Origin of the sequence: Muricoccus pecuniae, from assembly GCF_014199205.1 — a bacterium.
GTDB classification, from domain to species: domain Bacteria; phylum Pseudomonadota; class Alphaproteobacteria; order Acetobacterales; family Acetobacteraceae; genus Roseomonas; species Roseomonas pecuniae.
In genome coordinates, this window is sequence record NZ_JACIJD010000006.1 from 57,502 (window position 1) to 167,840 (window position 110,339).

At 70.5% G+C, this 110,339-nt stretch carries 106 protein-coding genes, 2 tRNA genes and 2 pseudogenes (2 of these 110 only partly in view); 53 read left to right on the plus strand and 57 right to left on the minus strand.

The window, feature by feature from the left end; all coding sequences use genetic code 11:
• The 3 genes from cydD to recQ all read left to right on the plus strand — a co-directional run.
• Positions 1-787: the 3' end of a thiol reductant ABC exporter subunit CydD gene (gene cydD, locus FHS87_RS07935; RefSeq protein WP_184515992.1), read on the plus strand. It extends 896 nt beyond the left edge of the window; only the last 787 of its 1,683 coding nucleotides appear in the window; its start codon lies beyond the left edge, outside the window; it ends in the stop codon at positions 785-787.
• Positions 784-2,433 (plus strand): thiol reductant ABC exporter subunit CydC, encoded by a 1,650-nt coding sequence (cydC, locus tag FHS87_RS07940; protein ID WP_184515995.1) that lies wholly within the window; start codon positions 784-786, stop codon positions 2,431-2,433. Before cydD ends, cydC begins: the two co-directional genes overlap by 4 nt.
• A 176-nt stretch (positions 2,434-2,609) precedes the next feature.
• Complete coding sequence (gene recQ / locus FHS87_RS07945; protein ID WP_184515998.1) at positions 2,610-4,442, plus strand: DNA helicase RecQ; 1,833 nt, start codon at positions 2,610-2,612, stop codon at positions 4,440-4,442.
• A 439-nt stretch (positions 4,443-4,881) separates the two neighbouring features.
• On the opposite strand, the gene FHS87_RS07950 is transcribed toward recQ, so the two are convergent.
• The 5 genes from FHS87_RS07950 to FHS87_RS07970 all read right to left on the minus strand — a co-directional run bounded on the left by FHS87_RS07950 (position 4,882) and on the right by FHS87_RS07970 (position 12,062).
• Entirely contained in the window at positions 4,882-6,408 is a 1,527-nt protein-coding gene (locus FHS87_RS07950) for a TniQ family protein (RefSeq protein ID WP_184516001.1), read from the minus strand.
• Complete coding sequence (locus tag FHS87_RS07955; RefSeq protein ID WP_184516004.1) at positions 6,405-7,379, minus strand: ATP-binding protein; 975 nt, start codon at positions 7,377-7,379, stop codon at positions 6,405-6,407. The genes FHS87_RS07950 and FHS87_RS07955 overlap by 4 nt, the downstream gene beginning before the upstream one ends.
• Entirely contained in the window at positions 7,372-9,492 is a 2,121-nt protein-coding gene (locus FHS87_RS07960; RefSeq protein ID WP_184516007.1) for a DDE-type integrase/transposase/recombinase, read from the minus strand. Before FHS87_RS07960 ends, FHS87_RS07955 begins: the two co-directional genes overlap by 8 nt.
• Positions 9,489-10,001, minus strand: a complete 513-nt coding sequence (locus tag FHS87_RS07965; RefSeq protein ID WP_184516010.1) for a hypothetical protein — start codon at positions 9,999-10,001, stop codon at positions 9,489-9,491. Before FHS87_RS07965 ends, FHS87_RS07960 begins: the two co-directional genes overlap by 4 nt.
• 417 nt (positions 10,002-10,418) lie before the next feature.
• Entirely contained in the window at positions 10,419-12,062 is a 1,644-nt protein-coding gene (locus FHS87_RS07970; protein ID WP_184516013.1) for an AAA family ATPase, read from the minus strand.
• Positions 12,063-12,689: 627 nt separating this feature from the next.
• On the opposite strand from FHS87_RS07970, the gene FHS87_RS07975 reads away from it, so the two are divergent.
• Complete coding sequence (locus FHS87_RS07975; protein ID WP_184516016.1) at positions 12,690-13,091, plus strand: hypothetical protein; 402 nt, start codon at positions 12,690-12,692, stop codon at positions 13,089-13,091.
• A 496-nt stretch (positions 13,092-13,587) separates the two neighbouring features.
• A complete protein-coding gene (locus FHS87_RS07980) occupies positions 13,588-14,334 on the plus strand; it encodes a hypothetical protein (RefSeq protein ID WP_184516019.1) in 747 nt (248 codons plus the stop codon).
• 563 nt (positions 14,335-14,897) lie between these two features.
• Here FHS87_RS07980 and FHS87_RS07985 read toward each other — a convergent pair.
• On the minus strand, positions 14,898-15,116 hold the full coding sequence (locus FHS87_RS07985; RefSeq protein ID WP_184516022.1) for a hypothetical protein: 219 nt from the start codon (positions 15,114-15,116) through the stop codon (positions 14,898-14,900).
• A gap of 123 nt (positions 15,117-15,239) precedes the next feature.
• Between FHS87_RS07985 and FHS87_RS07990 the strand changes: the two genes are divergently transcribed.
• Complete coding sequence (locus FHS87_RS07990) at positions 15,240-15,695, plus strand: hypothetical protein (RefSeq protein ID WP_184516024.1); 456 nt, start codon at positions 15,240-15,242, stop codon at positions 15,693-15,695.
• 72 nt (positions 15,696-15,767) lie between these two features.
• Here the strand turns inward: FHS87_RS07990 and FHS87_RS07995 are convergent, their stop codons facing one another.
• Entirely contained in the window at positions 15,768-16,232 is a 465-nt protein-coding gene (locus tag FHS87_RS07995; RefSeq protein WP_184516027.1) for a hypothetical protein, read from the minus strand.
• Positions 16,233-16,795: 563 nt separating this feature from the next.
• Between FHS87_RS07995 and FHS87_RS08000 the strand changes: the two genes are divergently transcribed.
• The 4 genes from FHS87_RS08000 to FHS87_RS24190 are packed head-to-tail and all read left to right on the plus strand — an operon-like array spanning position 16,796 to position 20,062.
• A complete protein-coding gene (locus FHS87_RS08000; protein WP_184516030.1) occupies positions 16,796-18,781 on the plus strand; it encodes an AAA family ATPase in 1,986 nt (661 codons plus the stop codon).
• A complete protein-coding gene (locus FHS87_RS08005) occupies positions 18,778-19,338 on the plus strand; it encodes a hypothetical protein (protein ID WP_184516032.1) in 561 nt (186 codons plus the stop codon). The genes FHS87_RS08000 and FHS87_RS08005 overlap by 4 nt, the downstream gene beginning before the upstream one ends.
• Complete coding sequence (locus FHS87_RS08010; RefSeq protein WP_184516048.1) at positions 19,335-19,907, plus strand: ATP-binding protein; 573 nt, start codon at positions 19,335-19,337, stop codon at positions 19,905-19,907. Before FHS87_RS08005 ends, FHS87_RS08010 begins: the two co-directional genes overlap by 4 nt.
• Before the next feature lie 23 nt (positions 19,908-19,930).
• The gene (locus FHS87_RS24190) at positions 19,931-20,062 is read left to right on the plus strand and encodes a hypothetical protein (RefSeq protein ID WP_281394330.1); all 132 of its coding nucleotides are present in this window, start codon (positions 19,931-19,933) and stop codon (positions 20,060-20,062) included.
• A gap of 212 nt (positions 20,063-20,274) precedes the next feature.
• On the opposite strand, the gene FHS87_RS08015 is transcribed toward FHS87_RS24190, so the two are convergent.
• Positions 20,275-22,380, minus strand: coding sequence for a DUF262 and DUF1524 domain-containing protein (locus tag FHS87_RS08015; protein ID WP_184516051.1), 2,106 nt, complete (start codon positions 22,378-22,380; stop codon positions 20,275-20,277).
• A 237-nt stretch (positions 22,381-22,617) separates the two neighbouring features.
• On the opposite strand from FHS87_RS08015, the pseudogene FHS87_RS23685 reads away from it, so the two are divergent.
• The 3 genes and pseudogenes from FHS87_RS23685 to FHS87_RS24595 form a co-directional block, all read left to right on the plus strand.
• Positions 22,618-22,999 (plus strand): annotated as a pseudogene (locus tag FHS87_RS23685) (transposase); the annotation flags it as partial.
• Positions 23,000-23,380: 381 nt separating this feature from the next.
• A complete protein-coding gene (locus tag FHS87_RS08025; RefSeq protein WP_184516054.1) occupies positions 23,381-25,111 on the plus strand; it encodes a sensor histidine kinase in 1,731 nt (576 codons plus the stop codon).
• Positions 25,112-25,290: 179 nt separating this feature from the next.
• A pseudogene (locus tag FHS87_RS24595) lies at positions 25,291-25,914 on the plus strand (transposase); the annotation flags it as partial.
• Positions 25,915-25,926: 12 nt separating this feature from the next.
• On the opposite strand, the gene FHS87_RS08035 reads toward FHS87_RS24595, so the two are convergent.
• On the minus strand, positions 25,927-26,463 hold the full coding sequence (locus FHS87_RS08035; RefSeq protein ID WP_184516059.1) for a thermonuclease family protein: 537 nt from the start codon (positions 26,461-26,463) through the stop codon (positions 25,927-25,929).
• A 316-nt stretch (positions 26,464-26,779) separates the two neighbouring features.
• Here FHS87_RS08035 and FHS87_RS08040 point away from each other — a divergent pair, with 316 nt between their 5' ends.
• The 3 genes from FHS87_RS08040 to FHS87_RS08050 are packed head-to-tail and all read left to right on the plus strand — an operon-like array spanning position 26,780 to position 33,047.
• Complete coding sequence (locus FHS87_RS08040; protein ID WP_184516062.1) at positions 26,780-28,615, plus strand: type I restriction-modification system subunit M; 1,836 nt, start codon at positions 26,780-26,782, stop codon at positions 28,613-28,615.
• Positions 28,612-29,925 carry a restriction endonuclease subunit S domain-containing protein gene (locus FHS87_RS08045; protein ID WP_184516064.1) on the plus strand — a complete coding sequence of 438 codons (1,314 nt, stop codon included), beginning with the start codon at positions 28,612-28,614 and terminating at the stop codon, positions 29,923-29,925. The genes FHS87_RS08040 and FHS87_RS08045 overlap by 4 nt, the downstream gene beginning before the upstream one ends.
• Positions 29,922-33,047, plus strand: a complete 3,126-nt coding sequence (locus FHS87_RS08050) for a type I restriction endonuclease subunit R (RefSeq protein WP_184516067.1) — start codon at positions 29,922-29,924, stop codon at positions 33,045-33,047. The genes FHS87_RS08045 and FHS87_RS08050 overlap by 4 nt, the downstream gene beginning before the upstream one ends.
• Before the next feature lie 348 nt (positions 33,048-33,395).
• On the opposite strand, the gene FHS87_RS08055 is transcribed toward FHS87_RS08050, so the two are convergent.
• From FHS87_RS08055 to FHS87_RS08115, 13 genes are all read right to left on the minus strand, one after another.
• Positions 33,396-33,472: transfer RNA gene (locus FHS87_RS08055), tRNA-Arg, on the minus strand.
• 13 nt (positions 33,473-33,485) lie between these two features.
• A complete protein-coding gene (locus tag FHS87_RS08060) occupies positions 33,486-33,797 on the minus strand; it encodes an NADH dehydrogenase ubiquinone Fe-S protein 4 (protein WP_184516070.1) in 312 nt (103 codons plus the stop codon).
• Between the two features lie 30 nt (positions 33,798-33,827).
• A tRNA-Pro gene (locus FHS87_RS08065) sits at positions 33,828-33,901 on the minus strand.
• A 68-nt stretch (positions 33,902-33,969) separates the two neighbouring features.
• On the minus strand, positions 33,970-35,244 hold the full coding sequence (gene serS / locus FHS87_RS08070) for a serine--tRNA ligase (RefSeq protein WP_184516073.1): 1,275 nt from the start codon (positions 35,242-35,244) through the stop codon (positions 33,970-33,972).
• Between the two features lie 10 nt (positions 35,245-35,254).
• Positions 35,255-36,004: a twin-arginine translocase subunit TatC gene (gene tatC / locus FHS87_RS08075; RefSeq protein WP_184516460.1), complete on the minus strand. Its 750-nt coding sequence runs from the start codon at positions 36,002-36,004 to the stop codon at positions 35,255-35,257.
• A gap of 60 nt (positions 36,005-36,064) precedes the next feature.
• Positions 36,065-36,631, minus strand: a complete 567-nt coding sequence (tatB, locus tag FHS87_RS08080) for a Sec-independent protein translocase protein TatB (RefSeq protein ID WP_184516076.1) — start codon at positions 36,629-36,631, stop codon at positions 36,065-36,067.
• A gap of 139 nt (positions 36,632-36,770) precedes the next feature.
• A complete protein-coding gene (gene scpB / locus FHS87_RS08085) occupies positions 36,771-37,457 on the minus strand; it encodes an SMC-Scp complex subunit ScpB (protein WP_184516079.1) in 687 nt (228 codons plus the stop codon).
• A complete protein-coding gene (locus tag FHS87_RS08090; protein WP_184516082.1) occupies positions 37,447-38,238 on the minus strand; it encodes a segregation and condensation protein A in 792 nt (263 codons plus the stop codon). Before FHS87_RS08090 ends, scpB begins: the two co-directional genes overlap by 11 nt.
• 19 nt (positions 38,239-38,257) lie before the next feature.
• Entirely contained in the window at positions 38,258-38,947 is a 690-nt protein-coding gene (locus FHS87_RS08095; RefSeq protein WP_184516085.1) for a site-2 protease family protein, read from the minus strand.
• A 7-nt stretch (positions 38,948-38,954) separates the two neighbouring features.
• Entirely contained in the window at positions 38,955-39,968 is a 1,014-nt protein-coding gene (gene nagZ, locus FHS87_RS08100; protein WP_184516087.1) for a beta-N-acetylhexosaminidase, read from the minus strand.
• Entirely contained in the window at positions 39,965-40,840 is an 876-nt protein-coding gene (locus FHS87_RS24440; RefSeq protein ID WP_184516091.1) for an SPOR domain-containing protein, read from the minus strand. Before FHS87_RS24440 ends, nagZ begins: the two co-directional genes overlap by 4 nt.
• Positions 40,837-42,606, minus strand: a complete 1,770-nt coding sequence (argS, locus tag FHS87_RS08110) for an arginine--tRNA ligase (RefSeq protein WP_184516094.1) — start codon at positions 42,604-42,606, stop codon at positions 40,837-40,839. Before argS ends, FHS87_RS24440 begins: the two co-directional genes overlap by 4 nt.
• A 7-nt stretch (positions 42,607-42,613) precedes the next feature.
• Complete coding sequence (locus FHS87_RS08115; RefSeq protein WP_184516097.1) at positions 42,614-43,807, minus strand: deoxyguanosinetriphosphate triphosphohydrolase; 1,194 nt, start codon at positions 43,805-43,807, stop codon at positions 42,614-42,616.
• Between the two features lie 137 nt (positions 43,808-43,944).
• On the opposite strand from FHS87_RS08115, the gene FHS87_RS08120 reads away from it, so the two are divergent.
• Both FHS87_RS08120 and FHS87_RS08125 read left to right on the plus strand, forming a co-directional pair.
• Positions 43,945-44,286 (plus strand): HesB/IscA family protein, encoded by a 342-nt coding sequence (locus FHS87_RS08120; protein WP_184516100.1) that lies wholly within the window; start codon positions 43,945-43,947, stop codon positions 44,284-44,286.
• 8 nt (positions 44,287-44,294) lie between these two features.
• Positions 44,295-45,065, plus strand: a complete 771-nt coding sequence (locus FHS87_RS08125) for an exodeoxyribonuclease III (RefSeq protein ID WP_184516103.1) — start codon at positions 44,295-44,297, stop codon at positions 45,063-45,065.
• Positions 45,066-45,181: 116 nt separating this feature from the next.
• Here the strand turns inward: FHS87_RS08125 and FHS87_RS08130 are convergent, their stop codons facing one another.
• The 3 genes from FHS87_RS08130 to pdxH form a co-directional block, all read right to left on the minus strand.
• Positions 45,182-46,057, minus strand: a complete 876-nt coding sequence (locus FHS87_RS08130; protein ID WP_184516106.1) for a universal stress protein — start codon at positions 46,055-46,057, stop codon at positions 45,182-45,184.
• An 88-nt stretch (positions 46,058-46,145) separates the two neighbouring features.
• The gene (locus tag FHS87_RS08135) at positions 46,146-47,630 is read right to left on the minus strand and encodes a bifunctional aminoglycoside phosphotransferase/ATP-binding protein (protein ID WP_184516109.1); all 1,485 of its coding nucleotides are present in this window, start codon (positions 47,628-47,630) and stop codon (positions 46,146-46,148) included.
• Positions 47,631-47,640: 10 nt separating this feature from the next.
• A complete protein-coding gene (gene pdxH / locus FHS87_RS08140) occupies positions 47,641-48,273 on the minus strand; it encodes a pyridoxamine 5'-phosphate oxidase (protein WP_184516112.1) in 633 nt (210 codons plus the stop codon).
• Positions 48,274-48,361: 88 nt separating this feature from the next.
• Here pdxH and fabI point away from each other — a divergent pair, with 88 nt between their 5' ends.
• From fabI to FHS87_RS08160, 4 genes are all read left to right on the plus strand, one after another.
• Entirely contained in the window at positions 48,362-49,216 is an 855-nt protein-coding gene (gene fabI, locus FHS87_RS08145) for an enoyl-ACP reductase FabI (RefSeq protein ID WP_246418224.1), read from the plus strand.
• A gap of 16 nt (positions 49,217-49,232) precedes the next feature.
• Positions 49,233-50,339: a chorismate synthase gene (aroC, locus tag FHS87_RS08150; protein WP_184516122.1), complete on the plus strand. Its 1,107-nt coding sequence runs from the start codon at positions 49,233-49,235 to the stop codon at positions 50,337-50,339.
• A gap of 66 nt (positions 50,340-50,405) precedes the next feature.
• Positions 50,406-51,665, plus strand: coding sequence for a hypothetical protein (locus FHS87_RS08155; protein WP_184516125.1), 1,260 nt, complete (start codon positions 50,406-50,408; stop codon positions 51,663-51,665).
• Between the two features lie 110 nt (positions 51,666-51,775).
• A complete protein-coding gene (locus FHS87_RS08160; RefSeq protein ID WP_184516128.1) occupies positions 51,776-51,928 on the plus strand; it encodes a peptide chain release factor 1 in 153 nt (50 codons plus the stop codon).
• 4 nt (positions 51,929-51,932) lie between these two features.
• Here FHS87_RS08160 and FHS87_RS08165 read toward each other — a convergent pair whose 3' ends face one another.
• The 6 genes from FHS87_RS08165 to FHS87_RS08190 all read right to left on the minus strand — a co-directional run bounded on the left by FHS87_RS08165 (position 51,933) and on the right by FHS87_RS08190 (position 57,139).
• Positions 51,933-52,685 (minus strand): TlyA family RNA methyltransferase, encoded by a 753-nt coding sequence (locus tag FHS87_RS08165; protein WP_184516131.1) that lies wholly within the window; start codon positions 52,683-52,685, stop codon positions 51,933-51,935.
• 89 nt (positions 52,686-52,774) lie between these two features.
• Positions 52,775-54,718 (minus strand): 1-deoxy-D-xylulose-5-phosphate synthase, encoded by a 1,944-nt coding sequence (dxs, locus tag FHS87_RS08170; RefSeq protein WP_184516133.1) that lies wholly within the window; start codon positions 54,716-54,718, stop codon positions 52,775-52,777.
• A gap of 32 nt (positions 54,719-54,750) precedes the next feature.
• The gene (locus FHS87_RS08175; RefSeq protein ID WP_246418226.1) at positions 54,751-55,677 is read right to left on the minus strand and encodes a polyprenyl synthetase family protein; all 927 of its coding nucleotides are present in this window, start codon (positions 55,675-55,677) and stop codon (positions 54,751-54,753) included.
• Positions 55,678-55,687: 10 nt separating this feature from the next.
• The gene (gene xseB / locus FHS87_RS08180) at positions 55,688-55,924 is read right to left on the minus strand and encodes an exodeoxyribonuclease VII small subunit (RefSeq protein WP_184516136.1); all 237 of its coding nucleotides are present in this window, start codon (positions 55,922-55,924) and stop codon (positions 55,688-55,690) included.
• Positions 55,925-55,940: 16 nt separating this feature from the next.
• Complete coding sequence (locus FHS87_RS08185) at positions 55,941-56,864, minus strand: histone deacetylase family protein (protein ID WP_184516139.1); 924 nt, start codon at positions 56,862-56,864, stop codon at positions 55,941-55,943.
• A complete protein-coding gene (locus FHS87_RS08190; protein WP_184516142.1) occupies positions 56,864-57,139 on the minus strand; it encodes a sulfurtransferase TusA family protein in 276 nt (91 codons plus the stop codon). Before FHS87_RS08190 ends, FHS87_RS08185 begins: the two co-directional genes overlap by 1 nt.
• Positions 57,140-57,247: 108 nt before the next feature.
• Here FHS87_RS08190 and FHS87_RS08195 point away from each other — a divergent pair, with 108 nt between their 5' ends.
• The 3 genes from FHS87_RS08195 to FHS87_RS08205 all read left to right on the plus strand — a co-directional run bounded on the left by FHS87_RS08195 (position 57,248) and on the right by FHS87_RS08205 (position 60,448).
• Positions 57,248-58,144 carry an ROK family protein gene (locus FHS87_RS08195; protein WP_184516145.1) on the plus strand — a complete coding sequence of 299 codons (897 nt, stop codon included), beginning with the start codon at positions 57,248-57,250 and terminating at the stop codon, positions 58,142-58,144.
• A 56-nt stretch (positions 58,145-58,200) separates the two neighbouring features.
• Positions 58,201-59,520, plus strand: a complete 1,320-nt coding sequence (locus tag FHS87_RS08200) for a DNA polymerase IV (RefSeq protein WP_184516147.1) — start codon at positions 58,201-58,203, stop codon at positions 59,518-59,520.
• Between the two features lie 127 nt (positions 59,521-59,647).
• A complete protein-coding gene (locus FHS87_RS08205; RefSeq protein WP_184516149.1) occupies positions 59,648-60,448 on the plus strand; it encodes an LOG family protein in 801 nt (266 codons plus the stop codon).
• 12 nt (positions 60,449-60,460) lie between these two features.
• On the opposite strand, the gene FHS87_RS08210 is transcribed toward FHS87_RS08205, so the two are convergent.
• Genes FHS87_RS08210 through dapD form a run of 3 tightly spaced genes read right to left on the minus strand, consistent with a single transcriptional unit; the run spans position 60,461 to position 62,999 of the window.
• A complete protein-coding gene (locus FHS87_RS08210) occupies positions 60,461-61,036 on the minus strand; it encodes a hypothetical protein (protein WP_184516152.1) in 576 nt (191 codons plus the stop codon).
• On the minus strand, positions 61,024-62,151 hold the full coding sequence (gene dapE, locus FHS87_RS08215) for a succinyl-diaminopimelate desuccinylase (RefSeq protein ID WP_184516154.1): 1,128 nt from the start codon (positions 62,149-62,151) through the stop codon (positions 61,024-61,026). Before dapE ends, FHS87_RS08210 begins: the two co-directional genes overlap by 13 nt.
• Positions 62,151-62,999, minus strand: a complete 849-nt coding sequence (dapD, locus tag FHS87_RS08220; RefSeq protein ID WP_184516156.1) for a 2,3,4,5-tetrahydropyridine-2,6-dicarboxylate N-succinyltransferase — start codon at positions 62,997-62,999, stop codon at positions 62,151-62,153. Before dapD ends, dapE begins: the two co-directional genes overlap by 1 nt.
• Before the next feature lie 194 nt (positions 63,000-63,193).
• Here dapD and FHS87_RS08225 point away from each other — a divergent pair, with 194 nt between their 5' ends.
• Positions 63,194-64,336, plus strand: coding sequence for a DUF2336 domain-containing protein (locus FHS87_RS08225; RefSeq protein ID WP_184516158.1), 1,143 nt, complete (start codon positions 63,194-63,196; stop codon positions 64,334-64,336).
• Here the strand turns inward: FHS87_RS08225 and argB are convergent.
• The 6 genes from argB to rpmH form a co-directional block, all read right to left on the minus strand.
• On the minus strand, positions 64,326-65,210 hold the full coding sequence (argB, locus tag FHS87_RS08230; protein ID WP_184516160.1) for an acetylglutamate kinase: 885 nt from the start codon (positions 65,208-65,210) through the stop codon (positions 64,326-64,328). The two genes, FHS87_RS08225 and argB, sit on opposite strands and share 11 nt — an antisense overlap.
• Positions 65,211-65,311: 101 nt before the next feature.
• Positions 65,312-65,998 carry a ribosome biogenesis GTP-binding protein YihA/YsxC gene (gene yihA, locus FHS87_RS08235; RefSeq protein WP_184516163.1) on the minus strand — a complete coding sequence of 229 codons (687 nt, stop codon included), beginning with the start codon at positions 65,996-65,998 and terminating at the stop codon, positions 65,312-65,314.
• The gene (gene yidC, locus FHS87_RS08240) at positions 65,995-67,755 is read right to left on the minus strand and encodes a membrane protein insertase YidC (RefSeq protein ID WP_184516166.1); all 1,761 of its coding nucleotides are present in this window, start codon (positions 67,753-67,755) and stop codon (positions 65,995-65,997) included. Before yidC ends, yihA begins: the two co-directional genes overlap by 4 nt.
• Positions 67,756-67,767: 12 nt before the next feature.
• On the minus strand, positions 67,768-68,001 hold the full coding sequence (yidD, locus tag FHS87_RS23700; protein WP_184516169.1) for a membrane protein insertion efficiency factor YidD: 234 nt from the start codon (positions 67,999-68,001) through the stop codon (positions 67,768-67,770).
• The gene (gene rnpA, locus FHS87_RS08250) at positions 67,998-68,333 is read right to left on the minus strand and encodes a ribonuclease P protein component (RefSeq protein WP_246418228.1); all 336 of its coding nucleotides are present in this window, start codon (positions 68,331-68,333) and stop codon (positions 67,998-68,000) included. The genes yidD and rnpA overlap by 4 nt, the downstream gene beginning before the upstream one ends.
• A gap of 50 nt (positions 68,334-68,383) precedes the next feature.
• Positions 68,384-68,518: a 50S ribosomal protein L34 gene (rpmH, locus tag FHS87_RS23705; RefSeq protein ID WP_099093630.1), complete on the minus strand. Its 135-nt coding sequence runs from the start codon at positions 68,516-68,518 to the stop codon at positions 68,384-68,386.
• A gap of 254 nt (positions 68,519-68,772) precedes the next feature.
• Here rpmH and FHS87_RS08260 point away from each other — a divergent pair, with 254 nt between their 5' ends.
• The 3 genes from FHS87_RS08260 to FHS87_RS08270 are packed head-to-tail and all read left to right on the plus strand — an operon-like array spanning position 68,773 to position 72,084.
• A complete protein-coding gene (locus FHS87_RS08260) occupies positions 68,773-70,128 on the plus strand; it encodes an FAD-dependent oxidoreductase (RefSeq protein ID WP_184516172.1) in 1,356 nt (451 codons plus the stop codon).
• Positions 70,129-70,186: 58 nt separating this feature from the next.
• Positions 70,187-70,978, plus strand: a complete 792-nt coding sequence (locus FHS87_RS08265) for a 3-hydroxybutyrate dehydrogenase (protein WP_184516175.1) — start codon at positions 70,187-70,189, stop codon at positions 70,976-70,978.
• The gene (locus tag FHS87_RS08270) at positions 70,975-72,084 is read left to right on the plus strand and encodes a patatin-like phospholipase family protein (RefSeq protein WP_312861926.1); all 1,110 of its coding nucleotides are present in this window, start codon (positions 70,975-70,977) and stop codon (positions 72,082-72,084) included. The genes FHS87_RS08265 and FHS87_RS08270 overlap by 4 nt, the downstream gene beginning before the upstream one ends.
• Here FHS87_RS08270 and FHS87_RS08275 read toward each other — a convergent pair whose 3' ends face one another.
• The 6 genes from FHS87_RS08275 to FHS87_RS08300 all read right to left on the minus strand — a co-directional run bounded on the left by FHS87_RS08275 (position 72,085) and on the right by FHS87_RS08300 (position 78,307).
• Entirely contained in the window at positions 72,085-73,146 is a 1,062-nt protein-coding gene (locus tag FHS87_RS08275; protein WP_184516180.1) for an HlyD family secretion protein, read from the minus strand.
• Positions 73,147-73,162: 16 nt separating this feature from the next.
• Entirely contained in the window at positions 73,163-74,773 is a 1,611-nt protein-coding gene (locus FHS87_RS08280; protein ID WP_184516183.1) for an MFS transporter, read from the minus strand.
• Complete coding sequence (locus FHS87_RS08285) at positions 74,770-75,243, minus strand: MarR family winged helix-turn-helix transcriptional regulator (RefSeq protein ID WP_184516186.1); 474 nt, start codon at positions 75,241-75,243, stop codon at positions 74,770-74,772. The genes FHS87_RS08280 and FHS87_RS08285 overlap by 4 nt, the downstream gene beginning before the upstream one ends.
• 126 nt (positions 75,244-75,369) lie before the next feature.
• A complete protein-coding gene (locus tag FHS87_RS08290) occupies positions 75,370-76,554 on the minus strand; it encodes a class I SAM-dependent rRNA methyltransferase (RefSeq protein WP_246418230.1) in 1,185 nt (394 codons plus the stop codon).
• Between the two features lie 54 nt (positions 76,555-76,608).
• Positions 76,609-77,526, minus strand: coding sequence for a DMT family transporter (locus FHS87_RS24445; protein ID WP_184516472.1), 918 nt, complete (start codon positions 77,524-77,526; stop codon positions 76,609-76,611).
• Positions 77,516-78,307, minus strand: a complete 792-nt coding sequence (locus FHS87_RS08300; RefSeq protein WP_184516190.1) for an aldolase — start codon at positions 78,305-78,307, stop codon at positions 77,516-77,518. The genes FHS87_RS24445 and FHS87_RS08300 overlap by 11 nt, the downstream gene beginning before the upstream one ends.
• Positions 78,308-78,483: 176 nt before the next feature.
• Here FHS87_RS08300 and FHS87_RS08305 point away from each other — a divergent pair, with 176 nt between their 5' ends.
• From FHS87_RS08305 to FHS87_RS08325, 5 genes are all read left to right on the plus strand, one after another.
• Entirely contained in the window at positions 78,484-79,116 is a 633-nt protein-coding gene (locus tag FHS87_RS08305; protein WP_184516193.1) for a glutathione S-transferase family protein, read from the plus strand.
• Between the two features lie 77 nt (positions 79,117-79,193).
• Complete coding sequence (locus tag FHS87_RS08310) at positions 79,194-80,438, plus strand: Zn-dependent hydrolase (RefSeq protein ID WP_184516196.1); 1,245 nt, start codon at positions 79,194-79,196, stop codon at positions 80,436-80,438.
• Between the two features lie 162 nt (positions 80,439-80,600).
• A complete protein-coding gene (gene tkt / locus FHS87_RS08315) occupies positions 80,601-82,643 on the plus strand; it encodes a transketolase (RefSeq protein ID WP_376766428.1) in 2,043 nt (680 codons plus the stop codon).
• Between the two features lie 23 nt (positions 82,644-82,666).
• Entirely contained in the window at positions 82,667-83,713 is a 1,047-nt protein-coding gene (gap, locus tag FHS87_RS08320) for a type I glyceraldehyde-3-phosphate dehydrogenase (RefSeq protein WP_184516199.1), read from the plus strand.
• A 61-nt stretch (positions 83,714-83,774) separates the two neighbouring features.
• Positions 83,775-84,971: a phosphoglycerate kinase gene (locus tag FHS87_RS08325; RefSeq protein WP_184516202.1), complete on the plus strand. Its 1,197-nt coding sequence runs from the start codon at positions 83,775-83,777 to the stop codon at positions 84,969-84,971.
• Here the strand turns inward: FHS87_RS08325 and FHS87_RS08330 are convergent.
• Positions 84,958-85,776: an MBL fold metallo-hydrolase gene (locus FHS87_RS08330; RefSeq protein WP_221299681.1), complete on the minus strand. Its 819-nt coding sequence runs from the start codon at positions 85,774-85,776 to the stop codon at positions 84,958-84,960. The genes FHS87_RS08325 and FHS87_RS08330 overlap by 14 nt on opposite strands.
• A 147-nt stretch (positions 85,777-85,923) precedes the next feature.
• On the opposite strand from FHS87_RS08330, the gene FHS87_RS08335 reads away from it, so the two are divergent.
• Complete coding sequence (locus FHS87_RS08335) at positions 85,924-86,133, plus strand: hypothetical protein (protein WP_184516208.1); 210 nt, start codon at positions 85,924-85,926, stop codon at positions 86,131-86,133.
• A gap of 35 nt (positions 86,134-86,168) precedes the next feature.
• Here FHS87_RS08335 and FHS87_RS08340 read toward each other — a convergent pair whose 3' ends face one another.
• Positions 86,169-87,161 (minus strand): D-2-hydroxyacid dehydrogenase, encoded by a 993-nt coding sequence (locus FHS87_RS08340; RefSeq protein ID WP_184516210.1) that lies wholly within the window; start codon positions 87,159-87,161, stop codon positions 86,169-86,171.
• 76 nt (positions 87,162-87,237) lie between these two features.
• Between FHS87_RS08340 and FHS87_RS08345 the strand changes: the two genes are divergently transcribed.
• The 4 genes from FHS87_RS08345 to FHS87_RS08360 are packed head-to-tail and all read left to right on the plus strand — an operon-like array spanning position 87,238 to position 89,816.
• Positions 87,238-87,744 (plus strand): hypothetical protein, encoded by a 507-nt coding sequence (locus FHS87_RS08345; RefSeq protein ID WP_184516213.1) that lies wholly within the window; start codon positions 87,238-87,240, stop codon positions 87,742-87,744.
• Positions 87,745-87,766: 22 nt separating this feature from the next.
• A complete protein-coding gene (locus tag FHS87_RS08350) occupies positions 87,767-88,216 on the plus strand; it encodes a DUF421 domain-containing protein (protein WP_184516216.1) in 450 nt (149 codons plus the stop codon).
• Positions 88,217-88,275: 59 nt separating this feature from the next.
• Positions 88,276-88,884, plus strand: coding sequence for a hypothetical protein (locus FHS87_RS08355; protein ID WP_184516219.1), 609 nt, complete (start codon positions 88,276-88,278; stop codon positions 88,882-88,884).
• Positions 88,881-89,816 carry a protein-methionine-sulfoxide reductase heme-binding subunit MsrQ gene (locus tag FHS87_RS08360; RefSeq protein WP_184516222.1) on the plus strand — a complete coding sequence of 312 codons (936 nt, stop codon included), beginning with the start codon at positions 88,881-88,883 and terminating at the stop codon, positions 89,814-89,816. Before FHS87_RS08355 ends, FHS87_RS08360 begins: the two co-directional genes overlap by 4 nt.
• Here the strand turns inward: FHS87_RS08360 and FHS87_RS08365 are convergent.
• Complete coding sequence (locus FHS87_RS08365) at positions 89,813-90,346, minus strand: hypothetical protein (protein ID WP_184516225.1); 534 nt, start codon at positions 90,344-90,346, stop codon at positions 89,813-89,815. The two genes, FHS87_RS08360 and FHS87_RS08365, sit on opposite strands and share 4 nt — an antisense overlap.
• 142 nt (positions 90,347-90,488) lie before the next feature.
• Between FHS87_RS08365 and FHS87_RS08370 the strand changes: the two genes are divergently transcribed.
• Both FHS87_RS08370 and FHS87_RS08375 read left to right on the plus strand, forming a co-directional pair.
• Positions 90,489-91,199 carry a ribonuclease activity regulator RraA gene (locus tag FHS87_RS08370; RefSeq protein WP_184516228.1) on the plus strand — a complete coding sequence of 237 codons (711 nt, stop codon included), beginning with the start codon at positions 90,489-90,491 and terminating at the stop codon, positions 91,197-91,199.
• The gene (locus tag FHS87_RS08375) at positions 91,196-92,140 is read left to right on the plus strand and encodes a dihydrodipicolinate synthase family protein (protein WP_184516230.1); all 945 of its coding nucleotides are present in this window, start codon (positions 91,196-91,198) and stop codon (positions 92,138-92,140) included. The genes FHS87_RS08370 and FHS87_RS08375 overlap by 4 nt, the downstream gene beginning before the upstream one ends.
• Before the next feature lie 32 nt (positions 92,141-92,172).
• Here FHS87_RS08375 and FHS87_RS08380 read toward each other — a convergent pair whose 3' ends face one another.
• The 3 genes from FHS87_RS08380 to FHS87_RS08390 are packed head-to-tail and all read right to left on the minus strand — an operon-like array spanning position 92,173 to position 94,268.
• On the minus strand, positions 92,173-93,522 hold the full coding sequence (locus FHS87_RS08380; protein ID WP_184516233.1) for a GDSL-type esterase/lipase family protein: 1,350 nt from the start codon (positions 93,520-93,522) through the stop codon (positions 92,173-92,175).
• A gap of 56 nt (positions 93,523-93,578) precedes the next feature.
• The gene (locus FHS87_RS08385; protein ID WP_184516236.1) at positions 93,579-93,944 is read right to left on the minus strand and encodes a hypothetical protein; all 366 of its coding nucleotides are present in this window, start codon (positions 93,942-93,944) and stop codon (positions 93,579-93,581) included.
• Positions 93,945-93,953: 9 nt separating this feature from the next.
• Positions 93,954-94,268, minus strand: a complete 315-nt coding sequence (locus tag FHS87_RS08390; protein ID WP_246418232.1) for a hypothetical protein — start codon at positions 94,266-94,268, stop codon at positions 93,954-93,956.
• Between the two features lie 55 nt (positions 94,269-94,323).
• On the opposite strand from FHS87_RS08390, the gene FHS87_RS08395 reads away from it, so the two are divergent.
• On the plus strand, positions 94,324-94,770 hold the full coding sequence (locus tag FHS87_RS08395) for a MaoC/PaaZ C-terminal domain-containing protein (protein ID WP_184516239.1): 447 nt from the start codon (positions 94,324-94,326) through the stop codon (positions 94,768-94,770).
• Between the two features lie 89 nt (positions 94,771-94,859).
• Here FHS87_RS08395 and fusA read toward each other — a convergent pair whose 3' ends face one another.
• The 3 genes from fusA to FHS87_RS08410 form a co-directional block, all read right to left on the minus strand.
• Complete coding sequence (fusA, locus tag FHS87_RS08400; RefSeq protein WP_184516241.1) at positions 94,860-96,941, minus strand: elongation factor G; 2,082 nt, start codon at positions 96,939-96,941, stop codon at positions 94,860-94,862.
• A 479-nt stretch (positions 96,942-97,420) separates the two neighbouring features.
• The gene (gene dksA / locus FHS87_RS08405) at positions 97,421-97,837 is read right to left on the minus strand and encodes an RNA polymerase-binding protein DksA (protein ID WP_184516481.1); all 417 of its coding nucleotides are present in this window, start codon (positions 97,835-97,837) and stop codon (positions 97,421-97,423) included.
• 155 nt (positions 97,838-97,992) lie between these two features.
• Positions 97,993-98,397 carry a flagellar assembly protein FliX gene (locus FHS87_RS08410; RefSeq protein WP_184516244.1) on the minus strand — a complete coding sequence of 135 codons (405 nt, stop codon included), beginning with the start codon at positions 98,395-98,397 and terminating at the stop codon, positions 97,993-97,995.
• Positions 98,398-98,568: 171 nt separating this feature from the next.
• On the opposite strand from FHS87_RS08410, the gene FHS87_RS08415 reads away from it, so the two are divergent.
• From FHS87_RS08415 to FHS87_RS08455, 9 genes are all read left to right on the plus strand, one after another.
• Positions 98,569-99,714: a flagellar basal body P-ring protein FlgI gene (locus FHS87_RS08415; protein WP_184516247.1), complete on the plus strand. Its 1,146-nt coding sequence runs from the start codon at positions 98,569-98,571 to the stop codon at positions 99,712-99,714.
• Positions 99,714-100,025, plus strand: a complete 312-nt coding sequence (locus FHS87_RS08420) for a rod-binding protein (protein WP_184516249.1) — start codon at positions 99,714-99,716, stop codon at positions 100,023-100,025. The genes FHS87_RS08415 and FHS87_RS08420 overlap by 1 nt, the downstream gene beginning before the upstream one ends.
• Positions 100,022-100,438, plus strand: a complete 417-nt coding sequence (locus tag FHS87_RS08425) for a hypothetical protein (protein ID WP_184516252.1) — start codon at positions 100,022-100,024, stop codon at positions 100,436-100,438. Before FHS87_RS08420 ends, FHS87_RS08425 begins: the two co-directional genes overlap by 4 nt.
• Before the next feature lie 69 nt (positions 100,439-100,507).
• Entirely contained in the window at positions 100,508-101,335 is an 828-nt protein-coding gene (locus tag FHS87_RS08430; RefSeq protein ID WP_184516255.1) for a RibD family protein, read from the plus strand.
• Positions 101,329-102,312, plus strand: a complete 984-nt coding sequence (locus FHS87_RS08435; RefSeq protein ID WP_246418233.1) for a zinc-dependent alcohol dehydrogenase — start codon at positions 101,329-101,331, stop codon at positions 102,310-102,312. The genes FHS87_RS08430 and FHS87_RS08435 overlap by 7 nt, the downstream gene beginning before the upstream one ends.
• A 7-nt stretch (positions 102,313-102,319) precedes the next feature.
• Positions 102,320-102,736, plus strand: coding sequence for a 6-pyruvoyl trahydropterin synthase family protein (locus tag FHS87_RS08440; protein WP_184516258.1), 417 nt, complete (start codon positions 102,320-102,322; stop codon positions 102,734-102,736).
• Positions 102,733-103,788: a glycosyltransferase family 4 protein gene (locus FHS87_RS08445; RefSeq protein ID WP_184516261.1), complete on the plus strand. Its 1,056-nt coding sequence runs from the start codon at positions 102,733-102,735 to the stop codon at positions 103,786-103,788. Before FHS87_RS08440 ends, FHS87_RS08445 begins: the two co-directional genes overlap by 4 nt.
• A complete protein-coding gene (locus FHS87_RS08450) occupies positions 103,785-104,648 on the plus strand; it encodes a methyltransferase domain-containing protein (protein WP_184516264.1) in 864 nt (287 codons plus the stop codon). Before FHS87_RS08445 ends, FHS87_RS08450 begins: the two co-directional genes overlap by 4 nt.
• Positions 104,649-104,820: 172 nt before the next feature.
• Positions 104,821-105,489, plus strand: a complete 669-nt coding sequence (locus FHS87_RS08455; protein WP_184516267.1) for a hypothetical protein — start codon at positions 104,821-104,823, stop codon at positions 105,487-105,489.
• A 503-nt stretch (positions 105,490-105,992) separates the two neighbouring features.
• On the opposite strand, the gene FHS87_RS08460 is transcribed toward FHS87_RS08455, so the two are convergent.
• Both FHS87_RS08460 and FHS87_RS08465 read right to left on the minus strand, forming a co-directional pair.
• The gene (locus FHS87_RS08460; protein WP_184516270.1) at positions 105,993-107,129 is read right to left on the minus strand and encodes a bifunctional 2-methylcitrate synthase/citrate synthase; all 1,137 of its coding nucleotides are present in this window, start codon (positions 107,127-107,129) and stop codon (positions 105,993-105,995) included.
• Positions 107,130-107,223: 94 nt separating this feature from the next.
• Complete coding sequence (locus tag FHS87_RS08465) at positions 107,224-108,753, minus strand: MmgE/PrpD family protein (protein WP_184516273.1); 1,530 nt, start codon at positions 108,751-108,753, stop codon at positions 107,224-107,226.
• 105 nt (positions 108,754-108,858) lie between these two features.
• Here FHS87_RS08465 and FHS87_RS08470 point away from each other — a divergent pair, with 105 nt between their 5' ends.
• On the plus strand, positions 108,859-109,788 hold the full coding sequence (locus tag FHS87_RS08470) for a LysR substrate-binding domain-containing protein (protein WP_184516276.1): 930 nt from the start codon (positions 108,859-108,861) through the stop codon (positions 109,786-109,788).
• Between the two features lie 35 nt (positions 109,789-109,823).
• Positions 109,824-110,339, plus strand: the 5' portion of a protein-coding gene (locus FHS87_RS08475) for a dihydroorotase (RefSeq protein ID WP_184516293.1). The gene runs 879 nt beyond the window's last position; 516 of the gene's 1,395 nt are visible here — the first part of the coding sequence; it begins with the start codon at positions 109,824-109,826; the stop codon falls past the right edge of the window.

Consider the following 110,339-nt stretch of genomic DNA (forward strand, 5'->3'; position numbering starts at 1 on the left):
CGTCGCCTATCACGAGCGCATGTCGGCCCAGGGCGCGGCCTCCGCCCTCGCCCCCATCCTCGACGGGCCCGAGCCCGCCGGGCTGAAGCTGGAGGAGGTGCCGCCGAGCGTGACGCTGGTGGTGGACCACCTCTCCCACCGCCCCGACCCCGCGCGCCCGATGGCGGTGGAGGACGTCTCCTTCCGCGTGCTGCCGGGCGAGACGCTGGTGCTCTCCGGCCCCAGCGGCGCGGGGAAGTCCACCATCCTGAAACTGCTGATGGGCTTCGCCGCGCCGGAGGCGGGCCGGATCGCGCTCAACGGGCGCGACGCCCTCGCCCTCCTGCCCGCCGAGCGGCGGCGCCTGATCGCCTACCTCCCGCAGCGCCCCGTGCTGCTCCGGGACACGATCCGCGAGAACATCCGCCTCGCCCGCCCCGAGGCGGATGACGCGGCCGTGGAGGCCGCCGCCGCTGCGGCCCAGGTCACCTCCTTCACCGCGGCGCTGCCGCAGGGGCTGGACACGCTCGTCGGCGAGGGCGGGCACGGCCTTTCCGGTGGGCAGAGGCTTCGCGTGGCCCTCGCCCGCGCCTTCCTGCGGGACGCGCCGCTGGTGCTGCTGGACGAGCCCACCGCCCATCTCGACCCCGCGACGGAGGCCCTCGTGCTTGACAGCCTGCGCCGCCTCTGCACCGGGCGCACCGCCGTCATCGCCAGCCACTCCGCCGCGCTCCGCGCCCGCTTCCCCCGGGTGCTGGAGCTGCGCGAGGGCCGGGTGGTGCCGCAGCGCCGGGCGGCCGCACCATGAGCGCCGCCCGCGACCTCGTCCGCGTCCTCGGCCTCTGGCGCGCGCGCGGCGGGTGGCTGACGCTCGGCGCGATCACCGCCGGCGCCTCGGCCCTGGCCGGCCTCGCCCTGCTGGCGCTCGCCGGGAACGGCGTGGCCCAGGGGCTGGCGACGGGCACGCTGGCCGCCGGTGCCGCCTCCCTCGTCCTGCTGCGCCCGCTGATCCTCATCCGCCCCCTGCTGCGCTGGGCGGAGCGGATGGCGACTCATGAGGCGACCTTCCGCGCCCTGGCCGACACCCGCACCTGGTTCTTCCGCCGCCTCGCCGAGCGCCTGCCGGCCGGGCCCGGCCTCACCCGCTCGGGCGACCTCCTCGGGCGGCTGGTGACGGATGTGGAATCGCTCGACGGCCTCTATCTCCGCGCCCTCGTGCCGATGGCGGCGGCGGGCGCGGTCGTGGTGGCGGTCGCGGCCATCCTCGGCTCGCTCTCCCCGGTGCTGGCGGCCATCGTTGCGGTCCCCCTCGCCCTCGCCCTCCTCCTGCCCGTGCTCGTCGCGCCCTTCGCGGGCCGGGCTGCCGCCGCCGCGGCCGGGGCGACCGGCACGCTGCGGGCCGAGGCGGTGGAGCCGCTGACCGCGCTGGAGGACATTCTCGCCGCGGGCGCCGGGCCGCGCGCCCTCGCCCGGGTGGAGGGGGCCGCCGAGGCGATGGACCGCGAGCGCCGCCGCCTCTCCCGCGCGGGCTCCCTCGGCGCGGCGACGGGGACGCTGCTCACCCAGGGGGCGCTGCTCGGCGCCCTCGCCTGGGGGCTCGCCGGCGGTGCCGCGGGGGCGGTGGTGGTCGCGCTCTTCCTCGTCCTCGCCGCGAGCGACGCGCTGGGCGCGCTCCCCCGCGCGGGCGCGGCCCTCGCCCTCGCGGGCGCCGGCGCCCGGCGGCTGCTGGAGGCGGCGGACACTCCCGTGCCCGTGCCGGACCCGCCCAGCCCCGCCACCCCCTCGGGCCACGCCATCGCGGTGCGCGGCCTCCGCTTCGCCTGGGGGCCGGACCGCGCGCCCGTCTTCGAGAACCTCTCCCTCGACCTGCCGGAAGGGGGGCGCATCGCCCTGCTCGGCCCTTCCGGGGCGGGCAAGTCCACCCTCGCCGCGCTGCTGCTGAAGCTCGCCGCCCCGCAGGAGGGGGTCATCACCCTCGGCGGCGTGGACTACGCCTCCCTCACCGCAGATGCCGTGCGCTCGCGCATCGCCTGCCTCACCCAGGAGGCGACGCTGTTCGACGACACCGTCGCCGCCAATCTCCGCCTCGCCGCGCCGGACGCGCCGGAGGCCGCGCTCTGGGAGGCGCTGGAGCGCGCCCGCATCGCCGAGCTCGTCCGCGCCCTGCCCGAGGGGCTGGAGACGCGCTGCGGGGAGGCCGGGGCGCGCTTCTCCGGCGGACAGGCGCGGCGCATCGCCCTCGCCCGTGCGCTGCTCTCCCCGGCCTCCGTCATCATCCTCGACGAGCCGACGGCGGGGCTGGACGCCGCGACCGAGCGCGCCTTCTTGGAGACTCTGGACACGGCGCTCGGCGGGCGCAGCGCCATCCTCATCACCCACCGGCTGATCGGGGTGGAGCGCCCGACCCGCATCCTCCGCCTCGCCGGCGGTCAGGCCCTGCCGGCCATGTCGTGAGCCCGTGCCGCGAGAGGCGCGCTCGTTGCGCGAGCGTGCCCTGCCGCAGGGCGCCCGGCTGCCCCATCTGATCGGCTGCCCATGCCCCGCCCCGACAGCGCCTCCCCGTCCCGCACCGCCGGGGCGGGATGCCCGCCCGCCTCCATCAGGACCACCCTCCGCGCCGTGACCCGCGCATGACCCCGACCACCGATCCCCGCGCCGTCCTGCACGACGTCTTTGGCTTCACCGATTTCCGCGGCCGCCAGGCCGAGATCGTGGCGCATGTCACGGCCGGCGGCTCCGGCCTCGTGCTGATGCCGACGGGCGGCGGCAAGTCGCTCTGCTACCAGGTGCCGGCGCTGTGCCGGCCGGGGCTCGGCGTCGTCGTCTCGCCGCTCATCGCGCTGATGGAGGATCAGGTCGCCGCGCTGCGCCAGCAGGGCGTGGCCGCCGCCGCCCTTCATTCCGGGCTCGACGAGGAGGAACGACGGCAGGTCTCGCTCGACCTCGCCAATGGCCGGCTGAAGCTCCTCTACGTCTCGCCCGAGCGCCTGGCACTGGAGGGCACGGCGGAGCGGCTGGCGCGGCGCGACCTCGCCCTCTTCGCCGTGGACGAGGCGCACTGCATCTCCGCCTGGGGCCACAACTTCCGCCCGGAATACCGGATGTTGACCATGCTGGCGGAGCGCTTCCCCGAGGTGCCGCGCGTGGCCCTCACCGCCACCGCCGACGCCCGCACCGTGGACGACATCCGCGAGCGCCTGTCGCTGACCGAGGCCCCCGTCTTCCGCGGCTCCTTCGACCGGCCCAACATCCGCATCGAGGTCGCCCCGCGCGACAACGCCACCGCCCAGATCGCCGCCTTCATGGAGGAGGCCGATGACGGGCGCGGCGCCGGCATCATCTACTGCCCTAGCCGCGCGGAGACCGAGCGCACCGCCGCCCGCCTCCGCCGCGACGGCTACGACGCCCTGCATTACCACGCCGGCATGGACGCGGCCGACCGGCGCGCGGCCGAGCGCCGCTTCTCCTCCGGCGACCCGGTGGTGATGGCGGCGACCATCGCCTTCGGCATGGGCATCGACCGGCCCGACGTGCGCTGGGTCGCCCACCACGCCCTGCCCGGCGGCCCCGAGTCCTGGTACCAGGAGATCGGCCGCGCGGGGCGCGACGGCGCCGCGGCCCGGGCCCTGCTGCTCTACGGCGCCGAAGACATCGCGATCGCCCGCCGCCGCATCGCCGAGAGCCCCGCCGCGGACGCGCAGAAGCGCCTGGACCACGAGCGGCTGGACCGGCTCGTCGCCATCGTGGAGAGCGCCACCTGCCGCCGGCGCCTGCTGCTGCGCTGCTTCGGCGACGACCTCCCGCAGGACTGCGGCAACTGCGACGCCTGCCTCCGCCCGCCGCGGCTGGTGGACGCCACCGAGGCCGCGCGCAAGCTCCTCTCCGCCGTCCACCGCACGGGCGGGCGCTTCGGCCTGGGGCATGTGGTGGACGTGCTCAGGGGCAAGGATACCGACAAGGTCGGCTCCTTCGGGCACGACAAGCTCTCCGTCTTCGGCATCGGGCGGGACGTGGCGGAGGGTGCCTGGAAGAACATCGCCCGCCACCTGCTGGCCCATGGCGCGCTCGAGATGGCGAGCGAGACGAACCTGCCGATCTACCAGGCGACCGAGGCCGCGCGCCCGATCCTGCGCGGGGAGCAGCCCGTGATGCTGCAGGAGGCGGCGCTGCGCGAGGCCGCCCGCGCCCCGCGCCGCTCCCGCGCGCAACGCCCCGGCCGCCCGGCCCCGCCTATCGGCGGCGGGGAGGACAGCGCCTTCGAGGCGCTGCGGGCCTGGCGGAAGGAGGCGGCGACGCGGCAGTCCGTCCCGGCCTATGTCATCTTCCCCGACCGGACGCTGGCCGACATCGCCGCCCAGCGGCCGCGCACGCTGGACGACCTCGCCGAAGTCCATGGGGTCGGAGCCTCGAAGCTCGACCGCTACGGGCTGGATGTGCTGCGCGTGCTGCGCGACGCGGGCTGACGGCCCCGGGAAGGAAACCGTATGAGCCCACCCATTAAATGAGAATGCCCGACCCGATAAGGCATTGATTTAACGCATTCTCTTGCGGAGCTTAAACAAGAAAGCGTCCACCCAATTCACCGGAATCAGTAAGAGGTGAATGGAAAGGTCGTGCTTGTACGTATGCGGTTAGCTTTTCGAAGGGCGCGCGGCCAACTCGACTATCGCCGGTAGGTGCTAGCTCCCGCATCAAGGGCACGCCGTACCTCTGACGCCCGCAGCCCCATGTCACCCGCCTGACGGTCTGGAACCGCGTAGGTGCTCCAAAATCCTTGGAGCACCCCAGCGTCGAACCGGATTGTCGAGCCAATACGCCGTAGTCTCGGCAGTGGTCCTACCATCACTAAGGCGAATAAAATTGGGTCGCGCAACGATAGTTCCGTTGCCGCCGTCTCAAGGCTCACCCCACCTCACACGACGCTGTTCCGCGAAGCAGATAATAAGCCTGCGTGGCATCAAAGACAAAGCGGCGAAGATCGTTTCGAGAGCGATCAACTGTGTAGCCACGAACCCGTCCCTCAACCAACCCGCTAATGATGTCAGCGAAGGATAGTGGTGGCACCCGCCCATTGGAGCAATGCCGATAAAGCGCATCGAAGTCGAGCGCATGTGGTGGGCGGATTGAGGTCGCCTGGGATGCGATTTCCCAGAACAATCCTTCGACTTCAGCCCGGTCGACCGCTTTCCAACGGGAGGCCAGCGGGTTGTAGTCGTACACGGTCAGGAAGCCGTAAGCTGCCAAGCCATCCACCTTGCTTCCTCGTACGCCACGTAGTCCGAGCATCCGGTTGGCCTCAGCGGCGCCAATAAGGCGGGGAAGGAGTCTGGCCAGCGCTTCCACGTCGGACCGTCGCAACAGATAACCGGTGGCCCGGAGTTGCTCAATCCGCGGCAGCCCCCGCCACAAGGCGCTCCGCCGCAAACGGCGCCATTGTCTCGTTGAAAGGGACAGCATCTTCTGGGCCTCGCTCGCGGTTACGAAATCCGCGAGGGTCTCAGCGACGCAGAGGAATGAAGGCAAGATTTGTGATGGAACCCCATCAACATTGAGGAGATGGTCGCGGTACGCGGCTCGCAGCCAAGGTCCGTAAGCGGCCTTGCCGCACTTGGCGATGAACCGATGAAGGTAGCCGTACTGCCTCTGGAAGCCGCGTCGCTCTCCCCTCACTCGCCTCAACCTGATGGCGAGATCGCTGAAGCTTGCTGGCCAGCCGACCGCTACGCGCACCCCGGCGTCGAGCACCATCGGGTCCAGGCTCATGCTCTTGCCCCGTAGCCCGTGAGGGTTCCCCTGCGCGAGCACGATGTCCGTGCGGCCTAGGAAGCACAAAAGTTCCACCAAATCCTTCAGCGGCAGCGACCGGAACGGCTCTGGCAGCGGGGAGCCGTGATCGCGAATTCCGAGCCGGTCGTAGACGGCAGCCGCACCGAGGCAGCCATGACTGACCGGCCGGACATCGACCGTTCGCAAGTCCTGCCCACAAGCACAGGACGTGATCGACAGACGGCGCCACCGGAGGAACGTCTTGCAGCCCGGGCAGCGGTCAATCAAAGGCTTACCATGTCGTGGGCATAGACTTGGAATAAGCAGGTCCCAAACCCGACGGTGATAGGGCTCCTCTCTGAGGCAATCCGGGCAAAGCCGCATGTGTTGCTTGACCACCATGGCCGCCGGGACGCGTTCACCGAGAACCCAGGTCTGCCCGGACACCTCGAAGCCCATCCGTTCGAGCACCCCTGGGTCCAGGTCCAGGAGCCCGGCGGCAGCCGCAGGCGATGCACTTAGGGCCGCCCTGCCCTCCTCCGGTAGGTCAAGCCACCAGAGCATCTGGGTAACCGTGCAAAGGTTCGCCTGAGCAAGCCTAGCAATCAGCCCAAGGGCGCTCTCATCGGCATGTGGTTGCACGAGCAAGGGCTGTGCCTTCACGGCTTTACCCTCTTGCGAAGCCTGGTCACACGGGACGTGTCCGGCTCGGTAAGTGGCGGAAGCCGGGGCACCGAGAAGGCGTTGAACCACCCGGGATCGGGCTGAGCGAGGGCGGCGTGCGCCAGGGCCAGCAAATGGGTATCAATCCTGTCGGCACCACGCCGGGTGCCAAGCTCGATGGTTTTCAGAAACAGCTTAAATAGCTGCCGGAAGATGCCTCCGGTCGCTCTCTCAAACCTCTCCAGAATGCCGTCGTCTAGGAGGTCCCCACGCTTCGGGAAGTCCGACGCCCGCTCGAAAGACTCGACGACCACGCGCAGTCGGCCCCAGCCGTCCGCCTCGGTCCAGACGAGCGGCGTCAGTACGGAGTCGCCGTACCGACGGTCCTCGAGTTGAACGTTCCCGAAAATCCTTCGAGCAGCTTCAGTGCCGTTGAAGACGACCGGGACCTTAGCTTCGTCAAGGATGTGAGCCTTGATAAAGTCGGCGAACCAGTACGATGCACCGGCTGTCTCAGCCTTCTTATCGAAGACCTGCTGCACCTCCTCCATCAGGATAATCTTCGTGCGGCGCAGTTGAAGAAAATGCTGCACCCGCGCAATCATCGTTCCCACGTCATGGCGATCTGACAAATCCTCGGTGCCGAGCGCCTTCAGAAAGGTTCCCAGCATGCGCTTGTTGGTGAACGGGGTGGGTACCTTCATCAGCACGGCGGGCCTTGCGCCGGTTTGGGGGTCCGGTAGTGCCCACGCTTGCCGCATGATTTCGGTGAACACCTGCGTCTTGCCGACGCCAGGTGGGCCGGACAGCAATTGGCAGAGGGCGTCGCCGTTCGGCAGGTAGCCGTTATCGCGAAGGTCCTCGATGTTAAGGATCGCGGTTTTGAATTCGTCTGAGCGGAAGAAGACGCGTTTGAGGCGCGCGATCCGTCGCGCCTCTTCGGCACGACACTGCCCGCGGTCGTCAGTCATCGAGCCCCTCCACCTCGATACCACTTTTCCGAGCGCGGTCAGGCAGGCTCTCCTCCGGCTGCGACGCCAGGGTGGGCCTGTCCGCTGAAGGCTTCACCTCAAGCTTCTTCTCCTCTGAGGGCAGCCCATCGTCCTGCTGCGCCCCGCGGGCACCATCTTGGTCCGCATCCGGTTGCAGAAGGTCAACGACGGACCGGCCGTCCCCTTCGTACTCGAGTTCGACGGCGCGATGGACCTTCCACCAGGAACCCTTGGAGCCGAGACCGTTGAGGCGCGCCGCCTTCATGCGACCGCTGGCGTGCGGGTTACCCAGGATTTCGTCCATTGAGCGCTGAAGAGCATCGCGCGCCACGCAGAGATCCTTCACGGAGACATACTTGCGCATGCGCTCGAGAGCTAACCGGCGAATCAACCTGTGCTGTGCAAGCGTAAGCCCCCGGGTGTACTCGGGCTCTTGGGATTGGAGTTTCTCGTAGCGGCCGGTGGCCGGGTCGAGGACCCAAATGAACTCCAGGTCCGTCGGATCCATACGGATCTTGAGTGTCATCTTTCTCGGTGACCCGGGTCGGGTTCTGATGAGTTCAAGGATGCGGTGATCATGCCGATCGTTGTAGTGCAGCCCTAGTAGTTCAATTCCCTTGTTTGAGGGCACGCGCCAGAAGACATAGGCGAGCAGCGCGTCCAGGGAGGCAATATCGAGCGGGGCGCGGACTTCCCACTCCGCGGTATGCTCACGCCAAAGCCGGTCGGGTACATCGTTGATGCCCCTGTGGTGGCTTCGGTTATAGACCGTCACAACGTAGCGGTGTGCGAGCTCGTCGACATCTTCCAAAGTCGCACAAGCCATCCGCTCAGCCGCATAGTCGCCCCGGTCATCAGGGCTGTTGCCGGTCGCACCCGGGATCCGGCGAATGAAACCAGTTTCCAAGGTTCCGAACCAGCGCTCGATAACCGCCTTCCACTCGGGCGTGTCCGGTTTCGTCCAGAACAGGGTGAAACCAAGTTCCGCGGCGGCCTCTTTGAGGAAGTCGGCCTTGTTCTCGAAGGCGTTGTCGAGGACCACCATGACCGGAACGCCCCAGCATGGCCAATCGGCGCCGAGTTGCGGCCACTTTGACGAGACGTAGAGCTTAGGTGCGATCGCATTTCTGAGGCAGCCCGCGATCGTTAGGGATGATGGCGGCTCAAGGTGAACATGGAAGCCAACGATGCAGCGCGTGCAGCGGTCGACGGCAACGGTGATCCAAGGACGACCGAGGGGAGCGCCCGTCCGCCCATCAATGATGATCAAGTCGATGCGGTGCGCGTCGACCTCGTAGACCTCACCGGGCCTAGCAGGAACGGGAGCCACCCCGCTGGCACCGAACGCGAGGTCGGCCGCCCGTTTGCCATGTCTCGCCTTGAGCACGGCATAAGGCGAGAGCTTCCTAACCCAGCGGCGGACGGTCTCTTGGCAGGGAGCTTGGTTGTCCGGAATGCCTCGCCGCCTGCACTCTCCAACGACAGCGTCATGGACTGTAGCCACGAAGTGCCGTTGGGGAGTCAAATAGCAAAATAAAATCTTGTCTCGGACAATATCAGCAACGACCGCTTCAAGCCGGGCCTTTTTATTTCCTCGGTTATGCTCCGCAAAGACAAGATAGCGAATATCTTTGCCTCCGGTGAGGGTCCAGATGAGTTTCCAGTAATAAGCGGTAGATTGTCCTGGCACAGGTTCGCGGAAGCCTTCTCCTTTCTCCTGAGCCTCTGCACGTCGCCTCAGATGAACAGCCTTGATGACATCCCGCGCTTTGTGCGGGCAACCCAGCCTGGTATTCTCTTGTAGCGCGGCAGCGTAATCCCGCCGCATCCACGCCTGTTGTTTGATCTGCTCGGGCATGGAGGAAAACTCCATACGCAAGAGATGGTGGCGGGAGACCGGAATCGCAGAATGCGGCGGAAAGGAAAGCTCGCCACTCGTCAACTTCAAGGTAAGATCGCGGTCCTCGTACCAGACCTCCGCGCCGTCGCTCTTCCTAGTGAACTTCTTGCGGCCAGGTTCGCGCCTAACGAATTCGTAACAGTCAGCGCCGATTTGGACACGATCCCCGAAGGAGAGGCGAAAACCCGTCATGCTTCGCCTCCCCGGCGTGTTACTGCCACCTCGGTCGCCGAGGTGATCGGGCCACAGCCCAAGCGCTCGAGCTCCCCTTGTGCCACGAGCCCTAACAAGCTTTCCCGGCCAACTCCCGAAGACCGTTCCAAATTATCGAGACGCGCCGGTCCACCTCGGAGCAGGTCGCTCACCTTGAGTTTGGCTGCGTCATCGAGCGCCAGATGAAGATTTCCAAGCAATAGCACCGCATCGCTGGCCCGCGGCTTCGAGCGGACAGCGGCGAACGGGATTTCTACCAGCGGCGCTTCTGAATAGTTGCAATGAGTTCTGGCAAGGTCAGCAACGCGCTTCTGGCGGTCCGAGCGTGGGAAGCCCAGGGGAGATAACTCCACCGTTGCTCGGAAGCCTTCCGCAGTCACTGCCAAGCTGGGAACGAAAGCCAGCCACTCCGGGCCGTCGGCCAGCATGATGAGTTCGGGATGTACGGCGAAGGACTTCACCTCCGGCGCTGTCTCAAGGAGCGCCATGAGCCTGAATTCATCCATTGTCCAAAAGGGCAGTTGACCGCATTTGCGGCTCGAAAACAGGCCTCGCGGGTTGTCCCGCGGCTTCTCGGCGTAGGAAGGCGCACAGAGCCACCCTGGCCTCCGCTGCCTGTTGAATGCACCTGACGATGGCATAGGAATCCTGCTCCGCCCGCTTGTGGTGGAAATTGATTGCTTGATGCTGGATAATGCTGCGAGGCTTCCGTGCGTCGAATTTCCCAGGCAACCCAGTCATCGGATCCGCAAGGGATCGCGGCAGCCCGATTAAGTCAAATATTATCTATGGGTGACTTTTGACAACATAACAAAGGATTATATAAGGAGTTTGAAGCATTGCTGATGCCCGCCTGAAGGTTTCTAAGGTCTTCCAGCGTGGTTCTCACCGTTTTAGATCACGGATTAGTGATGAGTGCTGGGCCGGTCCCGGGCCGTGACCACACCATTCACGAGCTTTGCGAGGTGCCGTAAGGATCCACCGCGCCAAACGCTCGCCACGGCAGCGAACTCCACCACGTCCAGCGGCGACGCCCATCGAGGGTCGAGACCACGTTCGACTGCTGAAGCGACAAGAAGGCGGTGTGCCAATGCGCTGAGATGTTCCGCGCCAGGGTTCGGAAATCGCAGGATTCTGAACCGGTCCCGCAGCGGCGCCGGAACCCCATCCAGGTCGTTGGCCGTCGCCAGCCAGACCACATTCTCCATGTTGACCGGCGCCTCGAGGTAGGGGTCGCGCCAGCACCGCGCTGTCCGCTTTTCAAGCATCGCTAGTAAGGCGTCGGGCAGACTACCGTTGGTCCGCGAGGTTCCTGCCTTCTCGATTTCGTCCAGGATGACGACTGGACTGGCGTGCCGGTGATTCCTCATCATCCCGGTCGGCAGCGCCGGGCCGCCGGTATTCCACCGTCGTGCCGTCCCCGCGAGAGCGGCATCCGACACGCCACCGCAGCCGTAGACCTCCATCGGCAGATCCAAGAGTTCCGCAAGCCGCATGGCGAAGGTTGTCTTGCCGCAGCCAGGTGGTCCGACCAGCAGCACCGGCCTGAAGGCGACGTGTGACCGGCCGACGAGGTCCTGGAGGATGGCGTCACAGACCTCCGCCGCGTGCGGGAACTCGTGCAGGAGAGCCTCCCGAAGACCCGCCGAGTCAGGCACTGGCTCCAGCGGAAGCGGCAGGTTCAGCAGATCTCTGAACTCCAGCAGCACTCGCTGGCCCGCCGGGGTCTGCGTGTTGCCGACCTCGGTGAACACCACGGCCGCGAGTGCGCCGGTTTCGGCATCTACTTCGGCATGCGGCTCGCCGTCTTCCTCCGGCTCGTCCTCCACCGGCATGAAAGGACGGATCATGCTCGGCGCTCGCCTGCGACGGTGAGGATCGGCCTCTTGGTGGCCATCTTTTTGTAGCAGCGCTTCCCTGTTGGTCAGCATCTTGAGGAGCATCTGCTCGCCCGGGCCGTCGGGATCCAAAGCGGATGCCAGGAACCCCGCGGCACCCTCGCGGGACCACCGCTCGGGCAACGTCGTTTGGCCGTTGGCCGCCAGCAGCCAAGCAATGGCGGCCGTGGCATAGCCAACGGCATCCTCCTTGCCGATGCCGGGCGAGTAGGCGAGCGCCACCGCATGGGCGGCGACCTTGTGAACCGATGCGTGCACGCCGGTCAGGGCAGCGTAGAGGTGGCACCGCACTCCCACCTCCATCGCCGCCAGCCTTGCCTGCGGGCTGTCGCGCTGAAGGTCCTCAAAAGCCTTGGCGGCGATGAGATAGTCCTGGGGCTCCGGGAGGTGAGTGAGCTCGCTCAGGGCGAAGAGCAGCGGGTGAGCGGGCGGGTCGTTGCCGTCCAAGCGGTCGAGCGCCTTCGCTGCGAACTGCGCCGCGTCGGAACGGACGTCCTCCTTGAACAGCGCGCAGCCGCGAAGGAGGTCGTTCAGCATGGGCAGGTGGCGTCCCTCCGCCGCGGCCTTGGAGAGCGTGTCCAGCCGCTGCATGGGGCCAAGGGCGGCACGCACCACCGGGCGGCCAGGAGAGCTATCGTCGGCGTGGCTCATCGGCCCGCCTCGCGCGCCAGGCTGCTCGCCAGGCGCATGGACGCGCCGCCGTCATCGCGGCGGCCACAGAGAGTGTTCATGAGGGTGCGACCCTGCGTTCGAGTGGATTTACCCACCTCCCGCCCCAGGGGGGCGGGAGGTGGGGGGAACGGAAGAGCCAGGCCTCTAGCTGTCAGCGGTGGTCCGCTGACGGTCTCAGGCCTGCGCCATCCGCCCTGTCCGTATTCGCAGGGTCTCGGTGAGGACGATCGCCCGCAGCGCTCCGACGAGGGCTGTTGCAGCGGCTCTGGAAGCCGAGATGGCGGGGCGATCCGTCATAGAGGAGAACGTATGCAGAACAGTGTAGGGTCGTCAACGACGAAATGCGATTCGCGAAGACCGCCGTTGAGGTGAGGAGGTGGGCAGGCTCACCGGAAAGTCCGGAACCTTCGCAGGCTCGTTGCAGGGCGCGAAATGTAAGCGATATGCCGGGTGACTTCAGCGCGATTTGTAGGGGAAATGGCCAAAACAGGACGGCTAGTCAGAGGCTTGCAGAAGCTGAATCGCGCGGGCGCGTGAAGGGAAAGAATCTAGCGATCACGGCCGCGCTGGCCGACAATGGCGCGTCGCCCGTCAGGGATCTGCACAATGAGCTATGGCCCGCCACCGGACACGACTGAGTACGAGTCCGCGCTTGAGACGCGTGCCGGAGGCAACCTGTCTGTTGAGGACGTCGGGCATCTTCTGGGCATCACCCGTCAGGAGGTCGACGAGCGGCGCCGGGAGCGTTCTCTCCTGGCTATCCACCACGAGGATGGATGGGTCTATCCGCGCGCGCAGTTCGTCGGGTCGGCAACGGTCCCCTGCCTGGCGCTGGTTGTGGAGGGACTAGAGACGTGCGGCCCCTGGGTGACGCTCGAGTTCCTTGTCACACCTGACGATGCTCTGGGCGGCCTTTCACCGAAGGAGGCGCTGCTGCGAGGGGGCGAGATGCGTGATCGTGTCCAAAGCCTCGTGCGGGGCTGGAGCGAGGGGGAAGGTTTCGCTTGAGCGTATGGACGACCAATACGCGTCCATTCAAATCGGTGCACGCGCCGGTCGACAGCCCGGTGCTCGTGGGAAGCACTTGGCTGTAACCAGCCCTCCGAAACGAGTTTCAGACAGATTTCTAGTGGAGCACGATCGGCTCTAGGCTTGAGTGGGCGGGCAGAGGGCTGGCGGCGGATGGCAAACGTGATGGCAAAAGCACTTCTTCTGATGCAGGCGGCCGGTGGTGTAGCGAGTGACCTGCCCGACCACTACAGCGAGCGAAAGGAGCGGGCGAAAAAGGAAGCTGGAGCCGACTTTGCTGCGGTGTCTGGAGCCGGTGAGTAGAGTAGGCAGCACCGCTGCGGCCTATCGAATGTGGTCGCAGCGCTTGGAGTCTAGGATTTGATCGAAAGCGAGCGGTTCCCAGCTTGTATAAACCGTAATCGTTGCTCGCCAACGCTTGCCTGCGAAAGGTAACCCACCGGTTTTGTTTTCAAATGGCTTGGGGGGCTTGGGCGTGTCATCGAAAATTGAAGTAATACAAGAAATCCTTTCGCTTGTAATGAGCGCGGTTCACCTGAATGAGGCACGACAAAGCGCGATCTTTGAGCGACTAACGCATCAACGTGCGGGTGAGATGCTCCAGGATTGGCCTGAAGATTATCAGAAAATAGAACATATCCGGCGGCCACTCGCTTTGGCCGAAGCTCGGGTGCGGGATTTGGTTGGAGTGAGACACCCGACCGGTGACACTTTTGTCCCAAACGTAGCGAGTGATATAAAGATACCCTTTTCGCCGCTCTTGGAAGAGGGTGTGCGTGAGATGCTGATAGAACGCACGCACCGGCGGCTAAATGCGTCGTGGAGCTATGTCGACGTGGTATCTTGGGAACGGCTCATCCGTCCTAAAGACACGCCATTCTTATTCCAGTTATGCTTACCGCTCGGGAAACCACACAAGCGTCATATGGTCATTGCGGAAGAACACAACAAAAGCGGCGTTCACTTCCACTATTCCAAGCTCGATGGAAAACGATCAGATGTTCTTTTTTCTTTTGGAGAAGATCCGCCTGATCCTCATCATCCAATCAAGTGGGAGCGACATGCCACTGGAAAAGCTAAATTTTGGCCCATCCCTGATGAATGGAACTTGAAGAAGCGGGTGAACATCAATCAAGTCTGTTGTGCCGCTCGAAACGATTTACCTTCCACAATGCGCTTCTTCAAGCCAAGTAAGGAGGCCCGATTTTTGCTGCCGATGTGATTGACACGCTGCATGGCGGTCACGCTGGCCGAATGAGACTTTCTAAGTCGTATGTGTAGACGAATTGAGTGTCTGCCACGGGCGCAAAAATTCAATTGAAGTCGTTGGTCAGCTTAGGCTGCTGTCCACCCCACCCAGCGGTGAGTTCCGCCATGCGGGCTACCACGGCGTCCGCTCCTTTGCCGCCGCGCCTGCACGCAAAGCAAAAGCGCAAAGAGAACCAATCGGCATCTGTGTTATCGATAAGACGCAGTTTGGGACTGGACTCTTCTCAAGATCACTACACGCAGATACGAACGACATCCGTATGAAAACGAGGTCGAATTGCCAAGTGGCAAGGTGGACGTGCTGTCTATCTGACTGAGGCGGTGAGGCCCTTATGAGCAAGTGGCCGGACATTTCCAAACCAACTCGCATTGGGATTGCTCGAGTGCTCGGTGCCATGTTGTCCGGGCGACAGGTGTAGCAGCAAGTGCCTGATAGCACTGCGTACAGTCGGGGTGCTTACCAGAGCCCCTGCCGATCACCCATCATGAAGTCGGGGCTGCACACGCTCCCACCGTTCACCGCCGCTTCTTCGACGTCCTCGGCCTCTTGGGCGTGCCGCCGGTCAGCGCTGACGTCCAGAAGTCAGCAACCTGCTTGTTGCCCTGACGGGCCGCGGCGGCCTGCTGGCCCTTGGCCTGGCCGCTCATAATGCCGCGGGCGATTCCAGCCCAGGCATTGGCGCCGCTCAGCATCATGCTCAGAAACGGGTTCTTCTTACTCCACGGATCGGCCATAAGGACTCCTAGTCTGCGCGTCCCCAGGACGGAGGACGAGGCCCTCCTTAAATCGATTGCGTGAGCAGGAGTTGCCCGACGTTATACCCGCCGGACACCGAGTAGCCTCGTTGGCCTCGTACCATGCTCGGCATCCTGGTCTACCTGCACTACCAGATCGCCATCCGCTCCTTCGCCCTCATCCACGAGGTGCGGAAGATGGTCAGCAACATCCTCCACGTCGAGGACGGCCAGCGCGGTGAGGCGGATAATGACAGGCACGTCTACGCCGCCATCGGCAACTTCACGACCTCGGCGGGCGCGAAGCTGGGCGCCATCGGTGCGCGGCCGAGGCAGGCGAACACCAACAACGGCGGCAAGGGTTCGGATGCCAAGGCCGAGACGACGGATGCAGGCGTCCCAGATGATGGCAAGGGCAAGAACCTGGCTGTCTCGGAAAAGAACTTCGATGCGGCCAACGAGCGGGGTTCGATCCTGCCCACAGACCCCCAGCAATCTGGTGGGGAGCCTCCGGCTGGAGGTGGGGAGCCTCCGGCTGGGGGAGGATCCGCCGCAGGCGACAATCCTCCGAAATCATAGGGCCACAACGCCAAATAAAAGGACGGGGGCCAGAAGCCCCCGTCCTTCGTTTACCTGGGCAAGAGGAAGCTCTTAGTCCACCCGGTACTTCGCAGGCTCTTGGACGTTGTGAGCACGAAGGGTGGCGTCGAAAGCCTCCTCGAAAGCTATTCGACCGATAGTTTTGATATCGCCATCCTTATAACGCTTCCCCGAATCCACCATGGCGGAGCAATCGGGAGCCGCAGCCTTCATGGCATCAAGCTGGGCCCTGAATCCCGCCGTCGTCGCCTTCTGGACAAGAAGGTCCCACTTTGCGGTCTTCGCTTCAGCCTGGAGCGCCGCGACGCGGGCAAGCGCATCTTCGGCGATCTTCTTGTTGCTGAGGGCGATGTCCTCAGCCCGCTTGGCCCGGGCCTCCCACCCCTCGGCGATCCGGGCGTTGTAGGCGGCCACCTCCGCGTTGGACTCGGCGAGAGCGGCGTTCTGGTTCGCGATGGCCGCATTCTGGTACATCGCGGCCTGAAATATGTTCCTGCTGTTGTCGTGGTCGAACACGGCACCTGCTCCGCTCATCGCCCGGGATGGGCCACTGGCGGAACAATAGGCCAAACGTGTTTCAATTTCGATACTGCAAGAAGTTGCTCGTGGTCGTCGGTCGTTGACGGCGGGTAGCAGCCTCATTCAGGTCCACTCGCTGACCGTGGCGACACGTGCGATGCAGGTCGCCGCAGGTTACCCCCGAATCGTCCATTACCGGCGCCCAGTATGCGCCCTCTGCGGATGCGGCGTGGCCACCGGGCAGGTGCATCCGCTCAGCGAGAACAGCCCCGGCCCGATAATTATCTCTCCCCATCCACCACCTGTCGGAGAGCCCTCCTCCGCCAGCCCGCAACCGAAAAGGGGTGCCGCGGCAAGCCTCGGTTCCGAGTCGAGGCGGCCTTGAGGCAGTCCCGCCCCGATCAGACGTCATCTTGCAACAGCATCGATGTTCACCTAACGTTCCCGATGTCGAACCCTGGAGATGCCGGTGACCCCGCATCGGACCCCCTCTGCGCGCCTGCGAATAGCGAGCGGCCCCGCCGCCCCGCCATCCCGCACTCACGCCCATAGGGTTCAGCATGCCCGATCCCCATCAGAACTCCGACGAATCGGAGTTCGAGATCCACGTCAGACGGCTCGGTGACGATCCGGACTCCGATGACCCCTACCGCAGGGTAGACCCCGCGCAGGCCGCGTCCCTCATGGCGCTCCGGCGCGCTCTCGCCGCCCGTCAGATCGACGCGGCCAAGGTCCAGGGCGCGGTCGTCCTGGAAGTGCCGAGCGCCGACTGGGTAGAGCCCGTCAGCAGCGCCTGGCGCGACATGGTGGGCGCACCCAGCAGGCGGACGTCACGGAGCAGGCTGGGCGACATGGAGGTTCGCGAGGGCGAGTGGCTGGTCTTCGACGCCACCGGCTCTAACCGTCGTCACCAGCCCGCCTACGAGAACGAGCAGATCTCGGTCAGCCTGTGGCAGGGCCAGAACCTTCTCGGCGTTTCCCAGGCACCCGACCGCCACCTGCCGCCCGACCTCCTCCATGCCGCCGATCTGCGCCTCGTTGTGGAGCCGCTGGACGCCGAGGGCCTCCGCCTGGTCGCCCAATCGGTGACGGACGGCCAGGCGACGGCCCTGCCTCCGGCAGAGGTCTGCGCCCTGATCTCGCCGGTGACCCTGCGGCTGGCGCGCCGCCTGGACCAATCGGCCGATGACTTCCTGGAGCGCGCCGCCCGGATCGCCACCGGCGGCAAGAAGGCGGCGGTCGGACCGGGCACGTCCCTCGACAGCCTTCCCGGGATGGACGAGGCCGTGGCCTGGGGGCGCGACCTGGCCCGCGATCTCCGGGAGTACGGCGCCGGTCGGCTGGCTTGGCGGGACGTCGACCGCGGCTGCTTGCTGGCTGGGCCACCCGGCACCGGCAAGACGACCTTCGCCAGGGCCCTGGCAGCCACCTGCGGCGTGCCGCTGGTCGCCGCCTCCTACGCGCGCTGGCAGTCGACGAAGGAAGGCCATCTCGGCGACCTACTCCGCGCCATGGCGGCCTCCTTCGACGAGGCCCGCAAGGCCGCGCCCTGCATCATGTTCATCGACGAGATGGACAGCCTGCACACGCGGGCGACCACCGGCCAGCACGGCGACTGGTGGGCGGCCGTCATCGGCGGCCTGCTGGAGCACCTGGACGGCCTTGGCAACCGCGAAGGGGTCGTTGTGGTCGGTGCCACCAACCATCCCGACATCATGGACCCGGCCATCCTGCGGGCGGGCCGCCTGGATCGCACCATCACCATCCCGCTGCCCGACCGGCAAGCGCTGGTCGCCATCTTCAGGGTTCATCTAGGGGACGATCTGGCAGGCGCTGACCTCTCGCAGGCGGCCCTGTTCGCGCAGGGCGGCACGGGGGCGGACTGCGAGAAATGGGCCCGCGGGGCCCGGCGACGGGCACGCGGTAGCGGACGCCCGATGCTGCTGGACGACCTGCTGGCGGAGATCCGCGGCGGCGACGGAGCCCGTCCGGTTAGCGACCGGCAAATCCCGGCCGTCCACGAGGCCGGGCACGCGCTGGTGCAGGTGCTCGAGCAGCCGGGCAGCCTGCAATACGTCTCCGTCCGCGAGGACGCTCAGAGTGACGGGCACACTGCCGTCGCCACGCCGAGCGGGGAGCTCACCGAGGTCTGGCTCGGCACGCATCTGCGGCGCTTGCTGGCCGGGCGCGCCGCCGAGGAGGTGGTGCTCGGCGAGGCGACGGGCGGCTCCGGAGGTCCTGTCCATAGCGACCTGGGCCGCGCGACACGGCTGGCGCTCAACGCCGAGACGGCCATGGGCATGTCGGCGCGGCCGCTGCTCTGGCTCGGCCTCTGGGACGAGCGCGAGCTCGCCAGCCTGCTGCTGTCGCGGCCAGACCTAGCGCGGCGGGTCGACGAGCGCCTCAACGCCGCCTACGCGGAGGTTTGCGGCCTATTGCGGGAGCATCGGGCCGTCCTGGATACCCTGGTCGCGGCGCTCCTCGACCGGGAGGTGCTGACCGGCGCCGAGGTCGAGGCGATCGTGGAAGCGGGGCGCCGAGCATGAGGAGCAAAGCCGACCTGCTGGCGCATCAGCGCGCGTACCTGGACGACATCTTCAGCCTCACCGAGGGCGAGGAGGAGGTGCGTCGCGGTTTCGAGGAGATGGCGGCCGACACGATCGACGCACTCCTGGCGGCAGATACCCCGCCGATGGCACCTTTCTACATCAACCCGTCGAGCGCCTTCTGCTGGTCATGGACGAAGTGGCAGCACCACCTGGTTGCCCCCGAGCTCGTCGCGCGCTGGATGCAATGGAAGGCGGACTACCCGGCCTTGCAAGCGCGCAATCCCAGGCTGGATTTACACGACGCCCTGGGCTGGTGCTCGGAGACGCACGACGCTGCCAGTTGGCCCTACGGCTGGGAGCGCCGGATCTACGACTGGGTGGTCTCGGGCGACTTTGCCGCCCGTCCCTTCAGCGACGGCATGCGGATTGTGACGCCGGAGTTCTACGCGCGCCTGCGCCGCCTCCAGACCACCGTCGATGGCTGGCTGGTCTGGTCCGAGGAGGCCGGACGTGTCGTCCATGTCCCCGGGAACGAATGGAGGCGCGGGGCATGATCCCTGATGAGCCCACCCGATGCGAAACGGAGAAGCCGATGATCCCAGCAATGCAGCCGATACCGGGAGCAGATGACCTGCTGACGCATCTGCGGTCCTTCTGCTTTCCATGGCGGGCTCTCACCATCGCCATCGACGGGCGGAACGGCGCGGGCAAGTCGTCGCTGGCGCGCTACCTCGCGTGGCAGCTTGGCATGCCGGTCCTGGAGACGGACCTCTGGCTCTCCTCAATGTCTCCCGTGACCCACCGGATCGGCGACCTCGGGGAGATGGTTCAGTCTCGGCATCGACAGGGTCGGCCGGTCATCATCGAGGGCATCATGATGCTGCGGACGCTGGAGCTCATCGGCGTGCAGCCAGACTACTTCATCGTCGTCACCAACGAGGCGGAGGCCGAACCTGAGGACGATGACGAAGACAGGGGGGCGCCGCAGTGCCTGTCCGAGGAGGTCGACGCCTACCTGAGAGAGCGCCAGCCCGCGAAGCGCGCCGACTTCCGTCTGACCTGGCGCGAGCCTGAGGTGCGGATGAGCGTCACGGACGGCACCGCGGACATCGATTTGAGGTAAGGGTCGAGGGAGGGGCTACACTGATGTCCACTCGGGATGTCCTCCTCGTCGCCCTTGGCGTCGGCCTTTTCCTGTGGTGCGGGCTGGTCGTCTACTCGACGGTGAGGAACGACAGGCTGCGCCAGAAAGAAGGGGCGCCAGAGAAGCGCCCGTGATCGCCCTCACAGGAGCGGTTCGCCGGTCGCATCATCAGGTAGCGCGGCCGGGACAATCTGCTCGCTGGTGTAGACCTGATCGACATGGGCTGGGTCCACACCCTCTCTGCGATGGTGTCGCCCGTCGGGTTCCAACCGCCCGACGACGCATCCTCCCGGAGCAGCGCTCGTCGCACCGCTTCTCCGGGCGGCATGGGCCCCACAATGCCCGGTCAGATCGCGTCAACGCTCCCCATCTGATGCTCGAGCGATTGCCGAACCAAGCCGATCACGTAGGGCAACTCGTCCATGGAGGCCAAGCCGACATCCACCTCGCCGTTCCCCCAGCGGCCCATGCCTGCGATGTTCTTGCAGAGCCCGCGGGGATCGTCGATCTCGTGGAACTTGAGGTTCAGCGTCAGACGTAGCCGCCTGGCCTGGGGGATGACGTCGACGAAATTGGTTTCGGCCTTGAACGCGATGTAGACCTTGCGGACCTCCTCGGTCACGCAGGGGTCCAGGGCCAGCACCTGCGCACGGAATGCGTCGAACAGGACGCGCACAGGGCCGGTCGCCAACTGGGGATGATCGGCGAGGGTGTATCCACCCTGGGTCGCCGTAGGCCGGTATGCCTGCAAGATGGCCGGATCGAGCTTCGGAGCGGCCCAGACCGATGCTGCCAGGGTGCTCAGCCGCTCCGCCCGCTCCTGGATCGCCGCTTCATCCCAGGTGGACAGGGCGCCGAGCCCCTTGTTTAGCCGCAGAGGACTGCTGCCGAAGCCAACATCCTTCATGTCGCGATCCTTCATGTCACGCTTCTCGATGAAGGACTTGTCGCTGTACTGGGAATTGTAGCCGGTCAGCGTCAAATTGCCGAGCGTGTGCAGATAGGTCGAGTGGATCCGCTGCCAGTCAGCACCGAGGGCCGAGCGCCAAGCAGGGGACAGGTTCTCGTTCTGCGGCATGATGTGCTCGATGGTGTAGTCCTCCACCATCACGCGTTCCCTGCGGCCGTCATTCTCCAGGCGTCGCAGCCAGTAGCTCCGGCTACGGGCGTTGTAGAGGTCCTTGGTCTGTAGGGCCCGCTTGAACTCCTCGTCGAGTGGGAAGCGGCGGTAGGACGGCAGCCCGAGGAAGTGCGCCTGGATGCTCTCCAGGTAGCGGTTCTTCTTGAGGGCCTTGCCGAACCCCGCGAAGGTCTTGTTCAGCGAGTTCGTCGGGATGTCACAGACAGCGCGGCGGAAGACATAGCTCTCGACCAGGCGCGCGGCCTGCACGAACTCGTCCTTGGACAAAGTGCCGGAGGCGTAATCGTGGTAGAGTTCGAGCAGGAACGGGAGGGCGACCTCGACGCGCAGTTCCCGGATGTCATGGAAGACGTCCTTGAGCGAGCGGTCGTTCTCGGCTCCCAGCGCCATCTTGCAGTAGTACCCGGCGTAGGCGCGGATATCCCTGACAAGCTCATCCATGTCGCTCCCGCGGCCGAGCGCGTAGTCCTTGAATACCTCGTAGACCGCCTCGACGTTCGGGATCTCACCCTTCTTGAGGGTCAGGTAGTGGCGCATGAAGGTGTCGAAGTAGAGCGAGTAGGCCTCTTGGCCGAAGTCGAGCTCCATCGGACGCCAGTACTGCTCGTAGAGCCTGGTCTGAAGCGTGGGTTCCAGGCCCATGAGGATGAAGTTGCGGATCAGGTCGGCTTGGCTGAGCTTGCGGCCGGTCGAGTTCAGGCTCTCGAAGATTAGCTGTGGGTTGTCCTGATCGCGGTTGAGCGAGATGTCCACCACCATGAGCTTGGCGATGCCCTGGCAGACCGTGACCAGGTTGTCCTTCTCCCCCTTCAGCCATTCCTGGAACAGGGCGAAGTTGGCGTGGATCCGCAGGGAGTGGTCCTTGGGCTGCGGGTCTCCGTCCACCAAGGACGTCAGGGAGGCCTTGTCAGTCTGGGAGAGGACGAGCTTGTAGCGGCGGTCTCCGTCCTCGAGGGGGTTGAGGAGGAAGTAGTTCCGCAGCTTTTTGGCCGAGAAGCCATCGAGCGGCTCCGTGTCTCCCAACGCCCTGGCCAGGGCCTCGAGCAGGAGGGTCACCGTTGTCAGCCGTTGCTGGCCGTCAATGACGAGAAGAGGTGGCTGGTTGACGACCTGGTACAGCCCCTTCTCGACATAGACAACCGAGCCGACGAAATGGGCGCCGATGCCGGGATTGCGGCCCGCGCTGAGGATATCCTGCCATAGCTGGCGGCACTCGCGCTCGGTCCAGCTATAAGTCCGCTGGTAGATGGGGATGACGAACTGGGGCGATCTCTTGAGGAAGTCCAGCAGCTTCGCTTCGGTGGCCTTCATGGCGGTTCCTCTCTGCTTGAGGCTCCTCTATTCCCCGAGATGCTGAGTGTCGATATCGCGGCTCGTCGCGCGTCTCAGCAACGCCATCACTAACTGCGCAACTCCCCTGCGGACACCTGCTTGGCCTCTGGAAGGGCCATGGCTAGGGCTCTCCCGGTTGCTGCTCCCGCTGACAGAGTCGAACCTCGATCAGGCTGTTTATCGGGCGGGGTGAGTGGGGTTCCGTGCTGTCAGCCCGAGACGGCATCCCTCGACATCACCTACGTCCGCGCGCACCGCTCGGCCCACGGCGAAAAAGGGAGCCAGGACGTAGGCCATCGGCTCGTCGCGCGGGGGCCAGACCACCTAGATCCACGTTCTCACGGAGGTCCTTGGCCGCCCCGCGGTCATCCATCTGACCCCTGGCAACGCCAGCGACGTGACGGCAGCACCCGACGTGCTCGCCGCCACTCCCGGCCGCCTCCGCCGCCTCGTAGCGGACCGGGGCTACGCCGCCGACGGGTTGCAGCGTGACCTGCGCGCCCTGGGTACGAAGCGGGTCATCCCAGGCCGTTGCTGCCGCAAACGTTGCATCCGCCGCGGCATGAGGCGCTACCGCGACCGTTGGCGCATCGAGGCCGCCGTCGTCGCGTCCTGATGCTGATCGAGCCCGGACCCTGGTTCCGGAGGACCTCTGGGCGGCGATCAACACGTTGCTGCTACGTAAGCGGCACAAGCCGAAGGGCGGTCTTCCGCGGTTGTCGGACCGGGCGGCGATGACAGACATTCCACATCAAGCGGCGACGTCGGACCTCTCTCTACACCAGCTTACCCCGGGGATGTAGAAGCTGTAATCATTCCGCTTGCTTGTCCCATGCTGCCCCGTCTCCAGTTTGTGGCTTGCGTACTTGATATAGAGAGAAGCGTGAGAACTGACGGTTCTACCCTGCTGAGCACCCTGAGACGGCCCACGCTCCGCGGGCGTCTTGCCCTCCTCGTTCTCGCGGTGGTCCTCCCCCTCGTGGCCCTGAACCTGGCCCTCGTCTACATCGGGTATCGCAACGGTCGTCAGCAGGCGGGACAGGAGGCGCTGAACGTTGCGCGTGGACTGGCCCTGGCTCTTGAGGGTGAACTGCGCGGCCGCACCCTGGCGCTTGAGGTGCTCGCCGCCTCACGCGCTCTCGCGAGCGACGATCTCGACACCTTCCGATCCCAGGCGGAGAACCTGGTCGCGCGTCAGGCACCCGGCGCCAATATCCTGCTGCTCCAGGAGGACGGCCAACAACTCATGAACACCGCCGCACCGCGCGGCGCGCCGCTGCCTTCGCGGGCCTACATGGTCAACCACCAGCGCGTCCTCGCCACGGGGCAGTCGTCTACGTCGGATGTCTATTTCGGTGTCGTTGTCCGCCGCCCGGTCGTGGCCATTGACGTCCTGGTGCCAAGGAAGGAGGGCGCGCCCCCCCTTGTACTGACCTTGAATCCCCCTCTCGACGCGTTCGACGCACTGATCAGGCGGCAGCAGCCCGATGCCGGTTGGATCGTCGCGATCTTCGACCGCACCGGGCTCCGCGTGGCACGCGCCCCCGACCCGGACCGCTTCGTCGGTCAACCAATCACCGCCGACCTCATGGAGCACTGGGTCTCCGGTGCTCCCGACGGCCGTCTCGACGCCGTCAGCGCGGACGGCACCCGGGTGCTCACCGCGTTCGCACGCCTACCCGAGCCCTACGGCTGGGGCGTTGCCGCTGCCGTGCCCGAGGCAACGCTCACGCGCCCAGCCCTCCTGACGGCAGTCACCCTCTTGGCGATAGAACTCTCCGTGCTCGCGCTCGGCATTTTCCTCGCCCGCAGGATCGCGCGCGGCGTTTTGCGCCCGATCACTGACCTCCTGCGGCTCGCCGCCTCACCCGATGAGGCGGCCTTGCCAACGTCCAGCCGTGTACGAGGGGGGTTGCCTGAGGCAGACCGACTCGCCGAGGCGCTGATGACGGCGGCCCGCCACCGCCGGACGGCCACGGCCTCGCTCCTGGACAGCGAGCGGCGCTTGCGGCTCGTCGTGGCGGAACTGAACCATCGCGCCAAGAACGCCCTCGCCACGGTGCAGTCGCTTGCCATGCAGACGGCCCGCGGGACTGCGGGGAGCAGTCCTGATGAGTTCGTCAAAGCGTTCACAGGGCGCCTGCAATCCCTTGCCCGCGCGCACGACCTCCTGACAACCGTGGCCTGGGAGGGGGCGGCGCTTGACGCAGTGGTGCGCTCCGGGCTCGCACCCTGGCTCGGCCAGACTGGGGCCGACCAGGGGCTGCGCTTCGAGCTCAAGGTTTCGGCCAGCAGCCCTATGCCTCAGATACCGCCAGGCCAAGTACAGGCGCTGGTGATGGGGCTGCACGAACTGGCGGTAAACGCCATCAAGCACGGCGCCCTCTCCGTACCTGAAGGGCATGTCGAGGTATCCTGCACAGCCGACCCGGCCAGTCGTACAGCAACCGTGGCATGGCGTGAGGTGGGCGGACCGCCCGTGCTGGGTGTTCCGGTCCGGCGCGGCTTTGGATTACGGCTCCTGGAGCGCGCCCTGGCGCATGATCTCGGGGCCAGCGCCAAGATCGTCGTGGAGTTCGAACGGGAGGGACTGCGGGCCACAATAACCTTTACGCCACGTCCACTGTCCCCGATGGAGGCCACCTTCCAAGACGATGTGGTCAAGCATTCTCCAGGCTTGCCAGAGGCCGCGCGCCTCAGTGCTCCGTGAGATCCTGATGTTCGCTTCCGCCAGTGCTGTCATCGGGCATGACACATCAGCCGGTGCCGAGTTCATGCGCAAGCCGTTCAGGAGCGCCGTCCCCGACCCCAAGCAAGCTTGGTCGGTTCCCAGCCCCCTCCGAGATGGTTGAGGAGAGGTGAGCGGCGGGGGTTCTGCGCGTGCGGGGGGTGCCTGACGTCCATCGAGGTAGCCCCTCTTGGACCCCTGCCGCCCGCGCGCAGCTTGCGTGCGGCTTCCGGTCCCATGCACCGTGCAACGGACATCCGTGGACCTGGCCGATGCGGCTGGTGATCGATGCCATCCTCCAAGGCTCCGGACGGGTTGTGCCTGGGCCCACCTGCCACGCGAGTTCCCACCCTCCGGGACGTGCTTCGCTGGGTCCTGCGCCTCTCGCGCTCGGGCACCTTCGAGCGGCTGGCGCACGCGCTCACCATGGCCGACCGCGAGCGCCTGGGCCGGGAGGCATCCCCGACAGCGGTCGTGCTGGATGCTCCGTCGGCCCGCTCGGGCGGCGTCGGCGTGAAGGAGATGCGCGGCTACGACACCGGGAAGAAGGTGACGAGGCGCAAGCGCCGTGCCCTGGTAGACACTGATGGCAGGCTCCTGATGGCCGCCGCCTCACCGGTCTCCCTGCACGAAAGCCGGGGTGTTGGGTGGTGGAGCGGCCCTTCGCTTGGTTCGGCCGATGAGGACGCCTCGCCCGCGACCACGACGCCATCCTGAGCTCCGCCGTCGGCTTCTTTACCCTCGCCGCCACCATGGTCCTCGTCAGGCGTCTGGCGTGGCCGTTATCACGCGGGCTCCTAGTGGCGTCGCTGGCGCCGCCACTCCCATGGGGGCACCCGCTCGGCTTCCGGTAGCGCCCAGAGCCCTCGCTTCGCACGCCGCGCACTTTCCTCTCGAACCACCATGGACGGATCCTGCGAGTACTGCCGGTAGACCCAGGCCGCCCCACGCTCCACGAGCTCCGCGTTCGCATTCCGGCCGTCCACCCAGACGACGCCGACGGTGCGCCCATACCGGTCGACGTCGACGACATCGACACGGGCGGCGCGCCGGAAGGTCAGGTCGGCAAGCGCCTGCCTCGCGCGAGTCCCGAACGGCTGCCTGCTTTCGGGGGCGTCGATCTCGGCCAGCCGGATCCGGCGCTGCACGTTGCCTGGGGTGAGAAGCGTGAGCGTGTCGCCGTCATGAATAGCAACCACTTCGCCCCGCAGGGCCGTGCTTCCAGCTTGCGGCTCGGACAGCGGCGCGCAGGCAAGGACAGGAAGGAGGGCGATGGTCGCTAGGCAGACGCGGATTCTGAGCCAGAAGGCCGAGGGCTGGGAGGTGAATTCCATGCTGATCTTGTAGCCAGCCCCGTTCGCTTGCGGAACACAGCGGGGTGTCGGCTCTGGCCAGCCGCCTGACACCCGCCAATGACCGGCGCGACAAAAAGACCACAGCGACGGGAGCAGTGCGGCCCAAAGCAAACATGTTGACGGGCCGCGGAGGAGATGCGGTTTCATCATGGATCAAGAAGCTTTCGATCCGGGAATCGGTATGTAATCCTTGAGGAAGTAGCCCGCACTCCCCTGAGGCATTCATGTCCACGATGTATCCTACCCAGCGCCGAATGGCAGCCACGGCCCAACTCGTGCTCGAAGGCCGACCGGCGTGAGCGACACCTCCCTCTCGAACCTGATCTGGCAGGTCGCCGACCTCCTCCGGGGCGATTACCGTCCGGCCGAGTACGGCAAGGTCATCCTGCCGTTCACCGTGCTCCGGCGCCTGGATTGCGTCCTCGCGCCGACTAAGGCGGCCGCGCTGGCCGAGAAGACTGCTAAGGAGGGGATGGGGCTGAACCCCGACCCCTTCCTCCAGCAGATCACCAAGGTGCCCTTCTGGAACACCTCACCGCTGGACCTGCCGAAGCTGCTCGGCGATCAGGATAACATCGCGGCCAACCTGACCGCCTACGTACAGGCGTTCGCGGCGCCGGTCCGGGACATCTTTGACCGCTACCGGTTCACCGAGCAGCTTGACCGGCTCCGGAAGGCCGGTCTGCTCTACCAAGTCATTGAGCGCTTCGCTGGGTTCGATCTGAGCCCGACGGCCGTGAAGCCGCACCAGATGGGCCTCGTCTTCGAGGAGCTCATCCGCAAGTTCGCCGACGCCGCGAACGACACGGCGGGCGAGCAGTTCACACCGCGGGACGCAATCGCCCTGATGACAGCCATCCTGTTCGCCGAGGACCACGACGTGCTGACCCCGGGCAACCGGGTGGTCCGCACCATCTACGACCCGACGGCTGGGACTGGAGGCATGCTGTCCGGCGCCGAGGAGTACCTGCTCGGCTTCAATCCGCAAGCGACCCTGACGATGTACGGCCAGGAGCTCAACGACGAGAGCTATGCCATCTGCAAGGCGGACATGCTCATCAAGGGGCAGGACGTCAGGAACATCATCTGCGGCAACACGCTGTCCGACGACGGCCACGCGGGCCGCAAGTTCGACTACATGCTGTCCAATCCCCCTTTCGGCGTTGAGTGGAAGAAGGTCGAGAAGGCCGTCCGCCGCGAGTACGAGGAGCAGGGGTTCAACGGCCGGTTCGGACCCGGGCTGCCGCGGGTTTCTGACGGCTCGATGCTGTTTCTGCTCCATCTCCTGAGCAAGATGCGCCCGGCGAAGGACGGAGGCAGCCGGATTGGCATCGTCCTGAACGGCTCTCCGCTGTTCACCGGCGGCGCTGGCTCCGGCGAGAGCGAGATTCGGCGCTACGTGCTCGAGAATGACCTCCTCGAAGCCATCATCGCTTTGCCGACTGATATGTTTTTCAACACAGGGATTGCGACCTACATTTGGGTGCTCTCAAACCGCAAGCCGGAGCACCGCAAGGGCAAAGTTCAGCTAATCAATGGCTCCGACCAATGGCGGAGGATGCGTAAGAGTCAGGGCAGTAAGCGCCGGGAAATGAGCGACGAACACGTCGCACTTGTCACCAACTTGTTTCAGGACGCCGCCGAAGCCCGACTGGCTACCCTCACCGACGCGGAGGGCAAGATAATGTCTATGGTCGTTCAGGACGGCCAGGAACCTCCTCCGGCGCCGAAGGGTGGCAGCGTCAGGCTTGCTCCCATCTCGCAAGTGTTCCGCAATGAGGATTTTGGCTACCGCACGATCGTGGTTGAACGCCCGCTGCTCGACGCAGACGACAAACCGATGTTGGGCTTGAAGGGAAAAGCCAAGGGGCGTCCTGTACCCGACCCAGCCCGCCGGGACAGCGAAAGCGTGCCCCTTACTGAGGAGGTCGATGCCTATTTTGCAAAAGAGGTCATACCTCACGCGCCAGACGCCTGGATAGATCATGAGAGAACCAAGGTCGGATACGAGATCCCATTCAATAGGCACTTCTACGTATATGAGCCACCGCGTCCACTGGTTACGATCGACACGGAGTTAGAACAGGTGACCGATCGAATCTTGGCGATGATTGGGGGGCTTAAATCGTGAGCCTTCCTGTCTACTCGGCTTACAAGGACAGCGGTTCAACGCTGTTGGGCGCAGTGCCTGCTCATTGGCCAGTCGTGCAGTTCAAGCGTGTAGCACGACTAGCCTATGGTGCTGCGCTCCCTACAGAGTCCAGGAACGATGCTGGGAGCCTGCTTGCGTATGGATCGAACGGGCCAGTGGGATGCCACGATGTTGCCAACACGAAAGCGCCTGTGATTATTGTTGGACGCAAAGGATCCTATGGCGCGCTGAATTGGAGCGACGCGCCGGTCTTCGCGATAGACACGGCCTACTTTGTAGATCAGTCTATGGCAGACTGCGATTTGCGTTGGCTATATTGGGCATATTATGTCGCTAATTTTGCGGCATTCTCACAGGATACTGGCGTTCCAGGCCTAGCTCGCGAGCTAGTTCATGACATGCACTTCGTTAGGCCACCTTCCGCTGAACAACTCGCCATCGCCGCCTTTCTCGACCGAGAGACGGCCAAGATTGACGATTTGATTACTCAACAGGAGCGCCTGATCGCGCTCTTGGAGGAAAAGAAGCAGGCGACCATCTCACATGCGGTCACCAAGGGATTGGACCCGAGTGTGCCGATGAAAGACAGCGGCATTGAGTGGCTTGGTGAGATCCCCGCGCATTGGCATATAACGCGGATCAAGTACGTCACCCGCACACTGGAGCAGGGCTGGAGCCCTCAATGTGACGGGTATCCGGTAGATAGCTCAGAAGCGTGGGGGGTCCTGAAGGTTGGCTGTGTGAATGGGGGCAGGTTTAATCCAAACGAGAACAAGACACTGCCGCTCGACCTGGAACCCATTCCAAATCTCGGCCTTCGGGCGGGTGATGTACTCGTTTCGCGGGCGAACACCCGGGAGCTTGTCGGGAGTGCAGCAGTTGTCTTGGTAGATCATCCCCGCCTGATGCTGTGTGACAAACTTTATAGGCTCAGGATGAACCAAGTCCGCTGCTTGCCCGAATTCCTGGCACGATTCTTAGGATCAAACGCCGCGAGGGAACAGATAGGACTAGCAGCGGGTGGGGCGAGCTCATCTATGCTAAACATCTCCCAAGATGCGATCATGGATTTACCGTTGCCGCTACCTTCTCTTCGTGAGCAAAAGGATATCCTCGGCTCGCTCGACCGCCACTGTCGCGACAATGAATTACTGACTGCCGAAGTTGAGCACGGGATGGCGCTACTGAAGGAGCGCCGCGCCGCTCTCATTTCGGCCGCCGTGACCGGCAAGATCGACGTCCGTGGCTTCGTTAACGCTGACCTTGCGATGCAAGAGGCCGCAGAATGAGCATCCACAAGGAACTCGCCTTCGAGGACGGCATCTGCGCCCATCTCGACGGCCATGACTGGTTATACGAAGCCAAGTCCGCCGACCGGTACGACCGCGCCCGGGCCCTGTTCCCGGAAGACCTCGCGGCCTGGGTGCAGGAGACGCAGCCGGACGCCTGGGCGACCCTGACGAAGGCGCACGGTGCCTCCGCCACCACCATGCTCGCCGACCGCCTGCGTGACGCCCTGAACAAGCGGGGTACGCTGGTGGTGCTGCGGGACGGCCTGGACGTTCTGGGTCTCAAGACCTCGCTCGCCCTGTGCCAGTTCCGCCCGGCGCTGGCGATGAACGAGGCCCTGCAAGCCCGCTACGCCGCGAACCGGCTCCGGGTCGTCCGTCAGGTCCGCTACTCCCTGCACGGCCAGGACTGCATCGACCTGGTGCTGTTCCTGAACGGCATCCCGGTCGCCACTGTCGAGCTCAAGTCGGACTATACCCAGTCCGTCGCCGACGCCGTCGACCAGTACCGCTACGATCGGCCGCCGCGGTCCCTGGTCGGCAACAAGGACGAGCCGCTCCTGTCCTTCCCGGGCGGCGCGGTCGTCCACTTCGCGGTCAGCAATTCAAACGTGCGCATGTGCACGAAGCTCGTGGGCGCAGACAGCGTGTTCCTGCCCTTCGACCAGGGCGACAACTTCGGCGCGGGCAACCCTCCAAATAAGTTCGGCGCGCCGACGGCTTACCTGTGGGAGCAGGTCTGGCAGCGGGATAGCTGGCTGGAGATCCTCGGGCGCTACGTCGTCGCCGAGAAGAACGAGAAGAAGCAACTCAAGAGTTGGCTGTTCCCGCGCTTTCACCAACTCAAGGCTACCCGCAGGCTGGTCGCCTCCGTCCGGCAGGAAGGCGCGGGCGGCCGTTACCTGATCGAGCACTCGGCCGGGTCAGGCAAGACCAACTCCATCGCGTGGACCGCGCACTTCCTCGCCGACCTGCACAACGACAAGAACGAGAAGGTGTTCGACACCGTGCTCGTCGTGTCGGACCGCACCGTCCTGGACAAGATGCTCCGGGAGACGATCGAGGGCTTCGAGCGCACCCTGGGCGTCGTCGCCTCGGTGACGGGCGAGGGCGGCAGCAAGAGCAGCGAGCTCGCCAAGGCCCTGGGCGCGGGCAAGAAGATCGTGATCTGCACCGTCCAGACCTTCCCCTGGGCCCTCGACGAGGTTCGCAAGCTGGCCAAGACCAAGGGCAAGCGATTCGCCGTCGTCGCCGACGAGGCTCACTCCTCGCAGTCCGGCAAGGCGGCTGCCGAGCTTAAGACGGTCCTGACGGCCGAGGAGCAGGCGGACGTCGTGGACGGCGCCGAGGTCAGCGTTGAGGACCTCCTGGCGGCCAAGATGGCGGCGCGGGCCGACGCGGACACCAGCATCACCTTCGTCGCCTTCACGGCAACCCCCAAGGCCAAGACCATCGAGCTCTTCGGCCGCCGCCCGGATCCGAGCCGTCCCGCGGCCAAGGACAACCTGCCCGAGGCCTTCGACGTCTACTCCATGCGCCAGGCCATCGAGGAAGGCTTCATCCTCGACGTCCTGCGCAACTACACCGCCTACAAGATGGCCTTCCGCCTGACCCATGAGGGCCGGGACATGGACGAGAAGGAGGTCGATGCCAGCGAGGCCCGCAAGGGCATCATGGGCTGGGTACGGCTGCACCCGACCAACATCGCCGCCCGCGTGCAGATCGTGGTCGAGCACTTCCGGCAGAACGTCGCCCACCTCCTTGGTGGTGAGGCCAAGGCAATGGTCGTGACCGCCAGCCGGAAGGAGGCCGTCCGCTGGACCAAGCAGATGGAGGCCTACATCAAGAAGCAGGGCTACGGCATCGGCCTGCTCGCCGCCTTCTCCGGCGAGGTGACCGACACGGAGACGCCCAACGGCCCCTTCACCGAGACGAACATGAACCCCGGGCTGCTCGGGCGCGACATCAAGGACGCCTTCAAGACGACGCAGTACTCCATCCTGCTCGTTGCCAACAAGTTCCAGACCGGCTTCGACCAGCCCCTGCTGAGCGCCATGTATGTCGACCGGAAGCTGGGCGGCATCCAGGCCGTCCAGACCCTGTCGCGGCTGAACCGGGCGCTGCCCGCCAAGGGCAAGGACACCACCTATGTGGTGGACTTCGTGAACGAGCCCGAGGACATCCTGGCCGCCTTCCGCCAGTACTACCGGACGGCCCAGTTGGCGGACGTCAGCAACCCCAACGTCGTGCTCGACCTACGGAACAAGCTGGATTCCCTGGCCTACTACGATGAGCACGAGGTCGACCGCGTCGCGCGCGCCGTCTCCAAGAAGAACCCCACGCAGGCGGACCTCGACGCGGCGATCGGGCCGGTCAGCAACCGGCTCCTGACCAAGTTCAAGCAGGCACGGCAGACCACCAAGGACGAGCCCGAGGGCAGCAAGGCCCACACGGACGCCAAGGGCGAGATGGATGCCTTGCTGCTGTTCAAGCAGGATCTGGGCACCTACGTCCGCGTCTACGAGTTCCTCGGGCAGATGTTCGACTACGGGAACACCTACTACGAGAAGCTGCACCTCTTCGCCCGCATGCTCTTCCCGCTGCTGAACTACGGGCGCGAGCGCGAGGGCATCGACCTGTCGGCTCTCCGCCTGAGCCACCACAAGATGCGGGACCTGGGGCAGCAGAGGCTCGCCGTCGGCGGGGGCGAGCAGGTGCCACTTACTCCGATCATCGATGCCGGGTCGGGCTCAGTCCAGGACCGCCACAAGAAGCGGCTGTCCGACATCGTCCAGGCCATCAATGACCTGTTCGAGGGCGACATCACCGAGGGCGACGCGGTCTCCTACGTGGAGACCATGAAGGCCAAGTTGATGGAGTCGCCCATCCTGCTGGAGCAGGCGGCAGCGAACGGCAAGGAGCAGTTCAGCAACTCGCCGAACCTGCACGAGGAGCTCATCAAGGCAATCATCGGCGCCATGGAGGCCAACCAGAACATGAGCAGGCAGGCGCTGAACTCGGAGGCCATCCAGGCAAGGATGATGTCCGTGCTACTGGGACCGGCGGGCCTGTGGGAGGGGCTGCGCGGGGTGGCGGAGAGCAGCGCTGTGGCGGCTCAGTAAACTCGCTGTGAACTTTGCCTGCCGAGATCGGCATAAGCCGCTGCGGTCTGCTGCCGCTGAGCCCTGCGGTCTCGAAGATGGCTCCTAATCGCCTCGTCGAGTCGGATCGGCTCGTCTAGCCAAGTACCTTTGGTTATCAAGGAAAACAGATACTGCAAACGCCTTCTACGAAGGCGTTTCAGAACACGCGAATCCTTGGAGTCCTTACAAGCTGGCTCGGGCGACCGCCCGGTCGAGCCCAGATGTACCTCGCACCCGTGACCATTCCCGTTTTTTGGGTTGGCGATTCTCGGGAAATGGGTCGATTCCCGTTTTATCTGCCAACTCATAAACCGCAGCGGGAAGGGATGGCGCACCCTGAGGGACTTGAACCCCCAACCAACCGGGTAGAAGCCGGTTGCTCTATCCAGTTGAGCTAAGGGTGCCCGTTTCGCCGCCTCAATGCGTCCAGTTGGTCAGGCGGTCCGTGCGGAAGTTGTCGGCGTAGCTCTTCGGCCGCATGGCCGGGCGCTGCCGCCGCGCCTCGACCTCGTAGCTGATGCCCTCGGCCTTCGCATAGGCCTCGGCCTCCTCCAGCGTGTCGAAGCGCAGCCGGACCTGCCGGTTGGTGTCGCCCGAGCCGTACCAGCCCATCAGGGGATCGACGCGCTTCGGCTCGCTCAGCGAGTGTTCCAGCACCCATTCGTCCGTGCGGGCCAGGCCGGACTGCGTAGCGTTCTTCGTCGGCGAGTAGATGCGGGCGATGCTCATGCGGCGCTCCAGACGGAAGGTCTCGTCGAATCGGGGCGGCGGGATTCGAACCCACGGCCTCCTGTACCCAAAACAGGCGCGCTACCAGGCTGCGCCACACCCCGCGAGACCGGGGGGAACCTATGGGCAGCGGGCCCCGGGCGCAATGGCCCCGGGGGGGCCTGGCGCGATTTCACGCGGCCGGAATGGCCTCCGAGCCGCCCATGAAGGGCCGCAGCACGGAGGGGATGCCGATCGAGCCGTCCTCCCGCTGATGCGTCTCCATCACGGCGATCAGCGCCCGCCCCACCGCGACGCCCGAGCCGTTCAGCGTGTGGAGGAAGAGATTGCCCTTGCCCTCCCGCGGCCTGACGCGCGCGTTCATCCGGCGGGCCTGGAAGTCCCGGCAGTTGGAGCAGGAGGAGATCTCCCGCCACGCCCCCTGCCCCGGCAGCCAGACCTCGAGGTCGTAGGTCTTGGCCGCGCCGAAGCCCGTATCCCCGGCGCAGAGGACGATCCGGCGCCAGGTCAGGCCGAGTTCGGTCAGCACGCGCTCCGCGCAGCGCGTCATCCGCTCGTGCTCCTCGGCCGAGGCGTCGGGGGTGGTGACGGAGACCATCTCCACCTTGGCGAACTGGTGCTGCCGGATCATGCCGCGCGTGTCCCGCCCGGCGGAGCCGGCCTCGGAGCGGAAGCAGGGCGAGAGGGAGGCGAGGCGAAGGGGAAGCGCGGCTTCGGGCAGGATCTCGTCCCGCACCGTGTTTGTCAGTGGCACCTCGGCGGTCGGGATCAGCCAGCGGCCGTCGGTGGTGCGGAACAGGTCCTCGGCGAATTTCGGCAACTGGCCCGTGCCGTACATGGTGGCGTCGTTAACCAGCAGGGGCACGGCCGTCTCGGTATAGCCGTGCTCGTCCAGGTGGAGGTTGAGCATCCACTGGCCGATGGCGCGCTCCAGCCGCGCGAGCGGCCCGCGGAGCACGGCGAAGCGGCTGCCCGCGAGCTTCGCGGCCGTGGCGAAGTCCATGCCGCCCAAGGCCTCGCCCAGCTCGAAATGCTGCTTCGGCGCGAAGGGGAGAGCCGGGATCTCGCCATGCTGGTGGAGCACGACATTCGCCGACTCGTCCGCCCCCTCCGGCACATCGGCGTCCAGCAGGTTCGGCAGGGCCTCCAGGATGCGGGCCTGGGCCTCCTCGGCGCGCTTCGCCTCGGCGTCCAGCCCCTCCATCCGGGCGCGCAGCCCGGTCGCCTCGGCCTCGAGCGCGGTGGTGTCGGCGCCCTGCCGCTTGCCCTGGCCGATCTCCTTGGCGAGCGCGTTGCGCCGGGCCTGAGCCTCCTGCGCCGTGGTCTGGGCGGCGCGGCGGGAGGCGTCGAGGCTCAGCAGCTCGGCCGAGACGGGGGCGAGGCCGCGGCGGGCGAGCGCGGCGTCGAACGCCGCCGGATCGGCGCGGACGGCGCGGATATCGTGCATGGGGCCTGTCTCAGGTGGTCGGGGGCTTGGGCTTGGGCGTCATCCAAACCGCGGCGAGGATGGAGAGCTCGTAGAGCGCGATCAGCGGCACAGCGAGGCCGACCTGGCTGATGACATCGGGCGGCGTCATGATCGCGGCCGCGACGAACATCCCCACGATCGCGTAGCGGCGCCCGGCGCGGAGCTGCTCCACGCTCACGATCCCGACCCGCGCCAGGAGAGTGAGCAGCACCGGCAGCTGGAAGGCGATGCCGAAGGCCAGGATCATGTGCATGACGAGGGAGAGGTACTCGGACACCTTCGCCTCGAGCTGAACGGGAATCCCGCCGCCCCCCGTCGGGGTCTCGAAGGAGATGAAGAAGCGCCAGGCCAGCGGGAAGATGAAGTAGTAGGCGAGCGACGCCCCCGCGACGAAGAGCACGGGCGAGGCGACGAGGAAGGGCGTGATGACCTTCTTCTCGGACCGGTAGAGGCCGGGGGCGATGAACAGCCAGAGCTGCGTCGCCCACATGGGGAAGCTGAAGAAGACGGCGCCGAAGAAGGCGACCTTCAGATAGGTGAAGAAGGCCTCGTAGAGGGCGGTGAAGATCATCCGCCGCTCGCCCCCGCCCTGCTCCACCAGGATCTCCGCCAGCGGGCGGGCGAGGAAGCCGTAGATCGAGGTGGAGAAGTAGTAGCAGAGCGCGAAGGCGATGCCGAAGGCGCCGATCGACCAGAGAAGCCGCGTGCGCAGCTCGAGCAGGTGGTCGATCAACGGCATGGGCTTGTCGTCGATCGTGTCGTCCGGTTCGCGAGGCACTGTGCTTGCGGCTTCTTCTGGTCAGGCGGTGTGGGTGGCGGGGCGCGGGGGCGGCTCCGCCGGGGAAGCCGGCGCCGGGACGGCCGGGTCGGGCAGGAGCGTCGGCGGCACGGGCTGCGCGGCGGCGCCCTCCACCGGCGGGCCGGGCGGTGTGGCGTCCGGCGTGTCGGCCGCCGCCGCGGCAGCGGTCACCTCGGGCGGCGGGGTGGTCGCGTCCGCGGGCGGGGCACCATCGGGCAGGGCCGCCTCGGTGCCCGCGGCCGGGGCGGCGTCGGAGGTCGGGGGCGGCGGGGCGCGGAAGGGGTCGTCGCGGAAGGTGCGGGTGATCGAGCCGTCCTCGTCCACGGCCTTCTCGATCGTGGACTTCAGGTCGAAGTTGCGGATGTCGCGGATCTGGTCGCGCACGTCCTCCAGCTTCGCCTCGCGCACCACCTCGTCCAGGTGGCCCTGGAACTCGCCGGCCATGCGGCGCAGCTTCTGGATTCCGCGGGCGATACCGCGCACGGCGTCGGGAAGGTCCTTCGGACCGATCACCACCACCGCCACGACGGCGATCAGCGCGATCTCGGACCAGGCGAGGTCGAACATGTCTCTCCGATCACCCGGGGCGGGCCGCTGGCCCGGGAAGGGCCGGCCCTGGCGGGGTCGTCTCCGTTAGCAGAACTCGCCCGCACGACAAATGGGGCCCCCGGAAGATGGGGCCGCGCGGCGCGGGATGGAAGCCGCCTCAACCCGCGGCCGTTCCGTCCGGCGTGCCCGGACCCGGCAGCGGCCCGGGGGAGGGCTCGGGCAGGGGCAGGCCGGGCTCGGGCATCAGCTCCTCCCGCCGGGGCAGGTCGCGCAGCGAGGCCAGGCCGAACTGCTCCAGGAACTTCGGCGTGGTCGCCCATAGGGTCGGGCGGCCCGGCGCCTCCTTCTTCCCGCGCGGCGCGACGAGGCCGTTCTCCAGCAGGAGCTCCAGCGTGGTCTGGGACAGGGCGGTGCCGCGGATCTCCTCGATCTCCGCGCGGGTGACGGGCTGGTGCCAGGCGATGATGGCCAGCGCCTCCATCGCCACGCGGGGCAGCCGGCGCGGTACCTCCACCACCCGGGTGAGCACGGGGGCGAGGTCCTCGGCCGTGCGGAAGGCGTAGCCGCCCGCGACGTTCACCAGCGTCACCCCCCTGCCCTCATAGGCCGTGGCGAGCGCCGTGAGGGTGGCCGCCGCGCCCGTCCCCGGCGGCAGGAGGGGCGCGAGGCGGGCGGCGGTGACGGGGGTGGCGGAGGCGAAGACCAGCGCCTCGGCGATCCTGATCGCTTCGGGGGAGGTGGAGTCGGCGGCCGGTGACGCCCCCTCCTGCACGGTCGCGGGAGGGGGGCCGCCCTCCTCCGCCGTGTCGGCCGGGACGGGCCCGGCCTCGGTGTCAGGCAGCATCGGCGTCGCGGCTCCCGCGGTTCGGCGCCTCGTCCCGGCCGGCGCCGGGCGGGCGGAGCAGGATGGGGGCGAAAGGCGCGTCCTGCCGCAGCTCCGCCACCCCGGTCTTGGCCAGCTCCAGCCCGGCGATCAGCGTGCTGGCCAGGGCGGCGCGGCGCTCCGTCGGGTCCATCTCGGCCTCCGGGAGATAGGCCGCCAGCTCCGTCCAGCCGGGGACGTGCCCGACGAGGCCCCGCAGTCGGGAGAGCGCGTCCTGCACGGTCCAGAGGCGGCGCGGCTTGGGCTGGTAGGGCCGGCGGGCGGCGGCGCGGCGGAGGATATCCGAATAGGCGCGCAGCAGGCCCGGGAGGTCCGCGGCGAGGGCCGAGCGGTCCTCCAGCACGAGGTTCTCCGGTGCCCCGCGCGCCAGCACGTCCCGGCCGAGATAGGGCCGGGCGCCGAGCCAGGCGGCGGCCTCGCGCATCCGCTCCAGCTCGCGCAGCCGGTCCGCCAGGGCCTCGGCCAGCGACTCCGCATCCTCCCCCGCCTCGGGGTCGTCGGGCAGGAGGAGGCGGGACTTCAGCCAGGCGAGCCAGGCGGCCATCACCAGCCAGTCCGCCGCCAGCTCCAGCCGCACGCGCCGCGCGCCCTCGATGACGGCGAGGTACTGGTCCACGAGGGAGAGGATGGAGATCCGGGCGATGTCCACCTTCTGCGCCCGGGCGAGGTCCAGCAGGAGGTCGAGCGGCCCCTCGAACCCCTCCAGCGTGACGACGAGGGCGGGTTCGGCCCGCCCGCTCACGCCGCGTGACCCCTCGGGGTCATGCCGCGTGGCCCGTGAGGTTGAGGATCATCCGCGCCGTCGGCAGCACCACGCCGCCGACGAGGCTCCGCAGGGGGTCGAAGCCGGGCAGGAGCATCGGCAGGAGGAAGATCAGCCCGAGCACGATGAACAGCCCGGCCCTCTCCAGCCGCAGGAAGGGGATGCCGAGGGCGGGCGGCAGCAGCCCGCCGAGAATCCGCCCGCCATCCAGCGGCGGGATCGGCAGGAGGTTGAAGGCGGCGAGGACGAGGTTGCCGATCAGCGAGAGGATCAGGAAGCCCGAGAGCCAGTCCATCAGATTGTCCCCGCCCGGCCCCTGCAGGGGGTGCAGCAGCAGGGCCGCGGCGAAGGCGAGCACCACGTTCATCGCCGGCCCGGCCGCGGCCACCAGCACCATGCCGAAGCGCGGGTTGCGGAGCGCGAGCACGTTCACCGGCACCGGCTTCGCCCAGCCGAACATCACGTCCACCCGGCCGGAGACGAGAAGCTGCGACACCAGCAGGAAGCCCGGCACCACCAGCGTGCCGATCGGGTCCACATGGCGCAGCGGGTTGAGGGAGAGCCTCCCCATCCGCGCCGCCGTGTCGTCCCCGAGCGCGCGGGCGGCGTAGCCGTGCGCCGCCTCGTGCAGGGTGATCGCGAGGATCGCGGCGAGGGCGGCCGCGAGGAAATCCGGGAGCCAGTCCATCCGCCGGTCAGGCGTCCGTCAGCGCGTGCGGGGCGGAGGGGGCCGGGCGGGCGGCCGCCGCGGCGCGGGCCGGCGGGCGGGCGGCAAGGGCGGCGGCCCGCGCCGCGCGCATCCGCTCCTCCGCGCGCGGCGTGAGCGCGGGGCAGTCCCGAAGCAGGGCGGCGGTGTCGGCGAGGACGCCGTTGCAGTGGAGGACGAGGTCACAGCCCGCCTCCAGCGAGGCCGCGGCCAGGTCAGCGCCGAAGCCGCTCAGCGCCCCCATGACGAGGTCGTCCGAGACGAGCACGCCGTCGAAGCCGATCGCGCCCCGGATCACCCGCCCGATCAGCGAGGGGGAGAGGGTGGCGGGAAGGTCGGGGTCGAAGGCGGCATAGGTCACATGGGCCGTCATGGCCCAGAGATGGCGCCCGCCATCCCGCGCGCAGACGGCGCGGAATGGCGCGATGTCGGCCTCCAGGGTTTCGGCATCGGCCTCCACCCGGGGCAGGTCCACATGGCTGTCGGCCGTCGCGCGGCCATGGCCGGGGATGTGCTTGACCACGGGGGTGCAGCCGGCGGCCATCAGCCCCTCGATCCAGGCCTCGCCCAGCCGTGCGATCTCGGCGGGATCGGCGGAGAAGGCGCGGTCCCCGATCACGTCATGCGCGCCGGGCACGCGCAGGTCGAGGCAGGGGGCGCAGACCACGTCCAGCCCCATCGCCGCGCAATGGGCGCCGAGCAGCGCGGCATTCGCCGCCGCGCGCGCCTCCGGCCCGCCCTCGAAGACCGCCGGCGGCGGGAAGGAGGGCCAGTAGGGCGGCCGTAGCCGGGCAACCCGCCCGCCCTCCTGGTCCACCAGGATCGGCGCCTCCTGTCCCAGGATTTCCCGGATCGATGAGGTGAGGTTCGAGAGCTGGGCGGGGTTGTCCACGTTCCGGCGGAAGAGGATCACCCCGGCGGGCGGCGTCGCGCGCAGCAGCGCCGCCTCCTCCCCCGTGAGCGAGAGGCCGGACAGGCCGGTGATGGCCGCGCGGGCCCTCATCCGCCGATCACGGCGCAGGGCGCTCCCTTCGACTTGGCCGAGGCGCAGAGCGCCTCCGCCGCCTTGGCATCCGGCAGCCCGCTCGTGCGGATGCGCCAGAGCGGCGGCAGGTCGCCGCGATCGACGCGGCTGATCTGGGGCTGGCGCCCGGCCAGCTCCGGGATGCGACCCTGCAGCCGCAGCCACTCGCCCTGCGCCGCCTCCTCCGAGGTGACGGCGCCGAGCTGGACCACGAAGCGCCCGCCCCGGGGCTGAACAGCCGCCGGCGCATTGGCCGGCATGGGCGGCGGCGCGATGGAGGGCACGGGGGCCTGCGGGGCCGGCTGCGGCGCGGCCGCGGCCGCCTGCTGCTGCGCGCCCTGGGGGGACGCGGCCCCCTGGGTGGCCGCGGGCTGCGCGGGCGCAGGGGCGGGCTGCGCCGCCAGGGGCGCGGCGGAAGCGCCGGCGGGAGGCGGTGTGGCGATGCTCGGGTTGACGAGCACCGGGCGGGCGGCGGCCTCCGCGGCGGCCGCCTGCTGGGCGCGGGCCGCGGCCTGCCGCAGCGCGGCCAGGTCCGGCCGCTCGGACTCGGGCGTCAGCCGTGCCTGGCCGGCCGCCGCGGCCGGGCCGCGGCGCGCACTGTCGAAGATCCGCTCGTCCTGGTTCGCCACGCGCAAGCCGCCGGGATCCTCCGGCTTCACGCGGATCGGCCGCGAATCGGCCTCGATCGTCGGCACGCTGCGGTTGACGGCACGCGTGATCCCCCAGACCACGCCGCCCCCGGCCGCCGCGATGCCGAGGACGGCCCCGGAGAGGGCCAGCATCCGCCAGGGCACCTGAAAACCGGCCCGCTGCGGGCGGACCCGGTAGCTCGGAACAGTGAAATCGCTCACCGCATCTCCTCGACGGGTGTCACCCCCATGACCGCGAGACCCGAGCGGATGACGGCTGCCGTCGCCGCGACGAGGGCGAGCCTCGCGCGGGTGGCTTCCGGTTCCCCTTCCCGGATGAATCGCAACGTGGCGTCGTCGCGCCCCCGGTTCCATAGTAGGTGAAAATCCGCGGCCAAGTCATGGAGAAAGAAGGCGATCCGGTGCGGCTCCCGAGCCAGGGCCGCGCCCTCCACCGTGCGGGGCCAGGCGGTGAGGCGGCGGATGAGGGCCATCTCGGCGGGATCGGCCAGGGCGTCGAGCGGCGCGCCGGCCAAGTCCTCCGCCGCCGGGTCGCCGGCGCCGCGGAGCACGCTGCGGCAGCGGGCATGGGCATACTGCACGTAGAAGACGGGATTGTCGCGGCTCTGCTGCACCACCGCGTCGAGGTCGAACTCCATCTGCGCGTCGGCCTTGCGCGTCAGCATGGTGAAGCGCACGGCGTCGCGCCCGACCTCGTCGATGAGGTCGCGCAGGGTGACATAGGTGCCGGCGCGCTTGGACATGCGCACGGGCTGCCCGCCCTTCACCACCTTCACGATCTGCGCCAGCACCACGTCGAAGGAAACCGGCCTTTCCGCCGACAGCGCGGCCACCGCGGCCTTCATGCGCGGCACGTAGCCGCCATGGTCCGCCCCCCAGACCTGCACCAGCTCGTCGAAGCCGCGCGCGATCTTGTCGGCGTGGTTGCCGATGTCGTTCGCGAAATAGGTGTTGGTGCCGTCGCTCTTGCGGAGCGGGCGGTCCACGTCGTCCCCGAACTCGGTGGAGCGGAACAGCGTCTGCTCGCGCGGCTCCCAGTCGTCGGGCAGCTTGCCCTTGGGCGGCTCCAGCACACCCTCGTAGACGAGGCCGCGCGCGGCGAGCGCGGCGATCGCCTTGTCCGCCTCGCCGCTGCGGACCAGCGCCGCCTCGCTGATGAACACGTCGTGGCGCACGCCGAGCGCGGCGAGGTCGTCGCGGATCTCGCTCATCATCGCCTCGACGGTGAACTCGCGCACCGTGTCGAGCCAGAGGGAGGGATCGGCCGGCACCGCGCCCGGCGCGAGGGCGTCGCCGTGCTCCCTCTTCAGCGCCTCGCCCACGGGGACGAGGTAGTCGCCGCGATACTGCAGCCCGCCCGGGATGGAGGCCGCGAACTCCTCCTCCGTCACCATCGTGCCGAGGGCCTGGAGGTAGCGCCAGTAGGCCGCCCAGGCGAGCGCCTGCACCTGCGCGCCGGCATCGTTGATGTAGTACTCCTTCGTGACCGCCCAGCCCGCCTTCGTCAGCAGGTTGGCCAGCGCGTCGCCCACCACCGCGCCGCGGCAGTGGCCGACATGCATCGGGCCCGTCGGGTTGGCCGAGACATACTCCACATCCGCCTTGCGCCCGCCGCCGGTGGTGCCGTCCCCATAGGCTTCCCCGGCGCGCAGCATCACCGGGAGCTGGGCGCGCAGCAGCGACTCCTCCAGCCGCAGGTTGACGAAGCCCGGCCCGGCCGGCGCCGCCGCGGCGATGCCCTCCCGTGCGGCCAGGCGCTCGGCCAGGCTCGCCGCCACCTTCTGCGGCGGCATCCGCGCGGGCTTGGCGACGACGAGGGCGGCGTTGGTCGCCATGTCCCCGTGCGAGGCGTCGCGCGGCGGCTCCACCAGCACGCGGGCCAGCAGCTCCTCGGGCAGGTCCGGCAGCAGCGCGCGGAGCTCGGTCACGACCGCGTCGCGGATCGTGCGGAAGATGTCGTCTGTCATGTCGTGGTCAGCCGGGTATGTTGGGGTCCGTCAGGCGACGGTGCTCTTCGAGCGCGAACTTGTCGGTCATGCCCGCCAGCCAGTCGCAGACGGTGCGCGCGGCGGCGGGCGATCCCGCCTCCCCCGCGCGCTTCGCCCAGGCGGGCGGCAGCATGTCGGGCTGGCCGTGCAGCAGGGAGAACATCACCTGCAGCGCGCGCTTGGACTTCAGCGCCGTGCGGTTCACGCGCCAGTGCCGGTACATCCGCCCGAACAGGAACTCGCGCGTCTCCTGGTTCAGCGCGCGCATCCGGTCGGAGAAGAAGACGACGGGCTGAGGGGCGCTGCGGATGTCCCCCACACTCCTCGGCCTGAGCACGGTGATGCGGCGGCGCGCCTCGTCCACGACATCGGTGATCATGAGGTTGATCACGCGGCGGATGATCTCGCTCGCCATGCGGTCGGGCGGGGCGTCGGCGGGGATGACGGCCATCGCCTGGTCCCGCGCGGCGGCGACGAGCGGCAGGCGGCAGGCCTCCTCCAGGGTGAAGAGGCCGGCGCGCAGCCCATCGTCGAGGTCGTGGTTGTTGTAGGCGATGTCGTCCGCGATCGCCGCCGCCTGGGCCTCGGCGCTCGCATGGCAGTGCAGCTCGAGATCGTGGCGGGCGGAGTACTCGGCGATGTAGGGCGGCGGGCGGCGCAGCGGGCCGTTGTGCTTGGCCAGCCCCTCCAGCGTCTCCCAGGTGAGGTTCAGCCCGTCGAAGCCGGCGTAGCGGTGCTCCAGCAAGGTCACGGCCTTCAGCGACTGGGCGTTGTGGTCGTAGCCGCCCCAGGCGCGCATCACCCCGTTCAGCGCCTCCTCCCCCGCATGGCCGAAGGGGGGATGGCCGAGGTCGTGGGCCAGGGCCAGGGCCTCGGCAAGGTCCTCGTCCAGGTGCAGCTGCCGGGCGAGGGAGCGGGCGATCTGCGCCACCTCGATCGAGTGGGTCAGCCGCGTCCGGAAGGCGTCGCCCTCGTGGAAGACGAAGACCTGCGTCTTGTACTGGAGCCGCCGGAAAGCGGTGGAGTGGATGATCCGGTCCCGGTCCCGCTGGTAGGGGGAGCGCCCGCCGCCGGAATCCTCGGGGTAGAGCCGCCCGCGCGACTCCCCGGGCTGCACCGCCCAGGGTGCCAGCTCATGCGGGCCGCGCGCGGGGGCGGCGGGGGGGTCTTGGGCGTCCATGGCGTCGGCGGGCCGTAGCACCCGGCCCGCGCGGGCGGCAAGGCTGAGGCGCGGCCCGGCCCGCCGCGGGCGCGTTGGAGAAGCGGGCCCGACCCCCTATCTTGGCGGGGAAGCCCAATTTTCGCCGAGGTCTCCCCATGCCGGATGGCAGCCCCGCCCCTGCCCCCTTCTCCGTCACCCCGGCCGCCCTGGCCCAGGTGGCCGAGATCGCGGTCTCCCAGGGCCGCCCTGGCGCCGGGCTGCGCCTGGCCGTGGAGGCCGGGGGCTGCGCCGGCTTCCAGTACAAGTTCGACCTGGCCGACGGGCCCGAGGCGGACGACCTCGTGGTGGAGGGCCGGGTCTTCATCGACCCCGTCTCGCTCGACCTCCTGCGCGGCGCCGAGCTGGACTGGGCGGACGAGCTGATCGGGGCGCATTTCGCGGTCCGCAACCCCGTCGCGGCCTCGGGCTGCGGCTGCGGCGTCTCCTTCTCGGTCTGAGCCGCCCCTTGCGCCTCTGCACCTTCAACGTGAACTCGATCCGCAAGCGGGAGCCGCATCTGCGGCGCCTGCTGGAGCGGCACGCGCCCGACATCGTCTTCCTGCAGGAGCTGAAGTGCCGGACGGAGGAGTTCCCCGGCCTGCTGCTCTCCGAGCTCGGCTACCGCTTCCACGCCGTCGGCCAGCCCGGCGGGCGGAACGGCGTCGCGGTGGTCTCCCGCATCCCCTTCGAGGTGGTGGACGAGGTCCTGCCCGGCGGGGAGGAGGACACCCATGCCCGCTTCGTGGAGGTGCGCGCGGCCGGGATGCACCTCGCCGGCATCTACCTGCCCAACGGCAATTCGGGCGGCGCCGAGGGCTACGCCTACAAGCTCGCCTGGATGGAGCGGCTGCGGCGGCGGGTCGCCGAGCGGCTGGACTCCCTCACCCCCTATGCCGTGCTGGGCGACTTCAATGTCTGCCCGACCGACCGCGACTTCTTCCCCAACAGCATGCCGGCGACCGACGCGCTCGTCCGGCCGGAGACGCGCGCGGCCTTTCGCGCGATCACCCATCTCGGCATGACGGACGCGCTGCGCGCCCTCCATCCCGAGGACGCGCCCTGGACCTACTGGGACTACGGCCCCGCCTTCGAGGGCAACCGGGGCCTGCGGATCGACCACGCCCTGCTGAGCGCCGAGTTGGCCGAGCGGCTTACCGGCGCGACGGTGGATTTCGCCGCGCGGTCGGAGGAGAGCCCTTCCGACCACGCGCCGGTGCTGTTCGACCTCGCGGACTAGAGCGGCTTCCGTTCGCTCCGGCTCACCTCAACTCCTCTAGTGTATTGTTTGGGGAGCCAATTCACCCGTCCCGGTGGTTCCACCAGAACGGGATCGGCTCCAGGCGCGCCGGGCCTTCACCGGCACATCATCACCGGCATGTCGGAATTTTCCAGCACGTGCCGCGTCACGCCGCCGAGGATGAGCTGGCGGATACGGGAGTGGCTGTAGGCGCCCATGCAGAGGAGGTCGGAGCCGAAGTCGCGCGCGGCGCCGAGCAGCCCGGCCCCGACCTCCCGCGTGACGGGCGAGAACTCCGTCGCCTCCGCCTTAATGCTGTGCCAGCGGAGATAGGAGAGGATCCCCCGCACATCCGGCCCGCGCCGCTGGTAGTCCTTGCTGTAGAGGATCTGCACGGCTTCCGCCCGGTGCAGCCAGGGCAGGGCGGCGGCGATGGCGGCCGCGCTCTCGGCCGTGCCGTTCCAGGCGCAGCAGACGCGGGTGCCGATGGTCGTCGGGGGCAGGCGGGGCGCGATGAGCACCGGGCGGCCGCTGTCGAAGAGAACGGCGTGCAGCGCATCGGAGGAGGAGACGTCCTCCCTCGAATCCGGGTGCGGCACGATGGCCATGTCGTAGAGCCGGGACTGCTGGGCGACGAGGTCCTCCTCCCGCCCCGCGACGGATTCGAAGGAGAGGGTGGCGGCGTCCGCCTTCTCCGCGGCCTCGGCGGAGCTGGCGAGGACCACGTCCTTGCCGTCCACGAAGCGGTCGAACAGCGCCTGCACTCGGCTCGCGCGGTCGCCCGACTCGCGCTCGGTCGCGGCCATCATCTCCTCGATCATCGCGCCCGAGAGGCCCTCGCCGGCAAGCGGCGCGACGTCCCGCGCGTCCACGCGCACGTGCAGGCAGTGGACATGGCTGTGCCAGATGCGCGCCGTCATCACGGCGGTCTGCAACGCGGCCTCGCCCGCGGCGGTGCCGGTCAGGGGAAGGAGGATGCGGCGGTATGCCATGGCGGCGTTGCTCCCGTCGTGTTCCGGCGGGCGGGCGACGCGGCCCCCTCCCTCCGGGCCCCGCCGAATCAGGCGGGACGGTTCCGATCTAGCACGATTGAGCTTGGGTCGCCGCAAGGGCCGTCGCCAGGGGGTCCCCCGAGGCATCGATGCGGTTCCACGACACGGCACCATGCGGCCAGGACGCCGCCCTCTCCAGCACCGCCACTGTCGCGTCCGAAGCATCCCCGCGCCGGGCCGCCACGCGCGCGCGCAGCAGGTCGAGCGGCGCCTCCAGCCACAGCCCGGTGAAGGGCAGGCCGGCCTCCTGCGCCACCGCCTCGATGCCGGCACGCCTGGCGGGATCGAGGAAGGCGGCGTCGGCGATGACGGAGTGGCCGCCGCGAAGCGCCAGGGCGGCATCCTCGAAGAGCGCGCGGTGCACCGCGTCGCTCGACGCCTCCGTATAGGCTTCCGGCGGGAGCGGGGTCTCCGGCGGCACGCCGGCCAGGCGCTTGCGGATCTCGTCCGTCCGCAGGTGCAGCGCCCCGGGCAGCGCGCCGAAGAGCGGGGCGAGGGCGCGGGAGAGCACGGTCTTGCCCGTTCCCTGAAGCCCGCCGACCGCGATCAGCCGCGGCGGCGGCGGGCGGAGCGCCGCCTCCGCATCCCCGAGGAAGCCAGCCGCCCCCTCCCCCTGCCCGTCCATGCGCGCGAGGCAGTGGGCCCGGATCATCGCGCGGGTGGAAAGCCAGAGCGGCAGCCCGGCGACGAGCCCGGCATCGCCCCCCACCCCGATCGCGCGGGAGAGCACGCGGCAGGCGGCCGCGCGCCCGCAGCGGCGCAGGAGGTCCGCCAGGAGAAAGGCGAGGTCGTAGCCCGTGTCGATCGTGGCGAGCTCCTCGTCGAATTCCAGCGCGTCGAAGGGCGTCGGGCGGCCGTCCAGCAGCAGGAGGTTGCCCAGGTGCAGGTCTCCGTGGCAGCGCCGGACGCGCCCTTCCGCCACCCGCGCGCGGAGCACGGGCGCGAGGCGGCGCAGCCAGGCCTCCGCCGCGCGGCGCCAGGCGATCACCCGCCCGCGGTCGAGGCCAGAGACGAGCGCGGCGCGCGCATTGCCGCGGAGGACCTTGCGGAAGGCCTCCACCGGATCGGGCGGCGCGGCCGCGGGCGGGTAGGTGCCGCGCAGCGCGACCGCGACGTCGCCCAGCGCGTCCCCCATCCCGGCGTCGATCCCGCCCCGCGCCGCGACGGCGTCGAGGAAGGCGCCGGGCGCCACGGGCGCCATCTCCACCGCCCATTCCACCGCCGCAGGGTCGTCCGCGGGCACGAGCCGGTCCGCCGGATCCGGGATGCCGTGCACGGCCCGATAGAGGGTGGGGGCGGCGGGCGCGTTCAGCGCCAGCTCCCGCTCGGCGTAGCGGCGGCGCGCTTCGGGGGCAGTGAAGTCGAGGAAGCCGAGATTCACCGCCTTGCGCATCTTCAGCGCCCGGTCCGGCCCGACGAAGACGGCGGAGATATGCGTCTCCACCGGCCGCGTGCCGCCCGTCAGCCGCGAGAGCAGCGCCGCCGCCCCGGCCTGGCCAGGCGGGATGCTCAAGCGCGGGCCGTCACGGGAAGAGGCGCCCGGTGGTCCACCCCTCCCCGGCCCGCTCGAAGACGAGGCGGTCATGCATGCGGTAGGGCATGTCCTGCCAGAACTCGACCATGCGGGGCAGCAGTCGGAAGCCGCCCCAGTGGGGCGGTCGGGGCACGTCCTCGCCGGGGTAGCGGGCCTCGGTCTCGGCCACGCGCCGCTCGAACTCGGCGCGGGAGGCGAGCGGGCGGGACTGGTCGGAGGAGACGGCCGAGATGCGCGAGCCGCGGGAGCGGGAGGCGAAGTAGGCGTCGGATTCCCCGGCCGTCACCCGCTCGACCTCCCCCTCGATGCGGATCTGGCGGCGCATGGACTTCCAGTGGAAGCACAGCGCCGCGCGCGGGTTGGCCAGAAGCTCCCCGCCCTTGCGGCTGTGCTCGTTCGTGTAGAAGACGAAGCCCCTGTCGTCCCGTCCCTTCAGCAGCACCATGCGGGCCGAGGGCCAGCCATCGGGCGAGCAGGTGGCGAGGCACATGGCGTTCGGATCGTTGGGCTCCCGCGCCGCGGCCTCGGCGAACCAGGCCTCGAAGAGGCCGTAGGGCTCGTCGGTGTCGGGGATGCCGGCGGCATAGGCCTCGCCGGCGGGGACCTCGGTGGTCAGGCTCATCTGCGTGCGGCCCCTTGTTCGGTTCCGCCCGGTGTGCCACCCCTCCGACCCCATCGCAACAGCCCCTCGCCCTGCCGGAGGACGCACCATGGATGACGCCAAGACCGTGGCCGATGCCCCCCTCCTGCCCGCCCGGGGCGAGCTGATGCGCGGGCGCCGCGGCATCGTGATGGGCGTGGCCAATGACCGCTCCATCGCCTGGGCCATCGCCCAGGCCGTGGCCGCCCAGGGGGCGGAGCTGGCCTTCACCTATCAGGGCGAGGCGCTGGAGAAGCGCGTCCGCCCGCTGGCGGCGGGCGTCGGCTCGGACCTGCTCGTCCCCTGCGACGTGTCGGACGAGGCCGCGATCGACGCCGCCTTCGCCAAGGTCGCCGAGCGCTGGGACGGGATCGACTTCCTCGTCCACGCCATCGGCTTCGCCGACAAGCAATACCTGCGCGGCCGCTACCTCGACACGCCGAAGGAGGCCTTCCTCCAGGCGCTCGACATCTCCTGCTTCTCCTTCGTCTCCGTCTCCCGCCGGGCCGCGGCGATGATGAAGCCGGGCGGGTCGCTGCTCACCCTCTCCTATCTCGGCGCGGAGCGCTGGACGCCGCACTACAACGTCATGGGCGTGGCCAAGGCGGCGCTGGAGGCGAGCGTGCGCTACATGGCCGCCGATCTCGGCGATTCCGGCATCCGCGTGAACGCCATCTCCGCCGGGCCGATCAAGACGCTGGCCGCCAGCGGCATCGGGGACTTCCGCTACATCCTGAAGTGGAACCAGTACAACTCGCCCATGCGCCGCAATGTCGGGCTGGAGGAGGTGGGCGGCGCCGGCCTCTACCTCCTCTCGCCCCTCTCGGGCGGGGTGACGGGCGAGGTGCACCACGTCGATTGCGGCTACCACATCGTCGGGATGAAGCATCCGGACGCGCCTGATATCACGATCGAGAAGAGCTGAGCGCCCCCTCCCCGCGATGTCGCACAACAGCTTCGGCCACCTCTTCCGCGTCACCACCTGGGGCGAGAGCCACGGGCCGGCGATCGGCGGCGTGGTCGATGGCTGCCCGCCCGGCCTCTCGCTGACGGAGGCGGACATCCAGCCCTGGCTGGACCGCCGCCGCCCCGGCGGGTCGAAATTCGTCACCCAGCGCCAGGAGCCGGACGAGGTCCGCATCCTCTCCGGCACCTTCGAGGGGCTGACGACGGGCACCCCGATCTCGCTGGTCATCGAGAACAAGGACCAGCGCTCCCGCGACTATGGCGAGATCGCCGACAGCTTCCGTCCGGGCCATGCGGACCTCGCCTACCACCTGAAATACGGGGTGCGGGATTACCGCGGCGGCGGGCGGTCATCCGCGCGGGAGACGGCGATACGCGTGGCCGCCGGCGCCGTCGCGCGCAAGGTGCTGGGCGCGGGCGTGACCATCCGCGGGGCGCTCGTCGCCATGGGCGGCGATGCGGTTGACCGCGGGAGCTGGGATTGGAAGGCGGTGGAGGAGAACCCCTTCTTCTGCCCCGACCGCGCCGCGGCGGCGCGCTGGGAGGAACGGCTCCTCGCGCTGCGCAAGGCCGGCTCCAGCGTCGGCGCGGTGGTGGAGGTGGTGGCGGAGGGCCTCCCGCCCGGCCTCGGCGCTCCGATCTACGGCAAGCTGGACGCCGAGATCGCGGCCGCCTTCATGTCCATCAATGCCGTGAAGGGTGTGGAGATCGGCGAGGGCTTCGCCGCTGCCGCCCTGACCGGCGAGGACAATGCCGACGAGATGCGCATGGCGGCCGACGGCACGGTGGAGTTCATGGCCAACCATGCGGGCGGGGTTCTCGGCGGCATCTCCACCGGGCAGCCGCTGGTCGCACGTTTCGCCGTGAAACCGACCTCCTCCATCCTCGTTGCGCGGAGGACGGTGGATCGGCACGGGCAGGACCGCGATCTCGTCACCAAGGGCCGGCACGACCCCTGCGTCGGCATCCGCGCCGTCCCGGTCGGTGAGGCGATGATGGCCTGCGTTCTGGCCGACGCATTGCTGCGCCACCGGGCCCAGGTGCCGGACGCGCCCTTGACCACCCGGCTCCCGAGAAACTGAACAGACCGTTCTTTATCCGAGTGCGGGACTCGGGTATTGCAGGAGGGCACCAGAGGTGACCCCCCCATGCCTCCTCTCGACACCGCGGACAGCTTCGCAGCCGGCGCCAGGGCGATCGAGGGGGGAAGCAAACCGGCGCGATCCTCCGGAGGCGCCGGTTCCGGGCACCCCCTGACGGGCTTCATCAACCTCGCCGGGCCCAGCCGCTGGCAGGCCCGGATGGACGAGCTGGCCCGTCGCGCCTCGGCCCCGTCGCTCACCGGCCGCGCCCTCTCCGAGCGCCACGCGCTGGAGATGACCCTTCACCGCCTCCTGGGCGCCGAGGCGCCGGAAAACCCCGGGCGCGCCGAGGGCGAGTTGCTGCGCCTCGCCCGCGATGCGGCACGGCTGGCCGAATCCCTTCCCGTCCCGGCCCGGCGGCGCCTCCGCTCCCTGCTCCATGCCAGTCTGGCGGGGGAGGCGAATCTCGTCCCGCTCTTCCACCTCCTCCGCGTGGCGGCGCTGCACCGGGCGCGCGGATTCGAGGTGCGCTTCACCGGCCTCATGGACGGCACCCCGCACGACCTCGTCATTGCGCGGGAGGGTATGGAGGCGGAGATCGCCTGCGAGACCGTCTCGGCCGAGGAGGGGCGCCCCGTGCCCCGCGGTGACTGGTGCGCCTTCGTCGATGGCGTGAACCCGGACCTCCAGACCTGGCTCGCGGCCCATCCCGGCCGCTACGTCCTGAAGATGACCCTGCCGGAAGGCCTCAAGCGCGACGCGCTGGACGGCGCGGCGCTGCAGCGGCGCATCATGGAGATGCTCCGCGACCGCCGGCGGCAGGACGCCGCGGCCGATGCCGTGCTGAAGCTCGACCCCCTGATCCTCGCTGGGGCCCAGGCGGCGGTCCCGGCCACCGCGCTGCGGGCACTGTTCGGCCCCGAGGCGCACCTCGCCGTGACCCAGGGCAACGGCAACATCCTCGTCCTCGCGGCCCGGGCGGGGCAGGCCTGCGACATCGCCCAGGCCGTGTGCCGGCGCATGGTGGCCGCCTCCTCCCGCCTCGGGGGCGAGCGGGCGGGCATCCTGGCCGTCTTCCTCGATGATATCGGGCGGCAGGAATGGCGCGGGCTGCGCGACCGGATGGAGTTGGAGGGATCGGTACGCCGCTTCCTCACCACGGCCGAGGCGCGGGCGGTCTCCACGGTGTCCTGCGCCTCCCGCATGGAGCTGTTCGGGATGGCGCCGCCGGACGGCGTGCCCGCCGGGGAGTTGCGCTTCCGCAACCCCGCCCGTTCCTCCTCCCGGGACGCGGCTCTTCTCCCGGCACTCGTCTCCACGAGCTGAGGATTCGCTCACGAACGAATGAACGGGGTTAACGGCCGGTGAAGGCCGGAAACCCTGGATCAACAAAGCCGTTTCCAGGCATGCTGCACTGCGAAAACTAAAGGGGTGCCATGACCGACGCGGAGATGGAGAAGGCCCTCGCCGAACTCGACCGGTTGCTGAACGACCCGGACGTGCGGATGGATCCGGCACGCGTCTGGGCGCTTGCGGGAAGCCTGTCCCGGGCAAGCGCGGCAACCGGCACGGAGGCGATGGGCCGCTAAAGGACTAGGATTTGCGGGCCCCGATGAGGAACTCCTTGTTCCCCTCGGGGCCGGTGATCGGGCTCTCGGTAATGCCGAGGACGTTCCAGCCCGGCAGTTCGGACCACCAGTTCTTCACCCGGGCGCAGACGGCGCGATGGACATTCGGGTCCCGCACCACGCCCCCCTTCCCCACCATGCCCGGCCCCGCCTCGAACTGGGGCTTGATGAGCGCGACCGCGAAGGCGCCCGGCGCGGCGAGGGAGAGCGCGGCCGGCAGGACGGTCGCGAGCCCGATGAAGGACGCGTCGCAGACGACAGCGCCGAGCGGTTCAGGAACCGTCGTGGCGTCGAGGTAGCGGGCGTTCACCCGCTCCATCACCACCACGCGGGGATCGTTGCGCAGGTTCCAGGCGAGCTGGCCATGGCCGACATCGACCGCATAGACCCGCGCGGCGCCATGATGCAGCAGCACATGGGTGAAGCCGCCCGTCGAGGCGCCGACATCGAGGCAGACCCGGCCGGATGGATCGAGCCCGAAGGCCGCCAGCCCGTGCGCGAGCTTCAGCCCGCCCCGGCTGACCCAGGGATGGTCCTGGCCCCGGACCTCCAGCGCGTCCCCCTCCCGCAACTCCTGGCCGGGCTTGTCGATCCGCCGCTCGCCGCTGAACACCTTGCCCGCCAGGATCAGGGCCTGGGCGCGGGTTCGGCTCTCGGCGAGACCGCGCTCGACGAGCGCGGCATCGGCGCGCTGCTTGGCCGGCTTCGTCTGGGGCAAGGCGGTCCTCCCGGTGGATGCCGGGAGGGTAGCAGCCCGGCGGCCCGGAGCCGACCCTCCGTGCCCCCGGCACGACGCCTCGGCTGCCCTTAGGCTCTCGCCGGCCGGGCGTCGCTCTCGTGCCCGAGCGCGTCCCGGGCGGCCTGGGCGATCTGGGGCGCGTTGAGGCCGGCGAGGTCGTACTGCTTCCTCGGCGATTCGTGGTCGATATAGGTGTCGGGCAGGGTCAGGGGCCGGAAGCGCAGCCCGCCATCCAGCAGCCCCTGGTGAAGGAGGTGGTGGGCGACGAGGGATCCGAAGCCGCCCGTCGAGCCCTCCTCGACCGTCAGCAGCACGGCGTGGTTGCGGGCGAGGCGCTCGATGAGGGCCGTGTCCAGCGGCTTGGCGAAGCGCGCATCGGCCACGGTGCAGGAGAGCCCCTGGGCGGCAAGCTCGTCGGCGGCGCGCAGCGCCTCGCCCAGGCGGGTGCCGTAGGAGAGGATGGCGATCGTGCCTCCCTCACGCAGCACGCGCCCGCGCCCGATCGGCAGCACCGTGCCACGGGCGGGGAGGTCGAGCCCCTGTCCCTCGCCGCGGGGGTAGCGGAAGGCGATGGGCCCGGCGTCATGGGCGGCCGCCGTGGCCACCATATGGGTCAGCTCGACCTCGTCCGCCGCCGCCATGAGGGTCATGTTCGGGATGCAGCCGAGATAGGCGATGTCATAGGCCCCGGCATGCGTCGCGCCGTCCGCCCCGACGAGCCCCGCGCGGTCCATGGCGAAGCGCACGGGCAGGTTCTGCAGCGCGACGTCGTGCACCACCTGATCGTAGGCGCGCTGGAGGAAGGTCGAGTAGATGGCCACGAAGGGGCGCAGCCCCTCGCAAGCCATGCCGGCGGCGAAGGTGACCGCGTGCTGCTCGGCGATGCCGACATCGAAGCTGCGGCGCGGGAAGCGCTTCTCGAAGGCGTCGAGCCCGGTGCCGCCCGGCATGGCGGCGGTCACCGCCACGACGCGCGGGTCGGCCTCGGCCTCGGCGATCAGCGCCTGAGCGAAGACCTTCGTGAAGGAGGGCGGCCCCGGGGGGGCCTTCGCCTGCTCGCCGGTGACGACGTTGAACTTGACCACGCCGTGATACTTGTCGGCCGAGGCCTCGGCGGGCGCGTAGCCCTTGCCCTTCTGGGTGACGACATGGAGCAGGATGGGCCCGCTCTCCTCGGCGTCGCGCAGGTTGCGCAGCACGGGGAGCAGGTGGTCGAGGTCGTGCCCGTCGATCGGGCCGACATAGTAGAAGCCCATCTCCTCGAAGAGCGTGCCGCCGGTCAGCATGCCGCGGGCGTACTCGTCCGCGCGCTTGGCGGCCTCGGCCAGCGGGCGCGGGAAGCGGCGGGCCACGCGCGACATCACCTCCCGGATGGAGAGGAAGGGGCGCGAGGAGATGAGGCGCGACAGATAGGCCGACATGGCGCCCACGGGGCGCGCGATCGACATGTCGTTGTCGTTGAGCACGACGACCAGGCGCGACTTGATGGCGCCCGCGTTGTTCATCGCCTCATAGGCCATGCCCGCCGACATGGCCCCGTCGCCGATCACCGCGATCACCGCCTGCTCGGGCCCCTGGCCCAGCCCCTGTGGCGCCAGCAGGTCGCGCGCCACCGCCATGCCGAGCCCGGCCGAGATGGAGGTGGAGGAGTGCGCGGCGCCGAAGGGGTCGTACTCGCTCTCCGAGCGGCGCGTGAAGCCCGACAGCCCGCCGCCCTGGCGCAGCGTGCGGATGCGGTCGCGCCGGCCCGTGAGGATCTTGTGCGGATAGGCCTGGTGCCCGACGTCCCAGATCAGCCGGTCGCGCGGTGTCTCGAACACGGCGTGCAGCGCGACCGTCAGCTCCACCACGCCGAGCGAGGCGCCCAGATGGCCGCCGGTGGTGGAGACCGCATGCACCGTCTCGGCCCGGACCTCCTCGGCCAGGGCCTTCAGCTGCTCGGGCGAGAAGTTCCGCAGGTCGGACGGGATACGCACGCGGTCCAGCAACGGCGTCGGGGGGGGCGGGGACATGGGCTCTTCCTCGAACCGTTCTTGTCTCAATCTCAGTTCCGGCGGCGGATCACGTGATCCGCCAGGGCGCGCAGGAGGCCGGCGCGCTCGTCGAAGCCGTCCAGGTGGCGCTTGGCCTGCTCGACCAGCCGCTCCGCCTGTATCCGCGCGCGCTCGGGGCCGAGCAGGCCGAGCAGCGTCGCCTTGCCCGCCCCGGCATCCTTGCCCGTCGCCTTGCCGGCCTCCTCGGCGGTCGCCGTGAGGTCGAGCAGGTCGTCGGCGATCTGGAAGGCGGCGCCGATCTCGCGGCCGTAGAAGGTCAGGCAGTTGCGCGGCCCGGCCGCCGCCCTGCCGAGGATCGCCCCGGCCTCGGCGGAGAACTCGATCAGCTTGCCCGTCTTGAGCATCTGCAGCCGGCCGATCGCGGCCTCGTCCAGCGGGGCGGTGGCCTTCTCGGCCATCATGTCCAGCATCTGCCCGCCCACCATCCCGCGCGCGCCGGAGGCCAGGGCGAGCTGGAGGCACAACTCCGCGCGCACGGCCGGGTCGGAATGGGTCTCGGGCGCGGCGAGGGTGGCGAAGGCATGGGTCTGCAACGCGTCGCCCACCAGGATGGCCGTCGCCTCGTCCCAGGCGCGGTGCACCGTGGGCTTGCCCCGGCGGAGGTCGTCATTGTCCATGGCCGGCAGGTCGTCATGCACGAGCGAGTAGCCGTGCAGCATCTCCACCGCCGCCGCGGCGCGAAGGGCGGAGTGGCGGGCCACGCCGAACTGCCGCGCGCCCTCGAGCACGAGGAAGGCGCGCAGCTTCTTGCCGCCGCCCATGGTGGCGTAGCGCATGGCCGCGAAGAGGGAGCGCTCCTCGCCCTCCTCCTTCGGCAGCAGGGCGTCGAGCATCTCGTCCACCTCGGAGGCGGCCTCGGCCATCGCGGCCTTCAGCCCCTCCATCGCATCGGCCTCCATCGCCGGGGCGCCGCTCATTCCACGTCCCTCATTCCACGTCCCTCAGGGCCGGGCCGGCCGCGCCGGGCACCAGCGCCTGCACCCGCGCCTCCGCCTCGTTCAGCTTGCGCTCGCAATGCGCGCGGAGCGCGGTGCCGCGGGCGTAGGAGTCCATCGCCTCCTCGAGGCGAGCCTGGCCGCCCTCGAGCCGCCGGACGATCGTCTCCAGCTCGGCCATGGCCTCCTCGAAGGACAGGTTCTCCACATCGGGCAAGGGGTCGGGCATGAGGGCTCCGGCAGGGTCAGGCGCGGATCAGGGCGCGCGTGTGGGCGGCCGCCGATCGGGCAAGGGCGCCGAGGTCGTAGCCGCCTTCCAGCATCGACACCACCCGCCCGGAGCAAACGGTGTTCGCGAGGTCGCAGATCGCCTCGGTGAGGCGGGCGAAATCCTCCTCCACCAGCCGCAGCCCGGCCAGCGGGTCGATGCGATGGGCGTCGAAGCCCGCGGAGACGATGATGAGGCCGGGCGAGAAGGCCTGGACCGCGGGGAGGATGTCCCGCTCCCACACCCGGAGGAAGGTCGCCCCGTCCGTGCCGGCCGCGAGCGGCACGTTCAGGATGTTGCCCACCCCCGTCTCCGAGGCCTCCCCCGTTCCGGGATAGAGCGGCGACTGGTGGGAGGAGGCGAGCATGAGGCTCGGCTCGTTCAGGAAGGCGGCCTGGGTGCCGTTGCCGTGATGCACGTCGAAGTCGAGCACCGCCACGCGCTCGACCCCGTGCGCCGCCTGGGCGTGCCGGGCCGCGATGGCGGCGTTGGCGAAGAGGCAGAAGCCCATCGGGGAGTCGGGCTCGGCGTGGTGCCCGGGCGGGCGAACGGCGCAGAAGGCGCGGGGGAACTCGCCCGACATCACGCAGTCCACCGCTTCCACCCCCGCGCCCGCGGCGCGCAGCGCGGCCTCGGCGGAATGGGCGTTCATGGAGGTGTCGGCGTCCAGATGAACCCTCGCTCCCTCCGCCGGGCGGGTGGAGAGGATGCGGTCCACATGGCGCTCGGGATGCACCCGCAGGAGCTGCTCGCGGGTCGCTTCCGGCGCCTGGGCCCGGACGAGGGAGGAGAATTCCTGCGCCTCCAGCGCGCGGATCACCGCCCGCAGCCGGTCCGGGCATTCGGGGTGGTGCGGCCCGTTGTCGTGGCGGAGGCAGGCGGGATGGGTGAGGAGCAGCATCAGCCCCCTCCCTTCCCCGCCGCCTCGTCGCGCTTGCGGAGCGTGAAGCGATAGACCCCAGCGCTCTCGCTGAAGGAGACGAGGGCGTGGCCGGTCTCCCGGCAGAAGGCCTGGAAATCCACCACGCTCGCCGCATCGGTCGCGAGCACCGTCAGACGCGCCCCCGCGGGCATCCCGCGCAGGGCCTTGTTGGCCTTCAGCACGGGCAGCGGGCAGGTCAGCCCCTGCACGTCGAGCAGGGTTTCCTTCTTGGGGGCGTTGGACGGCGCGGCCATAGACCGGCCAATGCACCACCCCGCGCCGCCCGAGTCCAGGGCCACCGACGCGGCTGTGATCGCGCTCCGGGCTGGACGCTCCCGGGCTGCGGCGGCATTGGTGGGCCCATGACGATCAGGCTCGGCGTGGATCTCGGCGGCACGAAGACGGAGGTCGCCGCCCTGGACGGCGAGGGGCGCGTGCTGCTGCGCCGCCGGCGGCCGACCCCGGCGGGCTATCCGGCCATCATCGGGGCGATCGCGGAGCTCGTCGGGGAGGCGGAGGCCGGGCTGGTCGCGCGGGGGACGGTCGGCCTGGGCATCCCGGGCAGCATCAACCCGCGGACCGGCCTCGTTCGCAACGCCAACACCCAGGCGCTGAACGGGCAGCCGCTGGAGAGGGATCTCGCCGCGGCGCTCGGGCGCGAGGTGCGGGTGATGAATGACGCCAACTGCCTCGCGATGAGCGAGGCGGCCGATGGCGCCGGGGCGGGATACCCCGTGGTCTTCGCCGCCATCCTCGGCACGGGCGTGGGCGGCGGATGGGTCGTGGACGGGCGGCCGCTCGACGGGCTCAACCGCGTGGCCGGCGAGTGGGGCCACACCCCCCTGCCCTGGATGCGGCCGGAGGAGTTCCCGGGCCCCCGCTGCTGGTGCGGGCTGCACGGCTGCCTGGAGACCTTCCTCTGCGGCCCGGCGCTCGCCGCCGATACGGACGGGCCCGGCCATCGCGACGCGAGCGCGGTGGAGGCTCGGGCCCGCGCCGGCGATCCCGCGGCCGCCGCCGGCCTCGCCCGGCACGCGGACCGGCTGGCGCGGGCGTTGGCGGTGGTGGTGAACCTGGTCGATCCCGAAGTGATCGTGCTCGGCGGCGGCGTCTCCAACTTCGCGCATCTCTACCGCGACCTGCCCGGCCTCATGGCCCCTTTCATCTTCGGCGACGCCAAGGCGGTGAACATCCTCCCCGCCAGGCACGGGGACAGCTCGGGGGTGTTCGGCGCCGCCCGGCTCTGGGACCGGGACTGAGCCGCGGCCGAGCGGCGACTCCGCGCCCGCCGCGCAGGGCTGTGCTAGAAGGGCGGATGCCCTCCCTCTGCCGGGACTGCTTCCACCGCACCGAGGCCGCGCCCCGCCGCTGCGCCGCCTGCGGCTCGGCGCGCGTCGCCTCGCATCCCGAGCTCTTCAACCTCGCCATCGCCCATGTCGATTGCGACGCCTTCTTTGCCAGCGTCGAGAAGCGGGACCGGCCCGAGCTGGCCGGGCGGCCCGTGATCGTCGGCGGCGGGCAGCGCGGCGTCGTCTCGGCCGCCTGCTACGTCGCGCGGACGCGCGGGGTGAAGTCCGCCATGCCGATGTTCAAGGCGCTGCAGGCCTGCCCCGATGCCGTGGTGATCCGGCCGGACTTCGCGAAGTACACCGCCGCCTCCCGCGCCGTGCGGAGGCTGATGGAGGAGCTGACCCCCCTGGTCCAGGCCATGTCGATCGACGAGGCCGTGCTGGACCTCTCCGGCACGGAGGCGCTGCACGGCGCCCCGCCCGCAATCACCCTCGCCCGCTTCGCGCGGCGGGTGGAGAAGGAGGTCGGGGTAACCGTCTCGATCGGCCTCGCGCCCAACCGGCTGCTGGCGAAGATCGCGGTGGAGCGGGACAAGCCGCGCGGCCTGGCCTGCATCGGCGCGGCCGAGGCCGCCACGCTCCTCGCCGGGGAGCCCGTCACGATCCTGCCGGGCGTGGGACCGGCCTTCGCCGCCAGGTTGGCGGGCATGGGCTTCTCCACCCTCGGCCAGCTGCAATCCCTGGAGCCGCGCGAGGCGATGCGGCGCTTCGGCGAGGACGGCCCGCTGCTCGTCGCCCGCGCGCGGGGGGAGGACTCGCGCCCCGTCCGCCCGGAGCGCGACACCAAGTCGGTCTCGGCCGAGACCACCTTCGACCGCGACCTCTCCCGGCCCGCGGAGATGGAGCCGATCCTCTGGCGCCTCTGCGAGAAGCTCGCCCGGCGGCTCGCCGAGAAGGGGCTGGCCGCCGGGGGCGTGGTGCTGAAGCTCAAGACGGGCCGCTTCGCGCTGCGCACGCGCCACGCCCGCTTGGCCGGGCCGAGCATCGTGCCCGAGACGCTCTACAGGGCCGTGCTGCCGCTCCTCGCGCGCGAGGCCGACGGAACGGCGTTCCGCCTCATCGGGATCGGCGCCCAGCCGCTGGTCGAGGGTGGGACCGCGGATCTGGGCGACCTGGCGGACCCGGAGGCGCCGCGCCGCGCCGCCCGCTGGGCCGCGATGGAATCGCTGCGGGCGCGCTTCGGGGATGGCGCGGTGCGCGCAGGTCGCGGGCTTGTGCTGACGGGCAGGCCGGAGAGCCAGCAGCCGGTCCATGCCAGGGGAAAAGAAACGGGTTCAAGCGTCTAGCGCCCGTTCTTCTTTTTGTGCCCGGCACGGCCCGGGGCTTCCAGCCGGGGCAAAGGAAGTGGCGGCGGCAACAACCGCCGGGCCCGGGGATTGAGGGAAGCAGGCCCGCCCAGAAGCCGGAGAGACCATGAACGACAGCCCCTCCCTCGCCCAGGCGAATGCCGCGCAGCTCGCCTCGCCCTCCTACCGGCTGGCCGCGCTCGACCCGGACTTCCTCATGGGCTCCTCCATGCGCGGGGTGCGCTTCCTCCTCGAATTCGCCAAGGCGGACGAGGTCCTGCGCAACTGGCGCGTCCGCTCCACGATCGTCGTCTTCGGCAGCGCGCGGGTGCGGGAGGACGGGCCGGGCCGGCAGCCCTTCTGGTACGCCGAGGCGCGGCGTTTCGGGCGGCTCGCCTCCGAGCGGGGCGGCGCCTTTCTCGACGGGGAGGGCTTCCGGGACAACGTCATCGCCACCGGGGGCGGCCCGGGCATCATGGAGGCCGCCAACCGCGGCGCGGGCGAGGCGAAGGCGCCCTCGATCGGCTTCAACATCATGCTGCCCTTCGAGCAGGAGCCGAACGCCTACTCCACGCCGGAGCTGACCTTCCGCTTCCACTACTTCGCCATGCGCAAGATGCACCTGGCGATGCGGGCGAACGCGCTGGTGGTCTTCCCCGGCGGCTTCGGGACGTTCGACGAGCTCTTCGAGATCCTCACCCTGCGGCAGACGGGGAAGGCGCCGCAGGTGCCCATCGTGCTGGTCGATGGGGACTACTGGCGGTCGGTCGTGAACCTCGATGCCCTGCTCGCGGCCGGGATGATCTCGCCCCGCGACCTCGATCTCTTCCGCATGGCCGAGGACGCCGAGAGCGCCTGGAAGTGCCTCGTCGACCAGGGACTGCGCGAGGTCTCCGCGCCCTCCGTGCCGAAGTCCAAGGACATCTGAGGGGAGGAGGCCTCAGGCCAGCGAGAGGCGCGCCACCACGGAGGCGATGAACAGCCCGATCATCATGTCGAGCACGACGAAAATCACCGCGCGCGCCCCGCTGATGCGCAGCGCGGACTTCGCCACGAACCACTCCAGCCAGAGGGCGTAGCCGAAGGCCACCAGCGTGAGCGCCCCGCCGAAGCCCGTGGGCAGGAGGGGGTTGAGCAGGGTGGCGCCGAGGAGGGCGGCGTACTGGGCGAGATTCGTCCAGTTCCAGGCCGCGATGAAGAGGGGCCAGAGCGGCCCGCGCCCGGAGGCGTCCACCAGCGCGGCCGAGGCCAGGGGAAACACCGTCCAGCCCAGGCTGTAGCCGATCAGCTCGACGGGAAGTCCGGCGGAGAAGGCGCTCCCGTCCCCGAGGGCGCGGATCAGGAGAAAGGGGAGCAGGCAGAACACCGCCGCCCAGAAGGAGCGCGCCGTGCCCTCCATCGAGAGAAGGGTGAAGCGCAGCCCCTCCTCCCGCCCGCGGGCGAGCAGCCAGGCCGCGCGGAAGCCGGCGCGGATCTGCTCCTCGGTGGTGACCCCCGGCGCGCTCAGCCCAGGCACTCCCGGATCACGGCGCCGTACAGGGCGGCGAGCTGCCGCAGCTCCTCGACGGGCGTGCGCTCGTCGGTCTGGTGCATGGTAGTGCCCACCGCGCCCAGCTCGGCCACAGGGCAGAGCCGGGTGATGAAGCGCGCGTCCGAGGTGCCGCCCCCCGTGTCGAGCGCGCCCTCCTCGCCCGTGCCCGCGCGCACGGCGCGGCGCAGCGCCTCCACGAAGGGGCCCGGCTCCGTCAGGAAAGCATCGCCCGAGAGGGAGAAGGAGACCTCGTGGCGCGGCGCCTCCGCCTCCAGGATGCCGCGGATCCAGGCCTCAAGGCTCGACGGCGAGTGGCTGGGATTGAAGCGGATGTTCAGCCGGGCGAAGGCGCGGGCGGGGACGATGTTGTTCGTGGGATTGCCCACATCCACCGTGGTGACCTGCAGCGTGCTCGGCTGGAACCACTCCGTGCCCTCGTCGAGCGGCCTCTCCGTCAGCCGGTGCAGCACGCGGCCGAGGCGGTGGATCGGGTTGTCGGCGCGGTCGGGATAGGCAACGTGACCCTGGGTGCCGTGGATGGTGAACTCGGCCGAAAGGCTGCCGCGCCGGCCGATCTTGATCGTGTCGCCCAGCCGCGCCTTGCTCGTCGGCTCGCCGACGAGGCACATGTCGGGGACGACCCCCCTCTCCTCCATCCAGTCGAGCACGCGCGTGGTGCCGTCCGTCGCCACCCCCTCCTCGTCCCCGGTGATGAGGAAGGAGAGCGTGCCGCGATCGGCGGTGCCGTCGGCCACCGCATCGGCGGCCGCCGCGACGAAGGCAGCGACGCCGCCCTTCATGTCCACCGCGCCCCGCCCGTAGAGGACGCCGTCCTCTACCTCGGCGGCGAAGGGAGGGTGCGTCCAGCCCTCACCCGGCGGCACGACGTCCGTATGGCCGGCAAAGCACAGATGCGGGCCGTTGCCGCCGGAACGCCGGATGGCGAAGAGGTTCTCCACCTCCCCGAAGCGCAGCCGCGTGCACTCGAAGCCGAGCGGGGCGAGCGCGCCCTCCAGCACGGCCATGGCCCCCTCGTCGGCGGGGGTGACGGAGGCGCAGCGGATCAGCGCCTGCGCGATGGGGAGGGGATCGATGGGCATCAGTCCCGCAGCAGCTCGTTGATCGAGGTCTTCTCCCGCGTGCGCGCGTCCACGCGCTTGACGATCACCGCGCAGTAGAGCGAGGGCCCGGGCGTGCCGTCCGCCAGCGGCCTGCCAGGCAGGCTGCCGGGGACCAGCACGGAATAGGGCGGCACATGGCCCTGGAAGACCTCGCCCGTCGCGCGGTCGACGATCTTGGTGGAGGCGCCGAGGAAGACGCCCATGGAGAGCACGCTCCCCTCGCCCACGATCACGCCCTCCGCCACCTCCGAGCGGGCGCCGATGAAGCAGTTGTCGCCGATCACCACCGGGTTCGCCTGCAGCGGTTCCAGCACGCCGCCGATCCCGGCGCCGCCCGAGATGTGGCAGTTCTTCCCGATCTGCGCGCAGGAGCCGACGGTGGCCCAGGTGTCCACCATCGTGCCGCTGTCCACATAGGCACCGAGATTGACGAAGCTCGGCATCAGGATCACGCCCGGCGCGATATAGGCCGAGCGGCGCACGACGGCGCCCGGCACGGCGCGGAAGCCGGCCTCCTTGAAGCGGTTCTCGCCCCAGCCGGCGAACTTCAGCGGCACCTTGTCATAGGCGGTCCCGGGGGTGCCGGCGGCGGTGTCCATCACCGCGCTGTCCTCCAGGCGGAAGGAGAGCAGCACCGCCTGCTTCAGCCACTGATTGACGCGCCAGCCGCCCTGCCCGTCCGGCTCCGCCACGCGCGCGCGGCCGGAATCGAGTGCCTCCAGCGCCGTCTCGACGGCGTCGCGGTCCTCGCCACGGGTGGCCGGGGTCACCTCGGCGTGGCGCTCCCAGAGCGCCTCGATTTGGGGCTGGAGAGAGGCGATGTCCATCATGGGCGTCCTGGGTCCGGGCGTCGGTCGGCAGGCGGACCCCATCGCGCGCGCCGGGCGGGCTGTCAACGCGCCCGCGGGCGGCGCCGGATTCAGGGTTCCTTCACCCCGGCCGCGCAACCTGCCCTTCTCCCGGCAAGACGGCGCCCGAAACGGGGCGGCCCGCCGGGGATCTGGAGGCGATGATGGAAGCCATGACGGCGACCTCGCCCCGCCGCATGGACGATGCCGCGCGGGTCGGATTGGCGGAGCGGGCGGATACCCCGCCGGAAATGCTGTTCTTCCTCGCGAACGACCCCTCGATCGGCGTCCGGGCGGCCATCGCCGCCAACGCCGCCGCCCCGCCGCTGGCGGACCGCCTTCTCGCCGGGGACGCCGAGCCGGGCGTGCGCCGGGTCCTCGCCCGCAAGCTGGCCTCCCTCGCCCCCCTGCTGGACCCCGGGAGCACCGACCGCCAGCGCAGGACAAGTTGGGAGGCGATGCGCCTCCTGATCGAGGACGAGGCGGTCGCCGTGCGCAGCGCCGTGACGGAACTCGTCGCCGAGCAGGACGGCATCCCCCGCCCACTCATCCTGCATCTCGCGCGCGACGTGGCGATGGCCGTCGCCGAGCCCGTGCTGCGCGGCTCCCCCGTGCTGGAGGAGGAGGACCTCCTGGATCTGATCGCCGACCCGCCGGTGCCGGACACGCTCGGCGCGATCGCCCGCCGGCCCAACCTGCCCGAGCGCCCGGCGGACGCGATCGTCGCACGGGACGACTCGGCCGCGATCACGGCGCTGCTCGGCAACGCGACCGCCCGGCTGCGCGAGGCGACGCTGCTCGTCATCGCCAGGCGCTGCGGCGAGCACCAGCCCTGGCAGAACGCCCTCGTCCGCCGCCCCGCCTTGCCCGCCGCCGTGGTGGAGGGCCTTCGCGGCCTCCTCGCGGAGGAGGCGCTGCGCGTGCTGGCGGCCCGTCGCGACCTGGACGGGAACGCGCTGGCCACGCTCCGCCCGGCCGCGCCCGCCCAGGAGCCGGAGGCGGAGGGTGGCGGCGTGGACGAGGCCAGCTTCGTCGCCGCCGCGCGCAGGGGCTCGCTCGCCGACTGCGGCCGGATCCTCGCCGCCCTCAGCGGGCTGCCTGCCGGGGTGGTTACCCGGGCCCTCGCCACGCGGGGAGCGCCGGTCCTCGTCGCGCTCTGCTGGAAGGCCGGGCTCTCCGGCCGTGCCGCGACCTTCGCCCAGCTCCGCCTGACGGGCAGCGCGCCGGACGAGCTGCTGGTCCTGCCGGGCGGGGAATGGGTGCTCTCCGCGAAGGAGATGCGGAGCCTCGTGGACGAGCTTCTCGTCAGGGCTTGATGAGCGTGCCCGGCCCGCCGGTGGTGAACAGCTCGGCCAGCACCGCGTGTGGCACGCGGCCGTCCAGGATCACCGCCCCCTGCACGCCCTTCTCGATGGCGTAGATGCAGGTCTCGACCTTGGGGATCATGCCGCCCGAGATCCAGCCGTCCGCGATGCCGGCGCGCACTTCCGTTACCGTCATCTCGGGGATATGCACCCCATCGGGGCCGCGCACGCCGGAGACGTCGGTCAGCATCAGCAGCCGCGCGGCGCCGAGCGCGCCGGCGATGGCGCCGGCCACGGTATCGGCGTTGATGTTGTAGGTCTGGCCTTCATCGCCGACGCCGACCGGCGCCACGACGGGCACGATGTCGGCGCCGATCAGCAGCTCCAGCACCTTCGTGTCCACGCGCTCGGGCTCGCCCACGAAGCCGAGGTCGAGGACGCGCTCCTCGTTCGTCTCGGGGTCGCGCATCACGCGCTCGGCCTTGCGGGCGCGGATGAGGTTGCCATCCTTGCCCGAGATGCCGACGGCGATGACGCCCGCGCGGGTGATGGCCTCGGCCACCTGCTTGTTGACGGTGCCGGCCAGGACCATCTCGACCACGTCCACCGTCTGGTCGTCCGTCACGCGCAGCCCGTTGACGAAGGTGGACTGCACGTTCAGCCGCTTGAGCATGGCGTTGATCTGCGGCCCGCCGCCATGGACCACCACGGGGCTGACGCCGACCTGCTCCAGCAGGGCGATGTCGCGCCCGAACTGGAGCGCGCCTTCCTCCTCGCCCATGGCGTGGCCGCCATACTTCACCACCACGATCTGGTCGTCGTAGCGCTTGAGATAGGGCAGCGCGCCGGCGAGGATCGCCATCCTGTCCTGCTCGTCGGTGTTCATCGGCTCATTCCCGGGATGGCGGCCCGGATGGCGGACCGGCGGCGGTGGTAAGGGGCAGGCCCCGGCACGGTCAACCCGCCGAGACCGGCCCTTTCCACGGATCAGCCCGCCGCCGCGATATCCGCGAGCGCCGCGCGCAGCTCCGGGATGCCCGTTCCCTTGGACGAGGAGGTCGTGAGGACGACGGGATGGGCCGCCACGCGCTTGCGCACGAGCTCCGCCATCTCCTCCTGCCGCTTGATGAGCCTGGAGGCGGGCTTCGTGTCGTCGGACTTGGTGAGCACGATCTGGAAGGGCACGGCGGCCTCCCCCAGCAGGTCCATGGCGGCGCGGTCGCCGTCCTTCGTCTCGATCCGGGCGTCCATCAGCAGCATCACGCGGCGCAGCGTCGGGCGGCCGCGGAGATAGTCGAACATCAGCCCCTGCCAGTCCGCCTTCACCGCCTTGCTCGCCTGGGCGAAGCCGTAGCCCGGCATGTCCACGATGGTGAGGGGCGCCCCGGTCCCCTCGCCCGCGGCGAAGAAGTTGAGCTGCCGCGTGCGCCCCGGCGTGTGGGAGACGCGCGCCAGGCCGTGATGCCCGGCCATGGCGTTGATGAGCGAGGACTTGCCCACGTTGGAGCGCCCGCAGAAGGCCACCTCCGGCGCTTCGGCCGGGGGCAGCGCGTCGATCTTCTGGGCGGCGAAGAAGAAGCGGACGGGGCGGGCGAAGAGGAGCCGCCCCGCCTCGATCCGCGCCGCCTCCTCGTCCCCAGGGCCCTGCGGGGGCCGGTCCTCGGCCCCGCTCACGTCCTGGCCGCGAGCTTTTCGAGGCGCCGCGTCTCCCGGTCATGGCGGCTGATGTAGTACTGCTGCGCCACCGAGAGCAGGTTGTTCCAGGACCAGTAGATCACGAGCCCGGCGGGGAAGCTCGCCAGCATGAAGGTGAAGATGATCGGCATGAAGCTGAACAGCTTCGCCTGGATCGGGTCCGGCGGCGTGGGGTTCAGCTTGAACTGGATCCACATCGTGATGCCCATGATGATCGCCCAGGCCGGCATGTGCAGGAACAGGGGCGGATCCCAGGGAATCAGGCCGAAGAGGTTGAACAGGTTCGTGGGATCGGGCGCCGAGAGGTCCCGGATCCAACCGTAGAAGGGCGCGTGGCGCATCTCGATGGTGACGAAGAGCACCTTGTAGAGCGCGAAGAAGACGGGGATCTGGAGCAGGATGGGCAGGCAGCCCGCGGCCGGGTTGATCTGCTCGGCCTTGTAGAGCGCCATCATCTCCTGCTGCAGCTTCGCCGGGTCGTCCGGGAAGCGCTCCTTCAGCTCCTGCATCTTCGGGCCCAGCACCTTCATGCGGGCCATCGACTTGTAGGACTTGTTGGCCAGCGGGAAGAACAGGGCCTTCAGCGCGACGGTGAAGATCAGGATGGCGACGCCGAAGTTGCCCACCAGCTTGTAGAGCCAGTCCAGCGCGTAGAAGAACGGCTTGGTCAGGAAGTAGAACCAGCCGAAGTCGATCGCCTTGTCGAAGTCGGTGATGCCGAGCCTCGTGGCGTAGTCGTCCAGCAGGTGCACCTCCTTCGCCCCGGCGAAGAGGCGGGTGGCGAAGCCGGCGGTGGCGCCCGGCGCGGCCGAGACGGGCGCGACGGGGGCGAAATCGACCTGCCAGCGGTCCTGGCCGCCCTCGCTCGTGTGGCGGAAGGCCGCGCGGTCGCGGGCGGACTGGTCCACGGGGGCGAGCGCCGTCAGCCAGTACTTGTCGGTGAAGCCGGCCCAGCCGCCCGAGCCCTCCTGCTCCAGCGCGGGGCCGCCATTGCGGCGGCCGGCCTCGGTCTTGGCGTCGGCGTACTTCGTCTCGCGCAGGCGGCCGTCCAGCACGCCCACGAAGCCCTCGTGAAGGATGTAGTAGCCGGCCACCTGGGGCGTGTGCTCGCGCCGCACGCGGGCCCAGGGCAGGACCTGCACGGCCTCCGTACCCGTATTCACCACGCGCTGGTCGGCGGTGACCATGAAGTTCCCGTCGAGGGAGAGGGAGATCTCGAAGCGCTGGCCCGCGCCGTTGTCCCAGCGGAGCGTCACGGGGGTGGAGGGGGTCAGCGCGCCGCCCTCGGCGGTCCACTCCGTGTTCGGGCCGGGCACGGGGGTGCGGCCGTCAGCGGCCGTCCAGCCCCACTGGGCGTAGTAGGGCGCGCTGTCCTCGCGCGGGGCCAGGACGCGCACGTTCGGGCTGCCGGGCTGGATCGTCTCGCGGTAGTCGCGGAGCACGAGGTCGTCGATGCGGGCGCCGCGCAGGTTCACGCTGCCCTGAACGCGCGGGCTCTCGACCCGCAGCCGGGGCGCGGGGGTGGTGGGGGCGCCGTCATTCGGGCCGGTGCTCGCGACCCCTGCCGGGTTCAGCGCCGTGTTCGCCTGCGGCAGGGGCACGCCGCTCGTCTGGCTCTGCTGGGCCTGCTGCGCGGCCTGGCGCTGCGCCTCGCGCGCGGGGCGGTTCCAGAGGTCGAACAGCAGGAGGATGCCGATCGAGATCGCGATCGCGGCGAGAAGTCGCTTGTTGTCCATCAGGTCCGGCGTTCAGGTCTTCTTCGCAGCGGGCACGGGATCGTAGCCGCCCGGGTTCCAGGGATTGCAGCGGAGGATGCGGCGGGCCGTGAGCGCGGTGCCGTGCAGCGCCCCATGGGCGCCAAGGGCCTCGATCGCATAGGCGCTGCAATGGGGATGGAAACGGCAATGCGCCCCGATGAAGGGGCGCAGCGTGAACTGGTAGGCGCGGACGCCCAGCTTCAGGGCCTCGGCGGCGGGGGTCACGGCGCGACGCCTGTCTGCTTCAGCGCACCGCGCAGATCGCCCTGGAGCTGGGTGAAGGGGCGGCTGCGGGTCTCGTCCCGCCCGATCAGCACGAGGTCCCAGCCCTCGGGCGGGGTGTCGCCCAGCACCAGCCGGGCGGCCTCGCGGAGGCGGCGCTTGGTGCGGTTCCGCACCACGGCGTTGCCCACCTTCTTTGTCACGGTGAAGCCCAGGCGCATGGGCCCGCCCGTGCCCTCAAGGGCCTGGATCACCAGCCCCGGCCGGGCGGCCCGCTTGCCGCGCTGGGCGGCGCGGAGGAAGTCGCGCCGCTTCTTCATCCGGGGCAGCTTCATGGTGCGAACCGCGTCACGGGGCGCAATAGTCCTGCGCCCCTGGGGCTGCCCTAGGCCGAGAGCTTCTTGCGGCCCTTGGCGCGGCGGTTGGCGAGCACGTTGCGGCCCCCGACCGTCTCCATGCGGGCGCGGAAACCGTGCCGGCGCTTCCGGACGAGCTTGGAGGGCTGATAGGTACGCTTCACGGCAGGGCGCTCCGTTCGAGATGCGGGCCGCCCGGGCGAAGGGGCGGGCGGCGTTGAGTGGTCTGGCCCGGTCCTCCCGGCCGCCCCTCCGGCCCGGAAGCGGGGCGCGGACGCGGGCAGCCGCGGCGGGAGGCCCGGCGCGGGTCGGCGCTGTATAGAAAGGCGGTCGCGTCCGCGTCAACCACCGCCTCGCCCCCTACCCTTCCGCCGGGACCGCGTTATGCCTGCCGCGACCAAAAGGCCGGAAGGGAAGCATGGCAGAGACCGACATCGCCGTGATCGGCGCCGGCGAGACCGGGCGGGGGCTGGCCGCCCTGGCCGCGGCGCTGGGCCTGCGGGTGACGCTGTTCGAGCGCGGCGCCATGGGCGGGGAGGCGCCCGATCCGGAGATCGCGGCCGCCGCGCTGAGGGCCGCGGGCGCCCGCGCGGCCGGGGCGCGCGGGGCCGCGCGGATGGGTATCGGCACGGGGGAGGTGCCGGTGGACTGGCTCGCGCTCCGCACCCACCTCGCCGCCGCTGACGCGGATGCCGCCCCCGACTCGACCGCTGCCCGCTTCGAGGCGATGGGGGTGGAGGTGGTGCGCGCCGCCGCCCGCTTCTCCGCCCCCGATGCGGTAGGCGCGGCCGGCCGGGAATGGCGCTTCCGCCGCGCGCTCATCGCGACCGGCGCGGCCCCCGTGGTTCCGGCGCTAGAGGGGCTGGAGACCGTGCCCTACCTCACCGCCGACACGATCCACGAGCTGGACGTGCGGCCGGACCACCTCCTCGTCCTCGGCGGGGGCGGGTTCGGGCTGGAGATGGCCCAGGCCTTCGCGCGGCTCGGCGCGCGGGTCACGCTGCTCGCCGCCTCCCGCATCGCGCCGGATTCCGACCCCGTCCTCGCCAACGGCCTCGGCCGCGCGCTGCGGCGGGACGGCGTGAACCTTATGGAAGGGCACGAGGCCGTGCGCGCGGAGCGGCGGGAGGGAGGAGTCGCCCTCCTGCTCGCGGACGGCACGCGGCTGGAGGGCTCGCACCTCCTTCTCGCCCTCGGCCGCGCGCCGCGGCTGGCCGGGCTGGACCTCGTGGCGGCGGGGCTGACTGGCTCCGTGCCGGAGGTGGACGGCACCCTTCGCGTTGCGGGCAACCGCCGCATCTGGGCGGCCGGCGGCTGCATCGGCCGGCCGGGCGGGACGGATCTGGGTACCCTCGCCCGTTCCATGCTGTTCCGCCTGCCCGGCACCCCGGGCACGCCGCCCGCGGTCAGGGCCATCCGCACCGAGCCCGCCCTGGTGGAGATCGGCGCGCTCGGCGGGGGGGAGACCCTGCGCTGGCCGCTCGCGGACACGACCCGCGCCGCCGCCGAGGGGATCGAGGAAGGGCTGGTGACGCTTTCCGTCGACCGGCGCGGCGGGCTGGCCGGCGCCGGGCTGCTCGCCCCGGGCGGGCTGGAGATGGCGGGGATGCTCGCCCTCTCCGTCGGCCGCCCGGTTTCCGAACTGGCGGCGGCCGCCCTGCCCCAGCCCAGCCTCTCGGCCGCCATCGCCCGCGCGGCGCTGGAGCACCGGGCGCCCGCCTTCGGCAGCCCCGCGGTGCGCTGGCTGGCGGGGATTGCGAAGCGCCTGCCCTAGGCGTCTCCTGCGCCCCGACGGGTTTCGAGCGACAGGTAAGAATCAGAGAAGGTCACGCATGAGCAAGCTCCTGGAGGGCCGCACGGCCCTGGTCACCGGCTCCACCAGCGGCATCGGCCTCGCCGTCGCGCTCGACTTCGCCCGGCAGGGCGCGCGGGTGATGCTGAACGGCTTCGGCACGCCGGACGCCATCGCCGCCGCCCGGGCGGAGGTGGCGACGGTCGCCGGGGGCGAGGCGCCCTACTCCGGCGCCGACCTCTCGAAGCCCGAGGGAGTCAGGGCGATGTGCGCCGAGGCGACGGAGGCGCTCGGCCATGTCGACATCCTCGTGAACAATGCCGGCATCCAGTTCGTCTCGCCGGTCGAGGAGTTCCCGGAGGAGAAGTGGGACGCGATCATCGCGATCAATCTCTCCTCCAACTTCCACGCCATCAAGGCGCTGCTGCCGGGGATGCGGGCCCGCAACTGGGGGCGGATCATCAACGTGGCCTCCGCCCACGGCCTCGTCGCTTCGCCCTTCAAGTCGGCCTATGTCACGGCCAAGCACGGGGTGGTCGGGTTGACGAAGACGGTCGCGATCGAGGTCGCGCGCACCCCCATCACCTGCAACGCCATCTGCCCCGGCTTCGTCCGCACGCCCCTGGCCGAGGCGCAGGTCGGGCCGCTGGCCAGGAAGCACGGCGTCTCCGAGGAGACCGCCCTCACGGACCTCCTGCTGGAGAAGCAGCCGAGCAAGCGCTGGGTGGAGGTGGAGGAGGTCGCGGCCATGGCCACCTATCTCTGCGGCCCGAACAGCGGCGCGGTGAACGGCGCGGCCCTCTCCATCGACGGCGGCTGGACGGCCTCGTGACACCGCCTGCCCCGGAAACCGGGCAGGAGGGCCTGCCCCCGATCGAGGGCACGCCCGTCGCCCCGGCCGTCACGGGGCGGGCGGCGCCGCAGCGCATCAACCTCGCCCTGCAGGGGGGCGGCACGCACGGGGCCTTCACCTGGGGCGTGCTGCTGCGCCTGCTGGAGGAGGAATCGATCGAGGTGGCCGCCATTTCCGGCACCTCCGCCGGCGCCATCAACGGCGCGGCCTTCACCCAGGGCATGGCCGAGGGCGGGCGGGCCGGCGCGGCCGCGCTGCTGAACCGGCTCTGGGGCGCGATCGGGTCGCGCTACGCTCTCAGCCCGCTCCGGAACAGCCCTTTCGAGCGGCTGATCTGGGGGCCGGATCTGAGCCACAGCGTCGCCTGGCAGGCCTTCGATGCCCTGACCCGCCTCTTCTCCCCCTACCAGCTCAATCCCTTTCCCCTGGAGATGAACCCGCTGCGCCGGGTGTTGGAGGAGGTGCTCGACCTCGACATCCTCTGCCGGCACCCGGAGGCGCCGCAGCTCTTCGTCGCGGCCACCAATGTCCGCAGCGGCAAGCCCCGGGTCTTCACGCGGGAGGAGCTGACGCGGGAGGCGCTGCTCGCCTCCGCCTGCCTGCCCAACCTGTTCCGCGCCGTGGAGATCGAGGGCGAGGCCTATTGGGACGGGGGCTTCCTGGGCAATCCGGCGCTGTGGCCGCTCTACGACCGCGGGGGCGGGCCGCCGGACATCGTGCTGGTGGGGATCAATCCCCTCTCCCGCCCGGACATTCCCCAGACCGTGCAGGACATCAACACCAGGGTGAACGAGATCGGCTTCAACGCCTCTCTCATGTACGAGATGAGAGCCATTGAATTCGTTCAAAGGCTGGTGGACCAGGGCACACTCAAGCCGCCACGCTACCAGCGGCTCTTTGTTCATCTCATCGAGGATGAGGAGCGGATGAGGCGCCTCGGTATGTCCAGCAAATACAACGGAGAATGGAGCTTTCTTACGAGCCTGCGCGATGACGGGCGCGCGGCTTGCGACGCCTGGCTGGCCGCCAACCGGGACGCGCTGGGGAAGCGGGACAGCCTGGACCTCCGCGCCCGCTTCCTCTGATCAGCGCGCCGGGGCCGGGGCGCTGGCGGTGTCGATGCTGACCACCACGGACATGCCGGGCGAGAGCCCGTCGGCCAGGGGCTGCCCCGGGTCGATCGCGACGCGCACGGGCAGGCGCTGGGCGACCTTGGTGAAGTTGCCCGTCGCGTTGTCCGAGCGGATGACGCTGAACTCCGAGCCTGTGGCGGGGGAGAAGCGCTCGATCCGGCCGGTCAGCGCCGCGCCCCGGAGCGCGTCCACGCGGAAGGTGACGGGCTGGCCCACCGCCATGCCGGGGATCTGCGTCTCCTTGTAGTTCGCCACCACCCAGCGCAGCGCCGGCACGAGGGAGGTGATCTGCGTCCCCGCCGTCACGTACTGGCCGAGCCGCGCCCCCACCTCGCCCAGCCGCCCGTCGCGCGGGGCGAGGATGCGGGTGTTCTGCAGGTCGATCTCCGCCAGGCGCACGGCGGCCTCGGCCCCGTGCACCGCCGCCTCCAGCCCGGTGCGGGTGGCCAGTGTCTCGGCCAGGGACTGCTGCGCGACGGCCTGGGAGGCCTGGGCCTGGGCCAGCCCCGCCTCGGCCTGGCGCAGCGCGGCGTGGACGGCGTCGCTCTGGGCGCGGGACTGGATGTTGGCGGCCACGAGCGGCTCGATCCGGCGCACATCCGCCCCGGCCTTGGCCAGCACGGCCTGCGCATTGGCCACCTGCGCCTCAGCCACGTCCACCTGCGCCTCCTTGGTGCGCCGCTGCAGGTCGAGATTGGCCAGGGAAGCCTGGCTGGCGGAGAGCTGGGCCCGGACCTGGGCGAGGCGCTGCTGGTAGATGCGGTCGTCGATGCGCGCGAGCAGCTCGCCCTCCTTCACGGCGGCGTAGTCCTGCACGGGCATCTCGACGAGGTAGCCCGAGACCTGCGGGCTGACGACGGTGACGAGGCCGCGGACATAGGCGTCGTCCGTCACCTGCACCGTCGAGGTGAAGGGCGGCAGGCGCCAGGCGAAGAGCACGAGGAGGACACCCGCGAGGCCGAGGAGGAGGGCGGGGATCGTCGCCCGCGAGCGGAGGGGCAGGGAGAGGGGCATGGGGTCCTAAGGGGGTTCAGGCGGCCGTCCCGCTGTCCTGGGCGGCACGGCGGCCGAGCCAGGCGGCGAGCTGGTGGATGAGAAGTACGGCGAGGCAGAAGGCGGAAACCGCTGAAACGGTGAGAAAGAGGTCGTTGTAGGCCAGCACATAGGCCTCTCGCGTGGCGACACCGGCGAGGGTGAGGTTGCCTTCGGCGGCGCGCAGCGCGGGGTCGCCGAGGACGCGGCTGTAGGCGGCGCCGTACTGAGCGATTCGCTGCGCCACGAGCGGGTCCGCGAGGGTCAGGCTCTCGACGATCTGGCTGGAGTGGAACTTCTCCCGCACCGTGACGAGGGTGCCGAGCGCCGCGGCGCCGAGCAGCCCGCCGAGGTTCTGGGATGCCAGGAAGACCGCGAAGAAGCTGGTGAGGTAGTTCACCCCGGAGCGCAGGGTGTGGGCGAAGCTCCAGCCCGTCGCGGCCGGCAGGAAGATCGCCCCGCCGAAGGCGACCAGCGCCTGGGGGAGATAGACGTCGTGCGGCCGCGTCAGGCTCGTCCCCCGGCTCTCCATCCAGGCCCCGACCGCGATCATGGCGAGCGCCACCGCATGGATCGCGGGCCGGTTCTCCGGGCGGTTGACGAAGGCCACGCCGATGAAGCCGGCGAGCGTCGCGGCCAGGATCACGAGGAAGAGCCCCCGCATGTGCTCGTTCAGCAGGCCAAGGTTCTGGAAGAAGCCGATGGCGCCGGTCGTCTGCTCCGACAGGATGAAGCGCGCGAAGAACATGGACCCGCCGAAGAGGAGCATGTCCGATGAGGACAGCCAGTGCAGGTTCACCAGCGGGCGCTCCCGGTTCAGCTCCACCGCGACCAGCAGGGTGAGGCAGGCGAGCCCGCCGGCGAGGCAGGCGCCGAGCCAGCCCGCCTCCAGCCACCAGTAGCCGCGCCCGAGGCCCAGCACGACGGCGACCAGCCCCAGACCGACGGTCAGCAAGGGCAGGCTGACCGCGTCCACCCGGTCGAACACCTTGGCGCGCGGCGGCGGCGTGATCGGCAGGACGAGGACGATGGCCAGGGAGAGGCAGGCGAGGGCGAGCTCAAGCAGGAGCAGCCCGTCCCAGAGACCGATTTCCAGCAGCCCCGGCGAGACGAGCCGGGCGATGGGCACCGCGATCTGCGCCCCGATCAGCCCGAGGGCGATGCCGACCGTCAGCTTCCGCGAGGGCGGGAAGATTTCGATCATGTAGAGGATGGCGAGGGTGTTCAGCGGCGCGCTGGCGAAGCCCGCCACCGCCCGCAGCACCACGGCCGAGCGAAGGTCGTTCGCGACGAGATGGGCGAGGGAGACGAGCAGGAACAGCCCCAGGCCGAGCTTGGCGAAGAGCCGCAGCCCAAACTGGGTTCTCAGCTTGAACAACAGGATGGAGGCCGTAATGCTTGTGGAGGCGTAAGCAGCGGTGAGCCATGCGGCCTCGTTCGCGGTCGCCCCGAAGCTCGCCTGCACCGCCTGGAGATTGGCCGCGACGAGGTTGTTCCCGAGGCCCTGGGTGAGGCCGAAGGTGAGCGAGGCCAGGCCGTACACCGCCAGGCGCCCCGCCGTCAGCGGAGGCGTGGGGGCCGGCGCGGCGGGTGCGGCCGTGCCGCTCATCGGGCTCTCTCCTCGCCGTCTCCGGCCATCCGGGGAACGGCGTCGAGCGTCTCGAGCTTCGTCGCCACACTTCGCAGAACGCGGAGCGCCGTTTCGAGATCCTCGCGCGGGATGTCGCCGAGCACGCGCTGCCGCAGCCCCTCGGAGACGCGCTCCGCCGCCTCGACCATCGGCGCGGCCGCCGGGGTGAGGGCGATGCGGTTGGCGCGGGCATTGCCGGGCACGGGCTCCCGCCGGATGAGCCCCTGCCCCTCCAGCGAGTCCAGGAGGCGGACGAGGGTGGGGTGCTCGACGGAGAGATGGGCCGCGAGGTCCCGCTGCATGGCGCTGCCGCCCTCCTGGGAAAGGATCATCAGCGCGCGGGCGCGGGCGAGGGTCTGCCCGCTGTCGCGCAGCTCCGCATCCCACCGCGTGCGCCAGCGCTGGGTGACGCGGCGCAGGGCGGTGACGAATTCCGCATTCAGGCTCATCGGGCAGGGATTTCGTAGGAAGCTAACATTAGCAAGCTAAGTAATCATCGCCGCTCTTGGATCAAGGCCCCCCCCGCCGCATCGGGCATCAGCGCCCCACGGGAGCGCGGACGCTGCGATACCGCGCTACGAAAGCTGCAAAGTCAGGGCCTTGAGGTAGACGCTCTCAGGCAGCATTGGATGAACGGGATGGTCCGGCCCGGCACCCGTCATGGCCAGGATGCGCGCGTCGCGCCGGGCGCGCTGGAGGCCGGCGATCACGGTGTCGGCGAACTCGCCGGCCGGGACGTGATGGCTGCAGGAGGCGATGAACAGGATCCCTCCCGGCACCACCAGCCCGGCCGCGAGGCGCGCCAGCCGGGAATAGGCGCGGACCGCCGCCGCGATGTCCTTGCGGGACTTGGCGAAGGCCGGGGGATCGACGACGACGACGCCGAAGCGCTTCCCCTCCCGCCCCATGCGCTCCAGCGCCTCCATCGCCTCGCCCCGCACCGCCTCGACCCGGTCCTCCAGCCCGTTGCGCCGCGCCGTCTCCATGGCGGTGGCCAGCGCGTGCTCGGAGCGGTCCAGCAGGGTGACGCGGGCGGCGCCGGCCGCGGCCGCCTGCAGCCCGAAGCCGCCGGTGTGGCAGAAGGCGTCCAGCACCGTCTCGCCGCGCGCGAGCCCCGCCACCCGCGCGCGGTTCTCCCGCTGGTCGAAGAACCAGCCCGTCTTCTGCCCACCCAGGGGATCGACGCCGAAGACGACGCCGCCCTCCTCCACCGTGCCCGTCGCCTCCGTGCCGCGGAGCAGGGCGGTGACCTCGGGCAGGCCCTCCAGGGCGCGCACGGAGGCCTCGTTCCGCGCGACCACCGCCCGGGGGGCGATCAGCTCGTCCAGCGCGCGGAGAATGGCCGGGGTCGCCAGTTCCATGCCGGCGGTGTTCGCCTGGAGCGCGACCAGGTCGCCGTAGCGGTCGAGGATGAGGCCGGGCAGCCCGTCCGCCTCGGCATGGACGAGGCGGTAATGCGGCGTGGGGAAGAGCCGTTGGCGAAGCGCGAGGGCCTCGGCGATGCGGGCTGCCCAGAAGGCGTCGTCGATCACCGCGCCGGGATCGCGGGAGAGGCGCCGCGCGGCGATGAGCGAGTGCGGGTTGAACAGGTGGACCCCGTGGCGGAACCCGTCATCCCCCTCGACGCGCACGGCCCCGCCGGGCGGCAGGGCGCGGGCGGCGGGGGTCATCGCCACCTCGTTCGAGAAGATCCAGGGATGGCCCGCCTTGGCGCGCCGGTCGCGGCCGGGGAGGAGGCGGAGGATGGGCAGGTCGGACATGCGCCGCCCCATAGGCCGGAACGGCGCCCGGCGCACGGGGTAAGCTCCGGGACGCTAGGCCCTGGCCTCCTTCCGCCTCCCCTCCCCGATCGCGAGCAGGATGCCGGCGAGGGTGAGAAGGAGCGCGAGCGCCTGCCGCGGGCCGACCTCCTCGCCGAGGAGAAGCGCGCCCGAGAGCACGCCGATGGCCGGCGTCGCCAGGGTGCCGATCGCCGCCACCCCCGCCGGCAGCGCGGCCAGCGCCGCGAACCAGGTGAGGTAGCAGAGGCAGAGCGGCACCGCCGCCATGTAGAGGAAGGCCGCCCAGCCATGGGGCGAGACGCTGCCGGGATCGAATCCCTCCAGGAGGGGGGAGAGCAGGGCCAGGGGCAGGCAGCCCAGCCCCACCTGCCAGGCGACGGAGGCGATGGGGTGCAGCCCCAGCGGGTGCCGCTTGAACCAGACGGTGCCGAGGGAGAAGAGGATGGCCCCGCCGAGGATCATCGCCACCCCCGGCATCTTCCCCCAGTCCAGCGCGAGCCCGCCCGATGTGACAAGGATGCCCACCCCCGCCATGCCGAGCAGCAGCGCCAGCACCCGCCGCGCCGAGGGCCGCTCCCCCAGCACGGGCCAGGCGGCGAGGGCCGTCCAGGCGGGCATGGTGTAGCAGATCATCGCCCCCTCCCCCGCGCCGAGATAGAGCAGCCCCATCGTCGCCAGCCCCATCCAGGCGGTGACGTTGAGGAGGGCCGCCGTGAGGAGCGCCGGCCACCGGCCCTCCGGCACGGCCAGCGGCACGCCACGCAGGCCGGCGAACCCGGCGAGGACCGTGGCCGCGAGCAGCCCCGCCATGCCGCGCGCGGCCAGCGGCGGCATCTCGGAGAGCAGCGACTTGAGGATGGGCCAGTTCAGGCCCCAGCCGAGGGCCGTGACGGCGAGGCAGAGAAGCCCGATGCGCCGCCCCGGTGCGCCCGGGGAAGGGTCAGTCGAGATAGTCGGGCTCCTCGCGCGCGAGGATGCGCTTCACGCTCTCCAGGTGAAGCCGCGCGCTCTCGGCGTCGCCCGCGCGCATCTGCTCGTAGGTGCGGCGGGCCACCTCGGGCGGCACGGGCTTCAGCGGCCGGCCGGTGGCGAGGGCCAGGCGCTGCACCTCCGCCGCGCGCTCGAGGTAGTAGAGGTCGTCCCAGGCCTCGGCGATGCTGGGCCCGACGACCATTACCCCGTGGTTCTTCAGGAAGCCGATATCGGCGTCTCCCATCGCCGCGGCGATCCGGTCCCCCTCGTCGGTGTCGAGGGCGAGGCCGTTGTAGTCCTCGTCCACGGCGGTGCGTCCGTAGAACTTCAGCGCCGTCTGCCCGGCCCAGACGAGGGGCGGCCCCTCCAGCATCGAGAGGGCGGTCGCGTTCGGCATATGCGTGTGGAAGGCGGCGACGGCGCGGGGGTGGCGCATGTGCAGCCGGGCGTGGATGAAGAAGGCTGTCGCCTCCGGCATCCCCTCGCCGGCCAGGACCTGCCCCTCGAAGTCGCAGATCAGGAGGCGCGAGGCGGTGATCTCCCCGAAGGCCCAGCCATAGGGGTTCACCAGCATCAGGTCGGGCCGCCCGGGAACGAGGACCGAGAGGTGGTTGCAGATCCCCTCCTGCAGGCCGAGCCGGGCGGCCATGCGGAAGCAGGCGGCCAGGTCCACCCGCGCCTGCCGGATCTCCGGCGAGTCGAGCGCGCTGTTGCGGAGAAGCCCCGCTGCGGGGAGTGCCGGGGAGAGCGCGTGCGCCATGGAGTCCTCTCTGCGGGCGTTAGCGCAAACTCGCGCGGGCGCGGCCGGACGGCAAGGCGGGGCCGTCGGCGAACGGCACGGAGGCCGCCGCGGACGGACGGCCAGAAGGCCGCCGCGGGCTGGCGAGCCGTGCCAGGCGGTGCAACGCTCCGTCGCAACGGAGCAAGGAGCGCCGCATGATCCGCCTGCACCACCTCCAGGCCTCGCGATCCCACCGGATCCTCTGGCTGCTGGAGGAGCTCGGCCTTCCCTACGACCTCCTCTCCTACGAGCGGGATCCCCGGACGATGGCCGCGCCACCGGCCCTGCGCGCGGTGCACCCGCTGGGGAAGTCGCCCGTGGTCGAGGAGGACGGGGAGGTGCTTGCCGAGTCCGGCGCGATCATCGAGCTGCTGCTCGACCGCCACGACGCGGAGGGCCGGCTGCGCCCGCCGCGCGGCACCCCGGCCCATGGCCGCTACCTTCACTGGCTCCACTTCGCCGAGGGCTCGGCCATGCCGCCGCTGCTGGTGAAGCTCTATCTCTCGCGGCTCGGCCCCGCCGCCGCGCCCGCCCTGCCGCGGGTGGAGGCGGGGATCGCGGCGAATCTGGGCCACATGGAAGCCGCCCTCTCGGAAGAGCCCTTTTTCGCCGGGCCGGAATTCAGCGGCGCGGACATCCAGATGAGCTTCCCCGTGGAGGCGAGCGCCGCGCGCGGCGGGCTCACCCCGTCCCGCCCGCATCTCTGGCGCTGGCTGGAGGCGATGCGCGGCCGCCCGGCCTGGAAGCGCGCGGTGGAGAAGGGCGGCCCGCCCATGCCCGCCGGCTGAGAGGCCCGGCCGGGGGCCTTGCCCGACGGTGCCGCGCGCCGCATTCATCGCGCGATCTCACGATGGAGCCAACCGCCATGTCCGGAACCAACCAGCGCATCGACGGCGCCCGGCTCTGGGACACGCTGATGGAGATGGCCTCGATCGGCGCGACGGCGAAGGGCGGCGTGAAGCGCCTGACGCTGACGGAGGTGGACCGCGCCGGGCGCGACCAGTTCGCCCTCTGGTGCCATCAGGCCGGGCTGACGGTGCGGGTGGACGAGATGGGCAACATGTTCGCCCGCCGCCCCGGCCGCGACCCCGCCCGCCCGCCCGTGCTGCTGGGCAGCCATCTCGACAGCCAACCCACGGGCGGCAAGTTCGACGGCGCGCTCGGCGTGATCGCCGGGCTCGAGGTGATGCGGACGCTGCGCGACCTCAACATCGAGACCGAGGCGCCCATCGAGCTGGTGAACTGGACGGATGAGGAAGGCAGCCGCTTCGGCCACTCCCTCATGGGCAGCGGCGTCTGGTCCGGGGTCTATGACCGGGATGCCACCTACGCGCTGCGCGACCTGGAGGGAATCTCGGTGCTCGATGCGCTGGAGGGCATCGGCTATCGCGGCGAGGCGCCCGCCGCGCCTTTCGGGGCGGATTCCTACTTCGAGCTCCACATCGAGCAGGGCCCGATCCTGGAGCGCGAGGGAGTGCGCATCGGCATCGTCACCGGCGGGCAGGCGCAGGTCTGGTACGAGGCGGTGTTGACCGGCCAGGACGCCCATGCCGGCACCACCCCGCCCTCCGCCCGGCGGGACGCGCTGGTGGGCGCGGCGCGGATCATCGCGCTCGTGGACGAGCTGATGCGGGCGCGCGGCGAGGAGGGGCGCGGCACGGTCGGGCGCCTCCAGGTCTCCCCCAATTCCTGCAACGTGGTGCCGGGCGAGGTCCGCTTCTCCGTCGAGTTCCGCCATCCCCTGGGGGAGGAGATCGAAGCTCTGGCTGCCACCTTCCCCGGCCGGGCGCGCGCGATCGCGGAGGAGGCCGGGCTCGGCCTGGAGCTGCGCGAGCTGTTCCGCATCCCCGCCCAGCCCTTCGACCCCGGGCTCGTCGGCCTCGTGCGCGACGCGGCGGCCCGCCTCGGCCTTCCCGCGCGGGAGATCATCTCGGGCGCGGGGCATGACGCCATCTACGTCGCCCGCCGGGTGCCCGCCGCCATGATCTTCACCCCCTGCAAGGACGGGCTCTCCCACAACGAGGCCGAGAGCATCCTGCCGGAGGAGGCGCAGGACGGCTGCCAGGTGCTGTTCGAAGCCGTGCTCGCCCGCGCCAGCCGCCCCGGCTGAAACGCGCCGCGCGGCAGGCCCCGCGCCGCCGGCCCCCCAGGGTTGGCATCGGGGCGGGGCGCCTCTATGACGGCCCCCACGCGACTGGGCCCCCCAGGGAACCGGCGGGCGGCGTCCTGCCCGGCCGGCACCGATGCCGGAGAGATCCTTCACTTGGCCACCATGGAACCCGACAAGCAGCCCTCCACCCCGGAGCGCAGCCCCGCCCTGCTGGCGCAGGAGGCGATCCTGGCCCGCCCGGTAACGCCCGAGCGCCGCATGGCGGACGCGATCCGGGCGCTGGCGATCGACGGCGTGGAGGCCGCGAAGTCCGGCCATCCCGGCATGCCCATGGGCATGGCCGATGCGGCGACCGTGCTGTTCACCCGCTTCCTTAAGCACGACGCGGCGGACCCCCGCTGGCCGGACCGGGACCGCTTCGTCCTCTCCGCCGGCCACGGCTCCATGCTCATCTATGCCTGGCTGCACCTGAGCGGCCATGCCGGGATGGGGGTGGAGGAGCTGCGCCGCTTCCGCCAGCTCCACTCCCCCGCCGCCGGCCACCCTGAGGTGGGCGAGCATCCGGGGATCGAGACCACCACCGGCCCGCTCGGCCAGGGCATCTCCACCGCCGTCGGCATGGCCATGGCGGAGCGGCACCTCGCCGCGCGCTTCGGCAAGAGCCTGGTGGATCACCGGACCTGGGTGATCGCCTCCGACGGCGACCTGCAGGAGGGCATCTCCCACGAGGCCGCCTCGCTGGCCGGGCATTTCGGCCTGGGCAAGCTGACGGTGCTCTGGGACGACAACCACATCTCCATCGACGGCGACACAGCGATCTCCGTCTCCGAGGACACGCTGGCCCGCTTCCGCGCCTATGGCTGGGCGGTGCGCCGGGTGGACGGGCACGACCACGAGGCGATCGCGGCCGCGCTGAACGCGGCGACGAAGTCCCGCAAGCCGACGCTGATCGCCTGCCGGACCATCATCGGCTTCTCCGCGCCGAAGAAGGCGGGCACGGCGGGCAGCCACGGCGCCCCGCTGGGCCCGGAGGAGGCCGCAGCCGCCAAGGCGGCGCTTGGCTGGGAGGCCGGACCCTTCGAGGTGCCGGACGACATCCGCGAATCCTGGGAAGCCGCGGGCAAGCGCGGCGGCGGCACCCGCCGCTCCTGGCTGAAGCGGCTGGCCAAGCACCCCCAGCGCGCGGAGTTCGAGCGCGCGATGGCCGGCAAGCTGCCCGAGCGCTGGGACGCGGCGATCGCCGAGTGGAAGGCGAAGGCCGTGGCCGAGAAGCCGAAGATCGCCACCCGCATCGCCTCCCAGAAGGCGCTGGAGGCGCTGGTGCCGGCCGTGCCGGAGCTGATCGGCGGCTCGGCCGACCTCACGGGTTCGAACAACACGAATGTGAAGGGCGTCCCGGCGCTCTCGGCGGAGAATTTCGGCGGGCGCTTCGTCCACTGGGGCATCCGCGAGCACGGCATGGCGGCCGCGATGAACGGCATGGCGCTGCATGGGGGCATCATCCCCTATTCCGGCACCTTCCTCGTCTTCTCCGACTACATGCGCCCCTCCATCCGCCTCGCCGCGCTGATGCGCCAGCGCGTGGTGCATGTGCTGACGCATGACAGCATCGGGCTGGGCGAGGACGGGCCGACGCACCAGCCAGTCGAGCACCTGGCCGCGCTGCGCGTCATCCCGAACCTGCATGTCTTCCGCCCCGCCGATGTCATCGAGACGGCGGAGGCCTGGGAGCTCGCGGTGAAGCGGGCGGACGGGCCGAGCGTGCTGGCGCTCTCCCGCCAGAACCTGCCGGCGGTGCGGACCGATGCCGGGGAGAACCGCACGGCGCGTGGCGGCTACGTGCTGTCCGAGGCCTCGGGCGAGCGGCGCGCGACGCTGATCGCCACGGGCTCGGAAGTGGAGATCGCCCTCGCCGCCCAGGCGGCGCTGGAGGAGGCGGGCATCCCGGTGGCCGTCGTCTCCCTGCCCTGCTGGGAACTCTTCGCCCTGCAGGACCCCACCTATCACGATGCGGTGCTCGGCTCCGCTTTGCGGGTGGGAATCGAGGCCGCGCTGGAGTTCGGGTGGTCGCGCTGGCTCGGGCCTGATGGCATCTTCATCGGCATGCAGGGATTCGGCGCCAGCGCGCCGGCCAGCGATCTGTACAAGCATTTCGGCATCACCGCCGATGCGGTCGTGGCGGCGGTCAAGCGCCGCGTGAACTAGACGAACGGACGAGAGGGAAGGTTATGCCAGTCAAGGTTGCGATCAACGGCTTCGGGCGCATCGGGCGCCTGGTTCTCCGCGCGGCGATGGAGAGCGGCCGGGACGATGTCGAGTTCACCCACATCAACGACCTCGGCTCGGTCGAGGCGAACGCGCATCTCTTCCGCTTCGACAGCGTGCACGGCCGCTTCCCCGGCGAGGTGCGCGTCGAGGGCGACAGCCTCATCATCTCGGCGAACGGCAAGACCTACAAGCCGATCAAGGTGACGGCAGAGCGCGACCCCACCAAGCTCCCCTGGCAGGGCGTGGACGTGGCCGCCGAGTGCACGGGCATCTTCACTAACACGGAGAAGGCGTCGCTGCTGCTGCAGTCCGGCGCGCGCAAGGTGCTCGTCTCCGCCCCCGTGACCTGGGGCGAGACCTATGCGGATGAATCCGCCCAGGCGACCATCGTCTACGGCGTGAACCACAAGGTGCTGAAGCCCGAGCACAAGATCGTCTCCAACGCCTCCTGCACCACCAACTGCCTCGCGCCCATCGCCAAGGTGCTGCACGAGAAGTTCGGCATCCTGCGCGGCTACATGGTGACCATCCACGCCTATACCGGCGACCAGAACACCGTGGACACGCTGCACAAGGACCTGCACCGCGCCCGCGCCGCGGCGGTCTCGGCCATCCCGACCTCGACGGGCGCGGCCAAGGCGGTCGGCCTCGTGCTGCCGGAGCTGAAGGGCAAGCTGGACGGCACGGCCATCCGCATCCCCACCCCGAACGTCTCCCTCGTCTCGCTCGACTTCGTGCCCGCGCGCACGGAGGGGCTGACGAAGGAGGCGATCAACGCGGCGATGAAGGAGGCCTCCGAGTCCCCCGAGCTGAAGGGGATCCTCGGCTACAACACCGCCCCCCTCGTCTCCATCGACTTCAACCACGACTCCCACTCCTCGACCTTCGACGCGACGCAGACGCAGGTGGTGGATGGCGGCCTCGTGCGCGTGATGTCCTGGTACGACAACGAGTGGGGCTTCTCGAACCGCATGAGCGACACGGCCGCGCTGCTCGGCACGCTCTGAGACCCGACGGGGGCGCTTCGGCGCCCCCGCCCATTTCTGCCCGCTTTCAGGAACACCACCCATGGCCTCCTTCCGCACGCTCGACCAGCTCGACGCCAAGGGGAAGCGCGTGCTGCTGCGCGCCGACCTGAATGTTCCCGTGCGGGACGGCGCGATCACCGACCGGACCCGGATCGAGCGGCTCACCCCCACGATCAAGGAACTGTCGGACAAGGGCGCCAAGGTGGTGGTGCTCTCCCATTTCGACCGCCCGAAGGGCAAGCGCGTCCCGGAGATGTCGCTGCGCCCGCTGGCCGAGGCGCTCTCCACGGCGCTGGGCAAGCCCGTCGCCTTCGCCGATGACTGCATCGGCCCGGAGGCCGAGGCGGCGGTCGCGAAGCTCGGCGATGGCGACGTGCTGCTGCTGGAGAACACGCGCTATCACGCCGGCGAGGAGAAGAACGACCCCGCCCTCTCCGCCGAGATGGCGAAGCTCGGCGACGCCTATGTGAACGACGCCTTCTCCGCCGCCCATCGCGCGCACTCCTCGACCGAGGGCGTGGCGAAGCTGCTGCCCGCCTATGCCGGCCGGCTGATGCAGGTGGAACTGGAGGCGCTGGAGGCGGCGCTCGGCACCCCGTCCCGCCCCGTGGTCGCCATCGTCGGCGGCGCGAAGGTCTCCACCAAGCTCGACCTGCTGGGGAACCTGTCGCGGAAGGTGGACGTGCTCGTCATCGGCGGCGCCATGGCCAACACCTTCCTCGCGGCCCAGGGCCACAACATGGGCAAGTCGCTGCAGGAGGCGGAGATGCACGTGACGGCGCTCCGCATCCTCGACGAGGCGCGGGCCGCGAATTGCGAGATCCTGCTGCCGCGGGACCTCGTCGTGGCCGCCGAGTTCAAGGCAAACCCCGCCACCCGCACGGTGGGCGTGGATTCCGTTCCCTCCGACATGATGGCCCTCGATGTCGGGCCGGAGACGGTTGACGCGATCGAGGATCGGCTGCGCAAGGCTTCCACCCTCGTCTGGAACGGCCCGCTCGGTGCCTTCGAGACCCCGCCCTTCGACGCGGCGACGGTGGCGGTGGCCGAGAGCGTGGCGGGCCTCACCCAGTCCGCCGGGCTGAAGTCCATCGCCGGCGGCGGCGACACCGTGTCGGCGCTTCGCCATGCGGGGGTCGCCGAGCGGATGACCTATGTCTCCTCCGCCGGCGGCGCATTCCTCGAATGGCTGGAAGGCAAGACCCTTCCGGGCGTCGCGGCCCTCAGCGCTTCCTGAGGCCCTCGCCCGACACGACCCGCCGCTCCGCCCCCGGGGGGAGCGACGGGTCATGGGTGCAGAGGATCGTGACCTCGTCCCCGTGCTCGCGGGCGAGGGTGCGGAGCATGCGGCGGCTCTGGAGCCGCGCCTCCCGGCTCACCTGCATGAAATTGGCATAGGCCGAGGCGAGGGGCGGCATGCGGAGGGGCTCCTCCAGCTCCGAATGCATGAACACGGCGTCACCGGCATGCAGCACCCAGCCATCCCCGGTCTCCAGCGCCACGCCGCAATGCCCGCCCGTATGGCCGGGCAGCGGGACGAGGAAGATCGAGGGCGGCAGGCCGTGCAGCCCGCGGATGGTGGGCAGGCCGAACCAGGGCGCGCCGGGGGCGCTGTATTCCCGCATGGGATGGGCGAGCTGGGCCGGGCGGTAGCGGTTGCGGGCCACGGCCCCTTCCCGACGGCGCGCGAGGGCGAGCTCGGCGGCGTGGACATGCACCTCGGCCCGCGGGAAGTCGGTCAGCCCGCCGGCATGGTCGAAGTCGAGATGCGTCATGACGATGTGGCGGACATCGGCCGGATCGAAGCCGAGGCTGCGCAGGCGCGACACCGCCGTCTCGTCCGCCTCCAGGTGGATGCGGTCGGCCAGGAGGAAGGCGCGGCTGAGGCGCGGGACGGGGCGGTTCACGTCCTCCAGCCCGAAGCCGGTATCGACGAGGACCAGGCCCGCCTCGGTCTCGGCCAGGAGGCAGCGACAGGCGAGGTGGGCGGGGCCGAGCCCCGGCGTCTCGCCATCCCAGAAGCCGCCGCCGAAGGGACGCATCGAGCCGCATTCGATCGAGTGGATCCGCATGGAGGGGTGAACGCCGGCCGGGGGCAGGGGTTTGTGGCGCCGTGCCCGGCGCGGTTTCCCCTGGAAGCCGCCGCGGCGCTGGGGCAGGCTCGGCCCTCCCGGACCGGAGGCGCCCGCGTGACCCTGCCCGCTCCCTTGCTCCCCGCGCTCCTCGCCACCCTCATCGGCGGCGCGGCCTTCGCCCAGACACCCCCCTCGCCCACGCCGCCGGCCCCGGCCCCGGCGCCGTCCTCGCCGCCGATGACGGAGATGCCCGGATCCTCCGGCATCTCCCCGATGCCGCCGCGGCGGGACTGCGAGCGGGCGCCGCCCTCCCCGACTTCCTGACGACGTCTCCTCAGCCTGAGGGTGCCGGTCCTCTCTCAGTAGCCCTTGGCCGGGTCCACCCGGTTCGGCATTGCCCGGCCCTCGCGCATGGCGCGGAGGTTGTCGAAGAGGATGTCGAGGGTGCGGTCGTTGTAGCGCTCCCGGTCATCGGCCGAGACATGGGGCGTGACCACCATGCCCGGCGTGCGCCAGAGCCGGTGGTCCGGGGGCAGCGGCTCAGGCACGGCGACGTCGGTGACGCAGCCCCCGAGACGCCCGGCCTCCAGCGCGTCGCAGACCGCGTCCTGGTCCCACACCGCACCGCGGGCGATGTTCACGAGGCGGGCGCCCTGCGGCAGCAGCGCGATCCGCTCGCGCGAGAGGAGGTTGCGGGTCCGTTCGGTCAGCGGGCAGGCGAGGACGAGGAACTCCGCCCGCGGCAGCACCTCATCGAGCGCCTCCGTCGGATGGGTCTCGTCGCAGTCCGGATGCGGCTCGCTTCCGTGACGCAGGCCGATGACATGCATCCCGAAGCCGCGCGCCCGCCGCGCGACGCCGCCGCCGAGCGAGCCCATCCCCACGATCACGACCGAGCGCCCGGCCAGGGTCGAGGCGAAGCGCGGCTTCCACTCCCCCCGCCGCTGCTGGTCGGCGAAGGCGGGCATGTGAGTCTGGAGCATGAGGATCGCCATGATCCCGAACTCGCCCGCCTTGTCGGAATGGGTTCCCCGGTTGTTCAGCAGCGCGACCGAATCCGGCAGCCAGTCGAAGGGGGCGGCGCTGTCCACCCCGGCGGAGGTGCAGGCGATCACCTTCAGCCTCGGCGCGGCGCCGGGCAGCACGCCGACGGGGAAGCGCTGCTTCAGCGGCCGCACCCAGCTCAGCAGCACCTCCGCCTCGGGCAGGGCGGCGGCGAGGCCGGCCTCGTCCGTCGCGAAGCTCACCTCCATCCCCACCATGTCGGGGTGCCGGTCAATGGCTGCCCGCCACTGCGCCTCCGTGATGGAGAATTCGGGGTCGCTGGCGGGGTTCTGGACGTGGATTCGCATGCCTTGCCTTTCGCATGGCAGCACGGCGCGCGTGAAGGCCGGGCAACGAGGGCTCCGGGCCGGCGTTGCCCCGGGCATGACCGACTCCGCCCTTCAGGAGGCCTCCCGCCTCGTCGGGGAGGACCTCGCGTTCCAGCGCCGCATCTGGCGCTTCCAGCGCTGGGGCTGGGCGGGACTCGGCCTGCTCGTCCTGCTCGGCGCGCTGGGCGCCTTCGGCGGCGGCCCGCTGGCGGAGGCCCGGACCCGCAGCGAGGACGGCGCGGTGGAGGTGGAGTGGGAGAGGATCGAGCGCGCCGGGCGCGAGAGCACGATCCGCCTGCGGACCGTCGCGCCGCATGCCGGCCCGCTCCTGCTGCGGTTGGAGGAGGGCTTCGTGGACCGCGTGACGGTCTCGGCCGCCGAGCCGCGGGCGGCGGGGGAAGCCCGTGCGCCGGGCCTCGTCCAACTCCGCTTCGACCCGCCGCCGGAGGGACGGAGGGCGGAGGTGGTGCTGCGCGTGCATGCCCGCCGGCCCGGTCTCGTCACCGGGCGCTTGGTGCTCGGGGAGTCCGCGGTATCGCTCCACCTCGTGATCCTGCCGTGACGGGCGGGGGTGGGGGCGCCGCATGGAGAGCGTGATCCGGGCGGCCTCCGTCTATGCCGCGCTCTGGCTTCTGTTCCGCATCACCGGGCGGCGAAGCATGAGCCACATCACCACCTTCGACTTCGTGCTCCTCCTCGTGGTCGGCGAGGCGACGCAGCAGGCGCTGCTGGGGGAGGACTTCTCCCTCACCAACGGGCTGCTCGTGATCTCCACCCTGCTCGGCCTGGACGTGGCGCTCCGCTGGATCAAGGCGCGGGACCAGCGGACGGAGCGGCTGCTGGAGGGACTGCCCACCCTGCTCGTGCTGGACGGCCAGCCAATCCACGAAAGGCTGCGCGAAGCCCGCATCGGCGAGGACGAGATCCTGCAGAGCGCGCGCGAGACCCAGGGGCTGACGCGGATGGAGGAGATCCGGCTGGCAGTGCTCGAGGTGAGCGGCACCATCTCCATCATTCCACGGGCAAAGGATTGAGCCCGCGCCCGGCCGGGCCATGTGCGAAACCGGCCGTGCGCCGGAGCGAAGGGATTTCCATGACACGACGACGCATTCTGCTGGCCGCCACGGCCCTTTCCCTGGCCGGTTTCTCCCGGGCATGGGCGCAGGGCACGCCGCGCCGTGTCCGGGGCACCATCGCGGGCCTCTCCGGGCGGGATCTGACCATCAACACCCGCGAGGGTGGGACGGCGGCGATCCGCCTTGCGGAGAACTTTTCCGTCTCCGCGCTGCGGCGGGTGGAGCTCTCCTCGGTCGCGCCCGGAACCTATATCGGCACGGCCGCCGAGCCGGGGCCGGACGGGGTATGGCGCGCGCTGGAGGTGCTCGTCTTCCCCGAGGCCATGCGCGGCACGGGCGAGGGCCATTTCGCCTGGGACCTGACGCCCACCTCCTCCATGACCAACGCCACCGTCGATTCCGCCGTGGAGGGGAATGACGGGCGCAGCCTCACCCTGACCGCGCGCGGGCAGAAGGTGCAGGTCGTCGTGCCGGCCGACGCCCCGGTGGTGACGCCAGTCCCGGCCTCCATCGAGGACCTGCGGCCCGGCGCCCAGGTCTTTCTCATCGCCACCCCCGGGCCGGATGGTGGCCTCACCGCCGCTCGCGTGACCGTAGCGCGGGACGGCGTGGTGCCCCCGATGTGAGCGAGGCCGCCCTCCCCTCCCCCGCCGCGCGACGGCGGCGGCGGGACGGCCCGCCGCCACCCAGGCCCGGCCCCTGGCCCTGGCTGGACCGCGGCGGGCGCTTCTCCCCCCTCAAGGCGCTCGTGCTGCTCGGCTGCCTCCTGCCCCTGCTCTGGCTCGCCTGGCTCTGGGTGGCCGGCGCGCTCGGGCCGGAGCCGCTGACGCGCGCGACGCATGAGACGGGCGACTGGTGCGTGCGCTTCCTGCTCATCGGCCTCGCCGTCACCCCGGCGCGCTGGGTCTTCGACTGGCAGCGGGTGATGCAGGTCCGGCGGATGCTCGGCCTGGCCGCGCTCGGCTACGGCCTCGTCCACCTCGCCCTCTATGTCGGGAACGAGCACCTGCGCCTGTGGCACGTGCTGCTGGAGATCGTGCGCCGGCCCTATCTCTCCACGGGCTTCACGGCGCTGCTCCTGCTGGCGGTCCTCGGCTGGACCTCGACCGATGGCTGGCTGCGGCGCCTCGGGCGGGAGTGGAAGCCGCTGCACCGGCTGGCCTATCCCGCCACGGCGCTCGGCATCCTGCACTTCTACATGCAGTCGAAGATCAACGTCTCCGAACCCGTGCTGATGAGCGGGCTGTTCCTATGGCTGATGCTCTGGCGCGGGCTGCCGGCGCGCTGGCGCGGGGCGCCCTGGCCGTTGCTGCCGGTCGCGCTCCTCGCAGCGGTGGGGGCGGCGGGGCTGGAATATCTCTGGTACGCGCTGGCCACCAATCTGCCGGCGGGAGCGATCCTCGCGGCCAATCTCGACACCGACTTCAAGATCAGGCCGGCCGTCTGGGTCCTGGTGGCGGGGCTGGGCACGGCGGCGCTGGCGGCGCTTTTCTGGGGAGTTCGCCAGATTTTCGGCAGTCCACCCGCCCTGGCTAGGCCACGGCCGCTGGAGGATTAGGAACCAGCGGCGGCGGTGGCCACCGGCTTGGGGCCGGTCTCCTTGCGGGGCGCGGGCGCTTCGGCGGTCTCGGTCACATCAGTGGTCTTCGCCCCGGGCGCCTCGGCGGCCTCGGGCTTCGCCGCGGCCTCGCGCAGCCCGGCGGGCGCGGGCATGCAGCGGACGGTGCCCGGATTCGCCCGGGCTGCCGCCGCGACGGTTCCCGCGGGGCAGGCCACCTGGCGATGGGTCGGGGGGGGCAGGCCAGCATGCCAGCCTGCCACATCCGGATCCGCCCCGCCGCCCCGGGCCCCACCCCGCCCGTCGCAACGGCCGGGCCGGCCGCGCAGGGGGGTGCCGCCATTGGGGCAGAGCCACCGGGCGATGGCCGACCGGTCCATCACCGTGAGCCGCTCGCCTGAACCGATCACGGGATTCGTGTCCAGCCGGGGACCGGGCGTCACCTGGAAGAAGCGGCGCTCCTGCGCCCGGGCCTCGCCGGGATGCAGGGCCAAGCCCGCCAGCAGCGCCGCAGCGCCCAGGCCGCCCAAGGAACCGATCCGCATCATGCCGCGGCAGATGGGAGCCCCGGGAGAGAGAACCAAGCCCCGGGCGGCTTTATCCCCCGTGCTTGACGCGGGGCGCCCACCGCGCGAAGCCCCGGAGCACAGGCGCGACCTGGAGGAGACAAGAATGGACCTCGATCCCGGCATCAGATCGGCACTGGAGGGCGTCTCCACCGCGACGCTGACGACCGTGCTGCTCAAGAAGGGCCTCCGCAACGTCTGGATGCGCGGCACGAAGCCGATCCGCGAGGGCCAGCCCCGGATCGTCGGCCGCGCCTTCACCCTCCGCTTCGTCCCCGCCCGCGAGGACCTGGCGACGCCCGAGAGCTGGTCCTCCCCCATCTCCACCCGCGCGGCCATCGAGGCGATGCCCGAGGGCTGCGTGGCGGTGGTGGACGCGATGGGCGTGCAGGATGCCGGCATCTTCGGCGACATCCTCTGCGCCCGCATGGCGAAGAAGGGCGTCGCCGCGCTGATCACCGATGGCGTGGTGCGGGACCTCGCCGGCGTGCTCTCCACCAACCTGCCGGTCTGGTGCAACGGCGCGGCCGCCCCGCCCTCCGTCGCCGGGCTGACCTTCGTAGCCTGGGACCAGCCCATCGGCTGCGGCGGCGTGGCCGTCTTCCCCGGCGACGTGGTGGTGGTGGACCAGGACGGCGCGGTGCTGATCCCGCAGGCCCTGCTGGAGGCGGTCGTCGAGGCCGCGGTCGAGCAGGAGCGGCAGGAGGGCTGGATCATGACCGAGGTGGAGGGCGGCGCCTCCCTGCCCGGTCTCTATCCCCCGAACGCCGAGAACAAGGCGCGCTACGAGAGCTGGAAGAAGGAGCAGATGGGATGACCGATCTGACCGGGGCCAAGGGCGTCTATGTCATCGCCCCCACGGCCTTCCACGATGACGGCCGGGTGGACGAGGCCTCCAACGACCGGCTGACCGACTTCTTCGTCGAGAGCGGCGCGACGGGCATCACCGTGCTCGGCCAGATGGGCGAGGCGCCGAAGCTCGACCAGGAGGAGGGGATCGCCATCGCCTCCCGCATGATCAAGCGGGCGGGCATCCCGATCATCGTCGGCGTCTCCGCCCCTGGCTTCGCGGCCATGAAGTCCCTCACCGCGGCGGTGATGGATGCGGGCGCGGCGGGGGTGATGATCGCGCCGCCCAACACGCTGCGCACCGACGACCAGATCGTGAACTACTACGCGCAGGCGGTGGAGGCGATCGGGCCGGACGTGCCCTTCGTCATCCAGGACTACCCCCTCACCTTCAGCGTGGTGATGACGCCGGCGGTGATCCGCCGGATCGTGCAGGCCCACGCCTCCTGCGTGATGCTGAAGCACGAGGACTGGCCAGGGCTGGAGAAGATCTCGGCGCTGCGCGGCTTCGAGAAGGACGGCTCGATGAAGCGCATCTCCATCCTCTGCGGCAATGGCGGCCTCTTCCTCGACTTCGAGTGCGAGCGCGGGGCGGACGGCGCCATGACGGGCTACGCCTTCCCCGACATGCTGGCGGATGTCGTCCGCCTCCAGGCCGAGGGCAGGCGCGACGCCGCGCATGACCTGTTCGATGCGCACCTGCCGCTCGTGCGCTACGAGCAGCAGCAGGGCGTGGGCCTGGCGGTGCGGAAATACGTGCTCAAGCGCCGCGGCGTGCTGGCCAGCGACGCGCAGCGCCGCCCGGGCGCGGGGCTCACCGCCACGGCGCGGGCGGAGGTGGACTACCTCCTCTCCCGCGTCGCGCGCTTCGACAAGCGCGCCGAGCTGGGCGCCCCCAAGGCGGCCTGAACCGGCCCGCCCGCGCGGTAAGCGCCGCGCGGTCAGCGCCGCGCGGGCACCACCGATGCCAGCTCCACGGAGGAGCCCATCGCGAGATAGCCGGCGCGGTTCGGGTGCAGCTTGTCGCCCGGCCCGCCGATGGTGGAATCCGGGATCATCTCCGGCCGCAGCCCGCCCGTCGCGGGGTCGAGCGTCGCGCGGTCGAAATCGGCCACGGCATCGAACAGCCCGCCCTCCCGGATGAAGGCGTTCAACCCCTTCCGCTTCTCGTCCTGCTCTGCATGGCCGTGGGCGGCGCTCGTGCTGCCGAGGGCGGGCGTCACCGTCGCGCCGATCACCCGAACCCCGGAGATCGCCGCGCGGAGGCGGCGCACGCCCTCCCGCATCCCGTCCCTCGCGGCGTCCAGGGAGGCGTTGCCGTTGCGGCTGAAGTCGTTCGTCCCCTCCAGCCAGACTACCGTGGTGACGCCGGACAGGGAGATCACGTCCCGCTCCAGCCGCGCCAGCGCCGAGGGGCCGCCCGGGAAGGGCTTGTCCGGCCCGTACTCCGCGGGCCCGACCACCTGGTTGCCGCCGATCCCCGCATTCACGACGGAGACGCGGTTCCCCATGGCGGCGTTGAGCCGCCGCGCGAGCACGTCCGGCCAGCGATCGTCCCCATTCATGGTCGAGGCCGTGCCGTCCGTGATCGAGTCGCCGAAGCAGACGACGACCGGGGTGGCGGCGGGGGCGGAGACGTCCAGCGCATCCAGGAAGAACCAGGAGGCCGTCGAGAACGGAAAGGCCTCTTCCCCCTCCTCGCCGCCCCTGGATCCGGCGCCGGGCGCGGTGGCGTAGGAGGTCTGCAGCGCCTTCGCGTGCCAGCTCATCGGCCCGCTCGCCCCGGCGACATGGAAGGAGACGGCCAGCTTGCGGCCCATCAGCAGCGGCGAAGCCGGTTCCGCTGCGAAGGGCAGGTCCACCGCGTCGGACCAGACCTGCCCGCCCGGCTCGATCGTCACGCCTTCCGCCCCGGCGAAGCGGACCGGGCGCTTCGTGCCGGGAACCAGCGCGCCGCCGCTGTGCTGAAGGCCGATATGGGCGCCGTCCAGCCGCAGGGGGCGGGTTCCGAAGGCGTTGGTGAAGCGCAGCCTCGCCCGCCTGCCCCAAAGAGAGGGTCGCAGGACCAGGCGCAGCGTCATGTCCCGCGCACCCTCGGCCGGATCGGGGAAGATGAAGGACTGGTTCGGCTGGGCCGAGGGGTTGCCGACCGGATAGGGCCCCTGCACCGAGGCTGCCCAGCTCGTCGCCCAGCCCTCCCCCGCGGCGGCCTCCTGTGCCCGGAGTTCGCGTGCAACGGTTCCCGCGAGAATGGCGGCAAGCGTTCCCTGCCCGAAGCTGCGGCGGTCCATGGCATCCTCCCCACCCGGCTCTCCGGCCGGCACGGGAAGCTTCCATGCCCCGCCCTTCAGGACAAGGCCGATGGCCGGGGCGGGGATGGTGGTGGGAAGTCCGGAGGACGGCTCCGGTGTACCCTGCGCCCGCGCCGCAGGGCACGGCGGCGCAGCCAGGGCGCGACGAGGAAGAGCGGTGCGGTCAGCAGGGGCAGCAGCCCGAGCCAGGCAGCCAACACGCGCGGCCCGAGCAGGGCACCCCCGGCCGCGACGCCCATCGCCACGGCGTTCAACAGGACGGCAGCCGTCCACCAGCGCCGGCCCAGCGCTTCCAGCGCCTCGGCCGAGCCCGGCTTCTCAGGCTCCAGCGTGTAGGGACGTCCGTCCCGGCCGACCTCGTAGAGCCGCGCCGGGTCCGGCGTGAACCCCGCAGGGCTCACGGCGGTGACTCAGCGGCGGACGACGATGAAAGCGGGCGTGCCGGCACGGCCGGCGCGCCGCACGCGCCACCAGAGGGAGACGAAGCCCACCAGCCCCGCCACGACGAGGACGGGGATGAGAAGGCCGAGCAGCAGGGCCGCAACGGCCGCGAGCACGAGCCCGCCCGCCACGGCCGTGGCGAGCACGGCGGCACCACCCAGGCGCAGCAGCGCGCGGTCGAGCCAGGAGCCGCCGCGCAGCGGACGCGGCGGTTCCCGGAAGTCCCCCTCGGGCGTCATATCGAGAACCGGAGGCCGGTGCGGGTCCTGGATCATGCCGACCATGTCGCCCCACCCGGCCCCGGCTTCAAGGGGCCGCCGTCGGGGGTTAAGAGAGGGCATGACGCCCCGCCTCCGGTCCCTCGACGAGCTGCATCCCGGCGACCGCTACGAGCTGGGCCGGATGTCTCTCTCCCTCGACGAGATCCGCGCCTTCGCCTCCCGCTACGACCCCCAGCCCTTCCACCTGGACGAGGAGGCGGCCCGTGACTCGGTGTTCGGGACGGTCGTGGCGGCCGGGCTGCACACCCTCTCGGCCTGCTTCGGCATGCTGATGGCGAGCCCCCTGCTGCGCGACATCAGCCTCGCCGGCTCGGCCATGGAGATCCGCTGGCCCGCGGCGCTGCGGCCGGACGAGGAGGTCTCGGTGGCCGTGGAGGTGGTGGAGGTGAAGCCCTCCCGCGCGCGGCGGGACCGCGGCTCCGCCCGGCTCCGCTACATCGCGACCCGGGTGGCGGACGGGGTAATCGTCCTGGATGCGACGGGGCTGCACCACCTCCGCCGCTGACGCCTGGAAAAAGAGACGGCACGGAGGGAGATCCCGCCCGCGCCGCCGAAGATCCGTGCGGCCCCGCGCGAGGCGGGGCCACCGGGAGATCAGGCCGAAGCCTTCATGATCTCGTCCGCCACGTTGCGGGGAACGGGATCGTAGTGGTGGAACTGCATGGAGAAGGAGGCGCGCCCCTTCGTCATGCCGCGCAGGTTGGAGATGTAGCCGAACATCTCCTTCAGCGGGACATGGGCCCGGATGATGACCGAGGTCGAGGCCATGTCCTGGCTCTGGATCACGCCGCGGCGACGGTTCAGGTCGCCCACCACGTCGCCGACATGGTCGGACGGGGTGGTCACCTCCACGTCCATGATCGGCTCCAAGATGACCGGGCCGGCCTTCTTCATGCCCTCGCGGAAGCAGGCCTTGGCGGCGATCTCGAAGGCGAGGGCGCTCGAGTCGACGTCGTGGTACTTGCCGTCCACCAGGGAGTACTTGAAGTCCACCGTCGGGAAGCCGGCGAGCACGCCCGTGTCGGCCTGCACCTTGATACCCTTCTCGACGGCCGGGATGTACTCCTTCGGCACCGAGCCGCCGGCGGTGCCGTTCACGAACTCGATGCCCGTGTTCCGCTCCTTCGGCTCGAAGACGATCTTCACCTCGGCGTACTGGCCCGAGCCACCCGACTGCTTCTTGTGGGTGTAGGTCTCGGTGTGCGGCTTGGTGATCGTCTCGCGATAGGCGACCTGCGGGGCGCCGATATTGGCGTCCACGCCGTACTCGCGGCGAAGGCGGTCGATGATGATCTCGAGATGCAGCTCGCCCATGCCGGACAGGATGGTCTGGCCGGTCTCCTGGTCCGTCTTCAGGCGCAGCGAGGGGTCCTCGCCGGCCAGCTTCTGCAGCCCGAGGGTCATCTTCTCGACGCCCTCCTTCGTCTTCGGCTCGACCGAGATGTCGATCACGGGCACCGGGAAGGCCATGCGCTCGAGCACCACCGGGTCCTCGGAGGAGGCCAGCGTGTCGCCCGTGCCGGTGTCCTTCAGGCCCACGAAGGCCGCGATGTCGCCGGCGGTGACCTCCTTGATCTCCTCGCGCTTGTCGGCGTGCATCTGGAACATGCGGCCAACGCGCTCCTTGCCCTCCTTGGTCGTGTTGAGGACCGTGTCGCCGGTCTTCAGCACGCCCGAGTAGACGCGGACGAAGGTCAGGTTGCCGTACTTGTCGTTGACGATCTTGAAGGCGAGGCCGGCGAAGGGGGCGTCCACATTCGCGGGGATGATCCGGCGATCGGCCGCCTCGTCCTCACCCTCTTCCGCGGCCACCTTGATGCCGGGGATGTCGACCGGGCTCGGCAGGTAGTCGATCACCGCGTCGAGCAGGGGCTGCACGCCCTTGTTCTTGAAGGCCGAGCCGCAGAACACCGGGCGGAAGGTGCCATCGATCGTGCCGCGCTTGATGCAGCGCTTCAGGGTCGCGATCTCGACGTCGCCCTTGTCGAAATACTCCTCCATCGCCGCGTCATCGACGGACAGGGCGGTGTCGAGCAGGATCTGGCGGTACTCGGCCGCCTTGTCCTTCAGGTCGTCGGGGATCGGCGTCTCGTGGTACTTCGCGCCGAGCTCGTCGCCCTCCCAGATATAGGCCTTCATCTCGACGAGGTCGACGATGCCCTTGAGGCTGTCCTCGATGCCGATCGGGAGCTGGAGTGTGACCCAGTTGATGCCGAGCTTCTCGGTCAGGGTCGCGGCGGCGCGGTAGAAGTCGGCGCCCGTGCGGTCCAGCTTGTTGATGAAGATGATGCGGGGGACGTTGTAGCGGTCCGCCAGGCGCCAGTTCGTCTCGGACTGCGGCTGCACGCCGGCCACGCCCTCGATGATGAAGACGGCGCCGTCGAGCACGCGCAGCGAGCGGTTCACCTCGATGTTGAAGTCGATGTGGCCCGGGGTGTCGATGACGTTGATCCGGTGGTCCTTCCACTCGGCGGTCACGGCGGCGGAGGTGATCGTGATGCCGCGCTCACGCTCCTGCTCCATGTAGTCCGTGGTGGTGTTGCCCTCGTGGACCTCACCGATCTTATGGGACTTGCCGGTGTAGTAGAGGATACGCTCCGTCGTCGTCGTCTTGCCGGCGTCGATATGCGCCGTGATGCCGATGTTGCGGATACGCTCGAGAGGGGTGCGCGCCACTGGGGCCTCCGTCGGACGCGGGCTTGCCGCGCTGTTAGTCACGCGGCCGGGGCCGCGCGGTTGTGGACGCGGCGGGTGCCGCGTGATGGTCAGCACGGCCAGGGCCGTGCGGTGTCTCTGAAGCCGGGTCGCCGGGCTGGATCCCGTCGGCCCTGCTTGCCGGCGCGCGGCGGGGCGTCCCGGATGCGGTTGCACGGGCCATTGGCGACCCTGTCGCCCCGCCCGTGCCCGAACCGGTCTGCCCTGATGCCGCCGGGCGCCGCTGCGCGCCCCTGCTGCGGTCGCACACATGCTCTGCCGGACGCCAATTTGCAAGCATTCCTGATTGCGGAACTGCTCGGCGATCGTGTCAGGGCCGGCGACCCTTGGGCCCTCCGGGCCCGGTATCCCCGGCCGAGGCGGCCGGGATAGGGGGACTGGCCCCGGGCCGGTGCGGGCGGCTTGCCCCTCGCCCTGCCTCAGCGAATCGGTGCGGGCCCTCAGTCGTCCCGGTGGACGCGCTCCATCCGCTCGTGGCGCTCCTGCGCCTCGATGGAAAGGGTGGCGATCGGGCGGGCTTCGAGTCGGCGCAGGCCGATGGGCTCCCCCGTCTCCTCGCAGTAGCCGTAGGTGCCGTTGTCCACGCGCTCCAGCGCCTGGTCGATCTTGCTGATCAGCTTGCGCGCGCGGTCGCGGGTGCGGAGTTCCAGGGCGCGGTCGGTCTCGACGCTCGCCCGGTCGCTCAGGTCAGCCTCGATAATGCCGCCCTGGCCCATGGAGGAGAGGGTTTCACCGGCTTCCCGGAGCAGCTCCTGCCTCCAACGCAGCAGCTTCTGGCGAAAATAGGCGAGCTGCCGTGGGTTCATGAAGGCCTCGTCGTCCGAGGGCCTGTAGTCCGGCGGCAGGGTGATGAGCATGGCTTGCATCCCAATAGCCTGGCCCGACCCCCCGGTCCCCCCGGCCGGTCAGGCAGCCGCGTATAGCGATGCCCCCGGTCTCAAAACAAGGGGAAGTCCCCTGCCATTCACCAGAGCGCGGTCGCGTCGCGCAGCTTATCACTGTTATGCAACATTTAAGCAATCGCCAGGCCATGCCGGGCCAGTTCGATCCTGGCACGGAGGGCGATGCCGGCCAGGGCGTCGGCCAGCACCGGGTCGGCCGGCTGCTCGCCCTCGGCCAGGGCCGCGATTCGGGTGAGCCGCGCCGGGTCCACCCCGCTGCCCAGCATCTCGGCCTGGAGCGCCGACATCTCCTTCAGCAGGTCGCGCGCGCGGGCATGCCCGCGCCGGTCGCGCTCGGCGTCGTCGCCGGCCTCCTGCAGCGCCACGAGCCCGACCGCGGTGGCCGGGGCGGCCGCCGCGGCCCCCTCGGCCTCCCGCGCCGCGGGCTGGGACAGGCGGAAGCCGCCTCCGCCGCGGGCCGCCGGGCGCGCGGGCCCTGCCATGCCGGCCCGTCCCGTTCCGTTGATGCCGATCATCCCGCCTCGTCCTCGTCCCTGCCGCAACGCCTGTCCGAACCTGCCGTGGGGAGGGCCGGAAACGGCCCCCATCCGGCAAACCCTGCCGCCCCCTCCCCCGTCAAACCCTGGCACGGCCGTTGCGCCTGGGGGGTTACGGAAGCGCCGGGAGGCGTTCTGGTGGAGGTCACTATGCCCGAGAGCGGTTTCCGAAGCGCGAAGGTCGTGCCGGCCATCGCCTTCCTGCTCGCCCTGTTTCCGGCGGTCCTGGCGGGGTCGGTGCCGGCGATCGCGGCGCCCGAGGTCCGGATCAAGGACATCGCGGATGTCGAGGGCATCCGCGACAACCAGCTCGTCGGGTATGGGCTGGTGGTGGGCCTGCCCGGCACGGGCGACAAGCTGCGCTCGGCCATCTTCACCCGGCAATCCCTCGTCGGCATGCTCGAGCGGCTGGGCGTGAACACGCGCGACCAGGAATCGAAGCTCGACACGCGCAACGTCGCCGCCGTGATGGTCACGGCCAACCTGCCGGCCTTCGCCCGCCCGGGAAGCCGGGTGGACATCGCCGTCTCCTCCCTCGGCGACGCCTCCAACCTCACCGGCGGCACGCTGCTGGTCACGCCGCTGCTGGGCGCGGACGGGGAGGTCTACGCCGTGGCGCAGGGCGCGGTGGCCACCGGCGCGATCGGCGCGCGCGGCCAGGGCGCCTCCGTGCAGCGCGGCGTGCCGACCTCGGCGCGCATCTCCTCCGGTGCGGTGGTGGAGCGCGAGCTTCCCTTCGAGCTGGGCGGGCGCGACCGCCTGCGCCTCTCCCTCCGCAACCCCGACCTCACCACGGCGCAGCGCATGGCCGGGGCCATCAACCGCGCCGTCGGCACCGGCCTCGCGACGGCGACCGACCCGCGCACCGTCGTGCTCGTCACGGCGGGCCGCGACATCGCGCGGCTGCTGACCGACATCGAGCAGCTCCGCATCGAGCCCGACCAGTCCGCCCGGGTCATCATCGAGGAGGCCTCGGGCACGATCGTCATGGGCCGGGACGTGCGCGTCTCCACCGTCGCCATCGCGCAGGGCAACCTGACCATCCGCGTCACCGAGACGCCGCAGGTGAGCCAGCCCGGCCCGCTCTCGAACGGTGAGACCGTCGTCGTGCCCCGCACGGGCATCCAGGTGGATGACGGGCGCGAACGGCGGCTCGGCATCCTGCCCCGCTCCGTCACCCTCGACGAGCTGGTGCGCGGGCTCAACTCCCTCGGCGTCGGGCCGCGCGACCTCATCACCATCCTCCAGGCGATCAAGGCGGCCGGCGCGCTCCAGGCCGAGCTGGAGGTGCGGTGATGGACGCCGTCGCCGCCAACCACGCCACCCTCGCCCGCCTCGCCCGCCGCTTCGAGGCGCAGGCGCTGGGCTCCCTGCTCCAGCCCGTCTTCGGGGAGGGGCCGAAGGGCCTCCTCTCCGGCGGCGCCGCCGAGGCGCAGTGGCGCCCGATGCTCGTCGAGAACTACGCCCGCGCCTGGACGGAGCGCGGCGGCATCGGGATCGCCGCCTCCGTCCATCGCGAGCTGCTCCGCATCCAGTCCGCCGCCGGCCAGTCTCCGCTTCCCGCATCTCCCCAGCCCAACATCGACCAGGAAGGATCGCCCGCATGAGCCATCTCCCCATGATCCACGCCCTGCTGAACGCGGGCCAGCGCCTGGCCGACGCGCTGCGGGAGGAGAACGAGGCGCTCGCCCGGCTCGACCTCTCGCGGGCCGCCACGCTGGCCGGCGCCAAGGTGCAGGCGACCGACGCCTTCAGCGCGGCCTATGGCGCCGCGACGCGCACGGGCGCCACGTCCGAGGGCGAGCTGCGCGCCGCGACCGAGAAGCTGGCCCTGCGCCTGCGCGACCTCTCGGACGAGAACCGCCGCCTGCTGGAGCGCGCCATCGATCTCCAATCGCGCGTGATCGAGACGATCGCCGGCGCCGCGCTGCCGGCGAGCCGCCCGACCACCTATGGCGGCATGGGGCAGCGCGCGATGCCGCGGCACGCGCCCTCGCTCGCCCTCGCCGCGCGCGCGTGAACGTCCCGGCGGTGGCGCTGGGGCGGTGCTGCTGGCGCGCGCGGCGCGGCTGGGGCATAGCTGCAATGAATGGATGCCACGGCCGACATCGCTGGATGGGAGACGGAGGAGGCCTGGGCGGCGCTGCTGAGGCGCCGCAACGGCGGGGCGGAAAATCCGCCCGGCACGCACCCTCTTCTCTCGCTCTTCGGCCCCGTCCTGTCCTGCGACCACGGCCCGGATGGCTGCACGGTGATCGGGCGCCTCGCCCAGACGCTCGACGGGCGCATCGCCACCGCGGCCGGCTCCAGCCAGTGGATCGGCGGGCGGGGCGACATCCTGCACACGCATCGCCTGCGCGCGCTCTGCGATGCCGTCCTCGTCGGCGCGGGCACGGTGGCGCATGACGATCCCCGGCTGACGACTCGCGAGGTGACGGGGCCGAGCCCCGTGCGCGTCGTGATCGATCCGCGCCGCCGCCTTCCCGACACGCACCGCCTGTTCAACGACGGCGCGGCGCCCACCATCCTCGCCTGTCTCGACGAGGTTCCCGGCCCCGGGCGCCATGGCGCGGCGGAAGTCCTGCGCCTGCCGCGCGCGGGAGACGGGCTCGACCTGGGGGCGCTGCTGGCGGCACTGGGCGCGCGCGGGCTCTGCCGCCTCTTCGTCGAGGGGGGCGGCGTGACGGTTTCGCATTTCCTCGCGGCGGGCTTGCTGGACCGGCTGCACGTCACGGTCGCGCCCGTCATCCTCGGCTCCGGCCGCGCGGCCTTCACCCTGCCGGAAGCATCCTGCATCGCGGATGGGCTGCGCTTCTCCTGGAGCGTCTATCCGCTGGAAGGCGGCGACCTCCTTCTCGACATCCCGCTGCGCCGCGCGCGGCCGCGGGTCTGCGGCGGAGGATCGCCGGCTTGCTGACTGCCACCGCCTTCTGGACGACCGGCCCCGGACAGGGCGCGATCCACGGCGAGACGCTGCGCGCGCCCGGGCCGGGCGAGGCCCTCGTCCGCACCCTCGCCAGCGGCGTGAGCCGCGGCACGGAGAAGCTCGTCTTCCACGGCCGCGTGCCGGAGGGCGAGTGGGACCGGATGCGCGCGCCGATGCAGTCCGGCGACTTCCCCTTCCCCGTGAAATACGGCTACGCGGCCGTCGGCATCGTCGAGGACGGGCCGGCGGAGCTGGTGGGACAGCGCGTCTTCTGCCTGCACCCGCATCAGGACCGCTTCGTCGCCCCGGTCTCCGCCCTTTCCCCCGTGCCCGACCGCGTGCCGGAATGGCGCGCGGTGCTGGCGGCGAACATGGAAACGGCGCTCAACATCGTCTGGGACGCGCAGCCCCTGCCCGGGGAGCGCGCGCTCGTCATCGGCGCGGGGGTGGTGGGGCTTCTCTGCGCCTGGTTGCTGTCGCGCTTCCCGGCGCTCGACCTCTCCGTCGCCGACCCCGATCCGTTGCGCGCGCCGGTGGCAGGGCGGCTGGGGCTGCGCCTGGTGACGCCTGACGAGGCGCCGGGCAACCGCGACCTCATCGTTCACGCCTCCGGCAACCCGGAAGGGCTGCGCACCGCGCTTCGCTGCGCCGGTTTCGAGGCGCGCATCCTGGAAGCCTCCTGGTTCGGCACGGAGGAGTGCCGCCTGCCCCTGGGCGAGATCTTCCATGGTGGGCGCGTCACCCTCCGCTCGACGCAGGTCGGCCAGATCGCCGCGCCCATGCGTGGCCGGCGCAGCCATGCGGAGCGGATGGCGCTCGCCCTCTCGCTGCTCGCCGATCCCGCGCTCGACGCGCTCTGCGGGCCGATGGTCGCCTTCCACGACCTGCCGCGCCTCATGCCGGAGCTGCTGGGCACCCCGCCCGAGGGGGCGTCCGCCCCGCTCCTGCCCGTTGTCACCTATGAATGAGAAGCCGATGTACAGCCTGACCGTCGCCGATCACGTCATGATCGCCCATTCCTTCCGCGGCGAGGCGTTCGGCCCGGCCCAGCGCGTCCACGGCGCGACCTTCGTGGTGGAGGCGGAGTTCCGCGCCCCGCGGCTGGACGACGCCAACCTGCTGGTGGATATCGCCGCCGCCCGCGTGGAACTGCGCCGCATCCTCGACGGCTTCGACTACAGCAACCTGGACGAGCTGCCCGCCTTCGCCGGCCAGAACACCACGACCGAGTTCCTCTGCTTCCACATCCATGGCCTGCTCTCCGCGGCGCTGGCCGAGGGGAAGCTCGGCGAGGGCGGGCGCGCGGTGCGCAGCCTGAAGGTGCTGCTGCGCGAGAGCCCGCTTGCCTGGGCCGCCTACGAGGCCGAGGTCGCGCGGGCCGCCGCGGCGTGAGGATCGCCTTCGCCGTTCCCGCGCCGCTGGACGCCGTCAGCGGCGGCTATGCTTATGACCGCCGCATCCTCGCGGGGCTGCGGGAACTCGGCCACGAGATCCGCCTGGAGGAGATGCCGGGCCGCCATCCCCTTCCGGACGACACCGCCGAGGAGGCCGCGCGCGCGGTGCTCGGCCGCCTTTCCGAGCGGGAGGTGCTGGTGGTGGACGGGCTCTCCCTGCCCTCCTTCGCGCCGCTCGCCGGCGAGCCCGCTATGGGGAACGCGATCGGCCTCATCCACCACCCGACCGCGCTGGAGACCGGCTTCCCCGAGACCGAGCGGGAAGCGCTGCGCGAGCGGGAGCGCGCGCTCTTCCCGCGGCTCGCCCGGCTGGTGACGACCTCCCCCCTCACCGCCGACCGGCTCGCGCCCGAGTTCGGCGCCGATCCCGCACGCATCGGCACGGTCGAGCCCGGCACGGATCCGGCCCCGCGCGCGAAGGGGTCCGGCGGGCCGGGCTGCGCCATCCTCGCAGTGGGCGCGCTCGTGCCGCGAAAGGGGCACGACGTGCTGCTACGCGCGCTCGGGCGACTGACCGACATCGAGTGGAAGCTGACCATCGCGGGCGGCGAGCGCGACCCCGTCCATGCCTGCGGGCTGCGGGCGCTGACGGAGGAACTCGGCATCGCCGCGCGCGTCACCTTCGCCGGGGAGGTCGGGGACGAGGCGCTGGAGGCGCTCTTCGCCGCCACGGACCTCTTCGCCTCGGCGAGCCATTGGGAAGGCTACGGGATGGCGGTGGCCGAGGCGCTCGCGCACGGGCTGCCCCTGGCGATCACCGCCGGGGGAGCGCTGGCGGATCTGGCACCGCGCGACGCCGCCGTGATCTGCGCGCCGGGCGACGCGAACAGCCTTTCCCGCGCCATGCGCCGGCCGATCTACGATGCGGGGCTGCGCGAGGCGATGTCGGAGGCCGCCTGGCGCGCGGGGCAGCGGCTGCCGCGATGGACGGACCGCGCGGAAGGCTTCGCCCGCGAGATCGAGGCCGCCCTGCCGGAGCGGCGGCCATGACGGAGAGCTTCGACGCCGACTGGCTGGAGCTGCGCGAGCCCTTCGACGCGCGGGCGCGCAGCCCGATGCTGGCCCAGGCCCTCTCGGCCGCGCTGCCCGCGCGCCCGCGGCTGCTGGACCTCGGCGCCGGCACGGGAAGCCTGTTCCGCTGGCTCGCGCCGATCCTGAACCGCCCGCAGGCATGGACGCTGGTGGATGCGGACGTCACCCTTATCGAGTTCGCCTTCGACACCATCGCCATGCGCGCGGCTGCCGTGGGGCTCGAAGTGTCGGCGCCGAACAAGCGCACGCTGCTGGTCCACACGCCCGCCGGTGCCTGGCGGGTCGAGGGGCTTGTCATGGACCTCGCGGACGCGCCGCGTGGCCTGCCGCTCGGCCGCGCGGACGGCGTGGTCTGCTCCGCGCTGCTCGATCTCGTCTCCCGGCGCTGGGTGTCCCGCATGGCCGCGGGGCTTCGCCTGCCATTCCTGGCGGCGCTGAACGTGGAGGGCGACGCGCGCTTCCTGCCGCCTCACCCCGCGGACGGGATCGTGGCGCGCGGTTTCCGGCGCGACCAGATCCGCGACAAGGGATTCGAGGGTCCCGCCCTTGGTGGCGCGGCCACGCGAGTCGCCGCGGCGGCCTTCCGTGCAAACGGCTTCTCCGTCACGACCGCGCCCTCTCCCTGGCGCATCGGCACGGGCGAGACGCGCATGCTGTCCGAACTTGCACGGGGGCATGCCGCGGCAGCGGCCGGGCAGATGCCGCGCTCGGCCGCAGCGATCACGGCATGGCTGACCGCGAGGGAGGCGCGGGCGAGGCGTGGCGCGCTGCGGGCGATGGTCGGGCATGGCGACCTCCTCGCCCTTCCCCGTCGCTAACGGGACGGCGGTCCTGCCCTACGGGGACAAATGAAAAGGGGGCGCCGAAGCGCCCCCTTCACGAGCATGAAGCTGCGATCAGGTCGCGTCGCCGGAAGCGGGCGCCTCGGTCTCGGGCGCGGGCGCCGGGGCCTCGGTGTTGGCGGCGGCCTCGGCCTTCCGGCGCGCACGCGTGGCGGCACCCTTCTTCGCGGCCTCGCTGCGGGCGGAGGTCGCGGCGCTCTTGCGCGCGCCCGTGCTGCGGGTCGCCGCCGCGCGGGTCGCCGGCGCCTTGCGCGCGGCGGGCTTGGCGGCGGCCTTAGCGGTGGTGGCGCGCTTCGGAGCCGCCTTGCGGGCGGTGGTCGCCGTGGTGCGCTTCGCGGCGGCGGTGGTGCGCTTGGCGGCCGGGCGGCGCGCAGTGGCGGACTTCGTCGCGGACTTCGCGGCGGTCTTGGCGGTGGTGGCGCGCTTCGCCGTCGTGGTGGTCGCGCGCTTCGCGGTCGCGGTGGTGCGGCGCGCCGGGGCGGCCTTCTTCGCGGTCGCCGTCTTGCGAGCGGTGGTGGTCTTGGTCGCGGCGGTCTTGCGGGCCGGGGCCTTCTTCGCGGCGGTGGTCTTCGCGGCGGCGGGGCGGCGCGCGGTGGTCGCCTTCTTCGCCGGCGCGGCGGCCTTCTTCGCGGCGGGCTTCTTCGCCGCCGGCTTCTTCGCGGCGGGCTTCGCCGCGCTCTTCGCCGCCGTCTTCGCGGCGGGGCGGGCGCGGCCGGCGGTGCTCGCCTTGCGCGTGCCCGCGCTGCGGCGCGAGGTGCTCACGGCCATGGCGGCCGCTCGGGGGGTTTTCTCTTCGCTCACGTGCTGGGTCTCCTGAAGGTTTGAGCCTGATGGGTTCGGTCGTGGGCCAGTGGGGACCCGCCGACGCGACCATCCGGGGAGGGAGGCGTCACAGGGTCTGTCTCCGCAACGCGCCGAAGTGGGCTGCCCGCGTCGCGCCGTCTCCGGCCTCGCGTTCATGGCGGGCTCCGTCACCGGTCCCCGCATCCCTCTCCTGCAACCGGTTCAGGAATTCCAAGAACCGTCCTTCCGCGCTGCGTCGCGCCGATCACCGCCCCTTCTCGCCGCGTCGCCGTCACGTCGCCGGCTTTCTCGAACCTGGCGCGCTTGACAGTGTCGAACGCGAATCGCGCAAGGCGGTTCATGCGCGCATCACGCTATCTGCACGCACCTCCGGATTGTCAACGAAAGACTCAAACGCATTGCAGATTTTCACCTGCATCCGACACGGCATCATCCACGTTGCGCGGCGTCGTGTTCTGCACGCGCGGGACGACGCGCGGTGCGGGGGAACGTTGCGCGCCGTTCCCCCGATACGCGTCAGCCGCGCTGCGACATCGGCGGCACCGCGCGCTGCGCCGCGCCGGTGTACTGCGACAGCGGGCGGATCAGCCGGTTGTCCACGGCCTGCTCGATGACATGCGCCGCCCAGCCGGTGATGCGGGAGGCGACGAAGATGGGCGTGAAGAGCGGGATGTCGAAGCCCATCAGGTGATAGGCAGGGCCGGCCGGGAAATCGAGATTGGGATGGATGTTCTTCTTCTCCAGCATCTCGGCCGCGAGCAGTCGCGACATCTCCATCCAGCGTCGGTCGCCCACCACCTCCGCCATGCGCTCGGCATACTTGGTCATCGTCGGCACGCGGCTGTCGCCGTTCTTGTACACACGATGGCCGAAGCCCATCACCAGCGCCCGGTGGTCGAAGCGCGACTGAAGCCACTCCACCGCCCGGGACGGATCGCCGATCTCGCTGAGCATGTGCATCACGGCCTCGTTGGCGCCGCCGTGCAGCGGGCCCTTCAGCGCGGCGATGCCGCCGACCACGGCACCGTGCAGGTCCGCGCCCGTGGAGGTGATGGTGCGCGCAGTGAAGGTGGAGGCGTTGAAGCCGTGCTCGGCATAGAGGGTGAGGGAGACGTCGAAGGCCTTCACCACCTCGGGCTGGGGAACCTTCCCGAAGACGAGGTGGAAGAAGTTCTCGGCGAAGGTGAGGGAGGGATCGGGCGCGATCGCGTCCAGCCCCTTCGAGGCGCGGTGGGCGGCGGCGATGGCGGTCGGGATCTTCGCCAGCAGCCGCATCGCCTTGCGGCGCGTGGCGGGCTCGGAGACGTCCGCCGTCTCCGGATCCTCCATCCCCAGGAAGGAGACGGCGGTGCGGATGGCGTCCATGGGATGCGCGTCGTGCGGGAAGGCGCGGATGACCTCCAACAGCGCGGGGGTGAGGACGCGCTGGGAGGCCTCCTCCCGCCGGAACTCGGCGAGCTGCGAGGCGTTGGGCAGCTCCCCGTTCCAGAGAAGGTAGGCGACCTCCTCGAAGGCGCAGTTCTCCGCCAGGTCCTGCACGGGGTAGCCGCGATAGGTCAGGCTGTTCGTCTCCGGCATCACCTTGGAGACGGAGGAGACGTCGGCGACGACGCCGACGAGGCCCTTGCGGATCTCGGACTGGGCTTCGCTCATTGGGTTTCCTCTTGTGGTGTGTGGCGCCGCTGAGGGCGCCGCGGCGCATGTCTGGATCGGGCGCCGCCGGGCGTGCCGGCGGCGCCCGGTCGGCTCAGAAGATGCCGGGCTTGCCGGCGGCGAGCTTGCCGTCGGGCAAGCGGGCATTGAGCTGGTCCAGCTCGCCCGCACCGAGGGAGGCGAGGTTCTCGGCCGCCGCGATGAAGCGGTCGGCCTCGGCCGGGTCGATGATGCCCTCGGTCAGGATGCGGAACTTGCGGATGTAGTCCGCCCGGCCGAAGGGCTTCGCCCCCAGCGGATGGGCGTTGGCGACCGCCAGCTCGTCCACCAGCACCGTCCCGTCCTTCAGCGTGATCTCAACCCGGCCGCCGAAGGCCAGCTCGTTCGGGTCGCGCGAGTGGTAGCGGCGCGTCCACTCCGGGTCCTCGCGTGTCTCCATCTTGTGCCACAGCCGCACCGTGTCGGGCCGCGCGGCGCGCTCGGGGGCGTAGCTGTCCACGTGGTGCCAGCGCCCGTCCTGCAGGGCGACGGTGAAGATGTACATGATGGAGTGGTCCAGCGTCTCGCGGCTGGCCCTGGGGTCCATCTTCTGCGGGTCATTGGCGCCGGTGCCGATGACGTAGTGGGTGTGGTGGGAGGTATGAAGAAGGATCTTCTCCACCCCCTCCAGGTCGGGGACGCGCTCGCGCATCTTGAAGGCGAGGTCGATCAGCGCCTGGGACTGGTACTCGGCCGAGTGCTCCTTCGTGTAGCTGTCGAGGATGGCGCGCTTGCCCTCCCCCGGGCCGGGCAGCGGGACGCTGTAGTAGACGGGCTCGTAGACGTCGCCCTGATAGCGGTGCGTGCGGCCGGCCAGCACCCAGGCGATCACGCTGTCCTCGCCCTCGTAGATCGGGGAGGGCGCGCCCTCCCCGCGCATGGCGCGGTCCACCGCCTCGACGGCCAGCTTGCCCGCATGGGCCGGGGCGAAGGCCTTCCAGGAGGAGATCTCGCCCTTGCGGGACTGGCGGAAGGTCACGCTGACATGCAGCGCCTGCTGCACAGCCTGGAAGATCGTCGCCTGGTCCAGCCCGAGCAGCGTGCCGATGCCGGCCGCGGCGGCGGGGCAGAGATGGGCGATGTGGTCCACCTTGTGCTCGTGCAGGCAGATGGCGCGCACGAGGTCGATATGGATCTCATAGGCGGTCGCGAGGCCGCGCAGGAGTTCCGCGCCGGACTTGCCCATCGTCTGCGCGACCGCGAGCACGGGCGGGATGTTGTCGCCGGGATGGGAGTAGTCGGCGGCGAGGAAGGTGTCGTGCATGTCCAGCTCGCGCACGGCCGTCCCGTTCGCCCAGGCCGCCCATTCCGGCGAGAAGCGGCGCGAGGGATCGAGGCCGAACACGGTCGCCCCGCCCTCCCTCGGATGGCCGAGCGCCATCTGCCGCGCGGAGGTGGGCGCGGAGCGGTTGATGGCGGCGATGGCGACGGCGGCGTTGTCGATCACCCGGTTGATGATCATCGCGGCCGTGTCCTCCGGCACCGCGACGGGATCGGCGGCGACCCCGGCGATCTTCCAGGCGAGCTGGTCCTCGCGCTTCAGCAGCGCCTTGGACGGGTAGACCTTCACTTCATGCTGGTGCAACGGCGTCACTCCCTCTCGATTCCTCTGCGTCAGGTTCTGCACCCGTGTGGCGTCATCGTCCAATCCGATTGACGGCGCTGCGCGATAGGCTTTCCGTATGGCGCCATGGACTTCCGCCTCGTGCGACGCCTCGGCCATTTCCTCGCGGTCGCGGAGGAAGGGCATTTCGGCCGCGCCGCCGCCCGCCTCGGCCTGTCGCAGCCGCCGCTCACCGCGCAGATCCAGGCGCTGGAGAAGGAACTCGGCGTGCGCCTGCTGGAGCGCACGGGGCGCGGCACGCGGCCGACGCGCGCGGGCGAGGCGCTGCTGCCGCTCGCGCGCCGGCTGGCCGAGGATGCGGGCGCGCTGGAGGCGCTGGCGCGGGAGCTGCGCGCGGGGCGCCACGCGCCGGTCGCCATCGCCTGCGTCACCTCCGCCCTGTTCGACGAGCTGCCGCCCCTCGTGCGCGCCCTCTCCGCCGCACGGCCGGAAGCGGCGGTCTCGGTGCGGGAGATGGACACGGCCGACGCGCTGGAGGCGCTGCGGCGCGGCGAGGTGGACATCGCCCTCCTGCGGGACGACCGCGCTCGCCCGCCCATCCGCATCCGCCCCCTCGGCGAGGACCACCTCCTCGCCGCGCTGCCCGAGGGCCACGCGCTGCTCGTCGCGCCCGATCCCCTGCCCCTGTCCCTCCTTGCGGACGAGCCGATGCTGCTGCTGCCGCGCGCCATCTCCCCCGCCTATGCCGATGCGATGGTGGCCGCCTGCCACGGCGCCGGCTTCGCGCCGCGCGCGGTGCGGGAGGTGGGTTCGGCCATGGCGCAGCTCGGCTTCGTCGCGGCGGGGCTCGGCGTCGCCCTCGTCTCCTCCGGCATGGCGCGGCTGCGGCCGCCCGGCGTCGCCTTCCGCGCGCTCGCGGGCCCGATCCCCGCGGTGGGGGTGGCGCTGGCCTGGAACGCGGAGCGGGCGGGAGAGGCCGCGTCGCTCGCGCTATCCCTCGCGGAGGAGCTCTTCCCCATGGCGCCCGGGATACACGCGCCGGAGGATCTGCCCTAACCTCTCCCGCAGAGCAGCAAGACCGGGAAGCCCTGATGAGCCAGCCTTTCGACCGCGTGATCCTCGGCGACCTCGTGCTGCCCGACCGCGTGCTGGAGGGCGGCTATGTCGCCGTGCGCGGCGAGACGATCGCGGCCATCGGCGAGGGCGCGCCGCCCCCCGCCGCGGCGACCGAGGACCATTCCGGCCGACTCGTCTTCCCCGGCCTCGTGGACGGGCACATGCACACGGCCAGCTCCATCGGCTGGCCCGGGATCGAGGGCTCGACGCTCTCCGCCGCGGCGGGCGGCGTGACGACCTGCGTGGACATGCCCTACGACATTCCCCTCCCCGTCACCGACGCGGCCATCCTGCGCGACAAGGTGGAGTGGCTGCACCGGCTGGCCCATGTGGACGTCGCGCTCTACGGCACCATCCGCAAGGACGCCGGGGGAGAGGAGATGGTCGAGGCCATCGCGGGGCTCGCCGAGGCCGGCGCCTGCTCCTTCAAGTTCTCCACCTATGAGTACGACGCGGTGCGCTTCCCCCGCATCGACCCCGTCCTCATGCGG

What these genes read in the sequence shown, in the direction of transcription:
- cydC (WP_184515995.1), top strand. Translation starts at nt 784, where the DNA reads ATGAGCGCCGCCCGCGACCTCGTCCGCGTCCTCGGCCTCTGGCGCGCG.
- recQ (WP_184515998.1), top strand. Translation starts at nt 2,610, where the DNA reads ATGACCCCGACCACCGATCCCCGCGCCGTCCTGCACGACGTCTTTGGC.
- FHS87_RS07955 (WP_184516004.1), bottom strand. Translation starts at nt 7,379, where the DNA reads ATGACTGACGACCGCGGGCAGTGTCGTGCCGAAGAGGCGCGACGGATC.
- FHS87_RS07960 (WP_184516007.1), bottom strand. Translation starts at nt 9,492, where the DNA reads ATGACGGGTTTTCGCCTCTCCTTCGGGGATCGTGTCCAAATCGGCGCT.
- FHS87_RS07965 (WP_184516010.1), bottom strand. Translation starts at nt 10,001, where the DNA reads ATGGCGCTCCTTGAGACAGCGCCGGAGGTGAAGTCCTTCGCCGTACAT.
- FHS87_RS07970 (WP_184516013.1), bottom strand. Translation starts at nt 12,062, where the DNA reads ATGAGCCACGCCGACGATAGCTCTCCTGGCCGCCCGGTGGTGCGTGCC.
- FHS87_RS07975 (WP_184516016.1), top strand. Translation starts at nt 12,690, where the DNA reads ATGAGCTATGGCCCGCCACCGGACACGACTGAGTACGAGTCCGCGCTT.
- FHS87_RS07985 (WP_184516022.1), bottom strand. Translation starts at nt 15,116, where the DNA reads ATGGCCGATCCGTGGAGTAAGAAGAACCCGTTTCTGAGCATGATGCTG.
- FHS87_RS07990 (WP_184516024.1), top strand. Translation starts at nt 15,240, where the DNA reads ATGCTCGGCATCCTGGTCTACCTGCACTACCAGATCGCCATCCGCTCC.
- FHS87_RS08000 (WP_184516030.1), top strand. Translation starts at nt 16,796, where the DNA reads ATGCCCGATCCCCATCAGAACTCCGACGAATCGGAGTTCGAGATCCAC.
- FHS87_RS08005 (WP_184516032.1), top strand. Translation starts at nt 18,778, where the DNA reads ATGAGGAGCAAAGCCGACCTGCTGGCGCATCAGCGCGCGTACCTGGAC.
- FHS87_RS08010 (WP_184516048.1), top strand. Translation starts at nt 19,335, where the DNA reads ATGATCCCTGATGAGCCCACCCGATGCGAAACGGAGAAGCCGATGATC.
- FHS87_RS24190 (WP_281394330.1), top strand. Translation starts at nt 19,931, where the DNA reads ATGTCCACTCGGGATGTCCTCCTCGTCGCCCTTGGCGTCGGCCTTTTC.
- FHS87_RS08015 (WP_184516051.1), bottom strand. Translation starts at nt 22,380, where the DNA reads ATGAAGGCCACCGAAGCGAAGCTGCTGGACTTCCTCAAGAGATCGCCC.
- FHS87_RS08035 (WP_184516059.1), bottom strand. Translation starts at nt 26,463, where the DNA reads ATGGAATTCACCTCCCAGCCCTCGGCCTTCTGGCTCAGAATCCGCGTC.
- FHS87_RS08050 (WP_184516067.1), top strand. Translation starts at nt 29,922, where the DNA reads ATGAGCATCCACAAGGAACTCGCCTTCGAGGACGGCATCTGCGCCCAT.
- FHS87_RS08060 (WP_184516070.1), bottom strand. Translation starts at nt 33,797, where the DNA reads ATGAGCATCGCCCGCATCTACTCGCCGACGAAGAACGCTACGCAGTCC.
- serS (WP_184516073.1), bottom strand. Translation starts at nt 35,244, where the DNA reads ATGCACGATATCCGCGCCGTCCGCGCCGATCCGGCGGCGTTCGACGCC.
- tatC (WP_184516460.1), bottom strand. Translation starts at nt 36,004, where the DNA reads ATGCCGTTGATCGACCACCTGCTCGAGCTGCGCACGCGGCTTCTCTGG.
- tatB (WP_184516076.1), bottom strand. Translation starts at nt 36,631, where the DNA reads ATGTTCGACCTCGCCTGGTCCGAGATCGCGCTGATCGCCGTCGTGGCG.
- scpB (WP_184516079.1), bottom strand. Translation starts at nt 37,457, where the DNA reads ATGCTGCCTGACACCGAGGCCGGGCCCGTCCCGGCCGACACGGCGGAG.
- FHS87_RS08095 (WP_184516085.1), bottom strand. Translation starts at nt 38,947, where the DNA reads ATGGACTGGCTCCCGGATTTCCTCGCGGCCGCCCTCGCCGCGATCCTC.
- nagZ (WP_184516087.1), bottom strand. Translation starts at nt 39,968, where the DNA reads ATGAGGGCCCGCGCGGCCATCACCGGCCTGTCCGGCCTCTCGCTCACG.
- argS (WP_184516094.1), bottom strand. Translation starts at nt 42,606, where the DNA reads ATGACAGACGACATCTTCCGCACGATCCGCGACGCGGTCGTGACCGAG.
- FHS87_RS08115 (WP_184516097.1), bottom strand. Translation starts at nt 43,807, where the DNA reads ATGGACGCCCAAGACCCCCCCGCCGCCCCCGCGCGCGGCCCGCATGAG.
- FHS87_RS08120 (WP_184516100.1), top strand. Translation starts at nt 43,945, where the DNA reads ATGCCGGATGGCAGCCCCGCCCCTGCCCCCTTCTCCGTCACCCCGGCC.
- FHS87_RS08130 (WP_184516106.1), bottom strand. Translation starts at nt 46,057, where the DNA reads ATGGCATACCGCCGCATCCTCCTTCCCCTGACCGGCACCGCCGCGGGC.
- pdxH (WP_184516112.1), bottom strand. Translation starts at nt 48,273, where the DNA reads ATGAGCCTGACCACCGAGGTCCCCGCCGGCGAGGCCTATGCCGCCGGC.
- fabI (WP_246418224.1), top strand. Translation starts at nt 48,362, where the DNA reads ATGGATGACGCCAAGACCGTGGCCGATGCCCCCCTCCTGCCCGCCCGG.
- aroC (WP_184516122.1), top strand. Translation starts at nt 49,233, where the DNA reads ATGTCGCACAACAGCTTCGGCCACCTCTTCCGCGTCACCACCTGGGGC.
- FHS87_RS08155 (WP_184516125.1), top strand. Translation starts at nt 50,406, where the DNA reads ATGCCTCCTCTCGACACCGCGGACAGCTTCGCAGCCGGCGCCAGGGCG.
- FHS87_RS08160 (WP_184516128.1), top strand. Translation starts at nt 51,776, where the DNA reads ATGACCGACGCGGAGATGGAGAAGGCCCTCGCCGAACTCGACCGGTTG.
- dxs (WP_184516133.1), bottom strand. Translation starts at nt 54,718, where the DNA reads ATGTCCCCGCCCCCCCCGACGCCGTTGCTGGACCGCGTGCGTATCCCG.
- FHS87_RS08175 (WP_246418226.1), bottom strand. Translation starts at nt 55,677, where the DNA reads ATGAGCGGCGCCCCGGCGATGGAGGCCGATGCGATGGAGGGGCTGAAG.
- xseB (WP_184516136.1), bottom strand. Translation starts at nt 55,924, where the DNA reads ATGCCCGACCCCTTGCCCGATGTGGAGAACCTGTCCTTCGAGGAGGCC.
- FHS87_RS08185 (WP_184516139.1), bottom strand. Translation starts at nt 56,864, where the DNA reads ATGCTGCTCCTCACCCATCCCGCCTGCCTCCGCCACGACAACGGGCCG.
- FHS87_RS08190 (WP_184516142.1), bottom strand. Translation starts at nt 57,139, where the DNA reads ATGGCCGCGCCGTCCAACGCCCCCAAGAAGGAAACCCTGCTCGACGTG.
- FHS87_RS08195 (WP_184516145.1), top strand. Translation starts at nt 57,248, where the DNA reads ATGACGATCAGGCTCGGCGTGGATCTCGGCGGCACGAAGACGGAGGTC.
- FHS87_RS08200 (WP_184516147.1), top strand. Translation starts at nt 58,201, where the DNA reads ATGCCCTCCCTCTGCCGGGACTGCTTCCACCGCACCGAGGCCGCGCCC.
- FHS87_RS08205 (WP_184516149.1), top strand. Translation starts at nt 59,648, where the DNA reads ATGAACGACAGCCCCTCCCTCGCCCAGGCGAATGCCGCGCAGCTCGCC.
- dapE (WP_184516154.1), bottom strand. Translation starts at nt 62,151, where the DNA reads ATGCCCATCGATCCCCTCCCCATCGCGCAGGCGCTGATCCGCTGCGCC.
- dapD (WP_184516156.1), bottom strand. Translation starts at nt 62,999, where the DNA reads ATGGACATCGCCTCTCTCCAGCCCCAAATCGAGGCGCTCTGGGAGCGC.
- FHS87_RS08225 (WP_184516158.1), top strand. Translation starts at nt 63,194, where the DNA reads ATGACGGCGACCTCGCCCCGCCGCATGGACGATGCCGCGCGGGTCGGA.
- argB (WP_184516160.1), bottom strand. Translation starts at nt 65,210, where the DNA reads ATGAACACCGACGAGCAGGACAGGATGGCGATCCTCGCCGGCGCGCTG.
- yidC (WP_184516166.1), bottom strand. Translation starts at nt 67,755, where the DNA reads ATGGACAACAAGCGACTTCTCGCCGCGATCGCGATCTCGATCGGCATC.
- rnpA (WP_246418228.1), bottom strand. Translation starts at nt 68,333, where the DNA reads ATGAAGCTGCCCCGGATGAAGAAGCGGCGCGACTTCCTCCGCGCCGCC.
- FHS87_RS08260 (WP_184516172.1), top strand. Translation starts at nt 68,773, where the DNA reads ATGGCAGAGACCGACATCGCCGTGATCGGCGCCGGCGAGACCGGGCGG.
- FHS87_RS08265 (WP_184516175.1), top strand. Translation starts at nt 70,187, where the DNA reads ATGAGCAAGCTCCTGGAGGGCCGCACGGCCCTGGTCACCGGCTCCACC.
- FHS87_RS08275 (WP_184516180.1), bottom strand. Translation starts at nt 73,146, where the DNA reads ATGCCCCTCTCCCTGCCCCTCCGCTCGCGGGCGACGATCCCCGCCCTC.
- FHS87_RS08280 (WP_184516183.1), bottom strand. Translation starts at nt 74,773, where the DNA reads ATGAGCGGCACGGCCGCACCCGCCGCGCCGGCCCCCACGCCTCCGCTG.
- FHS87_RS08285 (WP_184516186.1), bottom strand. Translation starts at nt 75,243, where the DNA reads ATGAGCCTGAATGCGGAATTCGTCACCGCCCTGCGCCGCGTCACCCAG.
- FHS87_RS08290 (WP_246418230.1), bottom strand. Translation starts at nt 76,554, where the DNA reads ATGTCCGACCTGCCCATCCTCCGCCTCCTCCCCGGCCGCGACCGGCGC.
- FHS87_RS08300 (WP_184516190.1), bottom strand. Translation starts at nt 78,307, where the DNA reads ATGGCGCACGCGCTCTCCCCGGCACTCCCCGCAGCGGGGCTTCTCCGC.
- FHS87_RS08305 (WP_184516193.1), top strand. Translation starts at nt 78,484, where the DNA reads ATGATCCGCCTGCACCACCTCCAGGCCTCGCGATCCCACCGGATCCTC.
- FHS87_RS08310 (WP_184516196.1), top strand. Translation starts at nt 79,194, where the DNA reads ATGTCCGGAACCAACCAGCGCATCGACGGCGCCCGGCTCTGGGACACG.
- tkt (WP_376766428.1), top strand. Translation starts at nt 80,601, where the DNA reads ATGGAACCCGACAAGCAGCCCTCCACCCCGGAGCGCAGCCCCGCCCTG.
- gap (WP_184516199.1), top strand. Translation starts at nt 82,667, where the DNA reads ATGCCAGTCAAGGTTGCGATCAACGGCTTCGGGCGCATCGGGCGCCTG.
- FHS87_RS08325 (WP_184516202.1), top strand. Translation starts at nt 83,775, where the DNA reads ATGGCCTCCTTCCGCACGCTCGACCAGCTCGACGCCAAGGGGAAGCGC.
- FHS87_RS08330 (WP_221299681.1), bottom strand. Translation starts at nt 85,776, where the DNA reads ATGCGTCCCTTCGGCGGCGGCTTCTGGGATGGCGAGACGCCGGGGCTC.
- FHS87_RS08340 (WP_184516210.1), bottom strand. Translation starts at nt 87,161, where the DNA reads ATGCGAATCCACGTCCAGAACCCCGCCAGCGACCCCGAATTCTCCATC.
- FHS87_RS08345 (WP_184516213.1), top strand. Translation starts at nt 87,238, where the DNA reads ATGACCGACTCCGCCCTTCAGGAGGCCTCCCGCCTCGTCGGGGAGGAC.
- FHS87_RS08350 (WP_184516216.1), top strand. Translation starts at nt 87,767, where the DNA reads ATGGAGAGCGTGATCCGGGCGGCCTCCGTCTATGCCGCGCTCTGGCTT.
- FHS87_RS08355 (WP_184516219.1), top strand. Translation starts at nt 88,276, where the DNA reads ATGACACGACGACGCATTCTGCTGGCCGCCACGGCCCTTTCCCTGGCC.
- FHS87_RS08370 (WP_184516228.1), top strand. Translation starts at nt 90,489, where the DNA reads ATGGACCTCGATCCCGGCATCAGATCGGCACTGGAGGGCGTCTCCACC.
- FHS87_RS08375 (WP_184516230.1), top strand. Translation starts at nt 91,196, where the DNA reads ATGACCGATCTGACCGGGGCCAAGGGCGTCTATGTCATCGCCCCCACG.
- FHS87_RS08380 (WP_184516233.1), bottom strand. Translation starts at nt 93,522, where the DNA reads ATGGACCGCCGCAGCTTCGGGCAGGGAACGCTTGCCGCCATTCTCGCG.
- FHS87_RS08390 (WP_246418232.1), bottom strand. Translation starts at nt 94,268, where the DNA reads ATGGTCGGCATGATCCAGGACCCGCACCGGCCTCCGGTTCTCGATATG.
- FHS87_RS08395 (WP_184516239.1), top strand. Translation starts at nt 94,324, where the DNA reads ATGACGCCCCGCCTCCGGTCCCTCGACGAGCTGCATCCCGGCGACCGC.
- dksA (WP_184516481.1), bottom strand. Translation starts at nt 97,837, where the DNA reads ATGCTCATCACCCTGCCGCCGGACTACAGGCCCTCGGACGACGAGGCC.
- FHS87_RS08410 (WP_184516244.1), bottom strand. Translation starts at nt 98,397, where the DNA reads ATGATCGGCATCAACGGAACGGGACGGGCCGGCATGGCAGGGCCCGCG.
- FHS87_RS08415 (WP_184516247.1), top strand. Translation starts at nt 98,569, where the DNA reads ATGCCCGAGAGCGGTTTCCGAAGCGCGAAGGTCGTGCCGGCCATCGCC.
- FHS87_RS08420 (WP_184516249.1), top strand. Translation starts at nt 99,714, where the DNA reads ATGGACGCCGTCGCCGCCAACCACGCCACCCTCGCCCGCCTCGCCCGC.
- FHS87_RS08425 (WP_184516252.1), top strand. Translation starts at nt 100,022, where the DNA reads ATGAGCCATCTCCCCATGATCCACGCCCTGCTGAACGCGGGCCAGCGC.
- FHS87_RS08430 (WP_184516255.1), top strand. Translation starts at nt 100,508, where the DNA reads ATGGATGCCACGGCCGACATCGCTGGATGGGAGACGGAGGAGGCCTGG.
- FHS87_RS08440 (WP_184516258.1), top strand. Translation starts at nt 102,320, where the DNA reads ATGTACAGCCTGACCGTCGCCGATCACGTCATGATCGCCCATTCCTTC.
- FHS87_RS08450 (WP_184516264.1), top strand. Translation starts at nt 103,785, where the DNA reads ATGACGGAGAGCTTCGACGCCGACTGGCTGGAGCTGCGCGAGCCCTTC.
- FHS87_RS08460 (WP_184516270.1), bottom strand. Translation starts at nt 107,129, where the DNA reads ATGAGCGAAGCCCAGTCCGAGATCCGCAAGGGCCTCGTCGGCGTCGTC.
- FHS87_RS08470 (WP_184516276.1), top strand. Translation starts at nt 108,859, where the DNA reads ATGGACTTCCGCCTCGTGCGACGCCTCGGCCATTTCCTCGCGGTCGCG.